The sequence below is a fragment of the Nostoc mirabile CHAB5784 genome (assembly GCF_020829645.1).
Taxonomy (GTDB): Bacteria; Cyanobacteriota; Cyanobacteriia; order Cyanobacteriales; family Nostocaceae; genus Nostoc; species Nostoc mirabile.
This window is the reverse complement of the sequence record NZ_JAIVFS010000032.1, coordinates 1-88853: the sequence shown is the minus strand read 5'-3', so window position 1 is coordinate 88853 and position 88853 is coordinate 1. Positions and strand designations below refer to the sequence as shown.

Annotated in this window: 81 protein-coding genes and 2 pseudogenes; 35 read left to right on the top strand and 48 right to left on the bottom strand. The window is 42.2% G+C overall.

Annotation, left to right across the window (positions count from 1 at the left end; genetic code table 11):
* Window positions 1-94: 94 nt before the first annotated feature.
* The 5 genes from LC653_RS20825 to sufB all read right to left on the bottom strand — a co-directional run bounded on the left by LC653_RS20825 (window position 95) and on the right by sufB (window position 5823).
* Window positions 95-559: a hypothetical protein gene (locus LC653_RS20825; RefSeq protein ID WP_229496693.1), complete on the bottom strand. Its 465-nt coding sequence runs from the start codon at window positions 557-559 to the stop codon at window positions 95-97.
* 103 nt (window positions 560-662) lie between these two features.
* Window positions 663-1925: a cysteine desulfurase gene (locus LC653_RS20820; protein WP_229496692.1), complete on the bottom strand. Its 1263-nt coding sequence runs from the start codon at window positions 1923-1925 to the stop codon at window positions 663-665.
* A 64-nt stretch (window positions 1926-1989) separates the two neighbouring features.
* Window positions 1990-3414, bottom strand: coding sequence for a Fe-S cluster assembly protein SufD (gene sufD / locus LC653_RS20815; RefSeq protein ID WP_229496691.1), 1425 nt, complete (start codon window positions 3412-3414; stop codon window positions 1990-1992).
* 71 nt (window positions 3415-3485) lie between these two features.
* Window positions 3486-4277: a Fe-S cluster assembly ATPase SufC gene (gene sufC / locus LC653_RS20810; protein ID WP_193945662.1), complete on the bottom strand. Its 792-nt coding sequence runs from the start codon at window positions 4275-4277 to the stop codon at window positions 3486-3488.
* 106 nt (window positions 4278-4383) lie between these two features.
* On the bottom strand, window positions 4384-5823 hold the full coding sequence (gene sufB, locus LC653_RS20805) for a Fe-S cluster assembly protein SufB (protein WP_109009508.1): 1440 nt from the start codon (window positions 5821-5823) through the stop codon (window positions 4384-4386).
* A 247-nt stretch (window positions 5824-6070) separates the two neighbouring features.
* Here sufB and sufR point away from each other — a divergent pair, with 247 nt between their 5' ends.
* Entirely contained in the window at window positions 6071-6754 is a 684-nt protein-coding gene (sufR, locus tag LC653_RS20800) for an iron-sulfur cluster biosynthesis transcriptional regulator SufR (RefSeq protein WP_229496690.1), read from the top strand.
* A 102-nt stretch (window positions 6755-6856) separates the two neighbouring features.
* Window positions 6857-7117: an NDH complex assembly factor CRR9 gene (locus LC653_RS20795; protein ID WP_229470514.1), complete on the top strand. Its 261-nt coding sequence runs from the start codon at window positions 6857-6859 to the stop codon at window positions 7115-7117.
* A 384-nt stretch (window positions 7118-7501) separates the two neighbouring features.
* Here the strand turns inward: LC653_RS20795 and LC653_RS20790 are convergent, their stop codons facing one another.
* Window positions 7502-8134, bottom strand: coding sequence for a hypothetical protein (locus tag LC653_RS20790; RefSeq protein WP_229496689.1), 633 nt, complete (start codon window positions 8132-8134; stop codon window positions 7502-7504).
* 343 nt (window positions 8135-8477) lie between these two features.
* Window positions 8478-8804, bottom strand: coding sequence for a YbjQ family protein (locus LC653_RS20785; RefSeq protein ID WP_196528493.1), 327 nt, complete (start codon window positions 8802-8804; stop codon window positions 8478-8480).
* 632 nt (window positions 8805-9436) lie between these two features.
* On the opposite strand from LC653_RS20785, the gene LC653_RS20780 reads away from it, so the two are divergent.
* Entirely contained in the window at window positions 9437-10117 is a 681-nt protein-coding gene (locus tag LC653_RS20780) for a tetratricopeptide repeat protein (RefSeq protein ID WP_229496688.1), read from the top strand.
* 2 nt (window positions 10118-10119) lie between these two features.
* On the opposite strand, the gene LC653_RS20775 is transcribed toward LC653_RS20780, so the two are convergent.
* The 5 genes from LC653_RS20775 to LC653_RS20755 form a co-directional block, all read right to left on the bottom strand.
* Window positions 10120-11022: an ABC transporter ATP-binding protein gene (locus LC653_RS20775; RefSeq protein WP_229496687.1), complete on the bottom strand. Its 903-nt coding sequence runs from the start codon at window positions 11020-11022 to the stop codon at window positions 10120-10122.
* A gap of 489 nt (window positions 11023-11511) precedes the next feature.
* Window positions 11512-11760, bottom strand: a complete 249-nt coding sequence (locus tag LC653_RS20770; RefSeq protein WP_229496686.1) for a hypothetical protein — start codon at window positions 11758-11760, stop codon at window positions 11512-11514.
* Window positions 11761-11762: 2 nt separating this feature from the next.
* A complete protein-coding gene (locus LC653_RS20765; protein ID WP_229496685.1) occupies window positions 11763-12635 on the bottom strand; it encodes a hypothetical protein in 873 nt (290 codons plus the stop codon).
* Between the two features lie 166 nt (window positions 12636-12801).
* The gene (locus tag LC653_RS20760) at window positions 12802-13578 is read right to left on the bottom strand and encodes an RNA polymerase sigma factor SigF (RefSeq protein ID WP_229489783.1); all 777 of its coding nucleotides are present in this window, start codon (window positions 13576-13578) and stop codon (window positions 12802-12804) included.
* Between the two features lie 1096 nt (window positions 13579-14674).
* A complete protein-coding gene (locus tag LC653_RS20755) occupies window positions 14675-15508 on the bottom strand; it encodes a photosystem II manganese-stabilizing polypeptide (protein ID WP_229496684.1) in 834 nt (277 codons plus the stop codon).
* 650 nt (window positions 15509-16158) lie between these two features.
* Here LC653_RS20755 and LC653_RS20750 point away from each other — a divergent pair.
* On the top strand, window positions 16159-16506 hold the full coding sequence (locus LC653_RS20750) for a hypothetical protein (RefSeq protein WP_229496682.1): 348 nt from the start codon (window positions 16159-16161) through the stop codon (window positions 16504-16506).
* A gap of 258 nt (window positions 16507-16764) precedes the next feature.
* On the opposite strand, the gene LC653_RS20745 is transcribed toward LC653_RS20750, so the two are convergent.
* Both LC653_RS20745 and LC653_RS20740 read right to left on the bottom strand, forming a co-directional pair.
* Complete coding sequence (locus LC653_RS20745; RefSeq protein ID WP_229496680.1) at window positions 16765-21792, bottom strand: WD40 domain-containing protein; 5028 nt, start codon at window positions 21790-21792, stop codon at window positions 16765-16767.
* Window positions 21793-22002: 210 nt separating this feature from the next.
* Complete coding sequence (locus LC653_RS20740; RefSeq protein WP_229496678.1) at window positions 22003-23334, bottom strand: P-loop NTPase fold protein; 1332 nt, start codon at window positions 23332-23334, stop codon at window positions 22003-22005.
* A gap of 691 nt (window positions 23335-24025) precedes the next feature.
* Here LC653_RS20740 and LC653_RS20735 point away from each other — a divergent pair.
* From LC653_RS20735 to ftsZ, 3 genes are all read left to right on the top strand, one after another.
* The gene (locus LC653_RS20735; RefSeq protein ID WP_229496676.1) at window positions 24026-24871 is read left to right on the top strand and encodes a cell division protein FtsQ/DivIB; all 846 of its coding nucleotides are present in this window, start codon (window positions 24026-24028) and stop codon (window positions 24869-24871) included.
* Between the two features lie 707 nt (window positions 24872-25578).
* Window positions 25579-25863, top strand: a complete 285-nt coding sequence (locus tag LC653_RS20730; protein ID WP_229489791.1) for a hypothetical protein — start codon at window positions 25579-25581, stop codon at window positions 25861-25863.
* A gap of 60 nt (window positions 25864-25923) precedes the next feature.
* A complete protein-coding gene (gene ftsZ / locus LC653_RS20725) occupies window positions 25924-27246 on the top strand; it encodes a cell division protein FtsZ (protein ID WP_229496675.1) in 1323 nt (440 codons plus the stop codon).
* A gap of 512 nt (window positions 27247-27758) precedes the next feature.
* Here ftsZ and gshB read toward each other — a convergent pair.
* The 16 genes from gshB to LC653_RS20645 all read right to left on the bottom strand — a co-directional run bounded on the left by gshB (window position 27759) and on the right by LC653_RS20645 (window position 42854).
* Entirely contained in the window at window positions 27759-28733 is a 975-nt protein-coding gene (gene gshB, locus LC653_RS20720; protein WP_229496673.1) for a glutathione synthase, read from the bottom strand.
* A 236-nt stretch (window positions 28734-28969) separates the two neighbouring features.
* Window positions 28970-29242 carry a glutaredoxin 3 gene (gene grxC, locus LC653_RS20715; RefSeq protein WP_100900687.1) on the bottom strand — a complete coding sequence of 91 codons (273 nt, stop codon included), beginning with the start codon at window positions 29240-29242 and terminating at the stop codon, window positions 28970-28972.
* Window positions 29243-29727: 485 nt separating this feature from the next.
* A complete protein-coding gene (locus tag LC653_RS20710) occupies window positions 29728-30453 on the bottom strand; it encodes a PEP-CTERM sorting domain-containing protein (RefSeq protein WP_229496671.1) in 726 nt (241 codons plus the stop codon).
* A gap of 246 nt (window positions 30454-30699) precedes the next feature.
* Window positions 30700-32445, bottom strand: coding sequence for a GTPase HflX (gene hflX, locus LC653_RS20705; RefSeq protein ID WP_229496699.1), 1746 nt, complete (start codon window positions 32443-32445; stop codon window positions 30700-30702).
* A gap of 221 nt (window positions 32446-32666) precedes the next feature.
* The gene (locus LC653_RS20700) at window positions 32667-32921 is read right to left on the bottom strand and encodes a UPF0175 family protein (protein WP_229496698.1); all 255 of its coding nucleotides are present in this window, start codon (window positions 32919-32921) and stop codon (window positions 32667-32669) included.
* A gap of 27 nt (window positions 32922-32948) precedes the next feature.
* The gene (locus LC653_RS20695) at window positions 32949-33227 is read right to left on the bottom strand and encodes a hypothetical protein (RefSeq protein ID WP_229496670.1); all 279 of its coding nucleotides are present in this window, start codon (window positions 33225-33227) and stop codon (window positions 32949-32951) included.
* A gap of 165 nt (window positions 33228-33392) precedes the next feature.
* On the bottom strand, window positions 33393-34997 hold the full coding sequence (locus tag LC653_RS20690) for a tetratricopeptide repeat protein (RefSeq protein ID WP_229496668.1): 1605 nt from the start codon (window positions 34995-34997) through the stop codon (window positions 33393-33395).
* Window positions 34994-36319 carry a P-loop NTPase family protein gene (locus tag LC653_RS20685; protein ID WP_229496666.1) on the bottom strand — a complete coding sequence of 442 codons (1326 nt, stop codon included), beginning with the start codon at window positions 36317-36319 and terminating at the stop codon, window positions 34994-34996. Before LC653_RS20685 ends, LC653_RS20690 begins: the two co-directional genes overlap by 4 nt.
* Window positions 36320-36368: 49 nt before the next feature.
* Window positions 36369-36593 carry a hypothetical protein gene (locus tag LC653_RS20680; RefSeq protein WP_229496665.1) on the bottom strand — a complete coding sequence of 75 codons (225 nt, stop codon included), beginning with the start codon at window positions 36591-36593 and terminating at the stop codon, window positions 36369-36371.
* A gap of 522 nt (window positions 36594-37115) precedes the next feature.
* Window positions 37116-38126, bottom strand: coding sequence for a 7,8-didemethyl-8-hydroxy-5-deazariboflavin synthase subunit CofG (cofG, locus tag LC653_RS20675; protein ID WP_229496663.1), 1011 nt, complete (start codon window positions 38124-38126; stop codon window positions 37116-37118).
* 93 nt (window positions 38127-38219) lie between these two features.
* On the bottom strand, window positions 38220-38981 hold the full coding sequence (gene crtW / locus LC653_RS20670; protein WP_229496661.1) for a beta-carotene ketolase CrtW: 762 nt from the start codon (window positions 38979-38981) through the stop codon (window positions 38220-38222).
* A gap of 275 nt (window positions 38982-39256) precedes the next feature.
* Window positions 39257-39484, bottom strand: coding sequence for a high light inducible protein (locus tag LC653_RS20665; protein ID WP_308189111.1), 228 nt, complete (start codon window positions 39482-39484; stop codon window positions 39257-39259).
* Between the two features lie 683 nt (window positions 39485-40167).
* Window positions 40168-40617 (bottom strand): SRPBCC family protein, encoded by a 450-nt coding sequence (locus LC653_RS20660; protein ID WP_229496659.1) that lies wholly within the window; start codon window positions 40615-40617, stop codon window positions 40168-40170.
* A 19-nt stretch (window positions 40618-40636) separates the two neighbouring features.
* Window positions 40637-40825 carry a CPXCG motif-containing cysteine-rich protein gene (locus tag LC653_RS20655; protein ID WP_012411100.1) on the bottom strand — a complete coding sequence of 63 codons (189 nt, stop codon included), beginning with the start codon at window positions 40823-40825 and terminating at the stop codon, window positions 40637-40639.
* Between the two features lie 11 nt (window positions 40826-40836).
* Window positions 40837-42483, bottom strand: a complete 1647-nt coding sequence (locus LC653_RS20650) for a B12-binding domain-containing radical SAM protein (protein WP_229496657.1) — start codon at window positions 42481-42483, stop codon at window positions 40837-40839.
* A 173-nt stretch (window positions 42484-42656) separates the two neighbouring features.
* Entirely contained in the window at window positions 42657-42854 is a 198-nt protein-coding gene (locus LC653_RS20645) for a SemiSWEET transporter (protein WP_229496697.1), read from the bottom strand.
* Here LC653_RS20645 and LC653_RS20640 point away from each other — a divergent pair.
* Window positions 42781-42966, top strand: a complete 186-nt coding sequence (locus LC653_RS20640; protein WP_229496702.1) for a hypothetical protein — start codon at window positions 42781-42783, stop codon at window positions 42964-42966. The genes LC653_RS20645 and LC653_RS20640 overlap by 74 nt on opposite strands.
* Window positions 42967-43089: 123 nt before the next feature.
* Here LC653_RS20640 and LC653_RS20635 read toward each other — a convergent pair whose 3' ends face one another.
* Window positions 43090-43767 carry an RpnC/YadD family protein gene (locus LC653_RS20635; RefSeq protein WP_308189110.1) on the bottom strand — a complete coding sequence of 226 codons (678 nt, stop codon included), beginning with the start codon at window positions 43765-43767 and terminating at the stop codon, window positions 43090-43092.
* A gap of 95 nt (window positions 43768-43862) precedes the next feature.
* Between LC653_RS20635 and LC653_RS20630 the strand changes: the two genes are divergently transcribed.
* The gene (locus tag LC653_RS20630; RefSeq protein WP_229496655.1) at window positions 43863-44165 is read left to right on the top strand and encodes a virulence protein; all 303 of its coding nucleotides are present in this window, start codon (window positions 43863-43865) and stop codon (window positions 44163-44165) included.
* A gap of 194 nt (window positions 44166-44359) precedes the next feature.
* Here the strand turns inward: LC653_RS20630 and LC653_RS20625 are convergent.
* Window positions 44360-44542: pseudogene (locus LC653_RS20625) on the bottom strand (tyrosine-type recombinase/integrase); the annotation flags it as partial.
* A 293-nt stretch (window positions 44543-44835) separates the two neighbouring features.
* Here LC653_RS20625 and LC653_RS20620 point away from each other — a divergent pair.
* Complete coding sequence (locus LC653_RS20620; RefSeq protein ID WP_229496653.1) at window positions 44836-46656, top strand: tetratricopeptide repeat protein; 1821 nt, start codon at window positions 44836-44838, stop codon at window positions 46654-46656.
* Between the two features lie 270 nt (window positions 46657-46926).
* Here the strand turns inward: LC653_RS20620 and LC653_RS20615 are convergent, their stop codons facing one another.
* Window positions 46927-48126: an FAD-dependent oxidoreductase gene (locus tag LC653_RS20615; RefSeq protein WP_229496651.1), complete on the bottom strand. Its 1200-nt coding sequence runs from the start codon at window positions 48124-48126 to the stop codon at window positions 46927-46929.
* A 230-nt stretch (window positions 48127-48356) separates the two neighbouring features.
* Between LC653_RS20615 and LC653_RS20610 the strand changes: the two genes are divergently transcribed.
* From LC653_RS20610 to LC653_RS20600, 3 genes are all read left to right on the top strand, one after another.
* The gene (locus tag LC653_RS20610; RefSeq protein ID WP_229496649.1) at window positions 48357-49100 is read left to right on the top strand and encodes a pentapeptide repeat-containing protein; all 744 of its coding nucleotides are present in this window, start codon (window positions 48357-48359) and stop codon (window positions 49098-49100) included.
* A 533-nt stretch (window positions 49101-49633) separates the two neighbouring features.
* Complete coding sequence (locus LC653_RS20605; protein WP_229496647.1) at window positions 49634-51109, top strand: pentapeptide repeat-containing protein; 1476 nt, start codon at window positions 49634-49636, stop codon at window positions 51107-51109.
* Between the two features lie 110 nt (window positions 51110-51219).
* Window positions 51220-51429: a hypothetical protein gene (locus tag LC653_RS20600; RefSeq protein WP_229496645.1), complete on the top strand. Its 210-nt coding sequence runs from the start codon at window positions 51220-51222 to the stop codon at window positions 51427-51429.
* 277 nt (window positions 51430-51706) lie between these two features.
* Here the strand turns inward: LC653_RS20600 and LC653_RS20595 are convergent, their stop codons facing one another.
* Entirely contained in the window at window positions 51707-52144 is a 438-nt protein-coding gene (locus LC653_RS20595) for a YhgE/Pip domain-containing protein (RefSeq protein WP_229496696.1), read from the bottom strand.
* Window positions 52145-52510: 366 nt separating this feature from the next.
* Between LC653_RS20595 and LC653_RS20590 the strand changes: the two genes are divergently transcribed.
* The 4 genes from LC653_RS20590 to LC653_RS20575 all read left to right on the top strand — a co-directional run bounded on the left by LC653_RS20590 (window position 52511) and on the right by LC653_RS20575 (window position 59777).
* Window positions 52511-55615 carry a PAS domain S-box protein gene (locus tag LC653_RS20590; RefSeq protein WP_229496643.1) on the top strand — a complete coding sequence of 1035 codons (3105 nt, stop codon included), beginning with the start codon at window positions 52511-52513 and terminating at the stop codon, window positions 55613-55615.
* The gene (locus tag LC653_RS20585) at window positions 55612-56088 is read left to right on the top strand and encodes a response regulator (RefSeq protein ID WP_229490487.1); all 477 of its coding nucleotides are present in this window, start codon (window positions 55612-55614) and stop codon (window positions 56086-56088) included. The genes LC653_RS20590 and LC653_RS20585 overlap by 4 nt, the downstream gene beginning before the upstream one ends.
* A complete protein-coding gene (locus tag LC653_RS20580; protein ID WP_229496641.1) occupies window positions 56088-58052 on the top strand; it encodes a hybrid sensor histidine kinase/response regulator in 1965 nt (654 codons plus the stop codon). The genes LC653_RS20585 and LC653_RS20580 overlap by 1 nt, the downstream gene beginning before the upstream one ends.
* A 906-nt stretch (window positions 58053-58958) precedes the next feature.
* A complete protein-coding gene (locus LC653_RS20575) occupies window positions 58959-59777 on the top strand; it encodes a class I SAM-dependent methyltransferase (protein ID WP_229496640.1) in 819 nt (272 codons plus the stop codon).
* Here the strand turns inward: LC653_RS20575 and LC653_RS20570 are convergent.
* Window positions 59774-59866, bottom strand: a pseudogene (locus tag LC653_RS20570) (transposase); the annotation flags it as partial. The gene LC653_RS20575 and the pseudogene LC653_RS20570 sit on opposite strands and share 4 nt — an antisense overlap.
* Window positions 59867-60078: 212 nt before the next feature.
* On the opposite strand from LC653_RS20570, the gene LC653_RS20565 reads away from it, so the two are divergent.
* Window positions 60079-61302: a pentapeptide repeat-containing protein gene (locus LC653_RS20565; RefSeq protein WP_229496638.1), complete on the top strand. Its 1224-nt coding sequence runs from the start codon at window positions 60079-60081 to the stop codon at window positions 61300-61302.
* A gap of 1332 nt (window positions 61303-62634) precedes the next feature.
* Window positions 62635-63831, top strand: coding sequence for an ABC exporter membrane fusion protein (locus tag LC653_RS20560; protein WP_372478203.1), 1197 nt, complete (start codon window positions 62635-62637; stop codon window positions 63829-63831).
* Between the two features lie 310 nt (window positions 63832-64141).
* Here the strand turns inward: LC653_RS20560 and LC653_RS20555 are convergent, their stop codons facing one another.
* Complete coding sequence (locus LC653_RS20555; RefSeq protein WP_229496634.1) at window positions 64142-64447, bottom strand: hypothetical protein; 306 nt, start codon at window positions 64445-64447, stop codon at window positions 64142-64144.
* A gap of 23 nt (window positions 64448-64470) precedes the next feature.
* On the opposite strand from LC653_RS20555, the gene devC reads away from it, so the two are divergent.
* Window positions 64471-65637, top strand: coding sequence for an ABC transporter permease DevC (gene devC, locus LC653_RS20550; protein ID WP_229496632.1), 1167 nt, complete (start codon window positions 64471-64473; stop codon window positions 65635-65637).
* 38 nt (window positions 65638-65675) lie between these two features.
* Here devC and LC653_RS20545 read toward each other — a convergent pair whose 3' ends face one another.
* On the bottom strand, window positions 65676-65843 hold the full coding sequence (locus LC653_RS20545) for a hypothetical protein (protein ID WP_229496701.1): 168 nt from the start codon (window positions 65841-65843) through the stop codon (window positions 65676-65678).
* Between LC653_RS20545 and LC653_RS20540 the strand changes: the two genes are divergently transcribed.
* From LC653_RS20540 to LC653_RS20530, 3 genes are all read left to right on the top strand, one after another.
* A complete protein-coding gene (locus LC653_RS20540) occupies window positions 65805-66497 on the top strand; it encodes a DevA family ABC transporter ATP-binding protein (RefSeq protein ID WP_229496630.1) in 693 nt (230 codons plus the stop codon). The two genes, LC653_RS20545 and LC653_RS20540, sit on opposite strands and share 39 nt — an antisense overlap.
* Before the next feature lie 947 nt (window positions 66498-67444).
* The gene (locus LC653_RS20535) at window positions 67445-68377 is read left to right on the top strand and encodes a M23 family metallopeptidase (protein ID WP_372478202.1); all 933 of its coding nucleotides are present in this window, start codon (window positions 67445-67447) and stop codon (window positions 68375-68377) included.
* 121 nt (window positions 68378-68498) lie between these two features.
* Window positions 68499-69038 (top strand): late competence development ComFB family protein, encoded by a 540-nt coding sequence (locus tag LC653_RS20530; RefSeq protein WP_229496626.1) that lies wholly within the window; start codon window positions 68499-68501, stop codon window positions 69036-69038.
* A gap of 80 nt (window positions 69039-69118) precedes the next feature.
* Here the strand turns inward: LC653_RS20530 and LC653_RS46880 are convergent, their stop codons facing one another.
* Entirely contained in the window at window positions 69119-69778 is a 660-nt protein-coding gene (locus LC653_RS46880; RefSeq protein ID WP_504828430.1) for a L,D-transpeptidase, read from the bottom strand.
* A 663-nt stretch (window positions 69779-70441) separates the two neighbouring features.
* Here LC653_RS46880 and LC653_RS20520 point away from each other — a divergent pair.
* From LC653_RS20520 to sapG, 3 genes are all read left to right on the top strand, one after another.
* Window positions 70442-70588 (top strand): QAALIT motif small membrane protein, encoded by a 147-nt coding sequence (locus tag LC653_RS20520; RefSeq protein ID WP_229496624.1) that lies wholly within the window; start codon window positions 70442-70444, stop codon window positions 70586-70588.
* Window positions 70589-70955: 367 nt separating this feature from the next.
* The gene (sigG, locus tag LC653_RS20515) at window positions 70956-71612 is read left to right on the top strand and encodes an RNA polymerase sigma factor SigG (protein WP_229496622.1); all 657 of its coding nucleotides are present in this window, start codon (window positions 70956-70958) and stop codon (window positions 71610-71612) included.
* 154 nt (window positions 71613-71766) lie between these two features.
* Entirely contained in the window at window positions 71767-72381 is a 615-nt protein-coding gene (sapG, locus tag LC653_RS20510; protein ID WP_229496620.1) for an anti-sigma factor SapG, read from the top strand.
* Window positions 72382-72394: 13 nt separating this feature from the next.
* On the opposite strand, the gene LC653_RS20505 is transcribed toward sapG, so the two are convergent.
* The gene (locus tag LC653_RS20505; RefSeq protein ID WP_229496619.1) at window positions 72395-72850 is read right to left on the bottom strand and encodes a gamma-glutamylcyclotransferase family protein; all 456 of its coding nucleotides are present in this window, start codon (window positions 72848-72850) and stop codon (window positions 72395-72397) included.
* Window positions 72851-72959: 109 nt separating this feature from the next.
* Window positions 72960-73157, bottom strand: coding sequence for a hypothetical protein (locus LC653_RS20500; protein ID WP_100900714.1), 198 nt, complete (start codon window positions 73155-73157; stop codon window positions 72960-72962).
* A gap of 313 nt (window positions 73158-73470) precedes the next feature.
* Between LC653_RS20500 and LC653_RS20490 the strand changes: the two genes are divergently transcribed.
* The 6 genes from LC653_RS20490 (at window position 73471) to LC653_RS20470 (ending at window position 80822) form a co-directional block, all read left to right on the top strand.
* Window positions 73471-74187, top strand: a complete 717-nt coding sequence (locus LC653_RS20490) for an RNA-guided endonuclease InsQ/TnpB family protein (RefSeq protein WP_229496617.1) — start codon at window positions 73471-73473, stop codon at window positions 74185-74187.
* Between the two features lie 264 nt (window positions 74188-74451).
* Window positions 74452-77100 (top strand): leucine--tRNA ligase, encoded by a 2649-nt coding sequence (leuS, locus tag LC653_RS20485; protein ID WP_229496615.1) that lies wholly within the window; start codon window positions 74452-74454, stop codon window positions 77098-77100.
* 178 nt (window positions 77101-77278) lie between these two features.
* The gene (locus LC653_RS20480; RefSeq protein WP_229496613.1) at window positions 77279-77605 is read left to right on the top strand and encodes a DUF433 domain-containing protein; all 327 of its coding nucleotides are present in this window, start codon (window positions 77279-77281) and stop codon (window positions 77603-77605) included.
* 3 nt (window positions 77606-77608) lie between these two features.
* Entirely contained in the window at window positions 77609-77794 is a 186-nt protein-coding gene (locus LC653_RS46875; RefSeq protein ID WP_308189109.1) for a DUF5615 family PIN-like protein, read from the top strand.
* Window positions 77795-77804: 10 nt separating this feature from the next.
* Window positions 77805-77954 carry a hypothetical protein gene (locus LC653_RS46870; RefSeq protein WP_308189108.1) on the top strand — a complete coding sequence of 50 codons (150 nt, stop codon included), beginning with the start codon at window positions 77805-77807 and terminating at the stop codon, window positions 77952-77954.
* 1713 nt (window positions 77955-79667) lie between these two features.
* Window positions 79668-80822, top strand: a complete 1155-nt coding sequence (locus LC653_RS20470) for a pyridoxal-phosphate-dependent aminotransferase family protein (protein WP_229496611.1) — start codon at window positions 79668-79670, stop codon at window positions 80820-80822.
* A 374-nt stretch (window positions 80823-81196) separates the two neighbouring features.
* On the opposite strand, the gene LC653_RS20465 is transcribed toward LC653_RS20470, so the two are convergent.
* The 6 genes from LC653_RS20465 to petM all read right to left on the bottom strand — a co-directional run bounded on the left by LC653_RS20465 (window position 81197) and on the right by petM (window position 86329).
* Window positions 81197-81424: a DUF2949 domain-containing protein gene (locus LC653_RS20465; RefSeq protein WP_196527497.1), complete on the bottom strand. Its 228-nt coding sequence runs from the start codon at window positions 81422-81424 to the stop codon at window positions 81197-81199.
* A 506-nt stretch (window positions 81425-81930) separates the two neighbouring features.
* Window positions 81931-82437 (bottom strand): DUF192 domain-containing protein, encoded by a 507-nt coding sequence (locus LC653_RS20460; RefSeq protein ID WP_229496609.1) that lies wholly within the window; start codon window positions 82435-82437, stop codon window positions 81931-81933.
* A 426-nt stretch (window positions 82438-82863) separates the two neighbouring features.
* Window positions 82864-83550 carry a response regulator transcription factor NblR gene (gene nblR / locus LC653_RS20455; RefSeq protein ID WP_229488708.1) on the bottom strand — a complete coding sequence of 229 codons (687 nt, stop codon included), beginning with the start codon at window positions 83548-83550 and terminating at the stop codon, window positions 82864-82866.
* Window positions 83551-83889: 339 nt separating this feature from the next.
* Window positions 83890-84807, bottom strand: coding sequence for an NAD(+) kinase (locus tag LC653_RS20450; protein WP_229488707.1), 918 nt, complete (start codon window positions 84805-84807; stop codon window positions 83890-83892).
* Between the two features lie 131 nt (window positions 84808-84938).
* Window positions 84939-85937 (bottom strand): SDR family oxidoreductase, encoded by a 999-nt coding sequence (locus LC653_RS20445; RefSeq protein WP_229496607.1) that lies wholly within the window; start codon window positions 85935-85937, stop codon window positions 84939-84941.
* 287 nt (window positions 85938-86224) lie between these two features.
* On the bottom strand, window positions 86225-86329 hold the full coding sequence (gene petM, locus LC653_RS20440) for a cytochrome b6-f complex subunit PetM (RefSeq protein ID WP_118167852.1): 105 nt from the start codon (window positions 86327-86329) through the stop codon (window positions 86225-86227).
* Window positions 86330-86537: 208 nt separating this feature from the next.
* On the opposite strand from petM, the gene pdxA reads away from it, so the two are divergent.
* Window positions 86538-87629: a 4-hydroxythreonine-4-phosphate dehydrogenase PdxA gene (gene pdxA / locus LC653_RS20435; RefSeq protein WP_229496605.1), complete on the top strand. Its 1092-nt coding sequence runs from the start codon at window positions 86538-86540 to the stop codon at window positions 87627-87629.
* Between the two features lie 39 nt (window positions 87630-87668).
* Window positions 87669-87926 carry a hypothetical protein gene (locus LC653_RS20430; RefSeq protein WP_229496603.1) on the top strand — a complete coding sequence of 86 codons (258 nt, stop codon included), beginning with the start codon at window positions 87669-87671 and terminating at the stop codon, window positions 87924-87926.
* On the opposite strand, the gene LC653_RS20425 is transcribed toward LC653_RS20430, so the two are convergent.
* Window positions 87909-88076 (bottom strand): hypothetical protein, encoded by a 168-nt coding sequence (locus LC653_RS20425; protein ID WP_229496602.1) that lies wholly within the window; start codon window positions 88074-88076, stop codon window positions 87909-87911. The genes LC653_RS20430 and LC653_RS20425 overlap by 18 nt on opposite strands.
* A gap of 2 nt (window positions 88077-88078) precedes the next feature.
* Window positions 88079-88507, bottom strand: coding sequence for a protein rep (locus LC653_RS20420; protein ID WP_229496694.1), 429 nt, complete (start codon window positions 88505-88507; stop codon window positions 88079-88081).
* Between the two features lie 15 nt (window positions 88508-88522).
* Between LC653_RS20420 and LC653_RS20415 the strand changes: the two genes are divergently transcribed.
* Window positions 88523-88853 (top strand): hypothetical protein (locus tag LC653_RS20415; protein WP_229496700.1); only part of this gene is annotated, 331 nt, incomplete at its 3' end.

Here is an 88853-nt window from a genome sequence, read left to right as displayed (position 1 = left end):
GGTGCAGACTTGTCGTCGTCAAGGCAAGTCTATTATTGATTTTTTTGTACAAGCACTACTGGTTGATTCTAATAATTATCTGTCTCCCCCATCTCTACTTCCTAAATATTAGACCTGAATCCTTACGATTAAACAATTTAGCTGCTAACATCTCTGCTACACACTGACCTAATCCTGCATTAATATTTTCTTTCTTAGCTTCTACAATTGTGACAACTGGTGCGTTAAGAATTAGTAACTCTGGTGAACGGCTAATAATAAAATCGCAATTTCCATTTAAACCTTGTGTTGAGTCAACAGTAAAATCGATACCAGAAAATAAACTTATTTGATTATTTAAATATTTCCTTACAGCAATTAAAATAGGCGCAATAATCATCTCTGAGCGGGATTTTTCAGTATTACTAGCAAGAGCTAAAGGTACATTTTCCCGCAAGACTTCTGCAAGTAATGATGGACACTCTACTTCATGTACAGATGCAAATATATCAATTTTATCAGAAATAGTTAAGCCAAAGGTTTTTCTAACTCTATCTAAAGTAAAGTCACTGTATGACACCTTAGTTGCTCCTGTAAAGAATCCAGATAATTAAATTGTGCCAACTATTAGCAAGATATGTTGCTGATAATTGGCACAATTAGTATCTAAATATTTTCTAACTTTAAGCAAGGAAACCTGCAAAAAAGTCCAGAGTTTCTTTGAGCGCTTTGATGAAAATATCAATTTCCTCACGGGTGTTGTAGAAAGATAAACTTGCTCGTGCGGTTGCAGCAAGACCTAAGTAACGGTGTAATGGTTGAGTGCAGTGGTGGCCAGAACGGATAGCAACGCCTTCTTGATCTAATAATGTAGATAAGTCGTTAGCGTGAACTTCTCCGGCTGTGAACGACGCAAGAGCGGCTCTACCTTCACCTTTTGCATTTGGTTTGGGGCCGTAAATTCGTATTTGGGGAATTTGCTCTAATTGTTGGAACAAATAAGCTGTTAATTCTGCTTCGTAGGCGTGAATTTTATCCATGCCAATACTAGTAAGATAATCGATCGCAGCACCAAGTGCGATCGCTTCTCCAATTGCAGGTGTACCAGCTTCAAATTTATGTGGTAATTCTGCATAAGTTGAATGGTCTAAATACACCTCTGCAATCATCTCACCACCACCAAAAAATGGTGGCATTGATTCCAACAATTTCAACTTGCCATACAGAAATCCTATCCCAGTTGGCGCACACATTTTATGACCGGAAGCTACCAACCAATCACAATCTATCTGCTGCACATCGACAGGGAAGTGGGGAACACTTTGGCAAGCATCAACTAAGAATTTAGCACCGTAGCTGTGAGCGATCGCAGCAATTTCTGACACTGGGTTAATGCAACCCAAAGCATTAGAAATATGCACTACCGACACCAACTTTGTTTTGTCGGAAATCAGCTTTTTAAACTGTGACAAATCAAAAGTTTCTTCTGGTGTTAATTCTACAAATTTCAGTACTGCACCCGTTTTTTGTGCCACCAATTGCCAAGGCACAATATTACTATGGTGTTCCATCACCGAGAGAATAATTTCATCTCCCGGCTGCAAATTATTCATTCCCCAGCTATAAGCTACTAGGTTAATCGCCTCACTTGCGTTGCGCGTGTAGACGATTTCTTGACGCGATGCAGCATTAATGAATTTGGCAACTTTATCTCTAGCACCTTCATAAGCATCAGTAGCTTTAGCACTCAGCGTATGGGCACCGCGATGCACGTTAGCATTATATTGCTCGTAATAATCCCGTAGGGTATTTAATACGAACAAAGGCTTTTGTGATGTCGCAGCATTATCGAGATAAACCAAGGGTTTATCGTTGACTTCCTGATGCAATATCGGGAAATCAGCGCGAACTTTATCAGCAAGGGTTTTGGTAGAGGTGAAAGTCATTGGTAGATTAGTTATTAGTCATTAGTCAGTAGAGACGCGATTAATCGCGTCTGTACAATGGTCATTAGTCATTAGTCAGAGACTTAAGATTATTGACTGTGTTTAACAGGATTTCTCGCAGAGAAGGAACTGGTATTTTGTTGATAACTTCAGCAGCGAAGGCGTTAATTAATAACTTCCGAGCATCGTTTTCATCAATTCCCCGACTTTGCAGATAGAATATTTCATCATCTTCCAATTGGCTAACGGTAGCACCGTGGGCGCACTTTACATTATCCGCCGTAATTTCCAATTGGGGTTTGGTATCAACTCTGGCTTTAGATGATAGCAGCAAATTGCGATTCAACTGGGCTGCATTTGTCAACTGCGCTGGTTTGGGTACAAAAACTTTACCATTGAACACCGCATGAGCGCGATCGCCTACAATACATTTATGCAATTGGTCACTTGTACCGTGAGGATAGTTGAGTGCGATCGCACTGTGAGTATCAGACAACTGCTTACCAGAAATTATCGTCAAACCATTGAGAGTAGTTTGTGTCTGCTCACCAGTTTGCAAAATCTCCAAATTGTGCCGTGACAACTTCGCACCTAAAGTTATGGCATGACAAGTATATCGACTATTCAAGCTCTGAGCGATCGCAGTCTTCCCAATATGAAAAGCCTCTGCACCTTCTTGCTCAACCCTAGTGTGGCTCACTTTTGCATTGTCACCAACCCAAATTTCCGTAACTGCATTTGTAAAATATACTCCCTCTTCCTCTGCGCTCTCTGCGCGACGGACACTTTCCTCAACGGGGGGAACCCCCGCACGGAAGTGTCCTCCTCTGCGGTTCGTATACTCCTCAACCAACGTCACCTGCGAACCACCTTCCGCCACCACCAAACAACGCGGCTGCGAAATCATCGCAGTTTCCCCCGCAACCGAAATAAACACCAAATGAATAGGCGTTTCAACAACCACATTCTTCTTCACCCACACCACAGCTGCATCAGTTATCCCAGCCGTATTGAGAGCAGTAAAAACCTCCTGCGCTCCCTGAGCTTGAGCTAAATACTGCTGTACATCCTCCTGCTCAACCACAGACAAACCAGCCAAATTACTTACCACAATTCCAGATGGCAAATCTGTAACTGCTGATAACTCCGGCACATAAACGCCATTAACAAATACCAAACGACTATTAGCCGCCTCTGGCAAAATATCAAATTGCAAAGACGCAGGATTTACCGTCTCTACATTAAATTGCACCTTTCGCAGAGACGACAAATCAGTAAATCGCCATTCTTCCTCGCGGGTAGTCGGGATAATCGAGTGACGTACCCAATTAGCAGCACTTTGGCGTAATTCCTGCAACCAACCTTCTGTTTTATTTGCCGTTACTTGATTTAACAACCCAACCAGATAATCATCTCTATCTAAGAGAGTCGATGTCAAACTGACTAAATTCGAGTTAGGTATTGGACTGGGAGAAACTTGAATACTCATTAGATACTCGTAAACTGGTTTACAATGTTAAGTAGTGCTGGAATTAAAAATCCCTATCAGGGATTGAAACATTACACACCCACCTCAGCAGCTGCAAATTCTTCCAACACCCAGTCATAACCGCGAGACTCTAATTCGAGCGCCAGTTCCTTACCACCACTCGTAATAATCTGCCCTTGTGCCATCACATGCACAAAATCAGGCACAATATAATCAAGTAACCGTTGATAGTGAGTAATCAAAATTGTAGAATTTTCTGGACTTGCCAGTTGATTTACCCCATTCGCCACAATTCGGAGCGCGTCAATATCCAAACCCGAATCAGTTTCATCCAAAATTCCCAACTTTGGTTCTAGCAGCGCCATTTGCAGAATTTCATTCCGCTTTTTCTCACCACCAGAAAACCCTTCATTCAAACTCCGACTGAGGAAACTGGGATTCATCTTCACCACATCCAGCTTTTCCTCAATCAAATCGTCAAAATCAAAAGCGTCTATTTCCTCTAAACCTTGCGCCTTGCGACGGGAATTGTACGCCACCCGCAAAAAATCCAAATTGCTCACACCCGGAATTTCTAGCGGATACTGAAACGCCAAAAATACACCACTTCTGGCGCGTTCTTCCGGTTCCAATTCTAACAGATTTTGCCCTTGAAAAATCACCTCACCGCCAGTCACCTCATACGCCGGATGCCCAGCCAACACCTTAGAAAAAGTACTCTTACCAGAACCATTCGGCCCCATAATCGCATGAATTTCACCGGATCGCACCTCAAGATTCACACCCTTAAGAATCGGTGTTCCATCAACATTAGCCGTCAGATTCCTTACTGACAGCACAACTTCACTATTTTCAATAATCATCTTCTCTCCTTCTCTTTCTCTGCGCTCTCTGCGCCTCTGCGGTTCGTCATTCTTCCTAAAGATAAACACAGAACGCCGATGTCTCTGTGTTTATCCTTGCTTCCATTTATCCAACACTGCCTTCCAACTTCAAACTCAACAACTTATCAGCTTCCACAGCAAACTCCATCGGTAGCTGATTGAAAACATCCTTACAGAAGCCGCTAATCATCATCGAAATAGCATCTTCCGAAGAAATACCCCGTTGAGCAAAGTAGAATAACTGATCTTCCCCAATCTTAGAAGTAGAAGCTTCATGCTCCACCTTCGCACCGTTATTTTGCACCTGAATATAAGGGAAAGTATTTGCATGGGCATTATCCCCAATCAGCATTGAGTCACACTGAGAATAATTTCTCGCCCCTTTCGCCGTTGGATTGACTTTCACCAAACCCCGGTAGCTATTACTAGAATTACCTGCGGAGATTCCTTTAGAAATAATTGTACTGCGGGTATTCTTACCTACGTGAATCATCTTGCTGCCAGTATCGGCTTGCTGCTGATGATTTGTCAGCGCCACCGAGTAGAACTCACCCACAGAGTTATCACCCACTAACACACAGCTAGGATATTTCCAAGTAATTGCTGAACCTGTTTCTACTTGAGTCCAGGAAATCTTGGAATTTACGCCCTGACACAAACCGCGCTTGGTGACAAAGTTGTAAATACCGCCTTTACCATTGGCATCTCCAGCGTACCAGTTTTGGACAGTGGAGTATTTAATTTCGGCGTTGTCGAGGGCGACAAGTTCCACAACGGCGGCGTGCAGCTGGTTGCTGTCATACATCGGTGCGGTGCAACCTTCGAGGTAAGAAACATAACTACCTTCTTCGGCGACAATCAAAGTCCGCTCAAATTGTCCCGTGTCACCAGAGTTGATGCGGAAGTAGGTAGACAGTTCCATTGGGCATTTTACGCCTTTAGGAATGTATACAAAAGAACCATCGCTAAATACGGCGGCGTTTAAGGCGGCAAAATAATTGTCAGCTATAGGAACAACGCTACCCAAATATTTTTTGATTAGTTCTGGATGTTCTTGCAACGCTTCCGAAAACGAACAGAAAATAACGCCATCTTCCGCTAGCTTTTCTTTAAATGTAGTGGCGACAGAAACGCTATCGAAAATTGCATCAACGGCGACATTTGCCAGCCGCTTCTGTTCAGATAAAGAAATGCCCAACTTCTCGAAGGTTTCTAAAAGGGTTGGATCAACTTCGTCCAAGCTGTTTAGTTTTTCTTTCTTGCGTTTCGGCGCTGAGTAGTAAATGATATCCTGATAATTAATTGGCGGATACTTGACATTCGGCCAAGTTGGTTCCGTCATTTTTTGCCACTGGCGATAAGCTCTGAGGCGAAAGTCCAGCATGAACTGCGGCTCGTTCTTCTTAGAGGAGATCAAGCGGATAACGTCCTCGTCTAGTCCACGCGGAATAGTGTCGGCCTCAATGTCTGTGACAAAGCCGTACTTGTAGGGTTGGTTGACTAAGGTTTTGACAGTGGCACTCATCAGTAATAATCTCTCGTGTTCGGAACTTGAATCTCTCTATAAGGATGGGAGACGGGGTTTCTTTAGCCGATTCCCATCTCGCATTACGGAATGGTTACACGGCTGCTAGAATAGTGGTGGAGAGTAAAACAACAGCTATATTGTTTAATCTATCTTCATTTTACGCTAAATTAACAACAACAATGTTGTCAAAGTCAAATTTTCAAAAAAAATTTTGTGACGTTCGCTGAACGTTTCGCACCAGAAGATGGCGACTATCCACCAGTCCTCAACCAAGCAAGATATCCTAGAATATCTGCACAAACACGAAAAAGCAACGGCTTTGGAGCTAGCTGAACTTTTAGACGTTACCCCCCAAGCGATTCGTCGCCATCTCAAAGATTTGGAGACGGAGGAGCTAGTTTTGTATTCGACATCAGTGCAGGCGACGGGGATGGGGCGTCCGCAGCATCTTTATCAGCTGAGTCGTCAAGGACGCGATCGCTTGCATCGAACAATGAGCGATCGCTTTGGTGATGGCCACGGAAATTTTGCGGTTTCGTTGCTAGACACCTTAGCCGAAACGGTAGGACACGACCAATTTAAGTCGATTTTACAAAAACAGTGGGAGCGCAAAGCATTAGAATACCGCGTTCGCGTGGGTAACGGTTCACTGCGAGAACGTGTAGCCAACTTAGTAGAGTTGAGAAAAGCAGAAGGCTTCATGGCGGAGTATCACCCTGTTGATGTGAATGACTGCTTTGAGAGCGATCGCTTTATCTTAATGGAGCATAACTGCGCCATTTCCAACGTTGCCGAGTCTTTTCCCAGCATCTGTGGTCATGAATTAGAAATGTTTGCAGCCGTCTTACCAGATTGTACCGTAGAACGCACCCACTGGATTATTGATGGCGAACATCGTTGTGGCTATTTGGTGCAAATTCGCCATTAGTCATTAATCATTAGCCATTAGTCATTAGTCCTTTTTTTTTAATAACTAATGCCCCATGCCTAATATCTAATAATTAACTAAGTTTGAGATAGCATTTCATTTATGGATGTACCACCACAGCAACCATCAACACAATTTTTAACTCTGGAAGAGTCAGCAAAAGTAGACGCGGCTTTGTTGTCTTCCCCAGAAAAGTTTTTAACAAGATTGACAATTTCATCACTTAAGCTTTTGAAGCATATCGCTCAGGAGTACGGTGTTGCTATTGAAGATTTAACAGCACAGCAAGTAATTGCCTGGTTTGAAAAAGATGGCAAAATTCGACGTGAACAAGGCATTGAAGGTTCATACCTGAAATGGTAAAGTTTGCATTTCATTGACTTTTAAAAAATAGCCACATAGAACAATACGTTTGGGTTAAGAAGAATGCTTTGTTGGGTAACACTAAAGTTCAACCCAACCTACAATTCTCCTTAACTGAACCGTATTGGTTCCTCAACCCAACCTACACTAGTTTTATTTTTTAGCCTTAACCCAAGCGTATTGCCATATAGAATATCCCGCATCTAAAAAACTCTTATTTAAATGAGGGACACAGTATTGCCGTGTCCCTACGAATCTCTGTGTTTATCTGTGATTAATTATTTTTCTGTATCTTAACCCATGTGGGAACCGCTATAAACAAAAAGCACCTTTTTCAAGGTGCTTTTAAAGTTGATAACAACATTTTGTTTATCAAACAATTATTTAAGCATTGTAATTGTTAGCCCGAGGACTACGAGCTCCAGTTGCGGCTCCAATCATTGAGGCTATTAAACCCAACAAAGAACCAAACACAAACCACCACAATCCCGAACGTAAATTAGCTGCTGCATCACGAGCTTGTTGGGCAGTTATGTTTGCTTGTGGTACATTAACGCCACCTTGCTGTTGTACTTGGTTTATGACTTCCCCAGCGTTAGAAGCAGCAACACCAAAAGCACCAGATACTCCATTTGCTAACAGCCATGAGCTAACTGCCAAAGTCGTTGCCCAAAGAATTGCGCCGTTAAGAAGAGCTGTATTGCGGTTCATCGGCCCACAAGCACGGGCTGTAACCCAACCACCAGTAAATAGGGAAATTAGTAAAGCGATAGTTGACAAAAGCCCCGCATTACCCGCGGCGTTAGGGGCAATTGATCTCGGTGCACCTGAACCTTCAACTGTGCCTGCCGCAAACGCACCAATCATAGCACTCAAAATTAATTGAGTGGCTAAAGCAACCAATAAACCAGAAATAATTGGCCCCCAGCGAACAAGATCATGATACTCAGCTACTCGGCCTGCTACCACAGGCTCAGTAGCAATACCTTCATTACCTGTCCGATTTACGTATGACATAGCTTATGTTCTCCAGTGCTGTTTCAGCAAAGTTGCTGCTTAGGTATATTCATGTTTATGCTTAAAATTAAATAGCTAAATCATCTACTTTTATATCTATCAATAGAAAGAGTTAATAGGTATATCTTTAGTGAGAAAAAACAGATTTTTTTAACAAATTTTAATATTAAATATCATTAAATATCTGAATAATTTTTTAGTAAAGAAAATTTAATTAATATTTTGAAATTAAAACACAATTAATTATTAAACTTTATGAAGAAACAGCTTTAATTGTGTATGCAATTAGACTCAAGACAAAACTTTGTAACGATTGTCAAAAGTAAGCATAATCAAACAAAAATTAACGCATCCTCACAGCAGTGCCTGTGGCAGTAATCAGCAAAAGAACTCCTGACTGGTCAATATTGATCGTGCCAGTATCAATTTCAATCCCAATCACAGCATTTGCCCCTAAACGTTGTGCTCGTTGTTCTAATTCTTCTAATGCCTTGCGTTGACCCTGCTCAAATAGACGTTCATAGCTACCAGTGCGTCCACCAATAATATCTCGAATACCCGCCAAAAAATCCCGCAAAAAATTGCTGCCGTAGACTACTTCTGCTGTCACAATGCCTAAATATGACTCAATAACGGCTCCTTGAATCACATCAGTGGTAGTTATAATCATAAATTAGCCTCCTAGATGGCATACAAATTGATATTTTTTATTAAAATACACATATAAAACTACTTCGTCTTGATACAAACTTCATAAACATCCTCTCACACAATTTTAGATTGCGAGTGCATTTACGCTCTTACTTGCTGGCTAAAAACTAACATTTTAAAAAACATTTAGCTTGTTAAATTTATCTTACCGTGTAATGCCCAAAAAAGGATATAAACGCCTGGATGGCGCCTTCCTAAAGGGTAGTATAAAACTGTGAATAATTGGATACATCTGCAAATTATTAAATAAAATAACAAACAGTAATGAATCTTAAATCCTCTGAAATTGGCGTATCGCTCTCTAAAATTAAGCTAGACGCCTGTTGGGTTATTCTGAGTGACACGTATAACTACTGACAAAAAAGTGTTATTTTGCTAGCTTACTGATTTATATGTAAGTAACTTCATCTAAACTTGATATCTTACACTTTCTCATTCAGTAAAAACTCTGTAATCTACTGCTGATTGTAAAGGAAAGAGTGAATGAATTATTAACATCTTAATTAATACGAAGAAATACAGTTTTCAAAAGCCCATATTTTTGTTTTAATGTACAAGAAAAAAGTCCTCTAAAATTTCAGGAAATTTACTGTGTACAAGCCAAGATCATTTGTGCTGAGTGTGGTGTTATTAGGATGTTTTTCCTTGACTATACCTTCAGTGGCTCAGGCTCAGGTATTAGTGGCGCAAGGCAAAAACCCAGAGTTAAAGCAACTACTAGAAGAAGGACGGAGGTTAGTGGATACGGGCGATTATGGTGGTGCGATCGCAGTTTATCAGCGAGCAGCTAGGCTAGATGCCAAAAATGCTAAAATTCATTCAGGTATTGGCTACTTATACGCGCAACAGGGAAATTACCAGGCGGCATTAACAGCTTATCGTCGTGCGATCGCTATCAACCCTAACAATAGTGATTTTTATTACGCGGTGGGTTACATCAAAGCGAATTTGGGCGACACGCGTGGGGCAAAAGAAGGCTATCGTCGGGCCATACAGCTGAACCGTAACAACGTAAATGCCTATTTAGGATTGGCTGTGACGCAATCTCGAATGGGAGACTATACTGCTGCTAGCTGGGCATACCAACAAGCAATCGACTTGGATAAGAACAACGCCCAGACTTATGAGTTAATGGGTTCGATGTATAAACAGCGACGACAAACCAAACAAGCCAACAGCTTGCTTCAGAAAGCCCGTGACTTGTACAAGCGGCGCAATGACTCAGATGGCGTCAACAGGGTAGAAGCCATGCTGCGACAGTTAGGAGGATGAGGTTAATCTAACTGGCGTCCCGTTAATTCCACAAAAATATCTTCCAGGTTAGAGGGACGCACCATCATTCCGGTTTTATCGGGCTGTTCATTCAAGTAAATATTTGCTGCTTCTAAGGATGGGAAAAACAGATATTCCCAACTACGAGCACCATCACTTCCCACATCAGACACACCTAATTGTTTCATCACCAAACCTTCACCGTGAGCAGAACGCAGTTGTTGTAAAGTTCCTAAAGAAATCAGCTTACCGCTATCCATAATACCGATGCGTCCTGGCTTGGTAGAACCAAAAGCATCGCACAAAAATTCGACCTCATCCATATAATGGGTTGTCAGTAACATCGTCATTCCCTGCTTATTCAAATCTCGAATAATTTCCCAGAGGCGTCGCCTAGTTTGGGGGTCTAGTCCTACCGTTGGTTCATCCAAAAACAGAATTTGCGGTTGATGCAATAAAGCTCTCGCAATCTGCAATCGTCGTTTCATACCCCCAGACAGGGTTTTTACCAAATCATTACGTTTTTCTGCTAGCTCAACATACTCTAGCCATTGATTAATTAGTTTTTGTCGCTGTGGGTTGCTAATGTGATGTAGCCTCCCATGCAGTTCCATATTTTCCCAAACGCTTAAATCGTTATCCACACTGGTTTGCTGCAAGACTACGCCAATACTCTGTTTTGCCAACATTGCTTGGCTCATCACATCATATCCACCTATTTCTATCCGTCCTTGGGAGGCTTTTGTTAGTGTAGTCAGCATCCGAATTGTGGTTGATTTCCCTGCACCGTTCGGGCCAAGTAGAGCAAATATTTCCCCCGCTTCAATTTGGAATGACAGGTCATTGACTACAGGTACATTGTTGTAAAACTTGTAGACGTTTTCTAGAAAGACAGCAGCAGTCATAGTTATTTTGCTCCAATTAAAAATTTAAAATCACCAAAGTTTTGATGGTCACAAGCCAACCAACCCTGCGAGAAGCCGCAGAAGCGTCTACAAACTTCTCTGGAAATTTAAAATAAGTCAGCCCATATCTTACACCTGCCAATCTCCCGTCAAGAAATTTCTTTCACAGGCTTTTAGTCCAAGTCCACTGAAGCAGACTTATAATCCAATACAGTTCAGTTAGCGCCAAAAACCATAAACTGCGTAGGTTGGGTGGAGGAACGAAACCCAACCTACGACGCGGGTTTGTTGGGTAACACTTAAGTTCCACCCAACCTACGATTATCCTTAACCCAAGCGTATTGACTTATAATCATGCCACGAATAGGGTTTATACCAATTCACAAAAACCTTGATACATATAGATTTCTTGTAGGGGCATCATTCGTGAACAACAAAATTCCCGACTTCTTTGAAAAATCGGGAATCTAAGGTTTCAATTTTCACAAATCAAATAGGATTTATATAGCGATTTTGATAGTAAGCCAAAATTTGGTTAACTCGTTGCCGACTTTTTAAACCAGAATTTGCTGTCCACGAGATACACAAGCCACCAATTTGACTTTGATTGTAATCAAACTCTTGGGATGACTGGGGAATTAACTCCACTTCTACCCCTTCGACTTGATGTAAATGAGCTGCTATCTCTCTATAGACAGCTAAAGGCAAACCAGCGAATTCAATTTCCTTAGTCTCCATCTTTATGAAGCTCCAACATTAAAAGGATCTGACGGGGGCGTTGTCGCTGAAACAGGATTGCCGCTAGCAGATGCAGCTGACGGCGTTGAATTGACAGCCTCTTCCCCTACCATTTTGGCAACTTCAATACCATATTGTTCCAGAATCACGATGGGGTTGTAGCCCTGATTCATTTCAATCCGTTTAACCAGTACGCCATTTGCTAATCGCTGTCCCGCCTGCACATAGCGACTCGTCGGCTCATCCGGTACTTTGATAATTGCCTGTGGTTCCTGACTAATTAGAACTACACCAGTCACAACAACTGCCTTTGCTAACTCAGGTTGTGCTGGCGGTGGCAATACAGATACTAAAGCGGGGTTGGGGACAACTTGAGGTAAAACCTTAGGTAAGACTGAAATCAAAGTACGATTGACTTTTTTAGTCAAAGTAGGTTTGACTTTTTTTGGTACAGAAGCAATGTTATTTTTCTTCTGATTTAAAGCTATGCTGCGTCTTGGAAGTTTTCGGACTGCTATCGATGGAGTAGGTAGCTTAGGCACCACAGGAACAGGTCTTACAGATGTTTTAGGCATTCCGGAAAACGTTTGCCCGAAAAGTTGTGCAAACGGGTCACTTCGATTTGATAGCTGAACTAGCGGTATCCGCTCTGTAGCATTAGTGGATTGAATCAAATTAGCAGATGCAGGAGTAACTTGTGAAACCTGTTTGGCAGGTATCACTGGATTCTTAAAGGATTGATCTGTTGGTGGCGACTTTGCTGCTATTTTGGGAATCGGCGCAGGAGCGATCGCTTGTGGTGTATCTTCTGAAGCACATCCAGCGATCGCCAAAGTTAAAATAGCTGCAATTGTAATTTTTAAATTTCTGCCCATGAGCTGTTCTCAAAAGCCATTGGAAAATTGGAAAGTGGAAATCAACATGCCTGAAATTTGTATCAAAGACACAGTATGTTCCCTTTATAACCTAACTTTTTAAATTTTAAGGGTTATTTTTAGCACTGCCTCCTAGGCATAACTGCGGCTTGGTGTTTATTCGCAGTCAATCTTCTGCCACACCCATAAGCTCTTTCATCAAATCCAGACCTTTCTTAACTCTACGGGAAACTGTTACTACACTAATTCCCAGATGTTCTGCAACTTGTTTTTGTGTCAAATCTTGCAAAAACACACATTCCAATACATCGCGGGTGCGTTGTTCTAGCTGAACCAATGCTTGTTGCAAGCGAAGTTGGTCTTCTTGTGCTAGTTGAAAGCTGCGATAGTGAGGATCTGGAACCAATTCTCCCAAACAGGTAGAGCCTTCTTCTCCATCTTGGATTGGCACATCGAGACTTAAGGGAGCGCGGTTTACCCATGCTAATTTAATTTCTTGCCATTCGTTTGGAGAAATTTCCAGTGCTGTTGCTAATTCCGAGTCTGTTGGTTGGCGATTATGCTTTTCACGCCAAGAACGTGACACTCCTATTGCTTGCTGTTGCAGTGCTAACCACTTCCGAGGAATTCGCACGGTGACACCTTTATCTCGGAGATAGTGTTGAATTTCACCCCGAATATAGGGAAGAGCATAGGAACTAAAGGCATGTCCCTTGGAAAGTTCAAATTTTTCAATCGCCCTGATTAAACCCAAACATCCAACCTGGAGTAAATCATCGTAGGTTTCATGACATTGATTCGTCCAGTAGTGAGCTTCTTTTCTCACAAGTCCAAAATTGAGTTTTACCAGCTTATTGCGAACATTTTCTGACGGAGATTGCTGATATTCTCGCAACAACTGCCAAATTTCATGTTTTAGTTCATTGGTGGTTGTGGTAGGCATAGCACCGTATTTATTAAGTAAATCAACAATTAATTCCTCACTTTTAAACTCAGCTGCGATGGCGTACCCGCCCTTTCCGGTGGCGATCGCACGATATCAAAGACAATATTGTGCTACATGCCTTAGCAAATTCTCTGGTAGATAACAACGTTTTTATCGAGAAAATTCCATAGACTTGCTTGACAATAGAGCAAAGTTTAAAGAAGTGAAATCGTATTTAGTTTGTTATTGATCTTTGGTATGATCTGTAGCTGTTTTTATAACTACATAGAAATAAAATATAAAATTAGTTACTAAATATAAAACCGAGATTGTACTTAACTTTAATTAATTAATGCTGAACTTAATTTCTATAAACAAAACAACCGTAGTCGGAATTTTGTTGGATAAGCAAAAGTTTGATTTACAGTAAAATTACGTGCCTATTCAACCAAAATTCATCAAATAATTAAAAACTACTAATAATTTTTATAAAAAGTACGTAAATCTACGCAAAAAAATACAACAAAAGGCGAGAGTCCTTTTGTTGTATTTAACCTTTCCCCCTCTTTGTTAGGACTTACGCACAGGTAACGGAAAATCGAACCACTCCAGACACAGAGAAGCCAGTGCGCCCTTGCGGTTAAGAGACTTGTTCGCTCAAGCGCGTTCCCGTTCGCGCAGCGTCTCCGTCAGGAGAAGGGTAGCAACTGGCGCGACACGGAGAAATAAGAGTTTGAGAGGTATTTTGCGTAAGTCCTGTTTGTAAAAAACTTGGCGTTGCAGAGAAAGCGAGATGATTTAACAACTTCCAAAATTCTCCCCTACTTGCCCCAATTCATCCCACTGTTCTGCAACGCCAAAAACCTATCTACCTGCCTAAAAAAAAGCAGGGCTGTTTCATTCTTTAAAAGCCTCTTGAAAAGCTGGGGGCAAGGGAAGGAAGAATTTTTCTCTTGTCTTTCCTTGAACCTTTGTCTCTTTTCGTCGCTGTAATGCTTTTATAGGAATGAAACAGCCCTGAAGATGGGGGCAAAGAAGTTAACTTTTGTTATGAAACCTGATGGTTACAGCATTGTAGTTCTGAATGCTAGCCAGTTACCTAACTCCAGAGAGTTTAGCTACGAGTCGGTTCAACCCGTGCAAAAAATAGGCCGCGAATCTTAACTTCTTTAGGTTCGCCAGCACCTAAATCTGTATCAGATGGCTGTTCGCTCTCGAAAGTACCAGCAATTTCACCACTAGAGCTATCGACTTTAGCGATTTGCAAAGAAATCTTACCATTAAGATTTTCAGCACGCTTGACGTTAGTGCGGGTAAGTTCTTCATCATCTGCTTGGGCGGGGAGAGCCACAGCATTATCGTAGCCACTAACGACACCACGACCCTTTGGATCTAGGAAGGCAGCACCACGGTAGGAAGGAACTTTGAAGGTGCCTTCAAAGTCCGTGGAGGTGTTAATACTGCTCAAACTGGGTTGGGTTTGAGCAACCAAGTCTTTGATGGTGAAGAGGAAAGGTACTCGCTCACCACCAGGAAGTTGCACAGTAATCGCTTGGAAGTCAAGACCATCAGTTTCCACAAAGGTCAGGCTATTATCTGGGTTGATTTTTAGATTGCCTTGCACCTGGTCAATGGTGGAAGTGTATCTGGTCAACAATTTGCCAGCAACAAATTCTGCTTGTTGGCGTTTATTAGCAGGTTCTTCTTTGATGAAGAAGCTAGTTGGTTCTAAGCAAAGTTCTTTGATGGCGTATGACTGGCTAGAATCAAGGGGAATGGAGCCACGGCTTGTTTCTGCTAGTTGGGGGCATTTATTCGCCAAACCAGTGCCGCGAATTTGATCGTAAGTGAGTACATCTCTACTACTAGTAGCAGGAGCATCACTACAAGCAGTTATTAGCCCCAGGCACAAAGCCAAAAATGCAACAATTAAAGCGCGATACCTCATGGTCAACCTCAATCTCAAAAATTAATATCTAAGTTGTAAAACTGCATCGAAGCTTTGATCTCTGACGAGAAGCCATCCTTTATCGGACATTGCATTGCTCTGATTCTTGAGTTGAAACAAGTGTCCTGGCGTATAGGTTGGCAGTCGCCACTCAAACTTTTCTCTGCTAAACGTACTTAAACGTGTCGCTGCTTCGCACTTTGCTCTTGCATATAGCAAAAGCGGCGTCGCCCAAGTCTTTTTGTATCATGTATGTGACGCCACTACATACAGCCCATTGTTTGATGGGTAAATCAGCCAGATCATACGATTTTTTTTAACTTAAAATCAAAGTACTCAAAATCCAAGAAAGTCTCATCTTGATCACATCTAGCTGCCGTAGAGGCTATGGTAAAGGTTACTAGGCTCTTTTACGAACGATCGCAATTGCCTTTGATAAAGATACAAATCTAGTTATATTCACCCCTTACTCAGGCAAATAAGGGGATACGGGACACGGGGATGGGGGGATAAGGGGAAACGGAGATTCCAGAAAAAACTCATTTAGAAGCCTACAGAAGCTTCATTTTCTAAAAGAACTATGGCAAACTAGGGAAAATTAAAAATCTCCGGTAAATTTGAGTTGACCTCATTTATACGGAAAGGATGGCATGAACGATAACAAAAATCTTGAATCAGGAGAGTTGTCCTGTAAACTGCAAGCGATCGCAACTGTGGTGTATGATGCAGTTCAAGGTTGTGAAGGCGATAGTGTAGCTCTTTTGGCAATGCTTCGGCAATTGGAGCATTTACACCGAGAGATCCGGGATGGGGTTTTTCAAGAGAGTTTGCCTGTTAACCGTCGGCAACTCTACTCATTACTGAAAGATATTGAGTCTGAGGGGGGCTGGCCTTATATTGAGCGCATGAGACTACAAGCCTTTTTAACGAATTTGCCAGAAGAGGCTCCCGCAGAAAATAATCATCAAGTTTTGGAGAGCGATCGCTCATGCGGCTGATCAACTCAAAATAAGTTTATAGCTGTGAATTAACAACTCTGATCGCCTCATCAACCGCTAAACCAAGAGCGGTTGCTCATTGAGGCTTCAATCTAATTCGTAATTCGTAATTTGTAATTCGTAATTCGTAATTCGTAATTCGTAATTCGTAATGACGCTCGTTCCGACGCTCGTTCCTCGCTAACGCTACTGCTTCGCTAACGCTACCGCTTCGCTAACGCTGCCCTATCGCTACCGCTTCGCTAACGTAATTCGTAATTAAAAAGGGTTTTTACTGGTTATACCATCACAAATAAGGCGATCGCGCTTTTCAAGATTGTGGTTGTGTTTGAGGTAATCGCCCACCCAGTCGCAACCACGAACAAGCAGATCATCAAGATTTAAATTCCACAGAATTATCGTGTTGTCATCACTAGCTGATGCTAATGTTTGACCATCTGGGCTAAAACTGACACTTAATACCGCAGCGCGATGCCCATTGAGACTTTTAATTAATTTGCCATCACGGCTCCAGAGTTTCACTGTACTGTCCCAACTGGCGGCGGCGAGCAATTCACCATTGGGACTGAAAGTTACGGCATTGACGCTATCGCTGTACCCCTTTAATAAGGTTTTTAACAACGTACCATCCCGTCGCCACAGTTTCACAGTGTTATCCCAACTAGCAGAAGCCAGTAACTCGTCAGTGGGACTAAAGCTGACACCTAATACCCAACTGTCATGGGGCGAAAAAGTTTTGAGCAAAGTACCATCCCGTTGCCACAGTTTTACAGTTTGATCATCACTGGCGGAAGCTAAAATCTGACTGTCAGGGCTAAAATTTACGCTATTTACCCAACCCTGATGCCCCATTAAGGTTTTGAGTAACTTGCCCTCACGGTTCCAAAGTTTCACTGTATTATCTTTGCTAGCTGATGCCAAAAACTGACCATCGGGGCTGAAACTCACGCTCATCACACTATCAGTATGCCCGTAGAGAGTCATGATTAAAGTACCGTCAAGCCGCCAAAGTTTCACAGTTTTGTCATAACTTCCTGAGGCCAGCATTTCACCTTTAGGGTCAAAACTGACACTAGGAACTTGATTAGTATGCCCCACCAAAGTTTTGTAAAGTCGGGTTTTGACCTCACCTCTACTGGTGTATCTTTGCCAAAGCTTGACAGTGCGATCGCGACTACCAGAAGCTAGGATCTGACCGTCGGGACTCCAAGCAACGCTCAAAACTCGCTTATGATGCCCTTGAAGAATAGATGGTGTTGGGGCATCTAAACTCCATAGTTTCACACTTTTGTCATAACTTCCTGAAGCTAGAAATTTGTTATTTGGACTGAAAGCGATGCTGACAACAGCATCGCTGTGTCCTTTGAAGGTTTTGAGTAAAGTACCAGTGATACTCCAGAGATTTATAGTATTGTCTTCACCTGCGGAAGCTAACTTTTTACTATCGGAACTAAAGCTCAAACTCCAGACTGTACCGTTATGCTGCCGTAAAGTTTTGTAAGGAAGAAAGTCAAAACCGTCTTTAGTGGTGTTATTTTCGCGCCGCCAAAGTATCACTGTCTTATCTCGACCTGTTGATGCCAACAATTTACCGTTGGGGCTGAAAACAGCTACAACCACACCCTGCTGATGTCCCTGCAAAGTTTTAACGAGGCTACCGTCCCGTCGCCAGATTTTCACTGTTTTGTCGTCGCTGGACGAGGCGATGAATTGCCCATCGGGACTGAAGTTTACCCAGTTAACCCACCCTTGATGTCCTCTCAGTATTTTTACTAAGCTACCGTCTTTGCGCCAGAGTTTTACGGTTTTATCCTTACTGCCAGTAGCTAACAACTCGCCATCAGGGCTGAAATTAACGCTATAAACCCAATTTTTATGTCCTTTGAGGGTTTTATATGGCTTGGGGTCAAATTCACCTGTAACCCGGTTTTTGCGCCAGATTTGCACTGTTTTGTCGAGGCTAGCGGACGCTAAGGTTTGACCATCAGGGCTAAAACTTACACAAGTCACAGCATCAGTGTGACCTTTGAGGGTTTGGAGTAAGGTTCCGTCAGGACGCCAAATTTTCACCGTCTGATCTCGGCTACCTGATGCTAGCAACTGACCATCTGGGCTGAAAGCTACTCCCCAGACAATATCAGCGTGCCCTTCCAGGCGGTTAGCCTCTGTTACCCCATAAACTGCTTGTTGTAGGGCTGTCACCACCCGCATTCGGGTATCTTGCTGCACTCCATCAGCTTGTTTAAGTTCTCTCCAAGCCCGCAAACTTTCTAATAGGGCATCAAATTCTTTATTAGAGGCAAACAGAGCTTCACTAGCAGCAGCGATCGCACTAATGTTCAAGTTGGTTTCACTGCGTTCAGCTCGTAGAGTTTGGCGGATTGCTGCTCTTTTTTGCAAGTCAGCTTGCCACCATAATGTTGCTATTGTTCCCCCCATGATTGCCAGCACTGCGCCTGCTATGCGTGCTTCCCGCAGTCGCCGTTGCAATACCAAATTGAGTTGCTTTTGACTAAATTGTTGGGCGACTTCAGCTTTAGTTTTTTCAAGTTTGATTTTTTCTAATTCCGCCAGCATACCATAATTGTTCTTTTGGCGAATTGGTTCAACTAAATAATCGTGAACTAGCTGGTAGCGATCGCCTAACTCTTCTCTAACTCGCAACACCAAACCTGAACCCACCAATATTTCTAAAATCAATTCCCCAACTGTGTCAAAGCTTGATATTGTATCTAGATCATGATTATTAACTAATGCAGCCACTAAATCAGCTTTAGTTTTTAACGGTCGTGTACCTTTTTCATCAGTTAGCTCAAATAATAGTTTCCAAGTTAACTCTTCATTCTCCTGACCACAATCTTTGATAACCTCCCCAAGCCAGCGTTCCACCAATTTTGCCGAGCCGCCGCAAAGCTTATATTGTGCGAGTGTGGTAATGTTTTCTATTTGTAGTTGAGCGCCAACTATTTGTAATTCAATTGGATGTACTTCGTCTAGTTCTCCTGTTAAATCCTGGACTAATCGGTTAATTAATTCATCACTCAGTTCAGAATATGAACGCTGAGTAAGACTATGAATTATGGCTTTAGCATCCTGGCTAGAGAATTTTCCTAGATAGTAGCGAATATCCTTATCGAGAATATTTTTATTAATTACGCCTAAATCATATAAACCAATACTATTTTTTTGGCTCAACCTTTCAAATTCTAGTAAATGATGTAAATAATCTTCTCTTAATGACAGAATAATTTTGACAAATGAAATATTTAAACATTCACTAAAAAATTGGTAAAACTCTATTCTTTCTGTGGGGAGATTACTAATAAAGAAAAATTCTTCAAACTGGTCTAAGACGATAATTATTGTATAATTGCGCTCGGTTGCTAACCGAATTTTTTCTAGGAGTATAGTGGGTGTAGAGTCAAGATTAACCGATATTACTGTGGATGCCAACACTTGATTTAGACTGCTTATCAAGACTGTTAGCCAATCAGTATAAACAGACAAAACAATAGGTATAGGAATGCGTTCACCGATAACTTTACCTTTGAGCGCTGGGACTAAACCAGCTTTGAGAGTTGAACTTTTACCTACACCGGATGGCCCATAAATTACTGTGAGCTTGTAGTCTGCACGAGTAATTCTTTCAATCAAACGATTCACATCTTGCTGCCGTCCAGAAGCAGATATTTCTTGGGCAACTCCCTCAGAAATAAACGGTATTTTTTGAGGTTCCAATGCTGGGTTAATTTTAGAGTGTTGCGGCTGCAATTGGCTTGCCCCAATGAAAGCACGAAAGCCATACTGATGTTCTATTTGAATTTTTTCTTGCTTGAGCTTAAAGGCTTCTGTATAATCATGACGCTCAAAAAAGTAAAGCGATCGCAGTTCCTCTAAAATCTCTAAATAAAGAGATGGCTGATGTTGTAGCTCACAAACTATCCTTGCCCATTCCAGGTTATTGATAGCCTCCTCTGGCTCACCTAGATGCCTCTGTGTACGTGCTAGCAAGAGAAGATACCAACTTTCTTGTCGTCGTCTTCGCAAAGCATCTCGCAGAGAAGCTTGTGTTACTTCTTCAGAGATAGAGAGTGCTGTATTCGCTAATTCATGAGCCAGTATCCAATTCGACTCAGAAGCTGCCACACTTGCCAAAAAGCCATAATCTTGAGCAACTTGTGCAGGACTTCCATAGGTTTTATGTAGATGTAATGACTTTTGAGCTAATTCTTTTAAGTCATTCCAGGCTTGTAAACGTTGCAGCATTTCACAAGCAGGCAAAATAAATTTAGCAACTAAGTCTTCTCTTTGTACCTCCTCTAATATTTCTAGACATTGTTTAAACCACAACAGAGCATGTTCGCAATAGCTACTATTACTATTCTGGTGTAAGTCTGCCATTCGGTGATAACACAGCCCCAGATGGAATAGTACTATTGCTTGCTTAAGTAAAGATGAGGGGGGTAAAGAAGAATTACTCTCCCACTCTGCTACTCTCCTCGTTTCTTGCTGCCACAATGCTAGGCTTCTTTGATAATTGCCTAAAGCACCATTAATTTGATCGTTGGCGTATTTATCTCGTCCTAAAACAAATTCTAAACTAGCTTCTAATCCTGGTGTTAATTGAAAGCCATACAGGCGCAGCAAATCATTACGAGCTGATTCTATTTCGTGGCGGTGTTGGGACTTAGGATCTAAATCTAGGGAGGCGTTAGATAAAAATGTTTCGGCACCTGCTTCTAAAACTTTGGCAAATAGAGATTCTGCCTCTTGGTGGATCAAAGCAATTAAATCTGTCTTTGCCATTTCAAATTTAATCGTGGTTGCAGCCCAGCTTTTAAAATCAGGCGCTAATCTTGAAAGCAATGATGCCACATCATCTTGTAGCCACAATACCACTGGAAATGGAAAAGTCGCGGCATAGATATCTCGTGCTTGGTTGATGCCTGTAAGTAAGTTTTCCAGGTCTATACTTGACTCAATACCAAAAATCATTACAGCTGATGGTAAAGAGTCTGTAAGGACAGCAGGATTATCTAAAGATAGTTCTGATACTATTGTGTTGTGTAAAGAAGTAGTTGATGGATTTAGAACGATTTCTCTGATATATATGTCTTTGGTGATGGAGCGAATATTTTCTAACATTTGCTCACGTAATTGCCCATAGTTACACCGAACTAGAATTAGGGCAAATTGACCTTCGGAAAGTGCGATCGCTCTAATCAGTCTTTGCAATGTATGCTGATTTTCTTTTGTGTAGACTTGTAGCTGCTTGTCAGTAGTCATTGGTTATTGGGCATTGAACACTTGTACTGAGCGAAGTCGTTGGCGTAGCCTAAGAAGAGAAGTATTGGGCATTGGACACTTGTATTGAGCGACTTGTACTGAGCGTAGTCGAAGTAAGTCGTTGGCGCAGCCTAAGAAGAGAAGTATTGAGCATTGGGCATTGTTAGTCCAATGGCAAAGGACAAAGGACTAACGACTCAGCCAGCACTTTTACTTGTTTTTTTGCCAAGCTAAAACTTTTTCTGTTTCTGCTAAGGCTGGACTGATGCCAAACCATCGCCCCACAGGATCACGATATTCAAACAGATACATGCTTCTTAGTAAGCTCTGGTAGTCAGACTCACCTTTAACTCTCTGCTGCTGCACTACTTCAAACAATAATTCCCACTGGGATTCATCAATAGCTAATAGCAGATCGTCGCGGTAGTCTTTAATCACGGCTTCTAAGCAGTCACTAGAAAAAGGCGGATCTTGTCGTTGCAGGCAGCTATAAAGTAAACCTAATAAATTACGAATGTGACCACCACTAACGCGACATATACGATCCAAAGTTTGGGAGTGATCGAATAATTCTGTAATTAATAAAAGCCTTTCATTCAAAGGAACTTCTGGAAAAGCTCTTGCTAAGACTAACTGGCGCACAAGTAACATCCCTGGTTCGTAGTCAGTGCCATCTCTTTGGCGCACCAATACCATCGGTAGTACTTTTGGCGCAATCCCTCCCCCCAGACGATTTTTCAGTGTCTCGTACTCATTGGAGAAAATTAACGTTAAGGGAATTGTATAAACTAGGTGGCATTTGAGTCGGCGTAGCTGTTCGCCTCGGTCGATAAAGAGATATTCTGGTTGCGATCGCCCCGATGCTAAGGGACGCATATCGACTCGATCCAAATTATCTACAATTACTACCAATCCTTTTTGACCCCGTTGCTTTAACTGTTCAACAGCCTTTTCTAAAATTTCTTCGTTAATCGCTTGCAAAATACTATTGGTACGTGGTTCCAGATATTGCCTTAGTTGATTCCGCATCTGGGTGCTATCTTTGGTTTTAGCGGTAATTTTGGCAATACCCAACGATAACTCTGCTTGTCCAGAAAGCTCTATGGGGCTTTGCAAAAAATCGCCTACTTCTTTAAACAAATTGGTAAAGTAACCAGGTTTGAGTTTGATGTTAATGCCTTCTAAACTGGCACTGACTTGACGGGCTACACTCAGCAAAATATCGCTGATATCAATATCCGCCATATCTAAGTCTTGACTGGACTCAAAGTAAACTACATGAAATCCCGCCAATTCTAGTTCTGTCTTGAGGCGCTGCAATTCCGTTGACTTCCCACAGCCAATGTGACCCGTAAATAACTGGCAGGTTGGCTCATCAGGAGAAATCCGAATGATAGTCCGCTGCAATTCTTCCACAATCTTGCAACCACGGACATCAGCAAAATCTATGTAATACTGGCGATCTAGCACGTTACTTATATTAAGCGTGTAGCTGGGATTACATGCTTTATAAAAACGCGATAAATTTAATGTCGTTTTCATGTTATGTAAAGGTGTATGTAGATGTGTGTGTAGATGCAGTTAAATTGTATTTTTTATACAAAAAATCTCTAGCCTGGATGTAGGCACACGATTACTTCGCAAGTTGGTAGTATCTTGCAAAAGACAGCACTTATTACAGATCACTGTCAGTAGTATGGTAGAGATTTAGTTGACCCTAATAACTTTAAGCATATCTGTCCTTTTTACACCTGCTATTGAGGTTTTGACAATCTCTGGCTTTTGTTTGACCTAGCACAAACCTTGTAGGTTTGAGTTAATCAGTAAAAAAAGCTACTACATCATATAGTTCCCAATTTGGATTGCTAATGATAAGGACTGGTATGAATTATAGCAATCTATACAGAGATTTAGGGATATTTATCTATCGTTTAATGTTTGATTTGTCAAGAGAGCAAAATTAGAAATATATAAATTAATATTTTGTAATTTTTAGAGACAATATATTTGACGATCGCTTGTCGAAAAGACAACAGTAAGTTAAGAATGGACACCGGAAACTTTAATCGGAAGGATGACTAGCACCACGTTGGTTGTGTAGTTACTGTAAAGTGTTACTAAAAATAAAAAAAGTCTTGAGGAGAGCGGCTAACAGATGCCGACGGTGTTTACTGAGATCAATAATGATACAAGCGCGTCAAGGAATTTGGATTGTAACTAGAAAGGGGTTTGAATGGCTGGCATAATATCAGTTTCCCGCACGGATCTAGCCCAGCGTCGTAAGAAATTACGTCGGCATCGGCAAATGAGAATTATTCAAGCTATTTGGCGAACTTTTGCCATTACCGGTTTGGCGGGTGGATTGCTTTGGCTGGCAGTCCAACCAGTGTGGGTGCTAAAAAGTCCCAAACAAGTAGTGATCAAATTAGGCAATCAGTCCCTGTCGGATGAGACAACTCAATCACTGTTGGTGCTATCTTACCCCCAATCTTTGTGGCGGATTGAACCGGCAGCGATCGCTAAGTCTTTGAAGAAACAACCAACTATTGCCCAAGCGATCGTTAGACGCAGCTTGTTTCCTCCTGGATTAAACATCGAAATCCAACAACGAATCCCTGTAGCCGTGACTCAAACACCAAGTGTTCAAAATCACGGCACTGGCAACAAAAAAGTCACAATCGGCTTACTAGATGCAAGCGGGGCCTGGATGCCTTTAGAAAAATACACATCACTCAATCCCACTAAAAAATTACCCAATCTTAGAGTAATTGGATTGCCTAAACAATACTGTCTCTACTGGACTCAACTTCATCAAGCTGTAAGCCAAAGTCCCGTAAAAGTGATAGAGATTAATTGCCAAAATCCAGCGAATTTAATTTTGAAAACAGAACTAGGAAATGTGCATCTCGGCGTTCCAGGCCCCCAACTGTCTGAACAAATTAAAGTACTCGCCCAAATGCGTCATTTAGCAGCAAAACTCAATTCCCGCCAAATAGACTATATTGATCTGAAAAATCCCGAATTTCCATTAGTACAGATGAACCAAAAAGAACAAAAATTAACTTCCAAAACCCCTTAAAACATCTAGTACAGCGGGCGCGGAAATAAACATACCATTTCATACCATTTCAAATGGCGCCAAAGCCTGAAATACAATTATGCATGAATGCGTGAATGCGTGAATGCGTGACTTCCGCCTTGCGGTACTAGCGTGTTTAATGTATTGATAGCTCCTAGTAAATTAAGAAGCTTTATGCTGATAAATATATTTATTATTTTCAGTTTTCGAGCAAACCGCACGAAAATCGGCATTAACTTCTAATTAAAATAAGAAGATAAATCCTAAAATCTCTATTACGAGTAAAACACTTTCAATTATGACCCCTAACATCTAATAGTAGGGTGCAAGATGTCCGACAATCTAATGATGGGCTATGGCGTGCAAAACGCCTTCTATTCCAAAGACAGTTTACCGAAGCGAAGTTTCAATCTGTAAAGGAAAATGCCGCCCAAGGTTGCGTAAGCATTGCTTCTGGGCAATGAGTTTAGACTATTCTGTGCCGTAATTCCTATTGGGGTACGAAACCTCGGGAAAAATCTTGATTTGTTGACCACAGTCGTGAGGGTTCTTGTAAGATAGACTATTGCTCAAGCAAAGTGTCCATTAAGACCCCCAAACAACAAATTAATCAGGTATAGTCTGACAAAGTAAATTCTTGCTTACTTCAACCTTATGGATAAGTAAGTATAAGGTAAATTTTGTGTCTAAAGTTGCAGCTATCCCCAATGGTGAAATCTATTAACAATATTATTGAGGTAGATAAGATGCGCCGTAGTGTGTCTTTACAAGTTCTGCCCTCTGCTGAGAATAATGAAGCGATTAATGTCTGGTTGAAGTTATACAGATCACTTTTAGATAAATGTAGGTATACTTCTCTAGAATTGGCTGTGCGATCGGCTGCCCTGAAAGCTTATCCCATAGCAAATTTTCGCACTGCCAATTCTGTTAGGCTTGGCAGTAGTGAAAACAATAAAGAACAGTGCCCTAGTATTGTGGCACTGTCAAACTAAAGTTGACTCTTAGGTGAATAACACCTAAAAAAGTCGTTTATCTACCCTTTGACAAATCCAATGACACTTGATAATAACCAAGGACTTAACTATAAAAATTCCCAATCTACGGGACAGCCGGGGTTCTCTCTGGCAGTTAACTCGACCAATCCCTTTAATAACTCTGGGTTGAACTTCGGACAAAATCACGATAATAAGAAGATTTCTCCGGAAAATAGCCGAATTGGCGAAATTGTTCCTGGCCGGGTTGCTAACATTAAAGTGATTGGTGTAGGTGGTGGCGGTGGCAATGCCGTTAACCGCATGATCGAATCTGATGTCTCTGGGGTAGAGTTTTGGTCAATTAACACTGATGCCCAAGCTCTTACCTTAGCTGGCGCTCCCAGTAGATTGCAAATTGGACAGAAGCTAACACGGGGTTTAGGAGCAGGTGGTAATCCTGCCATTGGTCAAAAGGCAGCTGAGGAATCACGAGACGAAATTGCTACAGCTTTGGAGGGTGCAGACCTAGTATTTATCACTGCTGGAATGGGGGGTGGTACTGGGACAGGTGCAGCCCCGATTGTGGCAGAAGTAGCAAAGGAAATGGGCGCTCTGACTGTTGGTGTGGTAACACGTCCATTTGTCTTTGAGGGACGCCGCCGTACCAGCCAAGCGGAAGAAGGTATTCAAGGACTAAAAAGTAGAGTAGATACACTGATCATTATCCCCAACAACAAACTGCTGGAAGTGATCCCCGAACAAACACCTGTGCAAGAAGCTTTTCGTTATGCAGATGATGTACTGCGTCAAGGGGTGCAAGGTATTTCTGATATCATCACGATCCCCGGATTGGTAAACGTTGACTTTGCTGATGTTCGAGCGGTGATGGCAGATGCGGGATCGGCATTGATGGGAATTGGCGTTAGCTCTGGAAAATCTAGAGCCAGAGAAGCTGCGATCGCAGCTATTTCTTCACCATTACTAGAATGTTCTATTGAAGGTGCCAGAGGGGTTGTCTTTAATATTACAGGTGGTACAGACCTAACTTTGCATGAAGTAAATGCAGCAGCAGAAGCAATCTATGAAGTAGTTGATCCCAACGCCAATATTATTTTTGGGGCTGTAATTGATGACAGACTCCAAGGTGAGGTAAGAATTACTGTAATTGCCACCGGATTTACAGGTGAAGTGCAAGCTGTGCAACAACAAAGCGTGCCTAACGTTCGAGTAGCACCTAATACCTCGAAGCGACCAACAACACAGCAACCCGCAGTTAATCCCCCAACCTCAACTTCAACTCCAAGTTCAACTCCAACTCCAACTCCAATTCCAGAACCAAAAGAAAAACCTGGATTGGATATACCTGATTTCTTAAGAAACCGAGGTAGACCAAGGAATTAAAAGATTTTGGATTTGAAACTTCGTCGTGAGCGCTACTTCGACCCAACGACTTGCTCAGGGCAACGCACGCTCAGTACAAGTCAGTCGAACGATTTTAGATTAAATTAGCAGTCTCAGATTAGGCTGAATGCTGTATAAAATCTGCTAGTTTCAGGGTTTTACTAAGGGCAGGGGTAAGCAATGTGTTGCCATCCCCGATCTTGCTAATGGGTAAAAAACTCGTTAACGTTACTTTATAGAAATAGAATGAACTTGGGCAGGAGTCTGCTGGCTCACATGTCCAGCTTTGCTTTTGGAACAAATAAACAAGAATATCTGCCCGACTACAGATGCGACACCCAATAGCCCGTCGTACTCATCGCTACATCTACCCCTGCGATTCATTAAACTCATATTCGGGAGAAGTAAGTATATTTACTTAAATTAAGTTGCGTGGGCGAGTTACCCACGTAAGCGTCCGAAGGAAGTCTGTTTCCTGAAAAATAGGACACTAAGCAAAAAATAAATGTAAATTATTTTTTGCTTTTTAATTTCTGTTCAATCCATTGAATAACCTGATGGCCAAGGTGAGTCCCATCTAGGCGATCAATCTCACGAATTCCGGTAGGACTAGTGACATTAACTTCAGTTAGATAGCCACCAATAACATCAATCCCCACAAAAATTAAACCGTCTTGGCATAACCGTTCGGCTACTTGGGTACAAATTTCATCCTCTCTTGGGGTAATTTCGGTTTGAGCGACTGTGCCACCAGTGGCCATATTATTGCGAAAATCAGTTCCGCTAGAGAGGCGATTGAGCGCACCAATTGGTTCGCCATTGAGTAAGATAATTCGCTTATCTCCTTCTTTTGCCTCCGGTAAATAGGTTTGCACCATTACAGGCACTCGGCCTTGGAGGGTACTGAGTTCGACAATAGAGTTAAAATTGCGATCGCTTGGTTGCAAAAATAAAATTCCTTCGCCAGCTTTGTTACCCAGTGGTTTGAGAACCGCAGCTCCCTTTGCTTCGACAAATTGCCGGATAAACTGCTTATCAGCACTGACAATCGTTTCTGGAATCGCTTTAGTAAACTGGAGGGCGTACATTTTTTCATTTGCCCCTCGGATGCCGCTAGGACTGTTAATTACTAGGGTTTTATTTTGGTCAATGTAATCCAGAATATAGGTAGCATAGAGGTAGGAATCATTGACAGGTGGATCTGTCCGCATAAATACGGCATCCATTGTCTCTAAAGAAGTTAAGCAGGAATCGCTCAACTTATACCAAGGATTTACTGCTATCCAGCGTCCTTCCACCAACTGCACTGGTACAAGTTCGACTCGCTGTAGGACAGCCCAAGCTTTGCTCTCCACCACACTCAGCAGATTTGCCTGAGTCACCCAAACTTCGTGTCCCAGGATTTGCGCTGCTTCAATTAGGGCAACACTGGTATCATGACACGGGTCAAGCAGATGGATGGGATCAATGATAAAAGCCAGTTTCACCCTTTATACCTCAATCACCAAGAAATTAAATGGTTATTCAATTATTATCTCTTGATGCTCTCACCAATTGACGTATATATGTACTGCTGAGTGGAACCTGGCAGGTAAAGTCTTGTAGACAGATGTGGCTTTTGTGAGAAAAAAGTCTCTAAACAAGGCAACGCGTAGCTCTCCAGAGTTGTAGCGACTGCCGTGTATAGCGGCTTGTCGCTAGCTTCTAGCAATATTTTCTGAAACTACACGCTCTTGCTAGAAGTTAGTAGCTCATCTAGCTTGCCTTGACTGTCTAAAGCGTGGATATCATCACAACCACCAATATGATCATCATTGATGAAAATTTGCGGTAAAGAACGGCGTCCATTTGCTCTTTGAGCCATTTTATTTCTGGCTGCCTCATCTCCATCAATGCTGTATTCGATAAATTCAACGCCCTTGTTCTTCAGCAAACTTTTGGCACGAATGCAAAACGGGCAAGTTCTCCAAGTGTAAATTTCTACTTTTGCAGCCATAATGTCCTCAAATTGATTTCATGCTTCTTAATTTTAGAACTTTGCCACTGACTGTAGCTCCTCTATCCCGTTTTGACCTGATCTTTAAAAGTCGCTAACTGGGTTTACGATGCTTGATGAGGGTGAGTTCACCGAAGAGGCAGGGGGGAAGGGAGCAGGGAGCAGGGGGAGTAAGCCCTTCCAAGAACTGCGTGGAGCAGAGCGAAACACGGGTACGAAGCCCCGTCCTTCTTTGTCCGCTTGAACGCAAGCCGCGAGTACAAGCTCCGTCTGGTGTCTTTCCCCCAGCAAAGCGCCCCCTGCTCCCTTGCCTCTTTTGACTAGAACCCCATGATTTAAAAATCCCACGGCTATAAGCCGTGGGAGTGTCCAATAAATTAGTAATATAATGTTTTAATGTATGGTTAATAAATAAATTTTATAGTATTGAGGGAGACAGACCTGATCCCATGAGGAGATGCATCTGGTGTCTCCCAGTAAAGCTTCTAGGCGACTGTTATTGAAGCTGATACTAAAGGTTTTTTCTTGGCTACTTTCAGCGCACCCACAGCAAATATGCCAAGGGCAACTACTGTAGTAGGCTCAGGCACTTGTTTAGGTGGTGGTGGTGGGGGTGTGTAGTAAGGTGCTTGTCCTTTGAGTTTGCTACTTCCGTTACGATTGTTTCCAGAACCGACACTCATTAACCGCACTCCAAAGTTTTGCTGAGAAAACTGAGCCAACGTTAAAGCTTTGGAACTATGGGATAGGGTAAAGATGGTAGATTGAATGTCGCCTTTTCCTTGACCTATACCTTCTTGACCAATTTCTACTCCAGCATCAAAGGAGCCGCCACCACCGTTTAGATTGTTACTACCGCTACCAACAGAGTTAATTGTTCCAGCAGGTCCAAATTGTTTGTTTGTTACATCTGTACCTACTACTTGCAGACCACTGAGAAGCGTATCGTCGAAAATGTTGAAGAAAACACCACGGATGTCAGCAATTGTGTTGCTGCCAGTGGATAAATAATTTACTTTAAACTGAACTTTGCCAGACCCTGCTATTGCGTCATCCAAAGTAAACTTCACCTGAGTATCCGCACCGGTGAAGTCATTGATAGTGAAACTCATTGAAGCGGCATTAGCAGGGGCAAAAACAGAAGGTGATATCACAACAGCAGTAGCAGCTAAGAAGGAAGGTATTGCTGCCGTGGAAAATGGATGTTTCATGTTAATCAATGTTTGCAAAACAAAATGGTAAGATTCAGTTGCTAATGATGGGAATTTTGCTGTTTGCTATCCATGTAAAATCAGATGCATCCAGTGACAGCCTTTTATAACTTTAGAGATTCAATTAGAAGTTGTCTATAATACCAGCCTTAGTTCAAAAAGACTTTATTTTTGGCTTTATATAATAAAAAACCCAGTAGCAATACTGAGTTTGGTTAAAATTAGAAATTATTTAAATAACAGTATTTACCGAGAGTCAACGGCATATTCAATCAGCTTGGCAAGACGCTGGCGTAACGTTTCTAATCCCAAACGCTGACTCGCAGAAATAAACACCGCTAGGGGGAATTCTTCTCTAGCCAAAGCTAGTGTCTCACTATTGGCTTGATCAATCTTGTTAAAAATAACTAGCGCCGGGCCAGGAGTTATTGGCATTTGCGCCAAGATTTCTCTAACTGAGCGAATATGACGCAACCAAGCGGGGTGAGACAAATCCACCAAATGTAGTAGGGCATCGGCTTCTGTGACTTCCTCTAAGGTGGCACGGAAGGCATCCATTAACGATGCAGGTAATTCGTGTATGAACCCTACTGTATCTGTAATCAGAATTTCTTGAGGTTTATCAGCTTCGCCATGAGGAATTACCAGGCGGCGGGTGGTGGGATCGAGAGTGGCAAATAGCTGGTCGGCTGTATAAACTTCTGCGTTAGTGAGAGCATTCAGCAAAGTGGACTTGCCAGCGTTGGTATATCCAACCAAAGCCACTGAGGGAACTTCTCGATGCTGTCGTCGCTGCCGTAACCGCGAACGATGGGCTTGCAATTGGTCTACTTCTTTTTGCAGTCGGGAAATGCGCTGCCCAATGGCACGGCGTTCAGTTTCCAGTTTGGTTTCACCAGGCCCACGAGTCCCAATACCACCACCCAATCGGGACATGGTGCGACCTCTACCAGCGAGTCGCGGTTGCATGTATTCTAACTGTGCTAGTTCTACTTGCAACTTACCGGCACGGGACTGAGCGCGTTGAGCAAAAATATCCAAAATTACTTCGGTACGATCAACCACTCGGATACCAATTTGCATTTCTAAGTTGCGGACTTGGGAGGGTGAGAGGTCGCGGTTAAAGACGACGAGATTGACTCCTAGTGTTTGGGCAGTTAGGGCAATTTCTTGCACCTTACCTTCGCCAACTACTGTCTGGGGATGAATGCGCGATCGCTTTTGTTGTATTGTCTGTAATACATCTCCCCCAGCAGTATCAACTAAACGTGCCAATTCTACTAGAGTGTCTTGGAATTGTAGGGGAGTTATTTCACTGGTCATTAGCCCCACAATTAGCACGCGATCGTGGTCAGAATCTACTTCCTGGGCGACAAATTCGCGCTGGAATTCTGCTTCCAGATTTTCTACCAAGTCTACTAAATCTTGGTCTGCCAGATCATCCAAGCCCAGAGGTGGCGATATATTCCAACTTGGGGATTGAATTTGGCTCTCTTCTACTTTCAAAGTAGCAGGACTAGTAATCAGCGTGCGAGATTCTTGGGGTATCAGATGAGCTAGATAAGCTTCTTTGACATACCCAGTCGCACCGCCTCCCCGTCGTGTAAATCCTGTTCCGGTAATATTTAGGACAACTAGGGCATCTAAGCGTTGCAGTGCCATAGCTGTGAGTGCCGCTTCATTGGGCGGTTCTGGCTTGAGATGGGTGGCGATGCAACGAATACCACTGAGTCGTTCTGCACCGTAACGGGGCAATTCCAGGGGCGGTATTTGTGTTTGACGCGGTGTGCCTACCCCGACGCGAATCACTTGTCCGCGACGGTTGACGTAGGCGCACACAGGCTGATTGACTTCTGTGCTAATTGCTGCCAGACGCTGGGAAAACTCGGACGTGGTGATGCGATCGCCCGGTATACGCTGGTGATACAGCCGCTGTAGTTGCTTCAGCTGGCTGGACTTCAAACCTTGGAGATTTCCAAAAATAGTCTCTATAGGCGTTTATGACCAGTTAAATGGCCCCCCGAATCCTTATATGTCTATTTTACAACAGGGTTTAGGCTCCTATCTCTCTCCTTTGAGGGATGCGTTAGTAATTAGTTCACAGAGTTATTGATTTGAAGCTATTTTGGTGGTTTTTAGTTGAGTGCAATAGAGACCTAACCCCCAACCCCTTCCCTACAAGGGAAGGGGAGTAAGATTCAAATATATTATTTTCAAGCATTCGCTAAATCAGATACAAGTTCCTCTTGTGTTAAATCAATCATCGCCACACCATAACGGTGTAAATTAAGTAAAAAATTTACCCTATCTATACCTGCTAACTGTGCAGCTAAACCAGAAGAAATGCGTTTCATTTCAAATAGTTTAACTGCCATCGCCATTTTTGCTTCTTGTTCAAACTGTTCTCGCGTTTGCTGTAAGGCATCTGGTAAAGTTTCTGGATAGTCAATTTTAAGTTGTGACATGATTTTTATCAGGGCGATCGCATTTAATTTTCAGTCGTCATAAAGTCCTTCATCTTCCGGTGTGTAGCCGTTTAAAAAAGCCTCATGGCTGCGGATGCTTTTGAGTTCTTCCATATAAATTATGTTGTCATTCTCGGTTTGCCAGTCTTCACCATCTAAAACTGAGAATTCTGTTAATTCCGGGTCGTTTAAAAAATCTTCGGCTGTAGCGGCGATCAAAGGTTCTAGTATTTTGTGACGTTCTGCCAAAGATAGGCTAGCAATTTCTTTGAGAGATAGCTGTTTTTGCTCTTGGAGGTTTTCTGACATTTGATTTGTGTTCCTGAAGATGGGTTGAATTTATATTTAGTAATTTATCTATCGGCATCGCTTTTGGTTTAAGTTGTTATTTCATCTGGAAATGTGACGGCGATCGCTACTAATAGATCACTCAAGATTAACGAAATAGTAGACACTGATAGCATTATTTTTAAATCAGCGTCTCAAAATAATCAACTTTAACAAGATTTTAAAAGAATTAATTAGCTTGGGGAAAATTTTTACTATTATTAAGAGTATTTTGCATATGAATACAATAATTATCCTACTTTTAGAGAAATCAGGGTCGTTTCTCACAGCTTGCTCAAAGGAATTGATCGCTTTTTTATAATGTCCTAACTTTCGTAGTATATGGCTCCTTTCGTACCAAGCATAGTGGTAATCAGGTTTAAATTTCAGTGCTTGGTCGTAGGATGCGATCGCTTCTTCATTGCGTCCTAATTTGCCTAGCGCAATGCCCCGATTGTTCCAAGCTTCGTGGTCATCTGGTTTAAATTTCAGTGCTTGGTCGTAGGATGCGATCGCTTCTTCATTGCGTCCTAATTTGCCTAGCACATAGCCCCGATTGTTCCAAGCATAGTGGTCATCTGGTTTAAATTTCAGTGCTTGGTCGTAGGATGCGATCGCTTCTTTATAGCGTCCTAAATTATCTAGCACATAGCCCCGATTGTACCAAGCATAGTGGTAATCTGGTTTAAATTTTAGTGCTTGGTCGTAGGATGCGATCGCTTCTTTATAGCGTCCTAAATTATCTAGCGCATAGCCCCGATTGTACCAAGCATAGTGGTAATCTGGTTTAAATTTCAGTGCTTGGTCGTAGGATGCGATCGCTTCTTCAGTGCGTCCTAAATTTCTTAGCGCATTGCCGCGATTGTTCCAAGCATAGTGGTCATCTGGTTTAAATTTCAGTGCTTGGTCGTAGGATGCGATCGCTTCTTCAGTGCGTCCTAAATTTCTTAGCGCATTGCCGCGATTGTACCAAGCATAGTGGTAATCTGGTTTAAATTTCAGTGCTTGGTCGTAGGATGCGATCGCAGCTTCAAATTCGTCAGCAGAATCTAACAACCTGCCCAGTTCAAACAGTAAATTTGCTTTACGACTCTGCGGTTGATGTTTTTCGGTCAGCAAGTCTTGAATTTCTAGGACTTTTTCAATTTTTTGTTCAGGGCTAAGTTTCAAATATTCCTCATAATCGGCTTCATCTATTAGACGATTTGATTCTTGTTCTACTACTTCTGGCGTTGTCGGTAATTCAAAGACCCCAGAACGCCAATCAAAAAAATCTGGGGCGCGGTGAATAAAATAGTTTATCGAAAATGAACGCAAAAGAAAAACAAAGCTAATGGTAAAGTCATCTCTAAAGCGTTCTCGCTGTTGGTTTAAGTGATTTAAAATATGCGGAACACTGGTTAAATTGCTAAATTGTCCTTCTGTAATTTCCCCAAAATTTCTTTTCTCATACTTGTATAAAGAATATTCCAGACCTTTTATCAATAAAATATCAATTTGCTTATCTTTAATAAACTCTGCTACTGGCTGATATAAATTATCTATTGCCTCAACCAAACGTAAAACTGCAATCTTCTTCTGCGGAATCTCCTGGGGAAGTTTGACAATAAACTTGTCTGCTTCCCCAGGTGTACATTGGACAAAAAACAAACCAAATCCTGATTTTCGCTTCAGTGCGCGAAGTAAGTCTTGATAAGCTTCTTCTGGTTCTGGGGGTAAATCATCATCCCAATCACTTAAATTTGGGTTCATGAAAGTTTCGCTACGGCTTCTTTAAATTCTGGAATTCCTTGAATCAATGGATGAATATCATACCAACGTTGCATCTCTCCATCATCATCCAAATAACGGTATTCTAAAAGACTGCGATTATACATCAAGCTCCGATACAAGTCATCATTAATAATCCGCTTAGAACAAGACACTTCTGCTAACAGACACCATTGATGATTTTCCACAGCGCGGCGATAAGTATCTCTAGCTTGAGTAATTGCTCGTCGCACCGCGTTTTCTGAAACAGGTAATTCTTCAGTGCGTCCAATGGCGTCTTGAGTTAACAATAGCAAATTCCTCACATGACCTCCACTCATTAAACAAAGTCTGTCTAAGGTTTGGGAACTATCGAAAATTTCCTTCTCTAGTGATAGTTCGGGTGCAATTTGCCGGACTCGTTTGTTAATTACTTCCTTAACTTTCTTCAGTCCTGGCTGGTAAACTTCCCCTTTGAGAGTGTTTACCATAATCATCGGCAAAATTTGGGGGTCGCCGTAGATATCTCTGAGGTCTGTTGCCCTTGTAGAATAGACCATTGAAATGGGGACAGTATAAATCAAATGGCAATCTAAAGCTTGGAGTTGTTCGCTGCGGTCTAAAAAGACTTCCTCATAGTTGGTGCGATCTCCGTCTTTGACTAACACCATCCGGTCTAAATTATCGACGATTACCGCCAGTTGAGTTTTACCCGTAGGTAAGTTCTTTTTTGCATCCGCTAGAAACTCATTTAACACCTCAATTAAAGTGACTGTGTAAGGATCAATTTTTTGGCGAATCTTTTGGCGTAATTCAGGAACAGCTCTTAAATTTGCGGTCAACTTGGCGAATTGAGCAACTTGGGCTTCTACTTCCAGACTCTCAAACTCTAGGGTAGTCAGCGCCAAATCTTTTAAATCTACCCAACGACTTTTTAACCAGTCGAGTATCGGACGAGGACTAGCAATTTTTTTTAAATCTTTGAGCAAACGGCGGGTACAGGCGAGGAGTATATCTGTATATTGGGCATCTTCAGAATCAATATCCTCTTCATCAGCCGCAAAATAGACCACATAAAATTGCCGATTTTCTAAATACTTCTTTAACCTGAGTAATTCTGTAGACTTCCCTGCACCCCGATGACCAGAATACAATTGGCAAGTATTTGTATCTGCTAGTCGCATTCGATTTCCCAACTCTTGCAAAATATCCGCATCTCCCCGCACATCCTGACAATCTACATATTTTGGATCACCTGCGGGTAAGGGTTCAAAGGGGTTAAAGGCGTTGTAGAGGTTTGCAAGTAAGTCATCATTATTAGGCATAGGTAAAAAATATAGGAATGATGCTCATAATAATCGAGATTATAGAGAATTAAGGTGGATTCATCCAGTTCAAAGACTCATTAACGGAGATAAAAGGTGGATTCATCCAGTTCAAAGACTCGTTAACGGAGATAAAAGGTGGATTCATCCAGTTCAAAGACTCGTTAACGGAGATAAAAGGTGGATTCATCCAGTTCAAAGACTCATTAACGGAGATAAAAGGTGGATTCATCCAGTTCAAAGACTCATTAACGGAGATAAAAGGTGGATTCATCCAGTTCAAAGACTCGTCAACTAATTGAGCATCGATTCAGTTATCAAAAACCTAACCCCCCAGCCTCCTTCCCTACTAGGGAAGGGCAGAATGGTTTCATACGAAAAAAGAAAAATACATAAGTCTTGATTTCTCTAGGACTTACGCAAAATATCTCTCAAACTCTGATTTCTCCGTGTCGCGCCAGCTGCTACCCTGCGGGAACGCTAAGAGCGAACAAGTCGGGGAACCGCAAGGGCGCACTGGCTTCTCTGCGCCTCTGCGGTAGCCTGCGGCAAGCCACTTCGTGTCTACGTTACTCCGTAACTCGTGCGTAAGTCCTATTCTCGTTTTGTGACATAGGTTTTTACCCCTCTCCAAACCTCTCCCCGTTGGCGTCAGCCTGCCGTTAGGCAAGCGGAGAGAGGCTTTGAAACCCAGTTTTAGTTTTTCTGTGGTTGTATGAAATCACCCTGAAACTCCCCTCTTTGAAACAAAGAGGGGTTGGGGGAGAGGTTCTTTTAGGATTACTGAATTGGTGTTCTAGATAGGAAAATCTCTACTTCCCTGTTCTGACAAAAGAGAAACTGGGGTTAGAGTTTTTCGCCAACGCTTCACTGCTGTTTGTAATTCCCCTGACAACCAGCTATCAAATTGCGGATAAACTGGCAAACGAGACACCAATTCCCACCCCGCAGGCTGTAAAATTTCTCTTAATGCTTGTTCTTGAACATGAGGATAATCGGGATTCACTTCATCTTTTGGCCCTATTCCACCCAAGTCTCTAGCACCAGCTTCAATACATGCGAGTAACCATAGGTCATCTTTAACTAAATTCGGCGGAATTTGAATAGTAATATCTGGCGGTAAAATCTGACGCGCCTTAAAAATGACTTCTGGTAAATGATGAGGGTTAAAAGGTGGTGCATCAAAGGTTTGCTGATGTCCAGGACTATGAGGTTGTAGGATAACTTCTTGAACGTGATGGTAACGTTGGTGCAAATCAGATATAGCTTCCAAGGTTTCCCACCAATCATTTACAGTTTCCCCAATTCCCAACAGCAAGCCCGTTGTAAAGGGAATTTGCAACTCTCCCGCCCATTGCAATTGTTGTAAACGAATTTCTGGTAATTTACTCGGTGCGTGCCGATGTACACTATTTAACAATGTTGGCGTTAACTGTTCCAACATCAGCCCCATCGAAACATTTACACGCTTGAGCTTTTGCATTTCCTCAAAACTTAATGGCCCCGCATTTGTATGCGGTAAAAACCCTATTGAAAACGCTAACTCGCACAAATCATAAATCCGCCCAAACCACGCCTGACGCCTTGGCGAATGGGGATGCACTTCACCACTGAGGATGAGGATTTCACAGACATTTTGGCTTTGAAGTGGCTTTAAAATACTTTCTGCATCTGAAATACTCATCCAGGGACTTTTACCCGGTTCGCTGCGAAAGTTGCAGTAACTACAGCGATTAAAGCACTCGTAAGTAGGAACGATTGTATAAGCAGGGCTGTAGGTGACAAGACGAGAATTATTAATTGGCATAAGCAGGATAATCTAAAAGAATGTCTTGTTCAAACTATATAGATTACTGGGTGACTGTTGCTGCCATTTGCCATGATATTAGATAAACAAGAACTATTTTGCTTTGTAAATTTTTGGTAACTGCCACCAACAAACATTGGGATATTGGTGATGTTCTTCGTGGTAGCCAAAATGATAGCATGTGATAAATGACCACCAAATAGGACGGCTAATTGTTTTGGCACAATGAGGCTGTACATAACCTCCCATTGGTTCACTATGAGGTAAAAAAGTCCCGAAATAGAATAATTGTAATGAACTTAAAAGCGAGGGTAGCACCCAAAAGTAAGTTAGATTATCAATTGGTATATGAAGTATGTATTTAGCAAAGTTATAAATAATAGTCAACGCAATTATTTGTCCCCAACTCCAGTAACCTTTCATAAAATGAAAATACCAAGCAAAGAAATTTTGGTGTTTACCATTATGAAAATCCGGGTCTATTTTACTTGCAGGATTGTGGTGGTGTAACCAATGTTTTTTCAGTAGTTTTTGATATGGCAAAAGGCCATAAAGAGATAAGGTCAATGTTCCAATAAAATGATTAATCTTGCAATTCTGGGGAAATACTACCCCATGCATGGCATCATGAGATGTAATAAATAATCCCGTATATAAAAATGTCTGCCAAAGTATAACAGGCAATAACATCCAAAATTTTAGCTTGGAGATGTCAAGGGAAAGTAATAAACTCAGGCTAATAACCCATGCGCTAACAATAACAATAGCAATGAAAAGCCCTTTAAACTCAGATTTACTTTTCACTACTGGAGTCCGTTTTGTTTGATGACTGGGTGGTTGTTCTAACTGGATCACGCTTTTACTCCGCCTAGCATTCAGGTGAAAATTTCAAAAATAAAATATAGTCATGGCAAAAACAACTAACCGAGAAAATCTGTTAGTGGTCAATTTTTTGCACTGACCAATGCCACTGCTGGAAAATATATAGAAATATTAAGATACTTTAACTAGTATTACACAAGCAACTGCTATTCTAAAAACTGTTTTCGGTTAAAAGGTTGGGTGATATGAGTGGGGACACTGTTGAACCTGGTATTTACAATAACCAGCGTCTTATCTTTGATCCTTTGTTAACAGTCTGTAACAAAGACAGTCAATATTAACGGGGAGTATAGGAAATGAGTGCGGCTACATACTGCACTAGGCTGTAGCCGTTCCCAAACTAGGTAAACTAGAAAACCAATCATACCTAAGCGATCGCTCCAAAATTCAGGCTGAGGTGTCAGCACAAGTTCAGCAGCATTGCAATTTTTGCCATTGTATGCAGTTTCAGTTTTATCACTAAGATAAATTGCCATTATTAAGTTAATTTAAGAAGTTCATTACATTATTCATATTACTTAACTTAGCAATTTGACGCTATCTGTCTCTAGTTTCAAAGTAGAAGCAACTCTAAAGAATGAGATTTTAAGGAGTTTAGGAAATATTTATCTAACAAAAGTTCAATAATAGCTTTTCCTAGCCTATAAAGCAGAGGTATTTTTACGAAACAACTACTAACAATAACTTGTAATATCATTAAAAAACTATTTTGGATATGAGAAAAGATATGAGAAAAAATCTAACAAAAGTTAGAAGGTTTCTAGAGTGTTATTAACCGGACAAATAAATAGTAAATAGGTTTTTCAAACTTCAAGTATGACTCCTACGGTACTGATTACAGGTGCGATGCTTGGTTGGGCGAATTTCTCGCAAGCTTTGTATCGCTTGTTCCCCGGTTTAACATTTTTGAGGGGTTTAAGTCCCTCGCTTCTAACAAGCGACAAGTTTTGTGGTGGGGTTAAAATCCCCAGACGCTCTCGAAGAGACGCTGCGCGAACGCGGACTCGCTAACGCAACTCTTAGAGACGCACTCGCGTTCGCTAATGCAAAACAAAATTTACGAATTACGAATTACGAATTACGAATTATTTAATAAAGTGGGTTTCCCGGCAAGGGTTGAAAAATTAGGATAATTAATTTTTGCTACCAGCACATTCTGCTATTGCGGCTCACATTCTCGTTTCGTTACATAATGACGATAGCGAAACATAGCTTCTAGTTGCACTTGCACTAACCAACCACTGACAAATTCAACTGTTCCTCCACCAGGCATAGAGAAGGAAATAGCGTCAGTCAGCCTAGTTTTGCCAGCTTCCGGTTCAAATTCATGTCGATGTACCCAAGATTCAAAGGGGCCAGATATCTGTTCGTCGGTAAATAGGCGATATTTTTCACATTCAGTATGACGCGCTAACCAAGTTAAGGGTAATGGGCCGAGAAACAGGCGAAATTCTGTGATAGCGCCCACGTTCAATCCCCCCTCACGACGAACCACTTGGACTGGCTGCCAAGGTGGATTCAGCAGTTGCAAAATATCTGCCCTTTCGTGAAATTTCCAAACTACTTCTGATGGGGCATTAATTACTGAGGAATGTTTAAAGTGCAGCATGGAAAGAAAAACCTAAAATTCAACTTTCGGATTCTGTATCAATCTCGATATCTAGGGTATCTTCATCAACCCGCACATACAAAATATTTGGGTTACAGCAAACTTGACAATCTTCAACGTAGGATTGCTGTCCTCCAGCACTCAAGTCAATAAAAGTTAAGTTCGGTTCGCCGCAATAGGCGCAGTAATACTCGGCTGTGTTTTGCATCAAGTTTTCAGCTATGAATTCAATGGCTGTAGTTCCTTGGGGGATGGGTTAATATAACTCTGAGCTTCAGCCAAATGCTTTAGTAGTGTAGACTGTGGCAGAGGCCCTTGCAAGTGGCTCCAGGGTAATACTTGTTCTGTTGACCATTCGGCGTGGACGTAGAAATCTAAATCGGGGATTTGTCCTTTGAGTTGTTTGAAAGCACGTTTGTAGCTACCCAAGGAGTCTCCAAAGTCACGAGTCAGTTGGAGGAGTTGGGACACTCTGCGATCGCCTCTTGATAACAAAGCCTGTATAATCGACCAATTATAGCTTTCTGGGCGAAACTCTATCCCCTGTGGTTTTAGCTGCTTTTGCAAAAACTGCAACCGCTTTTCGGCTTGGCGATTCACCCCAAACCATTGAAACGGTGTGTGTGCTTTGGGTACAAAGGTGCTGCATCCGTATGTTAACCGCAATCCCGGCGCAGCTTTTTTGATATTACGCATCATCGCCACGGTTTGTTCTAAATCCTCTGTTTCTTCACCGGGAATTCCTGCCATTCCGTAGAGTTTCAAGCTTTTTAATCCGCCAGCTTTGGCATTTACGGCCGCTTGGATAATTTCGTCGTTATGCAGCTTTTTGTTGATGATTTGGCGGATTTTCTCAGAACCACTCTCTACTGCAATGGTAAGCGATCGCGTGTCTCGTTTCGTCAAAGTTTCTGCTAGCTGCACTGTTACGGTATTGGTTCGCACTGAGGCAATACTGAGACGGAGATCATCGTACTTTGGCTGACTAATATAATCTAGCAAAGTCTCAAATTCTGGATGCTGAGTTACAGAAGCTCCCAATAATCCTAGCCGATTTGTGACTTCTAAACCTCTTTCTATGGCAGGAATTAATGAACCTTCAAGACTGGCTGTTCTAAAAGGCAGTGTGAGATAACTCGCCAAACAAAAGCGGCACATTTCTGGACAACTTCTCACCACTTCCACCATGTAAATATTTTCCCAGGCGGCTTTTTCGGTGACTACAGTCGATGCCGATAGAGTATTTCCCCGATAAGTTTGCTTTTGCACCACTGCAGGAATTTCGGGATAAATTGGTTTAATTGACTTTACTGCACCATCTATGCTGTGATATTCGACTTCATACAAACTGGGTACATAAATTCCTGGGATTTGTGCAAGTCTTTTTAGTTGAGTTTGTCTAGAAGCATTTCTAACTTCTTTGTACGCCTCAATGAAATTTCCCAGGAGGTTTTCGCCATCCCCCAGTAAAATTACATCAAAAAAATCTGCAAAAGGTTCGGGATTCGCTGTGAGAACGGGCCCACCACCAAAAATTATCGGATGAGAATCATCACGAGAAGTTGCCAGAATGGGAATTTCTAAAGATTCCAGCAAATTTAAAATATTTACATAATCCAGTTCCCAGGATATTGAAAATCCGACTATTTCCGGGGTTCTGGGGAGTTGTTCGTGAGTATCTGTAAACAGGCGACTCACTTGCACATCATCACGCATTGCCAAAGTTGCCCAAACTACCTGATAGCCCAGGCTAGTGATACCTACGCTGTACTCATTGGGAAAGGCAAAAATGATGGGGATAGCGTCGGTGTCTGGGGTGGCGGGGGTGAAAAGGAGGCGTTCAGAGGTAAATACAGATGATGTCACAGGTGTTTCTTAGGGGTGTTTGAATAATGGAGTCTCATAGAATTCGCGCCTACACAGGCAAAACCACTTTTGCTTCTCTTTTCTATGAGATGCTACGCTAACGTGGGTTTTATTTAGTCCGCGCAGGCTGACGATAGTTTGTGTAGCCGCGATTTATAGTCGCCAGGGCTTCTTTATCTATATTTAATTTTAAGCCATAGAATTATCAAGTTAAAAAACAATGTCACGCTATTAGCAAGAATAATTGGCAAGGCTTGGAGATAAATTCCGTAGATTAACCACAAAAAAACACCAATTATGAATGTAATCAGCGTCACCATAGAAACATCTTTTGCTGATTTTGTTCGCCACGTTTTAAACATCTGTGGCAAAAAAGAGATTGTGGTTATTGTGGCAGCCACTAATCCTAGAATTGTCAGAAAATCCATTGCGATGCAAACCTATAAAATAAACTTTTCATTGCTTAAAAAAGTTATAAACTGATTTTTATAATACTGGATTAATGTCTTCGATATTACATTGTAACGTGAGGTAGAAAGTGGAAAAAATAAAAAGGGAAAAGAGTTTAACTCTTTTCCCTAATCATTAAAGGATATGTGATTGACACTAGGAAAACCTATCAATTAATTCTTCACGGGATAACTGCAACAGTAAAGGCGTAAACTCTTCTGGTGGTAACGTCAATAAAGGTTCAATAATTGCTTGAAGTTCATTATCTATTTCACCAAAGCGAACTTTGAGCAAGTTTTCCACCACCAAGCGTTCTCCCTGCTGAATTCCTTGTTGTTTAGCCTGTTCTCGGTCTTGTTGGTAAAGTGGTGCTAATCGCATAAGTAATTCCCTATCTTCCTCGTCTTGATTTTGAGTGACTTGTAAGTTTTGTTGCAAGTTGTACAGCAATTCTAACGCTGCTTTTCGGAAAGGATTATCAGGAGTAAGCGCTTCTAGTTCGTCAATTGCTTGCTTTTGAACGTTCCCTCTACCGATGATTCTCAGCCACAAGGTTTCTGAGATAGGAGGCAACTGATGAATTGCTACTATCGCGGTACGCAAATATTCTGGCATGAAGTAGATTCCAGGCAGGTAGTCATTTTTTGGGTTAGCACCAAATCCTGACAGATGAATAATTATGAGGATCAAGACTAGCGACTTAGCCCACCCTAACCACCACAAACCGCATAACCCTTTGATTCCCTGTAGCGATCGCTGTGGGGAATTGTCATTTATGGGATTATCTCGGTAGAATTGAGTTAAACAGTATTTACAGTAAAAATATGTACACAAAAACAACACGTAATTTAGTAGGTAAGAACAGTAAATTAAACGTCAGTTCATACCCTACAATAAGCAATAACAATTTCCCAGATAGGAATACCAGAGTGTACGCAATTGCTTTTGATATGGATATTGAACTGCTACGACAGTCCTATGGCGACCCATATAACAATGCTTATGGTGAGATTAAAAAAGTACTGACTTCACACGGTTTTACTAGACAGCAAGGTAGCGTTTACTTTGGAAATGAAAATGTAAATGCTGTTACTTGTGTGCTAGCAGTTCAAGATTTAGCTAAACAATTAGTATGGTTTCCTGTAGCAGTAAGAGATATCAGAATGCTAAGGATTGAAGAAAATAACGACCTATTACCCGCAGTTCAAGTAAACTTACCCAGTGAAAACTGACGACGGTCAACAATTTTAATAGAGCTTCAATCCCTGCCACTGAACGGTAGGGATTTTTTATGTTTAAAAAATTTATTATAAATAATGTCGTCTAACTGATTGTCATTTCTAAATATTTATGATTTTTTTGCAGACCTTTTTTTGTTACCTTAAAACCAAAATTTTCATAAAAACGATAAGCATCTCTGTTTTCCTCATAAACTGCTAGACTGTATGGTTGACAACATCGACAACGCCGCCGCCGCTCCCAATACCTGATCGTCAGACACTTCTAGATATCTCTGCAACTGTTCTAGGTTGCGATGCCCGGATATCTCCTCAATAACTCTCAGTGGGATGCCAGCGTTACTCATCTGGGTTAGCGATCGCCTTTGAAAAAACTTTGCGATTTACTGAAGTGTTTTAACCGATTTTCTGACTCTTTAGCCATGTTGATAGTAGATGCGCTCGCACTTAGTTCAATGTGTTATCCATTACTATAATAATACCAATAAAAAAGGGCGAGTAAAATACCCACCCCACAAGAATAAATATTTTCTGAAAGCTAACATAAAATCAGGAATTAAAATCTTAGCAAGAGTCATAATAATAGCTAGAACTATTTTCAAAACATATCGTTAAGAATCCCGTTGCCTGAAAGCTAGGGAATGTCGAAATCCAAAAAAATTACATGAATGCTGAAGAATTCTTAAACCAAGGATTAAATCACAATTTGCAAGGGGATTATCAAGGAGCGAACGCAGCTTACACCCAAGCAATCAAGCTCAACCCTAACTATGCTGAAGCTTACCATAATCGAGGAATTATTCTAAGTGGTCAACTCAAAGATTATCGTGGTGCGATCGCAGATTTTAATTGCGCTATAGAAATCAATCCCAATTTTGCCACAGCCTACTTTCACCGAGGTAATGCACGTTACTTTTTAGCCGATTACGAAGGAGCGATCGCTGACCATAACCAAGCATTACAAATCGATCCCAATCTCGCCCAATCTTACCACAGCCGGGGTAATGCTTACTTTGCCTTAGAAAAATATGACAAAGCGATCGCTGATTATATCCAAACAATCGAAACTAGTACCCAGTTAGCTGATAATATCAATATTGATATTGCCAATGCTTATCATAATCGAGGTGTAGCTTGTTTTGAGAGCGGCGATCATCAAGGAGCGATCGCTAATTTTCAGCAAGCTTTACAGTGGCATCCCAATTTTGCCGCAGCTTACAGCAATCGGGGTAATATTCACCATATCTTAGGAAATTTTCACGAAGCGATCGCTGACCATAACCGGGCATTACAATTAGATCCAAACTTGGCCGAAGCTTATCATAATCGAGGTAATGCCTACTACTCTTTAGCAGAGTATCAAAGTGCGATCGCTAATTTCAACCGCGCCCTAGAAATCAATCCCAAGTTTGCCGGAGCATATTACAATCGGGGACTGGTTTTTGCCCATCTCAAAGAATATCACCGAGCAATTGAGGATTTTAACCAAGCCCTAAAGTTCAATCCTGATGATGTGCAAGCCTATTGTGAGCGGGGTCTTGTCCGTAGTACTCTTGGGGATTATGAAGGTGCGATCGCAGATTATGATCAAGCGTTACAAGAAAATCCGACTCTAGCTTTAGTATACGGCTTTCGGGCGAACGCTCGTCGCCGACTGGGAGATTATCAAGGTGCAATTGAAGATAGTAATCGCCTATTACAACTCAATCCTAGTTTAGCTGAAGGATATTGCGATCGCGCGGCGGCTCGTCGTTCTTTAGGTGATCATAAAGGAGCAATTAAAGATTATGATCGCGCATTACAGATTAATGATAACTTAGCCGCAGCTTATTACGGTCGGGGTATTGCCCGTGAAGCCCTGCAAGATTTACAGGGAGCAATTGATGATAACACCCAAGCAATAGAGCTTGTTCCTGAATTTTCTCAAGCGTACTGCAATCGAGGAAATGCTCGTCGTCTTTTGGGGGATGAAAAGGGAGCGATCGCAGATTATAATCAAGCATTGAAAATTAATCCCGATTTAATTGAAGCATATTACAACCGAGGTTCTACCCATTATGCTTTAGAAGAATATGAAAGTGCGATCGCAGATTATACCCAAGCATTACAAATAAATCCCCAATCTGCTGCATTTTACAGCGATCGCGCTAATGCCCGCTATGCCCTAGAAGATTATCAAGGGGCAATAGAAGATTATAGTCGTGCGATTGCGATCGACCCCAGCTTTGCCGAAGATTGGTATAATCGCGGTCGTAGCCGTTCTCTATTGGGAGACTTGCAGGGAGCGCTTACAGACTTGAACCTCGCTTTACAGCGTCAGCCTCATTGGGCTTCAGCTTACATCCTTCGGGCAGATGTCTACCGAAATCTGGGTGACTCTCAACGAGCAATTGCGGATTTCCAGAAATCCGCAGACTTGTATTACCAAGAAGGAAATATTCAGTATTACCAACAAATTATGGAGCTAATTGAACAGCTTCAATAAAAGAACCCCACCCCCAACCCCTCCCGAAGAGCGGGGTTACGGTGTACACACAAGTCTGAAATAGCTGATTAACCAAGGTTTTACCCCACCCTAACCCGGACCTTATAAAGGAGAGGGAACTAGATTCTTGTTTCCCCCCAATATATCGGGGGGATTAAGGGGGGTAATTCGACTTGTGTGTACACCTTAGTCTGCGGGGAGGGGAGACAAAGCATAGCTTTGGCGGGGTGGGGTTCTCCGGGTTTAATAAGTGATTAAGCGGACATAATATCACTTAATTTCTTCAAAGTGAAAGCGTTCCATAAAGCGGCGGTCAATCCAATCTTTGTAACGCCACAAGAGTTTGTGAGGTGGTAAAGTGATGATACCTCGTGTGGCTATGGCTCGTCCGTCTCCTGTACCAATTAAACTCAAATATTGTTTCTGTGGTCTATAAGGTTTGAGCGACTTATCTAATAAAATTCGCTGCAAATTCTCAAATAAAGGTTTACCTTGCCTAACAGCAAATACCCCAGCTTTCGGACGCGGATAATTTACCATTGTGGCAATGTCACCAGCAGCAAATACTTGGGGATGCGTTTGAGATTGCAACGTGTCTTCCACCAAAATAAAGCCTCGCTCATCAGTTCCTAGTCCAGCGATTTTTAACCACTCAGGTGCTGATGCTTGTGTTACCCAAAAAATTTTATTACACTCTACTATCAAGCCAGATTCGCATTTAATCTCAAATATTTCTTTAGTTTCACTGTGTGGTGTAGGTGCAACTTTACACACAGTTTCCCCAAGATGTAGCTTAATACCTCGCTCCGTTAAAATTTGCTGAATTTGATGGCGTACTGATGAATGGTAATTGGGCATTAGTTCCGTGCCACGCTGGAATAAATGAACTTCCAGATTTTGAATTGGTTGTTGAGTTTGACGTAAAATGCGATGTAAATGAGATTGCATCGACAGCGCCAATTCTACACCACCAGCGCCACCACCTGCGATCGCAATCCTAATTGGTTCTTGAGGATTTTTACCTATAGCTTCAATTAGTTCATACCAATGTTCCAATAGATGCGATACTGGTTTAGCTGCGATCGCATATTCTGCTGCACCTGATACAGACACTGTGGCCGGAGTGCTGCCAATATCAATAGACAGCATATCAAAATCTACCACAAGTCCGTTAGCACAAAGAACTTTGTGATTTTCCAAGTCTAGGGCAACTACTGTGTCAATATACAGCTGTGCTTGAGCAAAGTTCGCTAAAGGTCGCAAGTCAATATGACATTCATCGTGGCTATAAAATCCGGCAATGTGTCCTGGTAACATTCCAGAGTAGGCTGTATTTTTAGCTGCGGTAATCAACGTCAAACGGACACTAAGTAAAGGCTTTCTACCAAACATTTTCAGGGCAATTGCATGGCTGTGACCGCCACCAATCAGAACTAGGTCTTTAACTATAGGCTGTAATTTTTGCTGCATTGATTGAAGGAGTTAATAAAAATATTATTTGATTTGTGAGATTTTTTGTGTTCCCGTAGCGTATCTAGTAAAAGAAGGCTATCCTTTATAATTAGTGCTTTTTCATAAATGATTTATGGATGCTTTATCACAGGCATCAATCCAAATCATCATCCTCAGGGTTAATTGATAGTGAAGAATGAAGAGTAGTAAGTGCAAGTAATTTTTAAACCTCATTTTATCACTTAATAATGTTGACAATAATTGTTAATGCTTTTCAGGGCATAAAAAATATTTTACCGACAGACAACAGTCAGCTATCAAAAATATGTCTGAGGATACATGCTTTGAAAGTAAAAGTTAACCAAACTCAGCATCAGTTGCCAAAAGAACGTTTAAGAATAGCAATTGAACAACTAGGGAATAAGACAATAGAAACCAGTCTAGTTGTAATTAATGATTTAGAGCAAATTGCCCAAAATCATCCACAGTACCACTGGATAATTATGGATATTCTTACTACTTTTGTACGAGAAAATGCACCTTACATGCCCCAAGAGAAAGTAACGAGCAACCTGTCAACAAAACTTCGTGTAGATATTCAAGCAGCCCTTACCGTTATCGCTAGAAGAGATGTAAACAAAGATCCCAAAAATGAGCAACTTGATTTGAGTCACACTGACATAAGAGGAGCAAATCTGAATAGAGCGAACTTAGAACAGACAAATCTCTATCAAGCTAATCTTGCTGGAGCTAACCTCACAGAAGCTAATCTGGCGGGAGCAATTCTCAGTGCAGCTAACCTAGAAGGTACTAACTTATCTTTAGCTAACCTATCTGGAGCAATTCTCAGTGCAGCTAGTCTAAAAGGAGCTAACCTCTCCGGAGCTAACCTATATTATGCAAGCTTATATTTAGCTAGGGTGCATGGAGCAGTTCTCAATGATGCCATACTTGATGGGGCAAACCTCAGAGAAGCTAAATTCTCTGAGTAAAACACTACTACAGCAAGCCAAAAGTCAATCTTGAGCCAGTGCGCCCTTGCGGCTGTGCCGACTTGTTCGCTCTTAGTGCCTCTGTGGTTCGATTTTTCTTTACCTGCGCGTAGGAACGAAACCCAACACCAATAGGACTTACGCAAAATATCTCTCAAACTCTTATTTCTCCGTGTCGCGCCAGTTGCTACCCTTCTCCTGACGGAGACGCTGCGCGAACGGGAACGCGCTTGAGCGAACAAGTCTCTTAACCGCAAGGGCGCACTGGCTTCTCTGCGCCTCTGTGGTTCGTTATTCCGTAACTCTTGCGTAAGTCCTAACCAAGAATCTTTGATTTTGTTGGGTAACACTAAAGTTCAACCCAACCTACAAATATTTTATTTTTTCAGAGTAATAAAAGACCGATAGTACATTCGATATCATTAACTAGTTAATTGAGTGTCTTGACACCTATGATAATTTTCTGCTAAATGCTATACTATTTTTCCTCAACATCTAAGTAATAATTCTAGGTTGTAAGGAAAATCGTTACCATGTCTTCTAAAAAGACAGACGTTCTTTTGAATTGGTTGATAACTATAACAGTTATATTTGGCTTCTCATTGACTGTAATTTTTTTCGCGTTGTCTAGTATTAAAGAATTGTCAATTCAGGAAAAAATTCAGTATAGAAACCAAGCATTAACAACTACTGCAATAGTTTTTCTCGCATCGGCAGTAATGTTTAATACTTATTATGCAGCAAAGCGGGCCCAAGCGATGCAGAAAAATGCGATCGCAGCTGAGAAAAATCTGGAAATTGGCATTCAAAATGCAAAAGTTAATCAAGACAGATTGATTTCAGAGCGCTTTATGGGGGCAATTGCCCAGCTTGGTCATGAAAAAGTTGAAACCCGGACAGGCGCAATTTATGCATTAGAAAGAGTTGCTCAGGATTTTTCCAAAGAATACTGGACAATCATGGAAATTCTTACTGCCTTTGTGCGAGAGAATGCACCTATCCAGCAGGTGAGGGTAGAGCAACAAAACCCGGAATATCAAGAAGCAGCTTACTCAGGTAGGCACAGAGGTGGGTCGCGTTCGACACAGCAGTTGGAGCAAAATCTCCATGAAGAATTGCCAAAAATCCGCACTGATATTCAAGCAGCTTTAACTGTCATCGGCAGACGTAATTTACTCGAAGACCCAAAAGATCAAAAACTTGATTTACGTAATATCGACATTAGAAGGGCAGACCTGCTAGGAGTTAATCTGCAACAAGCAGACTTACGTGGTTCTGACTTGAGTGGGGCTGACCTGCGGGGAGCCGACTTGAGCGAGGCTGACCTGAACGGCGCTAAACTCGTTAGGTCTATTCTCTATGAAACCAAATTACTAAAAGCTAGCCTTTATGGAGCAAACCTCTGTTGGGCTAATCTCAACCGCGCTAATCTCTGTGGGGCAAACATGCGTTCAGCCAATCTCTCTGGAGCAAGTCTGCGTGTAGCTAATCTCCAAGGAGCAAACCTCTATAAAGCTAACTTGCAACAAGCTACCTTAAAAATGGCCGACCTCTCAGGGGCAAAGCTATTTTTAGCTAACTTGCAAGGAGCAAAATTGGGTAAAGCCAATCTGTGCATGACGGGTTTGATTGGAGCCAACCTCTCAGGGGCTAACTTGAATGGTGCCAATCTTTCTGGAGCTAATTTGAATGCAGCCAAACTCCACCAAACAGAAGTGTATTTTGCCAACCTCTCAGAAGCCAGTTTAACGGAAGCTGACCTGTTTCAAGCAAACCTTATCGGAGCTAACTTGTATAGGGCGACTTTTTATCAAGCTAATCTGACTCAGGCAAACCTTATGGGAGCTAACTTTTCAGAAGCTGACCTGAGTGATGTCAAACTGGAAGGGACAATTTTAACAGGGGCTAAAAACTTAGAGTTGCAGCAGATTGAAAAAGCACTTGGCGATCGCACCACTCGTCTACCTGATTATATAGAAGCACCGACAGATTGGCGACAATCAAGTTGAGTTATCACAGTATCATTAGTTATTTGGGCGCATTCTACCGTTTTCACTTAGTGCTATAGTTTTTACCAAAAGTCTCCGTAACAATTCTGGAGATGAGGAAAACGAAAGCTATGTCTGATAACAATACAGACACACCTAAAAATTCTTTTATATTTCTAATTTCATTTACTGTATTTGCATTATTTATTATTTCATCTGCTATGGTCGCTTACTTTGTCTGGGATATATCCCCGTCAGATGAACGACTAAAAAATGAAACGGAAGCGTTAAAAACTACTGCGACAATTTTCGATGGAATTGCAATATTTATCAATGCTTAGGGACTTCCCTGACTTTTCACGGTATCTGGAAAACCTCACTTCTATTTCTCTCTCCTAAAAGGAGAGAGACTTTAAATTTTCCCCCTTCCCTCGTAGGGAAGGGGGTTAGGGGGTTAGGTTTTTAGTGGCTTTTCCACATAACGTGAAAAGTCAGAGGGACTTCCAAGAAATAAATTATCTAAATGAACGAACCACTCCAGACGCAGAGAACACAGAGAGGGGAGAAATAGAGAAGATTTTTGCGTCAGTTTTGGGATATTTTTTTATTTGGAAGTCCCTAAATCAAAAATAAAGAACCCCACCCCGCATTTGAGTAAAGCAAACGCTCCCCTCCCCGCTCTTCGGGAGGGGTTGGGGGTGGGGTGTTAGGGACTTTTGCAAGAGGTTCATACTGAAACTTGAGCCTTTTAACTTCAACATTGAGCCTTTTAACTCCAACGTTGAGCCTTTTAACTCCAACGTTGAGCCTTTTAACTCCATCGTTGAACCTTTTAACCTCAACGTTGAGCCTTTTAACTCCATCGTTGAGCCTTTTAACTCCATCGTTGAGCCTTTTAACTCCAACGTTGAGCCTTTTAACTCCATCGTTGAGCCTTTTAACTCCATCGTTGAGCCTTTTAACTCCAACGTTGAGCCTTTTAACTCCAACGTTGAGCCTTTTAACTCCAACGTTGAGCCTTTGAACTCCAACGTTGAGCCTTTTAAGATAGAAGATTAGCTACAGTGACAGCGAAACCCAGCTTACTGGTATAACCTGAGAAATATTCCCTCAGCAGGAGATAAACAATAAGACACCTGTCCTATCCTAGTCATTGCTATAGGGATAAGAAAAAGGAGATGTCTGTCAGAAAGCGGCTGGAGATTTTAGATTTAATTCGGGAGCTTTGGTAACAACTCAATTTTTCTCAGAAATAGTTTGCTGCTGGATTAAAAGTTTCATTCAAAACAGTCAATCATTGAGAAAATGAGCATACAGTGCCTTCACGGATAGCGCTAAAACTAATACAAGAAATGTTACGGCAGATGAGTAAACCCGGCAAAAGGCTGCTAAATCAGTATTTTCCAGAAGCAGAGTAGGGTTATGGCTCATAAAGTGAGGGCATCGAAACCTAAAAACATTTTTGCTGGCAGTAGAGAGCAACTGCTGCACTATGCTGTTGCTTTGCTATCCGTTGCTTTAGCACTGGGGGCAACTCTGCTGCTCAACCCATATCTCATATCAACGCCTGCGGCGCTATTTTATGTTGCAGTGATGGTGAGTGCCTGGTACGGTGGCTTGGGCCCAGGGTTAGTTGCTACAGTTTTGTCTACTTTGGCAATCAACTACTTCTTTTTTAAGCCGTTCGATCCGCATAACATTACAAATCTAAGTAGATTAATACCTCTGGTTGTGTTCATACTGGCAGCAGGGTTAATCAGTTCGCTCAACGAATCACGCCGCACAGCCCAACAGAAAGCTGAGGCAAGTCTGAAGTCTTTACGCGAAAGCGAGGCAAGGTTTGGTCGCTTAACAGAATCTAATATTATTGGGGTAATTGTGGCTAATCTGAACGGCTCAATCATTGAAGCTAATGATGCCTTTCTACAAATGCTCAATTATACACGCGAGGATTTGCGCTCTGGTAAAATTCGCTGGGGCGAGATTACTCCACCCGAATACATTGAGGTGAGTGAGCGAGCAATTGAAGAACTGAGAATTACTGGGAGTTGTAAGCCTTTTGAGCAAGAATACATCCGCAAAGATGGCTCTCAAGTTCCCGTCTTAATTGGCTTTGCCAAGCAGGGAGATAGGACAATTATTGGTTTTGTTCTTGACTTGAGCCAACGGCAAGCTGCGCTACGCGAACGCAAACAAGCTGAAGTTGCCCAAAGCATCCTGCAAATGCTCTTAGAACACGTCCCAGAGGGAATTACGATCACCGACGGCCCTCCTGATTTCCCAATTATCGCCAATAGCAAACTCGCGCAAGAGCTTTTGGGCAGACCTGGTGAATCTCTCGTTGGTATGACTTCTGGCGATTACGTTCAATCCATCGGTCTGTTTTTAGCTGATGGTGTAACGCGCCCCACCCTAGAGCAATTGCCTTTATACCGTGCCACGCGCTACGGTGAAACAATCCGCGATGAAGAATGCATCATTGAACGTCCTGATGGAACCCGGATTACAGCGATCGCTAATGTAGTACCGATTCAGGATTTCCAAGGTCAAATTATCGGTGCAATCGATTGCTGGCGTGACATCACCAACCGCAAGCAGATGGAAGAGGCACTGCGGCAACGAGAAACAGAACTTCGCTTAATTACAGATACGCTGCCAGTTTTGATTTCCTTTGTAGATTCAGAACAACGCTACCGCTTCAACAACCGAGCATATCAAGAATGGTTTGGGCATTCGACGGCAGAAGTTTATGGAAAGTATCTTTGGGAAGTTTTAGGTGAATCCGCTTATGAAGTACTTCGTCCTTATGTGGAACAAGTACTGGCAGGAGAGCAGGTCACTTTTGAAAGCCAAGTTCCTTATAAAGATGGCGGCACACGTTATATTAATGCTATTTATGTTCCCCAGTTTAATAAAGAGGGAACCGTTGAAGGGTATGCGGCGTTAATCACTGACATCAGCAAACAACAAGCTGCGCTGCGCGATCGCAACCAAGCAGAAGCCGCGTTGCGTGAAAGTGAAGCCCGCTTTCGCCAGATGGCAGATACCGCTCCCGTACTAGTCTGGATGTCTGGCACTGACAAACTTTGTAACTACTTTAATAAACCCTGGCTAGATTTTACCGGGCGGACTTTAGAGCAAGAAATGGGCAATGGCTGGGCTGAAGGTGTTCATCCTGATGATTTGCAGCGTTGCTTAGATACATACATTAATGCCTTTGATGCCCGACAAAATTTTAAAATGGAATATCGCCTCAGACACAATGATGGCGAATACCGTTGGGTTTTCGATACTGGTGTGCCTCGGTTTGCACCAACTGGGGAGTTTCTCGGCTATATCGGCTCCTGTGTTGATATTCACGATCGCAATCTGGCAGAAGAAACGCTACGTGACAGCGAGGAGCGATACCGAATTTTAACAGAAGTGTCGCCGCAGGCTATTTGGATGGGCGATAGAGATGGTGGTATTAGTTATTGCAATCAATACTGGTTTGATTACAGTGGACTGACAATGGAGCAGACATCTGGGTATGGCTGGATTGATATCATTCACCCGGATGACCGTGATCGCGTTTTTAAAACTTCAATAGAAGCTGTTGCTAACGCTACAAACTACGAAGCAGAAATTCGCTTCCGTCGAGTTTCTGATGGTAGCTATCGTTGGCATATTGTGCGGGGTTTGCCATTTCGAGATGCAGCCGGACAGATTATCAAATGGGTGGGCATCGCCAGCGACATTCACGATCGCAAAGTTGCCGAAGCCGCCCTGCAACAATTGAACGAAATGCTAGAGCAACGGATTCAAGAGCGCACAGCCCAACTCGAAGCCGCCAACAAGGAACTCGAATCTTTCTCCTATTCAGTCTCTCACGACTTGCGATCGCCGCTTCGCCACATCGCCGGATTTATAGAATTGCTTCAGAAACGGCATAGCTCAACAACTACATTAGATGAAGCGAGTCAGCGTTATTTAAAAATAATTGCAGAAACTAGCAAACAGGCAGGAATACTAATAGATGAGTTGCTCACATTTTCTCGCATGGGGCGCACCGAGATGCGCTACATCAACATCAATATGGAGCAACTAGTGGAAGAAATAAAACGTGATTTGCAAATCCAAACCCGAAAACGCACAATCAATTGGCACATAGAGTCACTGCCAGAAGTGCAAGGCGATCCTTCCATGCTGCGGCTCGTCCTTCGCAACCTCATAGACAATGCCGTAAAATATTCCCAGACTCGAAACCCAGCAGAAATTACTGTTGGCAGTACTGAAAATGAAAACGAAGTTGTCTTTTTTGTACAAGATAACGGCGTAGGCTTTAATATGCAATATGTACACAAGCTATTCGGAGTATTTCAACGCCTGCATAGCGACCCAAAATTTGAAGGCACTGGTGTTGGATTGGCAAATGTGCAACGCATTATTCATCGGCATAATGGTCGAGTCTGGGCAGAGTCTGTAGTTGACAGTGGAGCCACCTTCTATTTTTCACTACCTAAGTTGTTGAAGAAGGAGGGCGAATGAAAGAACTTAAGCGAATTCTGCTGATAGAAGACAGTGCCAACGATGCAGAATTAATATTAGCCGCCTTATCAGAAAATCATCTCGCCAACGAAGTAGTAGTATTGCGTGATGGAGAAGAAGCACTAGATTATCTTTATCGCCGGGGGCTGTTCCGGTTGCGGATGGAAGGGCATCCGGTTGTGGTGCTGCTCGATTTAAAACTACCTAAAATCGATGGATTAGAAGTGCTGACAGAACTAAAATCTGACCCAATAATGCGAGTGATTCCAGTTGTAGTGCTAACTTCTTCCCGTGAGGAGCCGGACTTACTTCGATGCTACGAGTTAGGCGTTAATGCCTATGTCGTCAAGCCTCTTGATTACCATGAGTTTGCCGATGCTATCAAGGGTGTGGGACTGTTTTGGGCAGTCATTAATCAGCCCCCGATTGGCGCTCTACCTCCAGCACCTCATCGTCAACAGGAGAGGAACTGATGAATATACTCCGTTTCCTGCTTTTGGAAGATAGTTTGTTAGATGCAGAGCTTGCCGAAGCGATGTTAAGTGAAGGCGGAATTAATTGCGAACTAATACGAGTTGAAACTGGCGCTGATTTCTTGGCTGCTTTGGAAGCAGAGACTTTCGATCTAATTCTTGCCGATTATGCCCTACCATCTTTTGATGGAATTTCAGCTTTAGAAATTGCCCGAAATCACTGTCCACAGGTTCCTTTTATCTTTGTTTCTGCCGCGCTTGGTGAAGAATTAGCGATCGAAGCCTTGAAGAATGGTGCAACCGATTATGTATTAAAGCAACGATTAGGGCGGTTAGTTCCCTCAGTGCAAAGGGCATTGCGGGAAGCCAAGGATCGGCGTGAGCGCCAGCAAGCACAAGAGTCGTTACAGAAGAGTGAAGCCAAGTATCGCCGAATTGTTGATACCTCTTATGAGGGAATCTGGATGATTGACTCTCAATCACGAACAGAGTTTGTAAATCAACGCTTCTGTGAAATGTTAGGCTATCCGGCTCAAGAAATGCTTGGTCGTTCCATGTTTGATTTTATGGATCGGGCTGATGGAATAACAGCCGAAGAGAAACTGGAGTGGCTGAAGCGACAAGGGAGCGATCTAAAAGAAGGTCGATTGCGCTGCAAGGATGGTTCGTACATTTGGACACTGATTTCTGCTAGAGCGATTTTGAATGAACAAAATGAGTTCTTGGGTGCGATCGCTATGCTAACTGATATCACCGATCGCAAGCGCACCGAATCAGAACGCGATCGCCTTTTGCAACTTGAGCAAAGAGCCAGGGCGGAAGCAGAGGCTGCTAACCGGATCAAAGATGAGTTTCTAGCAGTACTTTCCCATGAATTGCGATCGCCCCTGAATCCGATTATCGGGTGGGCAAAACTGTTGCAGAGCCGTAAATTTGATGAGATATCACTTAAAAAAGCCCTTGAAACCATTGAACGCAATGCCAAATTACAAGCTCAACTAATTGAAGACTTGCTGGATGTTTCTCGCATCCTCCAAGGCAAACTCAATCTCAACATGATGCCAGTCAATCTGGCATTCACCATTGAAGGCGCAATGGAAACAGTGCGTTTAGCAGCAGAGGCAAAAACGATTCAGATTGAGATGGCGCTTGATCCGCAGGGGAAAGTTTTGGGTGATTCAGCCCGTTTACAGCAAGTCTTCTGGAACCTGTTATCAAATGCCGTCAAGTTTACAGCGACTGGGGGAAAAGTAAATGTGCGATTGGAGTGCATCGATGCTCAAGTGCAGATTACTGTCAGCGATACAGGCAAAGGTATTGATCCTGATTTTCTACCTCATGTGTTTGACTATTTCCGTCAAGGTGATGGTACAACAACTAGAAAGTTTGGTGGGCTAGGGTTAGGTTTAGCGATCGCTCGTCACTTGGTCGAAATGCACGGTGGAACGATTTGGGCTGAAAGTCTTGGCGAGGACAAAGGAGCTATCTTTACAGTTAGATTACCTCTGCTCAAGGAAAGTGCAACAATGAAGGATGACACGAATGCTGATTCCTCAACAGCCGCTTTTGCCTCTTCTCCCCTGATGGGTTTACAAGTTCTGATTGTAGATGACAATGCTGATACCCGCGACTTTTTCAGCTTTGTGCTGGAACAGTTTGGAGCGATCGTCACCACAGTAGCATCAGGAGATGAAGCATTACAAGCGCTAACACAGTCAAAGCCAGATATCTTACTCAGCGATATTGGGATGCCAGAGATGAACGGCTATATGCTGATAAAACAGGTGCGTGAGCTAGAAGCAGAAATAGGGGAAAAACAGATTCCAGCGATCGCTCTAACTGCTTATGCAGGCGAAATCAATCAGCAGCAAGCGCTAAAAGCAGGCTTTCAACACTACATCGTTAAACCTGTAGCACCAGAGGAATTGCTCACGGCGATTTCTAATCTAGTCCAATCTACTTAGGTGTTTGCGATCAACCTTCCTTAATTAGATGAACCTGATTAATCTTAAAAATTTTAAACTATGCTTCAGAGCCAATACAAGCGTTTCAATTGCGTGGCATAGCTTCGCTTCAGGCACAACCATGTTATGTCTCTACCACTATCCACCGCATTCGTGACATTTTAAGATAAAGTGCCTTTTGTCAATCACTTAAAATACTCAAAATAACCTTAATAAAAATTTTGACAGATCCTTTGCTGGTTCTAAAATGAAATTGGACGATCAAAGCTGACCAAATAATTACTAATTCGTAATGACGCTCGTTCCGACGCTCGTTCCGACGCTCGTTCCGACGCTCGTTCCGACGCTCGTTCCGACGCTCGTTCCTCGCTAACGCTACGCTATCGCTAACGCTACGCTATCGCTAACGCTACGCTATCGCTAACGCTACGCTATCGCTAACGCTACGCTATCGCTAACGCTAACGCTACGCTATCGCTAACGCTACGCTATCGCTTTGCACGTCGCTAACGTAATTCGGAAATTTTGAATTCATTAAGGAGAAATTATTGAAGAAGAATTCAGAAGTCAGAATTCAGGAGTCAGAATCAAGACGCTCGATGACTCGCTAACGCTTCGCTATCAGTCGGGGATTCAAACCCGCGACTTTCTTGTTGACCACCAAATTTTCAATTTGGTGGGGGTGCAAAAACGCCGGTTATTCATCCGCTTTTTCGGTCAGAATTCATGCTGAATTCTGACTCCTGAATTCTGTTCGATAATTAATTCATTAAGGATACAGAGCAACTTAATTTATTAATGGAATCAATAAATTCATTCCTTATTCAGAGCAAGCGACTTCAGTCGTGGGCTTGAATTACGAATTACGAATTATCAATTACGAATTATGTTGACACGCCCTAGCTTATGCAAGACTTCAGACAAGAAATAAATGCCAGAGCTTCTATGGATTTAGAACAGCGAAGGAATTGGTATTCTCCGGTTGCTGATGTTTATTATAATGCAAGACCGCACTATCCACATAAACTAATTGATCGGTCTGTGGCTTTAGCCCAACTTGACTCAGATGCATCGATTCTTGAGGTTGGTTGTGGCCCAGGAAATGCGACGGTGGCTTTTGCTCAATTTGGTTTTTCAATGACGTGTATTGAGCCAAACCAGGATTTTTGTCATTTGGTACAACACAACTGCGATCGATATCCAAAAGTTACAATTTGCAATACTTCATTTGAGGAGTGGGAACTAGAAGCAAAACAGTTCAATGCCGTTCTAGGAGCCAATGCCTTTCACTGGATACCGCCAGAGATTAGATATACCAAGGCAGCAGCGGCAATGTGCGATAACGGTTTTCTTATCCTGCTATGGAATCTTACCCCAGAACCGAAATACGAAGTTTACCAAGTTCTAGAGGAAGTGTATCAAGCTTATGCTCCCTCATTTGCCCGATATGACGGTGCAGAAGTTCAAGCGGAGGTTTTGAGGGGGTTTGGACAAGAGATTTTAGACTCCAATTGTTTCAAAGAGTTGGTCGTTGAGCAAACTGCGTGTGAAGTCACCTATAGCATTGATGATTACCTCAAGCTTTTGAGTACCTTTAGGAGACTGGAACCACAAACGAAAGAGTTACTCTTTGCAGGATTGCGCCAGAAGCTAGAAAAATTTGGAGATAGCGTACAACTCTCGTTTCTTTCTGCTGTTCATGTTGCCCGCAAAGCACCCATGTGAAAAGCCTCTTCAATTCTCCATCGTCTGCGGTATAAGTCAGCGACAACGTAGGGAGATAAAACTTGTGGGTCAAGCACAGTGACAAAATGTACTTTTTCTTAACCTCTCACAGATGCTATCCAACGCAGTTCAGAGGATGTTTGAAAAATAACTTATCAAAGATTCTATAGATAATTTCTATGAAGTAGATTTAAGGATCTGTCAAGTAGTTACGTGTTTGTACTCTATCATAACCTTGCATATCCTCTTAAAATCAACCTAAATTTATTTACGTAAGGGGTCAGATATGAAGACTTATGACATGTCTCTCATAAAGACAAATGGACTCACGACTTTATTAGTATTTATCTCAATTATATTTATTTTCACATTAACTCTAATTTTTTCATTATTTGAAACCCTTGCAGGATTTTCAAATCAACAAAAAATAGAATATATTAATCAAGCATTAACAACTGTTGCCATAATCATTGGAGGATTAGCATTAATAATTAATGCTTACTATACTTCCAGACTCTCTTTTAGTCAAAATCAGAGTGTATTAACCAAACTCCTTTGTAAGACATTATGGGACAACAACATGGTAACTGACATTAAGAACACCCAAGAAACTCTAGAAGAAGTTGTTCCAGAACGTTTTTCTAAAGCAATTGAACAGTTGGGAAATGAAAAGATTGAAACGCGGTTTGCCGCAATTTATGCTTTAGAGCGAATTGCCAAGGATTCTCACAAAGACCATTGGACAATTATGGAAATTCTCGCTGCGTTTATCCGCGAGAATGCCCCAGTAAATCAGAAATATGAGGACGAGTCACAGAACTCATCAAAACTTCCTACAGATATTCAAACAGCCTTGACTGTCATTGGACGACGCGATTCACATAAAGATCCGGTAAATCAGAAACTAGATTTACGCAATACAGACCTCAGTAATGCAGACTTAACCGAAGCTAACCTCTCTAGGGCAATCCTCGTAGGATCTAACTTACAATGGGTCAATTTTACACGAGCAAATCTCTCAGAGGCAGACTTATCAATAACCTATCTTTGTGGATCAATCTTGTATGAAGCCAATCTACAAAAAGCAATGCTCCCAGAAGCCAATCTTCAAGGCGTAGTCCTCAGAAAAGCGAACCTCTCAAAGGCAATCCTTTACGATGCCAACTTGGAAGGGGCAATCCTTTGTGATGCAAAATTAGAAGGAGCAATCCTTTGTGGTGCTAACTTAGAAGGAGCAGTCCTTTGTGATGCCAACTTGGAAGGAGTAAACTTTGAGGATAGCAACCTTCAAGATGCAAACCTGATTGGTAGCAACTTGCAAAACGCAAAACTTGCTGGAGCCAACTTAGAAGCTGTGTTACTCAGTACAGCCAACTTGCAAGATGCTAACTTCCACGAAGCTAACCTCTCTAGAGCAAACTTGAGCGGATGTGAAAACCTTAAATTACAACAGATTGAACAGGCAATTGGCGATCGCACAACAATGCTACCAGAAAATTTGAAAATACCCAAACACTGGAAGTAACAAAAAGCTAAAGTTTCAGTCAACCCGCGCAGGCGGGTTTTTTTGTATAGACATTTCATTCTATACATAAACCGCCCAGAACTAAAGTTCTTTGGCTTTTAGCTAAAGTCCGTTAAAACGGACTAGAACCTTTTCTCAGTCATCTTTAGATGACTTTCGCTATAAGAGAGATGAATTCATTCTGAGGCGGGCTTTTCGGAGAATGAAATAGCCCTGGGCTGGGGGTGGGGTACAATGACTGTGGGAATCATAACTAATTACCCGGGCTTATAACAATTATGAAATGCCAAGAGGTTATCAACACAGTTGCGATCGCGCAGTGAGGTTATTTCTAGCTAAGGGATTGGCTAGTTTAAAATACCATTCACAAAAATAACTTTTAGGAGGAAAATATATCACTAAAAATTATATAAATATCAAATTGAAAGATATTTCTTAGGAATTATAATTTATTTGGCTTTCATGACAAAAATATTTGTTTTGACTGAATTTGCCTCTAATTGTTGGCGCTGTTACAAACCACAAACTTGAAAACGTTTACTATACCTGAGTACTTTAAAAAAACTAAAGTAATTCGTCAGAAACATAAATCTTTTAATACTGGAGAGTGATATCAAACCCTTTTGTATTGGAATTATATCAGATTCGGTTAAACACTTATAATATATAGGACTAGTATTTGATTTTTGAAATGCACGTAGTGGACTGTCTACGCAAAATAGTGCATTAGACGTAGGTTGGGTGGAGCGGAGCGCAACCCAACATATATCAGGATGTAGGCAATGGCTTAGCCTCCACCCAACCTACAATTTTTTTGCAACATTTTAGCCTAGACAGTCCATTACAAGACTACCGAGATTTTTTCAGAAATCAAATATGATTCCTATATGTAGTAGGGTTTGAGGAACTAAACTCTACATTTTATCCTTGTTTATGTTGGGTTTCACTGCCGTACCTCTAGTACAGCACGGCGTAAATAAACATAGCATTTCAAATGGCGCAAAAGCTTGGAATACAATTATGCGTGACTTCCGCCTTGCGGTACTAGAGGGATCTTGGTACAACCCAACCTACATTGATAGATTTTATTATAAGTAACCACCCGAACTTGATATTACTCCTCTTTCCTCTTTCTCTGCGCCCTCAGCGTCTCTGCGGTTTTTAATCATTCAGATGCTAGCGGATTTGATATGGCTTGTTGTTATCCTATCCAGCTAAATAGCAGTAGGTTGGTAAATTATCAACAATTACCATTTCTAATGAACTTGGAATCGAACGATTAACAATAAGTATTTAATTTTTTCTGCGCCACTAGTTAAGAGGTAATCTATGGTGCGAAACTCAAAGCTAGGGTACAGAACGTTCCCTAAGTCTCTTCTGCGTCTATCCGTTGGTATAGGTATAATTGCATTTTTATCAATTGGCGGAATAAGTTTTTATATACTAAAAAACTGGCAAAATTATGCAAATTCAGAAGCACAAGTGCCAGCAACACAATTGCCACAGTTAAAAACGGTAACAGCTTTAGGGTGGATTGAACCACAGGGAAAGGTAATTAAACTCTCTGCTGCGGTGTCTGCCGAAGGAAGTCGGGTAGAAAAGTTGTTAGTGAAAGAGGGGGATAGGGTAAAAGCAGGACAGGTGATTGCGATATTGAACAGCCGCGATCGCTTGCAAGCAGAATTAGAACAGGCACAGGAACAAGTAAAAGTAGCCCAGGCAAACCTAAACCGCACCCAAGCAGGTGCTAAACCTGGTGAAATTGCCGCCCAAAAAGCTGCGATCGCTCGCTTAGAAGCAGAACGCCAAGGTGATATTAATGCCCAAGTAGCGACAATTGAGCGATTCCAAGCCGAAGTGCGTAACGCCCAAACAGAAGACGAACGCTATCAGCAGCTATATCAACAAGGCGCAATTTCTGCCTCCCAACGAGATAATAAGCGTTTAAATTTGGAAACCGCTCAAAAAAGCCTGCAAGAAGCACAAGCACAGTTAAATCGGACTCAATCAACTAGCCAGCAAAAGATTAAAGAAGCCACAGCAACACTCGATGAAATCGCCAAAGTCCCCGGAGTGGATATAAAAGCTGCCCAAGCAGAAGTCAATCGTGCCATAGCAGCCATGAATCTGGCAAAAGTAAATTTAAAACAGGTCGAGGTGCGATCGCCTCAAAATGGACAGGTATTTGAGATCCATACCCATCCTGGCGAATTAATATCAAATGATGGCATTGCTGATATCGGACAAACCAACCAGATGTATGTCATAGCCGAAGTTTACGAAAGCGATATTGACAAAGTGCGTTCAGCGCAGCAAGTGCGAGTATTTGGTGATTCCCTCTCAATTGAATTGCAGGGAATCGTAGATCGCAAAGGCTTACAAGTGCGGCGGCAGAATGTCATTAACACAGATCCTGCTAACAATATCGATAACAGAGTAGTGGAAGTCCATATCCGACTAGATGAAGCCTCCAGCCGAAAAGCCGCCACCTTAACCAATATGCAAGTTAAGGCAGTAATTGAATTATGAATGGGGCATTGGGCACTTGTACTGAGCGACTTGTACTGAGCGTAGTCGAAATAATATTATGTCCGCTTGATTACTTATTAAACCCGAAGAACCCCACCCCAACCCCTCCCCGCAAGCGGGGAGGGGAGACAAAGCACAGCTTTGGCGGGGTGGGGTTCTTTTATTATGGGTAATTTGGCAGACATGATATAAGTCGTTGGCGCAGCCTAAGAAGAGAAGTATTGGGCATTGGACATGGAAAACAATAACTAAATAACCCAAGTTGCTGAATTTGAATATAAAAGTCCTACTTACAAATTCATATTTCCACTCAGTAACGCCAAATTCCGAGTTCAGAGGTCGAAGCTCCGAGTTCAAAGGTCGAAGTTCCGAGTTCAAAGGTCGAAGTTCCGAGTTCAAAGGTCGAAGTTCCGAGTTCAAAGGTCGAAGTTCCGAGTTCAAAGGTCGAAGCTCCGAGTTCAAAGGTCGAAGCTCCGAGTTCAGAGGTCGAAGTTCCGAGTTCAAAGGTCGAAGTTCCGAGTTCAAAGGTCGAAGTTCCGAGTTCAAAGGTCGAAGCAATAATATTTCCCCCTGCTCCCTGCCCCCTGCTCCCTGCTCCCTGCTCCCCACTCCCCACTCCCCACTCCCCCTTCTTATAATGTGATTAAACAACTGCGACGGCGAACCCCTCTTGGATGGCTGCAACTGAATCATGAAAAAAGCCGTCTTTTAGTGGCATTGTCAGGGATTGCCTTTGCGGATCTTCTCATGTTCATGCAACTGGGCTTTCAGACTGCGCTGTATGACAGTAACACTAGACTGCATCGCAGTTTGCAAGCAGACATTGTTTTAACCAGTCCTCAAGCCCGTAACTTGCCAAGCTTGTCTACATTTTCTCGGCGGCGACTTTACCAAGCAATGGATATACCAGGGGTGAAGTCAGCAGAACCAATGTATTTCAACAACACAATCTGGAAAAATCCCCAAACACACCGCGAGACGGGGGTGTTAGTTATTGGGTTTAATCCAGATAAGCCAGCCTTTAACTTACCAGACGTTAACCAGCAATTGCAGACAATCAAGCTACCAGGTGCTGTCTTGTTTGATCGTGGTGCTAGAGGAGATTATCAAAAAGCGATCGCTCAAATTGACCAAGGTAAAACCCTAACCACCGAAATAGAACGGCGCACAATTACCATTAGTGGCTTATTTCAAGTCGGGGCTTCCTTTGGTTCTGATGGCAATTTGATTACCAGCGATCAAAACTTTTTGCGGCTATTTTCTGGGCGACAGTCCAGCAGTGTCAGTTTAGGTTTGATAAAGGTAAAACCAGGTTATGACCCGAAAAAGGTAGCAGCAATATTGAAAGCCTACCTAAAAGATGATGTCAGAGTCTTAACCCACGCCGAATTTATTGAATTTGAAAATAACTTCTGGAGAACAAATTCCCCAATTGGCTTTATCTTCAGCCTGGGTGTATCGATGGGCTTTGTGGTGGGCGTGATTATCGTCTATCAAGTCCTTTCCACCGATGTTAATGCCCACGTTCGGGAATACGCCACCTTCAAAGCAATGGGATATCGCAATTACTACCTGCTAGGTGTGGTACTTGAAGAATCGTTGATATTGGCAGCGCTGGGTTTCTTACCCGGATTAGGAGTATCCTTAGCACTTTACCAACTGACTCGCAGTGCCACAAATTTGCCCATGTACATGACTGCGATTCGAGCATTGCAGGTATTAGTGCTGACTATCATTATGTGTGCAATTTCCGGTGCGATCGCCACCCGCAAGCTCCAAGCCACCGACCCCGCTGACATGTTTTAAAACTAGGGGAGTAGGGAATAGGGAATAGGGAAAAATTTTTACAACTCGTAACTCCTAACTCCTGTACAGACGCGATTAATCGCGTCTCCACTCCTAACTCCTGTACAGACGCGATTAATCGCGTCTCCACTCCCCATTCCCCACTCCCCACTCCCCACTCCCCAAATATGCTTCCCGTCATCTCCATCCAGAATCTCGACCACCATTTTGGTCAAGGCTCACTCCGTAAGCAAGTTTTATCTAACATCAACTTGGAGATTAACGCCGGTGAAATTATTATTATGACTGGGCCCTCTGGTTCTGGAAAGACTACCTTGCTGACCTTAGTAGGTGGATTACGTTCTACCCAATCTGGTAGTTTGCGGGTATTGGGACGAGAACTTTGTGGCTCTAGTACTGAACAACTAGTACAGGCGCGACGCCGTAACGGTTATATTTTCCAATCACATAACTTGCATGGTAGTTTAACAGCACTCCAAAACGTCAAAATGGCTTTGGAATTGCATAAACATCTTGGCTTAAAAAAGATGCTAGCTAGGTCAGCCCAAATGCTAGAACACGTAGGATTAGGAAATCATTTGCATTACTATCCTGATAAACTGTCTGGGGGACAAAAACAAAGAGTAGCGATTGCTCGTGCCTTAGTTAGTCATCCTCAAATAATCCTAGCCGATGAACCCACCGCCGCCCTTGACAGTCAATCGGGACGAGATGTAGTCAATCTCATGCAAAAACTGGCAAAAGAACAAGGCTGTACCATCTTGATGGTTACTCATGACAACCGCATCCTAGATATTGCCGATCGCATCGTTCACATGGAAGATGGCAAACTCAAGCCAAAAGTAAAACTATCAGCTTAGAGTTGATAAGCCTTTATTAATCGAGCTTCTCAACTCGGAATGAGAAAATTTTAGGTAAAATCACTGTTATTTTACACCCGACACCCCATATCAACATTAGTAATATCTGTTACGAGGTATAAACGAGCATTAAGGATTAGATAAACTGAAAATCCTAGAAATTAGGACTTACGCACTGTACAAATGCATCGTGATCTGCATTACCTATCTTGAGGAAGTTTTCAGGCTTTTCTTAATTATCTGCGATCGTAAATAGACCATGCTGTAGGGGCACAGCATTGCTGTGCCCTTACGAAAGATATGGTTTTTAACCTTAGATAACATTTGGTATTTCTTGTCAATGCGTAAGTTATAAAAATAATTTATACATATATCAATAAAATCTATGATAGGGTGAGCAAGATGCCCACCCTAGTTGTGAAAATTAAATGCTCAACAGCTAACTAAATCTAGCTTTTCCCAAATTTTTTAGGTTATTTCTCACACTTTCCCCTTACCCTTGGTTTACCTGGGTTGGGTGATTTACCTACACCAACTTTAACCTAACAGTGTAGTATGAGTGTCCAGTTGAACAAGTGTCCAGTTGATTCCAAGAATTTCTTCAAGTATTATTATCTAATGGTTAAAGCCCAACAGGTCTCTTTTGTTGCCTAATAAATGATACCTATGGCAAGTCATAAGAGCATCTTTGCCATTAATCTAGTTAAATTTTAAGCTCATTACCAATGTAATACACCTTGATTATTAAAGTTAATACCAATTCACTCCATTACAGTTACAAATCATTCTCCCTTATCTCTTACCCCCTGCCTTTGTCCTCTCCATAAGTCACTGACGGATTTCCCAATATTTATGGTTTTCAACAACATCTACTTCAAACAGAAAACACTAGTAGAAATAAGCTAGTCTATTTTGCAACACAAGCAAGGGATTTTTGTAGCTCTATGATGATTGAGAATAGCGCTAGTAGTTCAAACAAGAAGTTGCTCGGTTTTGATGTCAAGAGTTTGACAGCCAATCGCCGTGCAATAAATATGTTAAAGGGAATATTTGCTGTTCTCCCTCTCACCTTCGCATTGCCTGTAGAAGCTTTACAAGTAAAGGTGACTCCAACTAATCCTAAACTAGGGGATACGCTTTCGGTAGAGATTAATCTAGATAATCCCGATAATAGTACAAATCCAACAGTAGCTAGTGGTAAGAATACGTACTCAGCCTTTGAAATTGCCCCCAATCAGTATCGGGCTTTTGTTCCCACAACTCCGCTAGAAAAAGCTGGAACTAGAACACTTCGGGTTACAGGGGATGGTCAAGTACAAAACTTGGCAGTGAATGTGCTTAATCGCAAGTTCCCCGTACAACGCATTACTTTGCCACCTGGCAAAGCCGGAGTGGATGCCACAGAGCATGAACTTAAGCGTGTGGCAGCTTTCAAGGCACTACAAACACCAAAAAAGTATTGGAATGGAATATTTCTGAAGCCAAATGCAGGGCGGATGAGTACAACCTATGGTGTACGTCGCTACTATAATGGTACATTTGCAAAGGACTACTATCATCGTGGTCTTGACTACGCTGGTGCTGCCGGTTCATCCGTAATTGCCCCAGCCCCTGGGCGAGTTGCTTTGGTAGGTAGGGTATCCCAAGGGTTTAGGGTACACGGTAACGTAGTTGGCATTGACCACGGTCAAGGAGTAACCAGTATTTTCATGCACCTAAGTCGTATTAACGTCAAAGAAGGTGATTTTGTGAAAGCTGGTCAACTAATTGGCGCAGTAGGTTCAACAGGTGCTTCTACGGGGCCGCACTTGCACTGGGGTCTGTATGTCAACGGGCAATCTGTTGACCCAACACCTTGGCGAACTAAGATCGTTAACTAGTAGAGGCGGACTTAATCGCGTCTGTGCATAATTTGTGTTTTGTTTGCTGAGAATTACACAAAATAAATTGGATTGATACCGTCCCTACCTTGCTTGGCTAACATAAATGATGATAAGCATTATGAGCATCGAAAAAATTGTAGAACAAGCTCTCCAGGATGGTTATTTGACACCAGCAATGGAAGCAGAAGTCGGTAGAATATGTGACAACGCCTCGGAACTCTCAATTGAAGAGTATATGGCGCTGGATCGGCTGATGGGTTCGCTATTGACTGGTGAGGTAGTGGCGGTACCTCGCAAACAATTCATTAACGTTATGGAAGAATTGGTACTGACGGAAGCGATCGCACGAGTTGCAGAAATTGAAGCCACCAGCGAAAGTTCTCTAGATGTCGGCGATATTGCTGCTTACGCCCTCAACAGGCTACCACCTTTATATGCTACTACAGAAGAAGGTGCTAACTTCCAGCGCCAAACGGCTCAGGCACAACTGCAAGACTTAATTTCTCAGCAAGTAAATGAGGCGATTAACCGTTACCTTGATCGACCCAATTTCTTCCCAGAACGGCAAGCTTTGGGTAAAAACACTGGAAATGAGGTTGTACGCCAAGTTAGTGCTTTACTCCAAACATACGCACCTAACTTTGAGCAAAAATTATAATTTTAAGAGTCATTGGTCATTGGTCATTGGTCATTTGTTTAAAACAAACGACAAAGGACTAATGACTAATGACTCTATAATTAATCACGCACTAACACTATTGTCCCTAAACTCACTTGCTCATATAACAATCGAACATCAGAATTACGCATTCTTAAGCAGCCGTGGGATACAGCCGTTCCTACCAGGTCAATTTCCGGCGTGCCATGAAAGCCAATTTCATTCCGCCCATCTGACCAAAAACCAATCCATCTGTCTCCCAAGGGACTATCTGTACCAGCCTCAAATACTTTGCCTGTAATCGGGTGACGCCAAATTGGATAGTGTCGCATGTGAATCACCTGGAAAGAACCTGTGGGCGTTTCCCAACCTTTCTTACCTATAGCGATTGGGTAGCTGGCTATAACCTCATCTTCTGCGTATACATAAGTACGGCGATCGCTTAAATCAACCATCACTTGCGTCTTGGCATCTGCTACCCTATTAGATGGTACTTGTTGGGCTGAAGCCTGAGACCATAGACCTTTTGGCCAACTCTCTGCAACTGGATTTTGTCTTTCTGCTTGCGCCACCAGCCGCGTCTTAGTTAGTAGTTCGGTTGCTTTAGCTACATTATTCTTAATGTTTTTTTGGGGCTGCGTTTGAGGCTTAATAGTAGAAGGCTTGAGTGTAGAAGCCCTCCGAGTAGTTGCCTTCGCTGTATTCTTCTTAATTATTTTCGACTTAGTTTGAGACTTCAGAGCAGAATACTTGAGTGTAGAAGCCCTCCGAGTAGTTGCCTTCGCTAGATTCTTCTTAATTATTTTCGACTTAGTTTGAGGCTTAATAGCAGAGGACTTTGGTGTAAACACCTTTTGGGCAGTTGAGCCTTGGGTGGCTTCATCAGGTGGCACAGATGCACCCAGTGCAATTTCCCCTAAACTCACTTGGGAAAGATTCTTGTAGACTCCCTCTGAGCGGCTTCCCTTAGGATTGGTTAGGGTAGAATCTCGCCGCATCGCAGTAGATGCAGACTTATCAGACTGCCGTTCTGCCGTAGTAATGCGCCAATGGACAGCTAAAGATAAAAATGCTGTGCCAAAACAGAGCAACATTACCATCCGCCCTACAGATTCATTTCTTACCATTGCCATCGCCTATTGTTTATCCCTGACATATCCAGCCGAGCAATTGGATGAGTTCATCATCCGATTATCAAAAATTTATCAATACTTATCATTTCCGTTATAAATCTGCCAACACCTCTGGGCAAACTAAGACTATGCATGTCCCAGCAGCAAAACTCCAAGTGACCAACCTCATTTCTCCAAAGTTCTGGGGGTTGTAAGCCAATACTTGGACTTTCTGGTGCAACTTTTGAAATGTAGCAATCAATTATTAGTGGTGTGGATGGGAGAAAAACCATGTTTGAAAAACTATTCTTAGCAGTCACAATTACATTTTCCCTCAATTTCCTTTTTCAAGTTCGCGTACTAGAGCAACATAATGGTGCTACCTACGGTTCACAACCAGAACAATCAACAATTCTGGTAACAAAACCAAAAAAATAAATTACCATTATAGTCACCGTAGCAACCCAACTTCCAGAAATTAATACCTTAACTTGAAAGGTATCAAGAAGCTTGAATTACAAAATTTTTATCTTTATCCTTATAACCAGATTTAATTATTTTTATCAAGCGTATATACCCAGTTGCGAAAAGTACAAAAATGTGCATATTGCTGCGCCTTTATTAGTTAATGGGTCTTGGGCAGCTATGCCAGCAGTATAAGGAAAAAGTGGCTCTCCTTATTGCTATAAATGTAGCCAAAATTGTCTGCCTCAGTGTTCCAGTCAGAAATCCGTCACCTTAGCATGGAACTTCTGTCCCATTAGCAGGTCTAATAGATAGGGATGATTTAGAGCCAGTACGATCTATGAGTCAGTCGATCACTGTATCCTGGTCAACGGTTGATGCAAAGTATCCAGAAGCATCAGTGCAAGTTGACAAACTCCCTAACCACGATTTAATTTTGCGCTGTCAAGCGGGACTGCGACCAGATCGTGTTGCGTTTGCAGAACTATTACACCGCTATCAAAGTCAAGTTGATAGAGTTCTATACCACCTGGCTCCAGATTGGGCTGACAGAGCCGATTTGGCTCAAGAAGTTTGGATTCGAGTGTATCGGAATATTAACCGATTACAAGAGCCTGCCAAATTTCGGGGCTGGTTAAGCCGCATTGCCACCAACTTGTTTTATGACGAGTTGCGGAAACGCAAGCGGGTTATGAGTCCTTTGTCACTGGATGCTCCCCGTTCGTTAGAGGACGGCGAGATGGATTGGGAAATCGCTGGCGATACTCCCGGCCCTGAAGAAGAACTGACAACTAGAGAATTTTACGAGCAACTGCGAGAAGCGATCGCGGATTTACCAGAAGTTTTTCGTACTACCATTGTCCTCAGAGAAATCGAAGGCATGGCTTATGAAGAAATTGCCGAAATCACTGGAGTTTCCTTAGGAACTGTGAAGTCAAGAATAGCCAGAGCTAGAACGAGGCTGCAAGCTCACTTGCAGAATTATCTAGATTCATAATTTACAGTATCTTGCCTCTGCCCAATGGCAGAATTTAAGCATAGATTAAGAATTCCCACAACGTAGATCGCTTCTGCCCTGAGGAGGAAAATTGGTTAATTTATCCGAATTTACCGCCCAGTTTAGCCGTGTATGAATTGGTAATAATGTTAAGATGACTACTGATTCTCAGTTTTACGACCGTTCTCCTTTGCAACTTCCTCAAGATTTGTCAGACGGAATGGCCAATCATACCAATGAATCAACGGGTCTTATGGATATGGTGAAGCGCGATCGCTTCGAGTTATTGAGTGCTTATCTCGATGGTGAAGTCACAGCCCCCGAACGCAGGCAAGTAGAAGAATGGCTGGCAAATGATGCCTCAGTTCAATTCTTGTATGCCCGACTTATAAAGCTGCGCCAAGGCTTGCGGACTCTCCCAGTGCCAACAGCCCAACAGTCACCAGAAGCAACAGTTCAGCAAGTTTTGACACGTTTGCGCCGCCGTTCCCGTTTGAACTGGATGGCGGGAGGTGCAGCCGTTGCTGCTTGTGTAATCGGTGCAGTATCTGGTTTAGTACCTATTGGTTCGAGAGCGCCCCAACTGGCACAACGACCACAAACAGAACCGATACAAACATCTTCAGCGTCTATAATTCCACCTTCCCCGTTGATGGTGGGACTAAATAACCCGGTAATTGAAATTCCTAAAGCAGCAGTAGCTTCTCCAGAAAATCCAATCTATCCGGTGCAGCCGCAACGCCACGACTCCAAACAGGACATAAACTAATTGCATTAACAATTCACAGATCGTAACTGTACTTTGCGGTTAAACCACAGCCACTCCACCAGCCGTCAGGTTGGAGGAAGCCTCCTAATTGCTCAACTCGGTCTAGAGTCATCAAATAAACCCAAGCCCAACTATAAGAGAGCGACTGTGGCTCATAAACCTCGATAATTTGCCGATTATAGAGGTTTTCTGGTGGTTGTCTATTGGGCTGGTAATTTTCCAGCACATCTAGCTCATTTAAAATCCTTGGGTTGGAAAAAGAGAGTAAATATCCGTGAACTTGGCTATCCCCTAGCGTCATCGCTGGGTAGCCCATTGGCAAAGCAAACAATTTGCCTTGTACAAAGGCTCTTTTGAAATCAACTACTTTGCCAGCACAGTATCTTTTATAGTTAGCTTCACCGGGTTTGAGTGTGCCGTAAACAAAAACCCGCACCAAATCAGAAAATTTTATATTTGATTCAGCCATCGCCTATTTTTACCATCTGAATCGACAGCAATAAAAACTTATCATAGTGAATACCTCTAGATATTAATTCTAGAGGTATTTTTATTTACTCAGATTAATAGTTAAGCAATTAAGTACTACTCTTGCCCTTATTCCTGTCTAACTTCTCTTGAATAGCTTCTCTACAAAATTCAGGAGGGTTATCTTGTTGCTGCACTTCCTCTTTCATTGTCTTAGTCATGCGTATATTCATTTTCTCGGTCAGTGGCTCCTCTCTGTCAGTAGTAAATTTTTTTAAATTTTCTGGGTTTCCTTTAGGATTAGCCATTGTTGAGAGATGTAAATATAGCTTGATCTACGTGGAAGCGAGTAAATATGATTTTAAATCGGTGGTGCTGTCATCCTTGGAAATGGTTCACCACCGATACCACTTTTACAAATGGGTAACTCTATTTTATGTTCACACGGTCAGAACTCGAAATCAAAACCACCAGTGAGTTGAGAGACTTATGTAGGCGTTACGGATTAAAGCCTACCGGGAATGGAGGCTACAAAACTAGTTGGATTGTCACCTTAATGGCATACCAAACTTTAAGAAAAGAGGACTACGCGACCGCTTTACTCTTGAGGGCGCGATCAAGGTGATTGGAACCAATAAAATTCAAGTCCCCAAGATTGGGATTTTGAAAACTTATGAGCGATTGCCACAACTAAATCCCAAGTCAGTATCAATATCTCGAATTGCGGACAGATGGTTTATTAGTTTTAGATTTGATGTTGAGCAACAGCAATCTCTAAAGACAAGCATTGTCGGGGTGGATCTTGGAATCAAGGTACTAGCAACCCTTTCAACTGGGGAGATATTCATCGGCGCAAAATCCTACAAAAAGTATGAAGCGAAACTTTCTAGGATGCAATGGCTGCATCGTCATAAGATAATAGGTTCAGCCAACTGGAAAAAGGCACAGATACAGATAGCTAAACTACACGCCAAAATAAGAAATATCCGCTCATACTCATTGCATAAACTCACCACCCTGCTTGCCAAGAACCACGGCACAGTAGTAATCGAGAATCTCAATGTGTCGGGCATGATGGCTAACCACAAACTGTCCAAGGCGATCGCTGATATGTCGTTTTTTCAATTTCGCCGTCAGTTGACTTATAAGTGCGAACTTTACGGTTCAAAGCTCGTGGTCGCTGATAGATGGTTTCCTAGCTCTAAAACTTGCTCAAATTGTGGAACTAAAAAAGAAACACTTTCTTTAAGTGAAAGAGTATTTAGCTGTGAGCATTGCGGTTTTGTTATGGATCGTGACTTAAACGCCGCAGTGAATTTGTCAAAAGTCACCAGTTAGGTGATGTTAGCCTATGGACTGGTTGATGCCGACATCTCCAGGATGAAGTAGGAAGTAAACACCAAAGGTCTTTATAATCTTCTCGTAAGAGTGTGGTTTAGGTAGCTTTGGTTAAGTTTTATATAACGGTAGAAAGAAATAGTAAATTGATTTTGTAAATTAAATTAGAAAATTACTAGACAGATAATTCCCTCAAGATAGTGGCTCAAATGTACTAGTAAGGATCAAATACTAGAAAATTAGTAGAAGTAAAGTGTAACAGGCATGAAACCATTGGAAATACGTGATTCTGTTGATTCTCGATATAACCCAACAGCGATTGAGGAAAAATGGCAAAAAACATGGGTAGAACTTGGCTTAGATAAAACACCTACAGCTAACAACAAGCCAAAATTCTACGCTCTTTCCATGTTCCCTTATCCATCGGGCAGCCTACACATGGGTCACGTCCGTAATTATACGATTACCGATGTGATTGCCCGCCTTAAACGAATGCAAGGGTATCGAGTAATACATCCAATGGGTTGGGATGCCTTTGGCTTGCCAGCAGAAAACGCCGCCATTGACCGTGGTGTACCGCCAGCAAAGTGGACTTATCAGAATATGGCCCAGATGCGGCAACAGTTGCAGCGTCTTGGTTTATCCATTGATTGGGAATGTGAACTTGCTACCTGTTCACCAGATTATTACAAGTGGACACAATGGATTTTCTTGCAGTTTTTGCAAGCGGGGTTAGCTTACCAAAAAGAAGCAGCAGTAAACTGGGACCCCATTGACCAAACTGTATTAGCAAACGAGCAAGTTGATAACGAAGGACGTTCCTGGCGCAGTGGCGCAATAGTTGAGCGCAAATTGTTGCGGCAGTGGTTTTTCAAGATTACCGATTACGCCGAAGAATTACTCAATGACTTGGATAAGTTAACAGGTTGGCCGGAACGCGTTAAATTGATGCAGGCAAACTGGATTGGCAAATCCACAGGCGCTTACTTGGAATTTCCCATCATTGGGATAGATGAAAAGATCGGCGTGTACACCACACGTCCAGATACCGTTTATGGTGTCAGTTACCTAGTGTTAGCACCAGAACATCCCTTAACAAAGCGTGTTACCACAAAAGAACAACAAGCAGCCGTAGAAGCTTTTATTAAAGAGGTTTCCAATCAAAGTGAGTTGGAACGTACCTCTGAAGACAAACCTAAGCGGGGTATCTCCACAGGTGGGGTGGCAATTAACCCATTTACAGGGGAAGAAGTGCCGATTTGGATTGCTGACTATGTACTGTATGAGTATGGTACTGGGGCAGTGATGGGTGTACCAGCGCACGATGTCCGGGATTTTAAGTTTGCCAAAAATTACGATTTGCCAATTGATTTTGTCATCGCTTCCCCAGATGATGTTGCAGGTTTTGACTTAACTCCAACATCAGAGATTAATGAAGTCACACAACTCATCCAAATTGAATATAACCAGGCATACACTGAACCAGGAATTTTAATTAATTCTGGGGCTTTTACTGGTATGGCTTCCACAGATGCTAAACAAGCGATAATTGAATACGCCGAACAACAAGGTTTTGGTAAAGTGCGAGTGCAATATCGCTTGCGGGATTGGTTAATTTCGCGGCAGCGTTACTGGGGCGCACCAATACCTGTAATTCACTGTCCCAACTGTGGGATAGTGCCAGTGCCTGATAAAGATTTACCAGTCCAGTTGCCAGAAGAGGTGGAATTTACTGGGCGTGGTGGTTCACCTTTAACTCAGTTGGAAAGCTGGGTAAATGTGCCTTGTCCAACTTGCGGCACTCCTGCAAAGCGGGAAACCGACACGATGGATACTTTTATTGATTCCTCGTGGTATTTCTTGCGCTTCCCTGATGCTAAAAATGAACAACAGGTTTTTGATTCCAGTAAAATTAACGACTGGATGCCAGTAGATCAGTATGTAGGTGGGATTGAACACGCGATTTTACATTTGTTGTATTCGCGGTTCTTTACTAAGGTACTACGCGATCGCGGTTTGTTAAACTTTGATGAACCCTTCCAACGCCTGTTAACTCAAGGTATGGTACAGGGTCTAACTTACCTAAATCCCAACAAGGGCGGCAAAGATAAATGGATTCCTTCTAATCTGGTAAATTCTGCTGACCCTCGTGACCCCCAGACAGGTGAACCATTGCAACATCTCTACGCCACCATGTCTAAATCAAAGGGCAACGGTGTAGCACCAGAAGATGTAATTGCCAAATATGGTGTAGATACAGCGCGGATGTTCATCTTATTCAAAGCACCGCCAGAAAAAGACCTGGAATGGGATGAAGCCGATGTGCAAGGACAATTCCGCTTTTTAAATCGGGTTTGGCTTTTGGTAACAGATTATATTGCTGCTGGGGTATCCCGTAAGCAAGCCCAACTCGCTGATTTAACTAAGGCAGAAAAGGAATTGCGGCGGGCGATTCACACGGCTATTCAAGCGGTGACAGAAGACGTGGAAGACGAATATCAATTCAACACAGCTATTTCAGAATTGATGAAGTTAAGTAACGCCCTAACTGATGCTGACGGGAAAAATTCACCAATTTACGCAGAAGGTATTCGGACTTTGGTGGTATTGCTAGCACCCTTTGCACCACACATTGCTGATGAATTGTGGCATTTATTGGGTGAAAGTAATTCAGTTCACACTCAAACTTGGCCATCATTTGACCCGGCTGCTTTGGTAGCTGATGAAATTCCTTTAGTGATTCAAATCAATGGCAAAACTCGCGGCGCAATTCAAGTACCAGCGCAATCAGATGCAGCAGCACAGGAGAAGTATGCCCGTGAATCAGAAGTCGCTCAGCGTTACATCGAAGGTAAAGAGATTAAAAAGGTAATTGTGGTGCTTGGAAAGTTGGTGAATTTTGTAGTTAGCTAAGTACAGCTTTGCCTAAAATCGTGGCGAATTGAGGGTTGAAATTTCAATGCAGATGCACTTCGCCTTCCTGCAGGGTAGGCACGCAGATAATTCGCTACGAATTATTAATGAAATGTTGTACTTAGCAATCGATAAAATTGTAAATATAGCCTGATAAAACATCAGAGGATTTACATCCGTGACACTCAAAGAGTTAGAACAACAACTTCTTGCCCTCAGTTCTGGTGAAAAATTGCAGGCTATACATTTACTTGCTCAAAGTCTCGTCAACAATTGGCAAGGAATTGAAAAAACTCCTAGAGTCTGTGGTGGAGAGGCTTGCATCGCTAAAACTCGTATTCCCGTTTGGGTACTTGTGGAAGCTCGCCGTCTTGGATATAGTGATGCTGACCTTTTGACGAGCTATCCAACCATTACAGCTACAGATTTAGTTAATGCTTGGGTATATGCAGAAGCTCATCCCGATGAAATCGAATTGGCAATTGAGCGTAATGAGGTTGCCTAGTCGATGGTACGGTTTTACGCAGATGAGCAGTTTCCGTTTCCAGTTGTGGAATTATTACGCGCTTTGGGGCATAATGTTTTGACAGTTCAAGAAGCAGGAAATGCAGACCAAGGTATACCTGATGAGGAAGTACTAGCATTTGCCATAAGTCAAGAACGCTCAATATTATATAACTATCAACAGAGTTGATTTTATCCGTTTGCATCGTCGTGATTCTAACCACTTCGGTATTATTGTTTGCACGAACAATCGTAATTGGGAACAGTTTGCAGCACGGATAGATGAAGCTGTGACAGCAGAACAACCGTTGCAAGGAAAACTAATTCGTGTGGTACGTTCAGTCACTTAAAATCATTCGTAATTCGTAATTCGTAATTAAGTTTTGGAACGGGGATTTAGACCCCGGCTAACATACTTGCGGCTTGTTAGAACCGGGGGATTTAAAGCCACAGAATTGGTTAAAAAGTTTTGATGGAATGCACAAATGCTAAAGTCAAAATAATTCGTAATTTATAATTCGTAATTCGTAATTATTACCCCACGACTGAAGTCGCTTGCTCTGAAATAAGGAATAAATTTATTTGTCTCCATAAACTTTAGTTAGTTGCTCTGTACCTTTAATTACGAATTACGTTAGCGTAGCGGTAGCGAGGAACGAGCGTCATTACGAATTAGTAATTATTTGGTCATCAAGTATGTGTTGAAACAATTTTTATAACGTAGTTTACTTTTCTGGTATATGTGTATTTAAAAACATCTGTATTATCTTCCAAAAAGTTGAACTGTTTTATTTATACAGGACTTACGCACAAGGAACGGAAAATCGAACCACAGAGGACGCAGAGAAGCCAGTGCGTTGGGCGGGTTCCCCGACTTGTTCGCTCTTAGCGTTCCCGCAGGGTAGCAACTGGCGCGACACGGAGGAATAAGAGTTTGAGAGGTTTTTGCGTAAGTCCTATTATACACGAAAAAACGCTTGAGAGTTTTGCTCACTCAAGCGTTTCCCCGTAAAAGCTTATACCAACTCACTCGTTTGATGCAACATTTGAAATCTGCAACGCCCCCTTATCAGGGAGCATTGCGAGGATAACTTGTGACAAACATGTGGTGAAATGGTATCACTCCTTGCACTAACTAAGAATATCTCTTTTGCAAGAATACCGGGGATCTGGTGAGTGACAGTTTATGAACTGAACACTAGTTAAAAACGACTCATTATGAATGGTAACTAACAAGACTAAGCACGATTGTAGCAATTTTGTAAGTATAGTATAAAAACTTATAGTTTATTAGCTATCCCCGCTATCGCCTACCACTGAGTACAGTTTCAAAATGTGCAGCAAGTAGCAGCATAATTATCTCAAAATTGGCAGCAAATGAACCGGAAAGCATCAGTAGAAAATCGCCATCGAGTAAGCCAGATAAGCCTTTAATATTGACATCGAAGCGATTTGGAGAGGAATAAATTATCAGATCCTCAATAGATAAAAGTATTCTTTAAAAGATGGCAAACCAAGAACAAATGCTCGACCCAAGCCGATTGAAAAGTTTGGGTTAGGTATCTTCTATCTCTTAGCAAACGGCGACATCCAATCCTTCCGCATAGTGTAGGCGGTTACTTCCTTCGTTGAAGCAAAACACAGCTTTTTCACTGACGATTCCCGTGATATTCAAAAGATTCAGCGTGTTTATATAAAAACAACAGAGGCGGATTATGGGTAAAATTTAAGAATTTATTATACCTGTGCCTCATCTAGATAGATGTTTCACCTTTGGTTAAAATAGCCGCTCTCCTACGAGCAAACGCCTTAACCTGGCGTCTAGGTGTGTGGTAAGATTGCCTGGAACAGAGGTTTTATCTGAGTTGGAATCTCGTATAAATTGCAAAGGTCAAGCTGACCGATTGTTAACTCCCACGATCCTTTTCCTATGAATTTGGAAAATATACAACAAGGCTGGTGACGAGCTGAGTGCAATTTGTAGATGAATATCTAGGATTTGCTACCAGAACTTAACCAACTTCCCACAATTTTGACTTTTATTTTACTTTTAGGATACACACATGAACGATAAGCTGATGCTAATGATTCCAGGCCCAACCCCGGTGCCAGAAGCTGCCTTACTGGCATTAGCCAAGCACCCAATTGGACACCGCACCAGTGAATTTAGCAACATATTGGCAGAGGTGACGGAAAACCTCAAGTGGCTGCACCAAACTCAAAGTGATGTGCTAACGCTGAATGTCAGTGGTACGGGTGCTGTAGAAGCTGGAATAATTAATTTTCTCTCTCCAGGCGATCGCATTTTAGTTGGTTCTAATGGTAAATTTGGCGAACGCTGGGTAGAAATAGGTCAAGCCTATGGTTTGAATGTAGAAGAAGTTAAGGTGGAATGGGGAAAACCCTTAGACCCCGCAGTATTCGCCGAAAAACTTCAAGCAGATACTCAAAAGCAAATTAAAGCCGTAATCATTACCCACAGCGAAACCTCGACGGGTGTTTTGAATGATTTAGAAAGCATCAACCGCCACGTCAAAGAACACGGTGAAGCTTTAATTATCGTTGATGCTGTCACTAGCTTGGGTGCGTTCAATCTACCTGTGGATGCTTGGGGCTTGGATATAGTCGCCTCCGGTTCCCAAAAAGGTTATATGATTCCGCCGGGATTGGGTTTTGTCTCTGTCAGCCCCAAAGCTTGGGAAGCTTACAAAACTGCGAAGCTACCGAAATATTATTTGGACTTAGGTAAATATCGCAAAGCCACAGCCAAAAATACAACTCCCTTTACTCCGCCTGTGAACTTGATTGTAGCGTTACACACCACGTTGCGAATCATGAAAGAGGAAGGCTTGGAATCAATATTTGCTCGACATGAACGGCTGAAAAATGCTACCCGCGCCGCCATTCAAGGGTTAAATTTACCCCTGTTTGCAGCAGATAGTTCCGCTAGTCCGGCGATTACGGCTGTAGCACCACAAGGAATTGAACCGGATAAGATTCGGTCATTGATGAAAAAACGCTTTGATATTGCCCTAGCAGGTGGTCAAGACCATTTGAGTAATAAGATTTTCCGCATTGGTCACTTGGGCTTTGTGAGCGATCGCGATATTCTTAGCTGTATAGCATCCTTAGAAGTTACCCTAAGAGAACTTGGCTACGAAGACTTCACCCCTGGATCTGGTATAGCGGCAGCAGTTAAAGTATTTAGTCAGTCTTGAGTACTGAGCATTAAATCAAAAGAGCGAGTTGATAATTTAACTCGCTCTTTTAATTTGTATATAAATGAGTAGAAACCGCCAAAGTTAATAAACCTATACAACTTTTGCACAAGGTAGAGTGGATGTTATATGCCCAGTTTTCATAAATTATACCAAGTTGCTCTAAATAGTATTATTTGCTCTGAAGACAGTCGCATAGCTTATTTGAGACCAAACAAGACTAATTTTGGCAACTTAACATGATACTGAATTGGTATAAATAGTATTATTTCAGATTCTGATAACAGTCTTTTGGTAAAGACTTTTAATTTAAAATTCAAAATCCAAAATCCAAAATCCAAAATCCAAAATCCAAAATCCAAAATTATTATGACCTATGCCGTTTCCAGCCAATCATAAATTTGGTCTAACTGCTCTAGAGTAATCAAACCATACTGCCAAAGAATCATTGCCAAAGGGCCTGGATCTTGCTCCCGATGCCGAAGTGCCACCGCCAGCGATGCTGTGGAAATTGCCAAATCTTCTTGCAAAAAATTAATCAGTCGAGAATATTTTGATGGTGACATTTGTGTCTCACCTCCTTGTGCAGAATGTATTGTCATATATCAGTTCACTATTGCTCGGTAGCCAGTAGCCAGTATTTTATCTGTCACTTTGCCGTTATCGGCTATACACCCCAGCAGAGTTTTTTTGATTTGCCTTTAACAAAGGCTTCTCATAGAAACTCTGAAAAATAGAAATTTTCCTACAAATTATCTGCTCAATTCTCAAGCAGTATTTTTACTTAGTTAAATTGGCTCCATTTTGTTTACTTTTGTGCGTTATTTAATTACACATGTAGTAACAAAGATTCCATAGCCTATACTCTCTTATTGGCGACTATTTACACTTGCGCCCAAGGGAATATTTTTGCCAAACCTGAAGACTGCGATTTCAGGTTGGAGACAGTAGAATTTTACATTATTACCACAGTTTTTAAATAGTAGCCTTACAGATGAATTTTTACCATAGGACGTGCCATTTTTTACAAAAAAAACATAGATTCCGATAGTATAGACTCTGAACAGAGCAACCATCCAAATCTTTATCCCCGTAAAGCACCGAAGTCTCAAGGCTCAATTTTGATAATATCGCCCACTTTCAACTTCAACTCGGCAGCTCTGCCAGAGCGAAGTTCAATCACCTTATCGATTGGTGTATTGGGCCCATAGGTAGGACAAGGCTCAGTTGCACAAGGAGGTGCAGCAGCCTGAATATATTTAACGACTCCGTTTTGTAAAAATACCATATCCAAGGGCACAGGTACATTCTTCATCCAGAAACTAACTGGTTGTGGTGAAGGGAACCCAAACAACATCCCCCGGTCATCTGGCAAAGCTGGTCGATACATCAACCCCATAGCTTGCTGTTGTGGTGTCTGCGTCACTTCTAACTGAATGATTGTGCCATTAGGAACAATGGCTTTAGCAGAAATTGGTAGTTTTTGACCTAAGCTCTGTGGTGCTGGAGTTTGAGAAGCAGAGGTGGGGCTGGGAGGTTTAGCTGTTGTTGGCACAGAACAGCCCATCAGTAAAATACTCAGCAACATTGAGAGCAAACTTAGCCGATGAGTCATAATTATTTTTGATTTTGTAATTTAGATTTCAATTTTACAGAATTTAAGCTAGAAAACTCACGGCTTTTATTCGTCCCCTCAAGAGGCAGGGGGCAGGAGGAATCCACACGTTATAGAGGTAGGATTGAAGCAAGGACGCTTTGTACCTCGTGGCACTTTTCGCGACGCTCGTAAGCGTTGCGTTAGCGACGTAGCGTCTGACTCGCTCATAGCGTTGCCATGACGTACCACTTCGTGGAAGCAAGCTACGCGCAGCGTCTCGTAGAGAAGGCTTTACGCTGCGCTATCGACACAATCTTTTTTGTTATTGAGCGTAGTCGAAATATACTAGTGCGGCTCTAAACCGACAACTAAAGTTTTCATTAATACTTCTTTCCTCCTGCCTCCTGCCTCCTGCCTTCTCTTGTAAACTTCCACCACAGTGTACTAGGATTCTCTCAAAACGTACCCTACGCCTCGCACCGTTTGAATGAGGCGCTTTTGTCCTTCATCTTCAATTTTTAACCGCAAGTAGCGGATGTACACTTCAATTACATTCGACTCACCCAGAAAGTCATAACCCCAAACATTTTCTAAAATTTGTTCGCGGGTTAACACCTCACGGGGATGTTCCATTAAGAATTTTAATAGTTCAAATTCTTTCATTGTCAAGTCAATTGCCCGTCCGCTATGTATGGCACGGCGAGTTGCTATATCTAAAATCAGATCCCCAAAGCGTAACTGCTCCGTGGTATCCACATCAGGTTTTAAGTAGAGCCGAATCAACTTCAAAAAGTCTTCTGAGCGATAAGGCTTCAGGATGTAATCATCGGCTCCAGCTTCTAGACAAGCTACACGATCATCGACTGTATCCCTTGCCATTAAAATTAATACAGGCGATCGCATACCAGTGCTTCTGAGATTTTTGCACAATGAGAGTCCTGATTCTCCTGCTAGCATCCGGTCTAAAACAATTAAAGCAGGTTGGCGATCGCGACAGTGTTGTAAACCACTAGTCGCATCATGAGCCAAAATTGATTCATAACCAGCTTCTTGCAAATCACAAGAAAGCTGATTTGCTAGGCTCTCATCGGTTTCAATCACCAAAACACAGGGACTTTGAGCAACTGTCATAACAATTTGGGATATTGGATTTGGGATTGTAAAGATATTCCAGAGAAAATCTTTACATCAGTTATAAAGTGCAATTACGAATTTTTAGTGATGGAGCAATCCTGATTTGACACGCTGCTAAGAATCTTTTAGCACGTTCAGGTGTCAGCCATCTAATTCTCCGATGCAATCTTAATAACTAAATCCAAATACCATCCTTACACCAGTAATTCTGGAAGGAAATCAGTAAGTTGGGGAGTAGGGAGTGGGGAGTGGGGAGTGGGGAGTGGGGGGATGAGGGAGAAATCAATTCAAAATTCAAAAACTTCTACCTCCTGCCTCCTGCCTCCTGCCCAATACCTACGGCAATTCTACCGAAGTTGGTTTAGCGATATGTGGTAAACCCCAACCTAATTTTTCTCGCAGAATTCGGAAAAACTCAGGCGGTTGCAGACGAATAAATCGGACACTATATTGCGATCGCTCCATATATACTCTATCTTCTGGTAGTACATAGCACCCTCCATTACCATCCACCACCATTACCAGCCGAGGAATGTTGACTGGGTAAATGTTGACCGATTCAGTATCTGGAAATACTAATGCTCTAGAAGCTAGGGAATGGGGACAAATGGGTACTAGCTGTAAAGCAGGTACACCAGGGGTCACAACTGGGCCACCAGCACTCAATGAGTAAGCTGTAGAACCAGTAGGCGTAGAAACAATCACACCATCTGCTGCAATATCTACTGGCGCATGACGCCCTATGGCAATTTCAAAATGGCACATAGAGGTCAAAGGTTCCCGGTGCAGCACCATTTCATTTAAGCAGAGGGCTTCCCACAGCACTGAATCTCCCCGAAAGACTTTGACGGTGAGCATGGCTCGTTCTTCAATTTCATACTCACCCGCCATTGCCTGTTCTAGTGCTTGGGGCAATTGATTCAGGAAGGTTTCTGTCAAAAATCCCATGTGGCCGGTATTCACTGTTAGCAGTGGAATACCACAGGGGGCCACCTGACGAGACGCTGCTAAAACAGTGCCATCTCCCCCTAACACCACTGCAAACTCCATATCTGAGTCAAAACCAGGGGGCGTTAGACCGTCAATGGGGGTGTGGCATACAGGACTCTCCGGGTTAGAGTAGCCCAATATTCCACCGATACTTGATGTGATACACACATCCCAACCGGCAGTGGTTAGCTTGTCTTTCAACTCGATAGCGACACGGCCCGCTATCGGTTTAACGTCATTGTAGATAATGCCTGCTTTCGGCACACTCAAATATCCAAGTTTAGGCGATGCTCTATATATTATGTAATCCTTACACATTTTGGTCATGTAGTCATTAATCTAGAGTCAAATATCCAGAGTCTAGAGTTTCATGACTAATGTCCATTTTGTAATGACTATTGACTATTGGCTTTTGAAGACTGTTTAAAAGGAGTTTTTTTAGGTTTCTGCTTTTTATTTTTATTTTTCTGGTAGTCTAACTCTTTGAGCTTCTTCATTATTCGGCTGAAGTACTCTTGTAGATAGCTTTCTAGGGTTGTGGTTTGTTGCGGATCTAAGCCAAAAACTGTGTATACTTCATCCATTGAAGCATTTAACTCTTTACCACTAGCCAATACTTCTGTAAATGCTAGCCTGTCTGCAACGTTCCATCCCCACTGAAAGAACCGCATTAAGCCCCGCACAGCACGCAGCAAGGTTATTGGCATCCGCGTTACTCTGGCGTCTTTTCCAGATAAGCGTTCGCATAAGTTGATGATTTCTTCTGCACTCCAGGCACGAGTACCGACTACAGGAAAAGCTTGGTTTTGCGTTTCCGGCACACTCAATGCACGGATTGCGAACTTAGCAATGTCCTGAGTATCCATATAGGCGATGGGAGAAGAATTACCAGTCACCCAAACTGGCTGTGATTCCAGAATGGGAATCCCGTACTGACCAATTAATCCTTGCATAAACCCAGCTAGCCGTAAGATGGTATAATTCAAGCCAGACTCAGCCAGGAATAGTTCTGTACACCGCTTAATTTCCATTAACGGCACTTCTGGGTATTTATCGGCATCTAATATTGAAAAGAAGATGAAACGCTCTACACCTGCTGCTTTTGCTGCTTGAATCAATGCTACTTTGCCGTCCCAGTCCACTTGTTTGATACTCAGTGAATCTGTGGGACGAGATGTTGATGCATCAATAACTTGGGTTACACCAACTAAAGCTTCCGCTAAGGTATCGGGGTAACGCAAATTTCCCGGTACGAGTTCTGCACCCCATTCTTTGAGAAAAGCTGCTTTTTTACTGCTTCGGACAAGACAGCGTACTTTATATCCCTCATCGATTGCACGACGAGCCACTTGTCTTCCTAAGGTGCCAGTGGCACCGACGATTAATAATGTCATGAGGGTTGTAATAAATTTTATTGTTTTATGAAAAGAATGTTATCAGAATAACCTATGCAAACAAAACTTTACATCTTTTCTAAGAAAATCGTTTGTTATGGACAGACTCATAGGAAAATGGCTGTCCGGTAAACGGACAAGCTTTTTTTCATTTCGATCAAAAAGGGAGTGGGGAGTGGGGAGTGGGGAGTGGGGAGAATAATAACTCCTAACTCCTGTACAGACGCGATTAATCGCGTCTCCTAACTCCTGTACAGACGCGATTAATCGCGTCTCTTAGCACTCAATTATTCTTCTGTGCCTTGAATTTTTAGTAACAACGCGCCTAAGCCCCAGCCTACGAAGATTAAACCGAAGGACAATAGAGCTGCATTCAAAAGTTCGCCGCCCATTGGTGTGATTCTCCTTATGCAAATTAGTGTGTGTAAACTAGGTCTATCAGAAGCTCTTGAATTGTTGCTGTAGAATTAGACCTGTGTAAATAATCTTAAACTAGTTTAGCAACTAATCCCTACTCGTTTGGGGGGCAATCCCTACTGTAAAACGGGAGAACAAGGGGATGGGAAAAAACTTTGATGATAATAATTATGAATAAATTTTATGTATCAAAATAATCTAGATAATTTAGTGAATTTTCGCAAAAATAATCGCCCGCGTCTGGCGTTGACGCTGGGAGATCCGGCGGGAATTGGGCCGGAGGTGATTTTGAAAGCTTTAGCAGAACCGGAAATTAGTAAAAAATATGACGTTACAGTGGTGGGAAACCGGGATTTGCTGGCACAGATTTATCACAAACTGAATTTAATCGATAATTTAACACCTTTGGCAAATCCAGACGAGTTGTCAGTGATTGATGTGCAGTTGGATGGGGAAATTAAAGGTCAAATTATCGCCGGAATAGGTAATGCGGCCAGTGGTGCGGCTAGTTTTGCGTATATGGAATGTGCGATCGCTCAAACACTGGCTGGTAAATTTGATGCTATTGTCACAGGGCCGATCGCTAAATCTGCTTGGAAAGCCGCAGGATATAATTATCCAGGACAAACGGAACTTTTGGCACAAAAGTCAGGTGTTGACCGTTTTGGGATGTTATTTGTAGCGCGATCGCCCCATACTAATTGGATACTCCGCGCAATACTAGCTACCACACATATTCCCCTACGTCAAGTAGCCGATACATTGACACCGCAGTTGCTGACACAGAAATTGGATTTGCTGGTGGAATGTTTGGAGAAAGATTTTGGGATAAAAAAGGCGAGAATTGCGATCGCAGGTTTGAATCCCCACAGTGGCGAACAGGGACAACTTGGACATGAAGAACAAGATTGGCTAATTCCCTGGTTAGAGCAAGAGCGGCAAAAACGACCACAATTACAGCTAGATGGGCCAATACCACCAGATACGATGTGGGTTAAACCTGGTCAAGCTTGGTATGGAAATTCTTTAGTACAAAATCCTGCTGATGGCTACTTGGCACTTTACCACGACCAAGGCTTAATTCCTGTGAAGTTGATGGCGTTTGATCGGGCAGTTAATACTTCTATTGGTCTTCCTTTCGTTCGGACTTCACCAGATCATGGAACAGCATTTGATATTGCGGGTAAGGGAATTGCTGATGCTACGAGTATGAAAGCAGCGATACATTTAGCGGCTGAGTTGGTTAGTCAAAGGTTGGCGGTGGGTTGTGGTTAAAAGTTTTTTGTTGCAATATTTACTAGGAGTAATGCTTACTTGAATTTTGAAATTATCGGAGACATCACCAATATTGAAATAATTGCTGTTGGGAACTCCATTCGTGAACTAGAACGCAATACAGTTCAGTTAGCGCCAAAAACCATAAACTGCGTAGGTTGGGTGGAGGAACGAAACCCAACATTTTCGCGGGTTTGTTGGGTAACACTTAAGTTCCACCCAACCTACGATTATCTTGAATTAATCTCCACTCTCAGGCTCAACAGCCATGTACCAGTTTTAGTGAGTTTTGATTAACTCTGGTTGAACTTGGTCAAAAATAACTTTACCGCGTTGGTAAAAAGCCTCTTGTTGAGCTTTCCATTGAGATTTTTTTTCTTCTGACCACTGAATATCAGGGAATATTCTTCCCCGATGAACTGTACGAATAGGCTTTGGATCAGTCATTATTATTTTTCCCAATCTATATTAAATCTTTGTAACTTGCGCTCACATTGGAAAAACAAACTTTCCCCATCCACCTCATCTGTCTCTTCACTTTCATTAATGAGGTCTTGGTGTTTCTCCTCTAATTCGCGCATATACTGCCTGAGTATACCCCCAACAGCGATCGCTCTACTTTTATGCAGTTGACGGGTTAACTCTAAAAACCATTCTCTATCACCCACCAAATCTGACTCTTTCACTTGATACTTGAGAATTTCTGGGATAAGTAGTGACGGGTTATGATGCTTTGCGTAGACGCGAAGCGGCTTGTCGCCAGACATCGCGCTAGTATGAACAACAGGCTGGTAATCAATCCGTAAGCACTGCTGCCATAACGCTACCCATTTGGCATGAGAAAGATAGCCATGACTGAAATACGAAGGCGACACCATTGCCAAAATATGTAAATGCTGTCGCTTAACAAGCAAATGCTGTCGCTTAACAAGCAAATGCTGTCGCTTAACAAGCAAATGCTGTCGCTCAACAAGCAAATGCTGTCGCTTAACAAGCAAATGCTGTCGCTCAACAAGCAAATGCTGTCGCTCAACAAGCAAATGCTGTCGCTTAACAAGCAAATGCTGTCGCTCAACCTGACTTTTGACGGGATGTGGAAACTGACTTTTCCCGTTAAGTCTGTTTTGCAAGCTGCCAACCTTCACAGAGGTCGTGTAATTTTAACCAACCTCGCCACAGTACCTGGATACCAATTGGTGTTTTGCTTCGATGTTCTAGGTAGCC

Excerpts from the sequence above, each read along its gene's own strand:
- LC653_RS20545 (WP_229496701.1), bottom strand. The coding sequence starts at position 65,843 with ATGGTGGTCGAGATTCTGGATGGAGATGACGGGAAGCATATTTGGGGA.
- LC653_RS20735 (WP_229496676.1), top strand. The coding sequence starts at position 24,026 with ATGGCTGGCATAATATCAGTTTCCCGCACGGATCTAGCCCAGCGTCGT.
- ftsZ (WP_229496675.1), top strand. The coding sequence starts at position 25,924 with ATGACACTTGATAATAACCAAGGACTTAACTATAAAAATTCCCAATCT.
- LC653_RS20565 (WP_229496638.1), top strand. The coding sequence starts at position 60,079 with ATGTCTCTCATAAAGACAAATGGACTCACGACTTTATTAGTATTTATC.
- sufC (WP_193945662.1), bottom strand. The coding sequence starts at position 4,277 with ATGATTATTGAAAATAGTGAAGTTGTGCTGTCAGTAAGGAATCTGACG.
- LC653_RS20710 (WP_229496671.1), bottom strand. The coding sequence starts at position 30,453 with ATGAAACATCCATTTTCCACGGCAGCAATACCTTCCTTCTTAGCTGCT.
- LC653_RS20620 (WP_229496653.1), top strand. The coding sequence starts at position 44,836 with ATGAATGCTGAAGAATTCTTAAACCAAGGATTAAATCACAATTTGCAA.
- LC653_RS20605 (WP_229496647.1), top strand. The coding sequence starts at position 49,634 with ATGTCTTCTAAAAAGACAGACGTTCTTTTGAATTGGTTGATAACTATA.
- LC653_RS20590 (WP_229496643.1), top strand. The coding sequence starts at position 52,511 with ATGGCTCATAAAGTGAGGGCATCGAAACCTAAAAACATTTTTGCTGGC.
- LC653_RS20575 (WP_229496640.1), top strand. The coding sequence starts at position 58,959 with ATGCAAGACTTCAGACAAGAAATAAATGCCAGAGCTTCTATGGATTTA.
- LC653_RS20420 (WP_229496694.1), bottom strand. The coding sequence starts at position 88,507 with ATGGTGTCGCCTTCGTATTTCAGTCATGGCTATCTTTCTCATGCCAAA.
- LC653_RS20465 (WP_196527497.1), bottom strand. The coding sequence starts at position 81,424 with ATGACAATACATTCTGCACAAGGAGGTGAGACACAAATGTCACCATCA.
- LC653_RS20470 (WP_229496611.1), top strand. The coding sequence starts at position 79,668 with ATGAACGATAAGCTGATGCTAATGATTCCAGGCCCAACCCCGGTGCCA.
- cofG (WP_229496663.1), bottom strand. The coding sequence starts at position 38,126 with ATGCCAATTAATAATTCTCGTCTTGTCACCTACAGCCCTGCTTATACA.
- LC653_RS20535 (WP_372478202.1), top strand. The coding sequence starts at position 67,445 with ATGATTGAGAATAGCGCTAGTAGTTCAAACAAGAAGTTGCTCGGTTTT.
- LC653_RS20520 (WP_229496624.1), top strand. The coding sequence starts at position 70,442 with ATGTTTGAAAAACTATTCTTAGCAGTCACAATTACATTTTCCCTCAAT.
- LC653_RS20770 (WP_229496686.1), bottom strand. The coding sequence starts at position 11,760 with ATGGAGACTAAGGAAATTGAATTCGCTGGTTTGCCTTTAGCTGTCTAT.
- grxC (WP_100900687.1), bottom strand. The coding sequence starts at position 29,242 with ATGGCTGCAAAAGTAGAAATTTACACTTGGAGAACTTGCCCGTTTTGC.
- sufR (WP_229496690.1), top strand. The coding sequence starts at position 6,071 with ATGGCGACTATCCACCAGTCCTCAACCAAGCAAGATATCCTAGAATAT.
- LC653_RS20695 (WP_229496670.1), bottom strand. The coding sequence starts at position 33,227 with ATGTCAGAAAACCTCCAAGAGCAAAAACAGCTATCTCTCAAAGAAATT.
- LC653_RS46875 (WP_308189109.1), top strand. The coding sequence starts at position 77,609 with ATGGTACGGTTTTACGCAGATGAGCAGTTTCCGTTTCCAGTTGTGGAA.
- sigG (WP_229496622.1), top strand. The coding sequence starts at position 70,956 with ATGAGTCAGTCGATCACTGTATCCTGGTCAACGGTTGATGCAAAGTAT.
- LC653_RS20460 (WP_229496609.1), bottom strand. The coding sequence starts at position 82,437 with ATGACTCATCGGCTAAGTTTGCTCTCAATGTTGCTGAGTATTTTACTG.
- LC653_RS20740 (WP_229496678.1), bottom strand. The coding sequence starts at position 23,334 with ATGAAAACGACATTAAATTTATCGCGTTTTTATAAAGCATGTAATCCC.
- LC653_RS20655 (WP_012411100.1), bottom strand. The coding sequence starts at position 40,825 with ATGCAAAACACAGCCGAGTATTACTGCGCCTATTGCGGCGAACCGAAC.
- petM (WP_118167852.1), bottom strand. The coding sequence starts at position 86,329 with ATGGGCGGCGAACTTTTGAATGCAGCTCTATTGTCCTTCGGTTTAATC.
- LC653_RS20750 (WP_229496682.1), top strand. The coding sequence starts at position 16,159 with ATGAACGATAACAAAAATCTTGAATCAGGAGAGTTGTCCTGTAAACTG.
- LC653_RS20765 (WP_229496685.1), bottom strand. The coding sequence starts at position 12,635 with ATGGGCAGAAATTTAAAAATTACAATTGCAGCTATTTTAACTTTGGCG.
- sapG (WP_229496620.1), top strand. The coding sequence starts at position 71,767 with ATGACTACTGATTCTCAGTTTTACGACCGTTCTCCTTTGCAACTTCCT.
- LC653_RS20505 (WP_229496619.1), bottom strand. The coding sequence starts at position 72,850 with ATGGCTGAATCAAATATAAAATTTTCTGATTTGGTGCGGGTTTTTGTT.
- LC653_RS20730 (WP_229489791.1), top strand. The coding sequence starts at position 25,579 with ATGGTGAAATCTATTAACAATATTATTGAGGTAGATAAGATGCGCCGT.
- LC653_RS20445 (WP_229496607.1), bottom strand. The coding sequence starts at position 85,937 with ATGACATTATTAATCGTCGGTGCCACTGGCACCTTAGGAAGACAAGTG.
- LC653_RS20745 (WP_229496680.1), bottom strand. The coding sequence starts at position 21,792 with ATGACTACTGACAAGCAGCTACAAGTCTACACAAAAGAAAATCAGCAT.
- leuS (WP_229496615.1), top strand. The coding sequence starts at position 74,452 with ATGAAACCATTGGAAATACGTGATTCTGTTGATTCTCGATATAACCCA.
- LC653_RS20600 (WP_229496645.1), top strand. The coding sequence starts at position 51,220 with ATGTCTGATAACAATACAGACACACCTAAAAATTCTTTTATATTTCTA.
- sufD (WP_229496691.1), bottom strand. The coding sequence starts at position 3,414 with ATGAGTATTCAAGTTTCTCCCAGTCCAATACCTAACTCGAATTTAGTC.
- LC653_RS20685 (WP_229496666.1), bottom strand. The coding sequence starts at position 36,319 with ATGCCTAATAATGATGACTTACTTGCAAACCTCTACAACGCCTTTAAC.
- LC653_RS20790 (WP_229496689.1), bottom strand. The coding sequence starts at position 8,134 with ATGTCATACGTAAATCGGACAGGTAATGAAGGTATTGCTACTGAGCCT.
- LC653_RS20680 (WP_229496665.1), bottom strand. The coding sequence starts at position 36,593 with ATGAATCCACCTTTTATCTCCGTTAATGAGTCTTTGAACTGGATGAAT.
- nblR (WP_229488708.1), bottom strand. The coding sequence starts at position 83,550 with ATGACAGTTGCTCAAAGTCCCTGTGTTTTGGTGATTGAAACCGATGAG.
- LC653_RS20540 (WP_229496630.1), top strand. The coding sequence starts at position 65,805 with ATGCTTCCCGTCATCTCCATCCAGAATCTCGACCACCATTTTGGTCAA.
- LC653_RS20640 (WP_229496702.1), top strand. The coding sequence starts at position 42,781 with ATGAATGTAATCAGCGTCACCATAGAAACATCTTTTGCTGATTTTGTT.
- LC653_RS20795 (WP_229470514.1), top strand. The coding sequence starts at position 6,857 with ATGGATGTACCACCACAGCAACCATCAACACAATTTTTAACTCTGGAA.
- LC653_RS20530 (WP_229496626.1), top strand. The coding sequence starts at position 68,499 with ATGAGCATCGAAAAAATTGTAGAACAAGCTCTCCAGGATGGTTATTTG.
- LC653_RS20615 (WP_229496651.1), bottom strand. The coding sequence starts at position 48,126 with ATGCAGCAAAAATTACAGCCTATAGTTAAAGACCTAGTTCTGATTGGT.
- LC653_RS20610 (WP_229496649.1), top strand. The coding sequence starts at position 48,357 with ATGTTGACAATAATTGTTAATGCTTTTCAGGGCATAAAAAATATTTTA.
- LC653_RS20690 (WP_229496668.1), bottom strand. The coding sequence starts at position 34,997 with ATGAACCCAAATTTAAGTGATTGGGATGATGATTTACCCCCAGAACCA.
- LC653_RS20820 (WP_229496692.1), bottom strand. The coding sequence starts at position 1,925 with ATGACTTTCACCTCTACCAAAACCCTTGCTGATAAAGTTCGCGCTGAT.
- LC653_RS20580 (WP_229496641.1), top strand. The coding sequence starts at position 56,088 with ATGAATATACTCCGTTTCCTGCTTTTGGAAGATAGTTTGTTAGATGCA.
- LC653_RS20660 (WP_229496659.1), bottom strand. The coding sequence starts at position 40,617 with ATGCTGCACTTTAAACATTCCTCAGTAATTAATGCCCCATCAGAAGTA.
- sufB (WP_109009508.1), bottom strand. The coding sequence starts at position 5,823 with ATGAGTGCCACTGTCAAAACCTTAGTCAACCAACCCTACAAGTACGGC.
- LC653_RS20585 (WP_229490487.1), top strand. The coding sequence starts at position 55,612 with ATGAAAGAACTTAAGCGAATTCTGCTGATAGAAGACAGTGCCAACGAT.
- LC653_RS20775 (WP_229496687.1), bottom strand. The coding sequence starts at position 11,022 with ATGACTGCTGCTGTCTTTCTAGAAAACGTCTACAAGTTTTACAACAAT.
- LC653_RS20500 (WP_100900714.1), bottom strand. The coding sequence starts at position 73,157 with ATGGCTAATCCTAAAGGAAACCCAGAAAATTTAAAAAAATTTACTACT.
- pdxA (WP_229496605.1), top strand. The coding sequence starts at position 86,538 with ATGTATCAAAATAATCTAGATAATTTAGTGAATTTTCGCAAAAATAAT.
- LC653_RS20760 (WP_229489783.1), bottom strand. The coding sequence starts at position 13,578 with ATGCCTACCACAACCACCAATGAACTAAAACATGAAATTTGGCAGTTG.
- LC653_RS20665 (WP_308189111.1), bottom strand. The coding sequence starts at position 39,484 with ATGGCAATTTATCTTAGTGATAAAACTGAAACTGCATACAATGGCAAA.
- LC653_RS20755 (WP_229496684.1), bottom strand. The coding sequence starts at position 15,508 with ATGAGGTATCGCGCTTTAATTGTTGCATTTTTGGCTTTGTGCCTGGGG.
- LC653_RS20785 (WP_196528493.1), bottom strand. The coding sequence starts at position 8,804 with ATGATTATAACTACCACTGATGTGATTCAAGGAGCCGTTATTGAGTCA.
- LC653_RS20425 (WP_229496602.1), bottom strand. The coding sequence starts at position 88,076 with ATGACTGATCCAAAGCCTATTCGTACAGTTCATCGGGGAAGAATATTC.